At 63.9% G+C, this 115,343-nt stretch carries 94 protein-coding genes and 1 pseudogene (2 of these 95 cut by a window edge); 42 read left to right on the forward strand and 53 right to left on the reverse strand.

Annotation, left to right across the window (positions count from 1 at the left end):
* The 6 genes from OUZ30_RS16915 to OUZ30_RS16940 all read left to right on the forward strand — a co-directional run.
* Positions 1 to 719, forward strand: the 3' portion of a protein-coding gene (locus OUZ30_RS16915; RefSeq protein WP_266183614.1) for a winged helix-turn-helix domain-containing protein. It extends 1,972 nt beyond the left edge of the window; only the last 719 of its 2,691 coding nucleotides appear in the window; the start codon falls outside the window, past its left edge; the stop codon is at positions 717 to 719.
* Positions 720 to 1,111: 392 nt separating this feature from the next.
* Entirely contained in the window at positions 1,112 to 2,461 is a 1,350-nt protein-coding gene (locus OUZ30_RS16920; RefSeq protein WP_266183615.1) for a DUF1329 domain-containing protein, read from the forward strand.
* 252 nt (positions 2,462 to 2,713) lie between these two features.
* Entirely contained in the window at positions 2,714 to 3,781 is a 1,068-nt protein-coding gene (locus tag OUZ30_RS16925; RefSeq protein ID WP_266183616.1) for a YCF48-related protein, read from the forward strand.
* 21 nt (positions 3,782 to 3,802) lie between these two features.
* Positions 3,803 to 6,208 (forward strand): efflux RND transporter permease subunit, encoded by a 2,406-nt coding sequence (locus OUZ30_RS16930; RefSeq protein ID WP_266183617.1) that lies wholly within the window; start codon positions 3,803 to 3,805, stop codon positions 6,206 to 6,208.
* Positions 6,209 to 6,553: 345 nt separating this feature from the next.
* Complete coding sequence (locus tag OUZ30_RS16935; protein WP_266183618.1) at positions 6,554 to 7,276, forward strand: hypothetical protein; 723 nt, start codon at positions 6,554 to 6,556, stop codon at positions 7,274 to 7,276.
* A gap of 163 nt (positions 7,277 to 7,439) precedes the next feature.
* Complete coding sequence (locus OUZ30_RS16940) at positions 7,440 to 9,398, forward strand: M61 family metallopeptidase (RefSeq protein ID WP_266183619.1); 1,959 nt, start codon at positions 7,440 to 7,442, stop codon at positions 9,396 to 9,398.
* Positions 9,399 to 9,591: 193 nt separating this feature from the next.
* On the opposite strand, the gene OUZ30_RS16945 is transcribed toward OUZ30_RS16940, so the two are convergent.
* Positions 9,592 to 10,920: a hypothetical protein gene (locus tag OUZ30_RS16945; RefSeq protein ID WP_266183620.1), complete on the reverse strand. Its 1,329-nt coding sequence runs from the start codon at positions 10,918 to 10,920 to the stop codon at positions 9,592 to 9,594.
* A gap of 268 nt (positions 10,921 to 11,188) precedes the next feature.
* On the opposite strand from OUZ30_RS16945, the gene OUZ30_RS16950 reads away from it, so the two are divergent.
* The 11 genes from OUZ30_RS16950 (at position 11,189) to OUZ30_RS17000 (ending at position 23,532) form a co-directional block, all read left to right on the forward strand.
* Positions 11,189 to 11,569: a VOC family protein gene (locus OUZ30_RS16950; RefSeq protein WP_266183621.1), complete on the forward strand. Its 381-nt coding sequence runs from the start codon at positions 11,189 to 11,191 to the stop codon at positions 11,567 to 11,569.
* A gap of 380 nt (positions 11,570 to 11,949) precedes the next feature.
* The gene (gene pxpB, locus OUZ30_RS16955) at positions 11,950 to 12,666 is read left to right on the forward strand and encodes a 5-oxoprolinase subunit PxpB (RefSeq protein ID WP_266183622.1); all 717 of its coding nucleotides are present in this window, start codon (positions 11,950 to 11,952) and stop codon (positions 12,664 to 12,666) included.
* Entirely contained in the window at positions 12,663 to 13,646 is a 984-nt protein-coding gene (locus OUZ30_RS16960; RefSeq protein WP_266183623.1) for a 5-oxoprolinase subunit C family protein, read from the forward strand. The genes pxpB and OUZ30_RS16960 overlap by 4 nt, the downstream gene beginning before the upstream one ends.
* On the forward strand, positions 13,643 to 14,449 hold the full coding sequence (locus OUZ30_RS16965; RefSeq protein ID WP_266183624.1) for a LamB/YcsF family protein: 807 nt from the start codon (positions 13,643 to 13,645) through the stop codon (positions 14,447 to 14,449). The genes OUZ30_RS16960 and OUZ30_RS16965 overlap by 4 nt, the downstream gene beginning before the upstream one ends.
* Positions 14,446 to 15,141 carry a DUF969 domain-containing protein gene (locus OUZ30_RS16970; protein WP_266183625.1) on the forward strand — a complete coding sequence of 232 codons (696 nt, stop codon included), beginning with the start codon at positions 14,446 to 14,448 and terminating at the stop codon, positions 15,139 to 15,141. Before OUZ30_RS16965 ends, OUZ30_RS16970 begins: the two co-directional genes overlap by 4 nt.
* Positions 15,142 to 15,143: 2 nt before the next feature.
* Positions 15,144 to 16,112, forward strand: coding sequence for a 5-oxoproline transporter, DUF979 family subunit (locus OUZ30_RS16975; protein ID WP_266183626.1), 969 nt, complete (start codon positions 15,144 to 15,146; stop codon positions 16,110 to 16,112).
* A gap of 28 nt (positions 16,113 to 16,140) precedes the next feature.
* On the forward strand, positions 16,141 to 16,785 hold the full coding sequence (pcp, locus tag OUZ30_RS16980) for a pyroglutamyl-peptidase I (RefSeq protein ID WP_266183627.1): 645 nt from the start codon (positions 16,141 to 16,143) through the stop codon (positions 16,783 to 16,785).
* A 450-nt stretch (positions 16,786 to 17,235) separates the two neighbouring features.
* Positions 17,236 to 18,405: an efflux RND transporter periplasmic adaptor subunit gene (locus tag OUZ30_RS16985; protein ID WP_266183628.1), complete on the forward strand. Its 1,170-nt coding sequence runs from the start codon at positions 17,236 to 17,238 to the stop codon at positions 18,403 to 18,405.
* 13 nt (positions 18,406 to 18,418) lie between these two features.
* Entirely contained in the window at positions 18,419 to 21,628 is a 3,210-nt protein-coding gene (locus OUZ30_RS16990; RefSeq protein ID WP_266183629.1) for a multidrug efflux RND transporter permease subunit, read from the forward strand.
* Positions 21,621 to 23,039 (forward strand): efflux transporter outer membrane subunit, encoded by a 1,419-nt coding sequence (locus OUZ30_RS16995; protein ID WP_266183630.1) that lies wholly within the window; start codon positions 21,621 to 21,623, stop codon positions 23,037 to 23,039. The genes OUZ30_RS16990 and OUZ30_RS16995 overlap by 8 nt, the downstream gene beginning before the upstream one ends.
* A gap of 142 nt (positions 23,040 to 23,181) precedes the next feature.
* Positions 23,182 to 23,532 (forward strand): carboxymuconolactone decarboxylase family protein, encoded by a 351-nt coding sequence (locus OUZ30_RS17000; RefSeq protein ID WP_266183631.1) that lies wholly within the window; start codon positions 23,182 to 23,184, stop codon positions 23,530 to 23,532.
* A gap of 69 nt (positions 23,533 to 23,601) precedes the next feature.
* Here OUZ30_RS17000 and OUZ30_RS17005 read toward each other — a convergent pair whose 3' ends face one another.
* The 4 genes from OUZ30_RS17005 to ubiA all read right to left on the reverse strand — a co-directional run bounded on the left by OUZ30_RS17005 (position 23,602) and on the right by ubiA (position 26,971).
* A complete protein-coding gene (locus OUZ30_RS17005) occupies positions 23,602 to 24,879 on the reverse strand; it encodes an RNA polymerase sigma factor (RefSeq protein ID WP_266183632.1) in 1,278 nt (425 codons plus the stop codon).
* A 60-nt stretch (positions 24,880 to 24,939) separates the two neighbouring features.
* Positions 24,940 to 25,350 (reverse strand): VOC family protein, encoded by a 411-nt coding sequence (locus OUZ30_RS17010; protein WP_266183633.1) that lies wholly within the window; start codon positions 25,348 to 25,350, stop codon positions 24,940 to 24,942.
* A gap of 73 nt (positions 25,351 to 25,423) precedes the next feature.
* The gene (locus tag OUZ30_RS17015; protein ID WP_266183634.1) at positions 25,424 to 25,852 is read right to left on the reverse strand and encodes a YciI family protein; all 429 of its coding nucleotides are present in this window, start codon (positions 25,850 to 25,852) and stop codon (positions 25,424 to 25,426) included.
* Positions 25,853 to 26,077: 225 nt separating this feature from the next.
* Positions 26,078 to 26,971 carry a 4-hydroxybenzoate octaprenyltransferase gene (ubiA, locus tag OUZ30_RS17020; RefSeq protein WP_266183897.1) on the reverse strand — a complete coding sequence of 298 codons (894 nt, stop codon included), beginning with the start codon at positions 26,969 to 26,971 and terminating at the stop codon, positions 26,078 to 26,080.
* Between the two features lie 273 nt (positions 26,972 to 27,244).
* On the opposite strand from ubiA, the gene OUZ30_RS17025 reads away from it, so the two are divergent.
* Positions 27,245 to 27,601 carry a VOC family protein gene (locus OUZ30_RS17025; RefSeq protein ID WP_266183635.1) on the forward strand — a complete coding sequence of 119 codons (357 nt, stop codon included), beginning with the start codon at positions 27,245 to 27,247 and terminating at the stop codon, positions 27,599 to 27,601.
* Between the two features lie 32 nt (positions 27,602 to 27,633).
* Here OUZ30_RS17025 and ilvA read toward each other — a convergent pair whose 3' ends face one another.
* The 11 genes from ilvA to OUZ30_RS17080 form a co-directional block, all read right to left on the reverse strand.
* Positions 27,634 to 29,196: a threonine ammonia-lyase, biosynthetic gene (ilvA, locus tag OUZ30_RS17030; RefSeq protein WP_266183636.1), complete on the reverse strand. Its 1,563-nt coding sequence runs from the start codon at positions 29,194 to 29,196 to the stop codon at positions 27,634 to 27,636.
* Entirely contained in the window at positions 29,193 to 29,441 is a 249-nt protein-coding gene (gene ilvN, locus OUZ30_RS17035) for an acetolactate synthase small subunit (protein ID WP_266183637.1), read from the reverse strand. Before ilvN ends, ilvA begins: the two co-directional genes overlap by 4 nt.
* Positions 29,442 to 29,514: 73 nt before the next feature.
* A complete protein-coding gene (ilvB, locus tag OUZ30_RS17040) occupies positions 29,515 to 31,386 on the reverse strand; it encodes a biosynthetic-type acetolactate synthase large subunit (RefSeq protein ID WP_425601531.1) in 1,872 nt (623 codons plus the stop codon).
* Between the two features lie 212 nt (positions 31,387 to 31,598).
* On the reverse strand, positions 31,599 to 32,618 hold the full coding sequence (gene ilvC, locus OUZ30_RS17045; RefSeq protein ID WP_266183638.1) for a ketol-acid reductoisomerase: 1,020 nt from the start codon (positions 32,616 to 32,618) through the stop codon (positions 31,599 to 31,601).
* On the reverse strand, positions 32,615 to 34,336 hold the full coding sequence (gene ilvD, locus OUZ30_RS17050) for a dihydroxy-acid dehydratase (RefSeq protein ID WP_266183639.1): 1,722 nt from the start codon (positions 34,334 to 34,336) through the stop codon (positions 32,615 to 32,617). Before ilvD ends, ilvC begins: the two co-directional genes overlap by 4 nt.
* A gap of 63 nt (positions 34,337 to 34,399) precedes the next feature.
* Entirely contained in the window at positions 34,400 to 35,497 is a 1,098-nt protein-coding gene (gene leuB / locus OUZ30_RS17055) for a 3-isopropylmalate dehydrogenase (protein ID WP_266183640.1), read from the reverse strand.
* Positions 35,494 to 36,078, reverse strand: coding sequence for a 3-isopropylmalate dehydratase small subunit (gene leuD / locus OUZ30_RS17060; RefSeq protein ID WP_266183641.1), 585 nt, complete (start codon positions 36,076 to 36,078; stop codon positions 35,494 to 35,496). Before leuD ends, leuB begins: the two co-directional genes overlap by 4 nt.
* Before the next feature lie 172 nt (positions 36,079 to 36,250).
* Positions 36,251 to 37,660: a 3-isopropylmalate dehydratase large subunit gene (gene leuC / locus OUZ30_RS17065; RefSeq protein WP_266183642.1), complete on the reverse strand. Its 1,410-nt coding sequence runs from the start codon at positions 37,658 to 37,660 to the stop codon at positions 36,251 to 36,253.
* Positions 37,660 to 38,598, reverse strand: coding sequence for a branched-chain amino acid transaminase (locus OUZ30_RS17070; RefSeq protein ID WP_266183643.1), 939 nt, complete (start codon positions 38,596 to 38,598; stop codon positions 37,660 to 37,662). The genes leuC and OUZ30_RS17070 overlap by 1 nt, the downstream gene beginning before the upstream one ends.
* On the reverse strand, positions 38,595 to 40,250 hold the full coding sequence (locus OUZ30_RS17075; RefSeq protein ID WP_266183644.1) for a 2-isopropylmalate synthase: 1,656 nt from the start codon (positions 40,248 to 40,250) through the stop codon (positions 38,595 to 38,597). Before OUZ30_RS17075 ends, OUZ30_RS17070 begins: the two co-directional genes overlap by 4 nt.
* Positions 40,251 to 40,635: 385 nt before the next feature.
* On the reverse strand, positions 40,636 to 41,253 hold the full coding sequence (locus tag OUZ30_RS17080; RefSeq protein WP_266183645.1) for a TetR/AcrR family transcriptional regulator: 618 nt from the start codon (positions 41,251 to 41,253) through the stop codon (positions 40,636 to 40,638).
* Between the two features lie 172 nt (positions 41,254 to 41,425).
* Between OUZ30_RS17080 and OUZ30_RS17085 the strand changes: the two genes are divergently transcribed.
* Positions 41,426 to 41,995 (forward strand): hydrolase, encoded by a 570-nt coding sequence (locus OUZ30_RS17085; RefSeq protein ID WP_266183646.1) that lies wholly within the window; start codon positions 41,426 to 41,428, stop codon positions 41,993 to 41,995.
* 181 nt (positions 41,996 to 42,176) lie between these two features.
* Here the strand turns inward: OUZ30_RS17085 and thrC are convergent, their stop codons facing one another.
* From thrC to OUZ30_RS17145, 12 genes are all read right to left on the reverse strand, one after another.
* Complete coding sequence (thrC, locus tag OUZ30_RS17090; protein ID WP_266183647.1) at positions 42,177 to 43,490, reverse strand: threonine synthase; 1,314 nt, start codon at positions 43,488 to 43,490, stop codon at positions 42,177 to 42,179.
* A complete protein-coding gene (locus OUZ30_RS17095) occupies positions 43,487 to 44,461 on the reverse strand; it encodes a homoserine kinase (protein ID WP_266183648.1) in 975 nt (324 codons plus the stop codon). Before OUZ30_RS17095 ends, thrC begins: the two co-directional genes overlap by 4 nt.
* Positions 44,458 to 45,555 carry a homoserine dehydrogenase family protein gene (locus OUZ30_RS17100; protein ID WP_266183899.1) on the reverse strand — a complete coding sequence of 366 codons (1,098 nt, stop codon included), beginning with the start codon at positions 45,553 to 45,555 and terminating at the stop codon, positions 44,458 to 44,460. Before OUZ30_RS17100 ends, OUZ30_RS17095 begins: the two co-directional genes overlap by 4 nt.
* 371 nt (positions 45,556 to 45,926) lie before the next feature.
* Complete coding sequence (locus OUZ30_RS17105; RefSeq protein ID WP_266183649.1) at positions 45,927 to 46,172, reverse strand: hypothetical protein; 246 nt, start codon at positions 46,170 to 46,172, stop codon at positions 45,927 to 45,929.
* Between the two features lie 408 nt (positions 46,173 to 46,580).
* Positions 46,581 to 47,399 carry a class I SAM-dependent methyltransferase gene (locus tag OUZ30_RS17110; protein ID WP_266183650.1) on the reverse strand — a complete coding sequence of 273 codons (819 nt, stop codon included), beginning with the start codon at positions 47,397 to 47,399 and terminating at the stop codon, positions 46,581 to 46,583.
* Positions 47,400 to 47,413: 14 nt separating this feature from the next.
* On the reverse strand, positions 47,414 to 48,913 hold the full coding sequence (locus OUZ30_RS17115) for a hypothetical protein (RefSeq protein WP_266183651.1): 1,500 nt from the start codon (positions 48,911 to 48,913) through the stop codon (positions 47,414 to 47,416).
* A gap of 109 nt (positions 48,914 to 49,022) precedes the next feature.
* Positions 49,023 to 49,409, reverse strand: coding sequence for a GtrA family protein (locus OUZ30_RS17120; RefSeq protein WP_266183652.1), 387 nt, complete (start codon positions 49,407 to 49,409; stop codon positions 49,023 to 49,025).
* Complete coding sequence (locus tag OUZ30_RS17125; protein WP_266183653.1) at positions 49,406 to 50,368, reverse strand: class I SAM-dependent methyltransferase; 963 nt, start codon at positions 50,366 to 50,368, stop codon at positions 49,406 to 49,408. The genes OUZ30_RS17120 and OUZ30_RS17125 overlap by 4 nt, the downstream gene beginning before the upstream one ends.
* A gap of 66 nt (positions 50,369 to 50,434) precedes the next feature.
* Positions 50,435 to 52,399, reverse strand: a complete 1,965-nt coding sequence (locus tag OUZ30_RS17130; RefSeq protein ID WP_266183654.1) for an NAD-dependent epimerase/dehydratase family protein — start codon at positions 52,397 to 52,399, stop codon at positions 50,435 to 50,437.
* Positions 52,396 to 53,310: a transketolase family protein gene (locus OUZ30_RS17135; protein WP_266183655.1), complete on the reverse strand. Its 915-nt coding sequence runs from the start codon at positions 53,308 to 53,310 to the stop codon at positions 52,396 to 52,398. Before OUZ30_RS17135 ends, OUZ30_RS17130 begins: the two co-directional genes overlap by 4 nt.
* Positions 53,307 to 54,086, reverse strand: a complete 780-nt coding sequence (locus tag OUZ30_RS17140; RefSeq protein WP_266183656.1) for a transketolase — start codon at positions 54,084 to 54,086, stop codon at positions 53,307 to 53,309. The genes OUZ30_RS17135 and OUZ30_RS17140 overlap by 4 nt, the downstream gene beginning before the upstream one ends.
* A 324-nt stretch (positions 54,087 to 54,410) precedes the next feature.
* A complete protein-coding gene (locus tag OUZ30_RS17145) occupies positions 54,411 to 56,396 on the reverse strand; it encodes a bifunctional 2',3'-cyclic-nucleotide 2'-phosphodiesterase/3'-nucleotidase (RefSeq protein ID WP_266183657.1) in 1,986 nt (661 codons plus the stop codon).
* A 267-nt stretch (positions 56,397 to 56,663) separates the two neighbouring features.
* Here OUZ30_RS17145 and OUZ30_RS17150 point away from each other — a divergent pair, with 267 nt between their 5' ends.
* Positions 56,664 to 58,307 (forward strand): sulfatase-like hydrolase/transferase, encoded by a 1,644-nt coding sequence (locus OUZ30_RS17150; protein ID WP_266183658.1) that lies wholly within the window; start codon positions 56,664 to 56,666, stop codon positions 58,305 to 58,307.
* A 94-nt stretch (positions 58,308 to 58,401) separates the two neighbouring features.
* On the opposite strand, the gene nagA is transcribed toward OUZ30_RS17150, so the two are convergent.
* The 4 genes from nagA to OUZ30_RS17170 all read right to left on the reverse strand — a co-directional run bounded on the left by nagA (position 58,402) and on the right by OUZ30_RS17170 (position 63,088).
* Positions 58,402 to 59,562 (reverse strand): N-acetylglucosamine-6-phosphate deacetylase, encoded by a 1,161-nt coding sequence (gene nagA / locus OUZ30_RS17155; protein ID WP_266183659.1) that lies wholly within the window; start codon positions 59,560 to 59,562, stop codon positions 58,402 to 58,404.
* A complete protein-coding gene (locus OUZ30_RS17160; protein WP_266183660.1) occupies positions 59,562 to 60,596 on the reverse strand; it encodes an SIS domain-containing protein in 1,035 nt (344 codons plus the stop codon). Before OUZ30_RS17160 ends, nagA begins: the two co-directional genes overlap by 1 nt.
* Positions 60,597 to 60,657: 61 nt before the next feature.
* Positions 60,658 to 61,710 (reverse strand): LacI family DNA-binding transcriptional regulator, encoded by a 1,053-nt coding sequence (locus tag OUZ30_RS17165; RefSeq protein ID WP_266183661.1) that lies wholly within the window; start codon positions 61,708 to 61,710, stop codon positions 60,658 to 60,660.
* A gap of 91 nt (positions 61,711 to 61,801) precedes the next feature.
* Positions 61,802 to 63,088, reverse strand: coding sequence for a sugar MFS transporter (locus OUZ30_RS17170; protein ID WP_266183662.1), 1,287 nt, complete (start codon positions 63,086 to 63,088; stop codon positions 61,802 to 61,804).
* A 399-nt stretch (positions 63,089 to 63,487) separates the two neighbouring features.
* Here OUZ30_RS17170 and glk point away from each other — a divergent pair, with 399 nt between their 5' ends.
* The 5 genes and pseudogenes from glk to OUZ30_RS17195 all read left to right on the forward strand — a co-directional run bounded on the left by glk (position 63,488) and on the right by OUZ30_RS17195 (position 71,430).
* Complete coding sequence (gene glk / locus OUZ30_RS17175; RefSeq protein WP_266183663.1) at positions 63,488 to 64,558, forward strand: glucokinase; 1,071 nt, start codon at positions 63,488 to 63,490, stop codon at positions 64,556 to 64,558.
* A 107-nt stretch (positions 64,559 to 64,665) separates the two neighbouring features.
* A complete protein-coding gene (locus tag OUZ30_RS17180; protein ID WP_266183664.1) occupies positions 64,666 to 67,461 on the forward strand; it encodes a TonB-dependent receptor in 2,796 nt (931 codons plus the stop codon).
* A gap of 603 nt (positions 67,462 to 68,064) precedes the next feature.
* Positions 68,065 to 70,386: a family 20 glycosylhydrolase gene (locus tag OUZ30_RS17185; protein WP_266183665.1), complete on the forward strand. Its 2,322-nt coding sequence runs from the start codon at positions 68,065 to 68,067 to the stop codon at positions 70,384 to 70,386.
* Positions 70,387 to 70,406: 20 nt separating this feature from the next.
* Positions 70,407 to 70,601, forward strand: a pseudogene (locus OUZ30_RS17190) (DUF5009 domain-containing protein); the annotation flags it as partial.
* A gap of 622 nt (positions 70,602 to 71,223) precedes the next feature.
* On the forward strand, positions 71,224 to 71,430 hold the full coding sequence (locus OUZ30_RS17195) for a hypothetical protein (RefSeq protein ID WP_266183666.1): 207 nt from the start codon (positions 71,224 to 71,226) through the stop codon (positions 71,428 to 71,430).
* 158 nt (positions 71,431 to 71,588) lie between these two features.
* Here OUZ30_RS17195 and OUZ30_RS17200 read toward each other — a convergent pair whose 3' ends face one another.
* From OUZ30_RS17200 to OUZ30_RS17210, 3 genes are all read right to left on the reverse strand, one after another.
* Positions 71,589 to 72,728: an aminotransferase class I/II-fold pyridoxal phosphate-dependent enzyme gene (locus tag OUZ30_RS17200; RefSeq protein WP_266183667.1), complete on the reverse strand. Its 1,140-nt coding sequence runs from the start codon at positions 72,726 to 72,728 to the stop codon at positions 71,589 to 71,591.
* A gap of 120 nt (positions 72,729 to 72,848) precedes the next feature.
* Positions 72,849 to 73,622, reverse strand: coding sequence for an isocitrate lyase/PEP mutase family protein (locus OUZ30_RS17205; RefSeq protein ID WP_266183668.1), 774 nt, complete (start codon positions 73,620 to 73,622; stop codon positions 72,849 to 72,851).
* Positions 73,623 to 73,660: 38 nt separating this feature from the next.
* Positions 73,661 to 74,665, reverse strand: coding sequence for a saccharopine dehydrogenase NADP-binding domain-containing protein (locus tag OUZ30_RS17210; protein WP_266183669.1), 1,005 nt, complete (start codon positions 74,663 to 74,665; stop codon positions 73,661 to 73,663).
* A 96-nt stretch (positions 74,666 to 74,761) separates the two neighbouring features.
* Between OUZ30_RS17210 and OUZ30_RS17215 the strand changes: the two genes are divergently transcribed.
* Positions 74,762 to 75,376, forward strand: coding sequence for a TetR/AcrR family transcriptional regulator (locus OUZ30_RS17215; protein ID WP_266183670.1), 615 nt, complete (start codon positions 74,762 to 74,764; stop codon positions 75,374 to 75,376).
* A gap of 177 nt (positions 75,377 to 75,553) precedes the next feature.
* On the opposite strand, the gene OUZ30_RS17220 is transcribed toward OUZ30_RS17215, so the two are convergent.
* Positions 75,554 to 77,626 carry a M13 family metallopeptidase gene (locus OUZ30_RS17220; RefSeq protein ID WP_266183671.1) on the reverse strand — a complete coding sequence of 691 codons (2,073 nt, stop codon included), beginning with the start codon at positions 77,624 to 77,626 and terminating at the stop codon, positions 75,554 to 75,556.
* A 234-nt stretch (positions 77,627 to 77,860) separates the two neighbouring features.
* Positions 77,861 to 78,217, reverse strand: coding sequence for a hypothetical protein (locus OUZ30_RS17225; protein ID WP_266183672.1), 357 nt, complete (start codon positions 78,215 to 78,217; stop codon positions 77,861 to 77,863).
* A gap of 454 nt (positions 78,218 to 78,671) precedes the next feature.
* On the opposite strand from OUZ30_RS17225, the gene OUZ30_RS17230 reads away from it, so the two are divergent.
* On the forward strand, positions 78,672 to 78,965 hold the full coding sequence (locus OUZ30_RS17230) for a hypothetical protein (protein WP_266183673.1): 294 nt from the start codon (positions 78,672 to 78,674) through the stop codon (positions 78,963 to 78,965).
* Between the two features lie 21 nt (positions 78,966 to 78,986).
* Here the strand turns inward: OUZ30_RS17230 and OUZ30_RS17235 are convergent, their stop codons facing one another.
* Complete coding sequence (locus OUZ30_RS17235; protein ID WP_266183674.1) at positions 78,987 to 79,625, reverse strand: flavin reductase family protein; 639 nt, start codon at positions 79,623 to 79,625, stop codon at positions 78,987 to 78,989.
* A gap of 84 nt (positions 79,626 to 79,709) precedes the next feature.
* Here OUZ30_RS17235 and OUZ30_RS17240 point away from each other — a divergent pair, with 84 nt between their 5' ends.
* Positions 79,710 to 80,414, forward strand: coding sequence for an ArsR/SmtB family transcription factor (locus OUZ30_RS17240; RefSeq protein WP_266183675.1), 705 nt, complete (start codon positions 79,710 to 79,712; stop codon positions 80,412 to 80,414).
* A gap of 6 nt (positions 80,415 to 80,420) precedes the next feature.
* On the opposite strand, the gene OUZ30_RS17245 is transcribed toward OUZ30_RS17240, so the two are convergent.
* From OUZ30_RS17245 to OUZ30_RS17275, 7 genes are all read right to left on the reverse strand, one after another.
* Positions 80,421 to 82,046, reverse strand: a complete 1,626-nt coding sequence (locus OUZ30_RS17245) for a hypothetical protein (RefSeq protein ID WP_266183676.1) — start codon at positions 82,044 to 82,046, stop codon at positions 80,421 to 80,423.
* A 308-nt stretch (positions 82,047 to 82,354) separates the two neighbouring features.
* A complete protein-coding gene (locus tag OUZ30_RS17250) occupies positions 82,355 to 83,767 on the reverse strand; it encodes a M28 family metallopeptidase (RefSeq protein ID WP_425601532.1) in 1,413 nt (470 codons plus the stop codon).
* 164 nt (positions 83,768 to 83,931) lie between these two features.
* Positions 83,932 to 85,308, reverse strand: a complete 1,377-nt coding sequence (gene dbpA / locus OUZ30_RS17255) for an ATP-dependent RNA helicase DbpA (protein WP_266183678.1) — start codon at positions 85,306 to 85,308, stop codon at positions 83,932 to 83,934.
* 62 nt (positions 85,309 to 85,370) lie between these two features.
* On the reverse strand, positions 85,371 to 86,798 hold the full coding sequence (locus OUZ30_RS17260) for a sugar porter family MFS transporter (protein WP_266183679.1): 1,428 nt from the start codon (positions 86,796 to 86,798) through the stop codon (positions 85,371 to 85,373).
* 327 nt (positions 86,799 to 87,125) lie between these two features.
* A complete protein-coding gene (locus OUZ30_RS17265; RefSeq protein ID WP_266183900.1) occupies positions 87,126 to 87,845 on the reverse strand; it encodes a pseudouridine synthase in 720 nt (239 codons plus the stop codon).
* A gap of 111 nt (positions 87,846 to 87,956) precedes the next feature.
* Complete coding sequence (locus OUZ30_RS17270; protein WP_266183680.1) at positions 87,957 to 88,733, reverse strand: ABC transporter permease; 777 nt, start codon at positions 88,731 to 88,733, stop codon at positions 87,957 to 87,959.
* Entirely contained in the window at positions 88,730 to 89,704 is a 975-nt protein-coding gene (locus OUZ30_RS17275) for an ABC transporter ATP-binding protein (RefSeq protein ID WP_266183681.1), read from the reverse strand. Before OUZ30_RS17275 ends, OUZ30_RS17270 begins: the two co-directional genes overlap by 4 nt.
* A 94-nt stretch (positions 89,705 to 89,798) precedes the next feature.
* Between OUZ30_RS17275 and OUZ30_RS17280 the strand changes: the two genes are divergently transcribed.
* Positions 89,799 to 90,545, forward strand: a complete 747-nt coding sequence (locus tag OUZ30_RS17280; RefSeq protein ID WP_266183682.1) for an FAD-binding oxidoreductase — start codon at positions 89,799 to 89,801, stop codon at positions 90,543 to 90,545.
* A 252-nt stretch (positions 90,546 to 90,797) separates the two neighbouring features.
* Positions 90,798 to 91,151: a hypothetical protein gene (locus OUZ30_RS17285; protein WP_266183683.1), complete on the forward strand. Its 354-nt coding sequence runs from the start codon at positions 90,798 to 90,800 to the stop codon at positions 91,149 to 91,151.
* Positions 91,152 to 91,165: 14 nt separating this feature from the next.
* Here OUZ30_RS17285 and OUZ30_RS17290 read toward each other — a convergent pair whose 3' ends face one another.
* The 4 genes from OUZ30_RS17290 to OUZ30_RS17305 all read right to left on the reverse strand — a co-directional run bounded on the left by OUZ30_RS17290 (position 91,166) and on the right by OUZ30_RS17305 (position 96,410).
* Positions 91,166 to 92,263, reverse strand: coding sequence for a fimbrial protein (locus OUZ30_RS17290; protein ID WP_266183684.1), 1,098 nt, complete (start codon positions 92,261 to 92,263; stop codon positions 91,166 to 91,168).
* On the reverse strand, positions 92,260 to 95,028 hold the full coding sequence (locus OUZ30_RS17295; RefSeq protein WP_266183685.1) for a fimbria/pilus outer membrane usher protein: 2,769 nt from the start codon (positions 95,026 to 95,028) through the stop codon (positions 92,260 to 92,262). Before OUZ30_RS17295 ends, OUZ30_RS17290 begins: the two co-directional genes overlap by 4 nt.
* Positions 95,025 to 95,762 carry a fimbrial biogenesis chaperone gene (locus OUZ30_RS17300; RefSeq protein ID WP_266183686.1) on the reverse strand — a complete coding sequence of 246 codons (738 nt, stop codon included), beginning with the start codon at positions 95,760 to 95,762 and terminating at the stop codon, positions 95,025 to 95,027. Before OUZ30_RS17300 ends, OUZ30_RS17295 begins: the two co-directional genes overlap by 4 nt.
* Before the next feature lie 84 nt (positions 95,763 to 95,846).
* Positions 95,847 to 96,410 (reverse strand): fimbrial protein, encoded by a 564-nt coding sequence (locus OUZ30_RS17305; RefSeq protein WP_266183687.1) that lies wholly within the window; start codon positions 96,408 to 96,410, stop codon positions 95,847 to 95,849.
* A gap of 437 nt (positions 96,411 to 96,847) precedes the next feature.
* Between OUZ30_RS17305 and OUZ30_RS17310 the strand changes: the two genes are divergently transcribed.
* The 6 genes from OUZ30_RS17310 (at position 96,848) to OUZ30_RS17335 (ending at position 103,150) form a co-directional block, all read left to right on the forward strand.
* Positions 96,848 to 97,447, forward strand: coding sequence for a hypothetical protein (locus OUZ30_RS17310; RefSeq protein ID WP_266183688.1), 600 nt, complete (start codon positions 96,848 to 96,850; stop codon positions 97,445 to 97,447).
* 34 nt (positions 97,448 to 97,481) lie between these two features.
* On the forward strand, positions 97,482 to 97,676 hold the full coding sequence (locus OUZ30_RS17315; protein ID WP_266183689.1) for a helix-turn-helix transcriptional regulator: 195 nt from the start codon (positions 97,482 to 97,484) through the stop codon (positions 97,674 to 97,676).
* Positions 97,677 to 97,732: 56 nt separating this feature from the next.
* Entirely contained in the window at positions 97,733 to 99,304 is a 1,572-nt protein-coding gene (locus OUZ30_RS17320) for an alpha/beta hydrolase (protein ID WP_266183690.1), read from the forward strand.
* Positions 99,301 to 100,035, forward strand: a complete 735-nt coding sequence (locus OUZ30_RS17325; RefSeq protein WP_266183691.1) for an ABC transporter ATP-binding protein — start codon at positions 99,301 to 99,303, stop codon at positions 100,033 to 100,035. The genes OUZ30_RS17320 and OUZ30_RS17325 overlap by 4 nt, the downstream gene beginning before the upstream one ends.
* Positions 100,032 to 101,237 carry an ABC transporter permease gene (locus tag OUZ30_RS17330; protein WP_266183692.1) on the forward strand — a complete coding sequence of 402 codons (1,206 nt, stop codon included), beginning with the start codon at positions 100,032 to 100,034 and terminating at the stop codon, positions 101,235 to 101,237. The genes OUZ30_RS17325 and OUZ30_RS17330 overlap by 4 nt, the downstream gene beginning before the upstream one ends.
* Before the next feature lie 206 nt (positions 101,238 to 101,443).
* Positions 101,444 to 103,150: a dipeptidyl-peptidase 3 family protein gene (locus tag OUZ30_RS17335; RefSeq protein ID WP_266183693.1), complete on the forward strand. Its 1,707-nt coding sequence runs from the start codon at positions 101,444 to 101,446 to the stop codon at positions 103,148 to 103,150.
* Positions 103,151 to 103,155: 5 nt separating this feature from the next.
* On the opposite strand, the gene OUZ30_RS17340 is transcribed toward OUZ30_RS17335, so the two are convergent.
* The gene (locus tag OUZ30_RS17340; RefSeq protein ID WP_266183694.1) at positions 103,156 to 104,034 is read right to left on the reverse strand and encodes an alpha/beta fold hydrolase; all 879 of its coding nucleotides are present in this window, start codon (positions 104,032 to 104,034) and stop codon (positions 103,156 to 103,158) included.
* A gap of 6 nt (positions 104,035 to 104,040) precedes the next feature.
* Positions 104,041 to 105,138, reverse strand: a complete 1,098-nt coding sequence (hemH, locus tag OUZ30_RS17345) for a ferrochelatase (protein ID WP_266183901.1) — start codon at positions 105,136 to 105,138, stop codon at positions 104,041 to 104,043.
* Positions 105,139 to 105,244: 106 nt separating this feature from the next.
* Here hemH and OUZ30_RS17350 point away from each other — a divergent pair, with 106 nt between their 5' ends.
* The 5 genes from OUZ30_RS17350 (at position 105,245) to OUZ30_RS17370 (ending at position 107,858) form a co-directional block, all read left to right on the forward strand.
* The gene (locus tag OUZ30_RS17350; RefSeq protein ID WP_266183695.1) at positions 105,245 to 105,934 is read left to right on the forward strand and encodes a lipid-binding SYLF domain-containing protein; all 690 of its coding nucleotides are present in this window, start codon (positions 105,245 to 105,247) and stop codon (positions 105,932 to 105,934) included.
* Between the two features lie 66 nt (positions 105,935 to 106,000).
* Positions 106,001 to 106,240, forward strand: coding sequence for a twin-arginine translocase TatA/TatE family subunit (gene tatA, locus OUZ30_RS17355; RefSeq protein WP_266183696.1), 240 nt, complete (start codon positions 106,001 to 106,003; stop codon positions 106,238 to 106,240).
* Between the two features lie 16 nt (positions 106,241 to 106,256).
* On the forward strand, positions 106,257 to 106,628 hold the full coding sequence (tatB, locus tag OUZ30_RS17360; RefSeq protein WP_266183697.1) for a Sec-independent protein translocase protein TatB: 372 nt from the start codon (positions 106,257 to 106,259) through the stop codon (positions 106,626 to 106,628).
* The gene (gene tatC, locus OUZ30_RS17365) at positions 106,615 to 107,379 is read left to right on the forward strand and encodes a twin-arginine translocase subunit TatC (RefSeq protein ID WP_266183698.1); all 765 of its coding nucleotides are present in this window, start codon (positions 106,615 to 106,617) and stop codon (positions 107,377 to 107,379) included. The genes tatB and tatC overlap by 14 nt, the downstream gene beginning before the upstream one ends.
* On the forward strand, positions 107,376 to 107,858 hold the full coding sequence (locus OUZ30_RS17370; RefSeq protein WP_266183699.1) for a cupin domain-containing protein: 483 nt from the start codon (positions 107,376 to 107,378) through the stop codon (positions 107,856 to 107,858). The genes tatC and OUZ30_RS17370 overlap by 4 nt, the downstream gene beginning before the upstream one ends.
* A gap of 58 nt (positions 107,859 to 107,916) precedes the next feature.
* Here OUZ30_RS17370 and OUZ30_RS17375 read toward each other — a convergent pair whose 3' ends face one another.
* Together OUZ30_RS17375 and OUZ30_RS17380 are read right to left on the reverse strand one after the other, a co-directional pair.
* Positions 107,917 to 109,275: a S41 family peptidase gene (locus tag OUZ30_RS17375; RefSeq protein ID WP_266183700.1), complete on the reverse strand. Its 1,359-nt coding sequence runs from the start codon at positions 109,273 to 109,275 to the stop codon at positions 107,917 to 107,919.
* Positions 109,276 to 109,408: 133 nt separating this feature from the next.
* Positions 109,409 to 110,608: a murein hydrolase activator EnvC family protein gene (locus OUZ30_RS17380; protein ID WP_266183701.1), complete on the reverse strand. Its 1,200-nt coding sequence runs from the start codon at positions 110,606 to 110,608 to the stop codon at positions 109,409 to 109,411.
* A gap of 437 nt (positions 110,609 to 111,045) precedes the next feature.
* Between OUZ30_RS17380 and gltB the strand changes: the two genes are divergently transcribed.
* A protein-coding gene (gene gltB / locus OUZ30_RS17385) for a glutamate synthase large subunit (protein WP_266183902.1) crosses the window boundary here: on the forward strand, positions 111,046 to 115,343 show its 5' portion. It continues 148 nt past the right edge of the window; only the first 4,298 of its 4,446 coding nucleotides appear in the window; the start codon lies at positions 111,046 to 111,048; its stop codon lies beyond the right edge, outside the window.

Here is a 115,343-nt window from a genome sequence, read left to right on the forward strand (position 1 = left end):
GTCTCAGCGAACAGATCCGCGTGCACGCCGGACGCTTTCGTCGCGAGACCTGCGCTGCCCTGATCGCGCGGGTCGATCAACTGGTGGCCTCCGAAAGTCCCCGGCGTGGGCCGCTCTGGCGTCGCAACGTGGAGTTGCTGAGCGCCATGGCCCACACCTATGCCGCGATGGCGGCGCAGGACTGGCCCCGCGTGCTCGAGGCGCTGGCACAGGCCGTGCCGCTGGCCGAGCAGGCGCGGCTTGGCCGCTTTCGCATCGAATGCATGACCTTGCGCGCCTATGCGTTGGACCGTAACGGTGAGGATGGCCGCACCCTGCTGCACGAGGCGATGAGCCTTGCCAGAACCTACGGCCTGACGCGCGTTTTCGCCGACACCCACCCGGTGGCGGCGGACTGGGCATACCGTATGGCGGACGAGGGAGGCGGTGAAGCGGGGCACCCATCGACACCGCCGGCACGGGTGGTCAATCCGCCCCCTGAGCAGCATCAGGGCGGGCCGCGCGTGGTGCCAAGCATGGTGCTGACGCCCAAGGAACGTGAAGTGCTGGAGCTGCTCGCCCGCAATCTGTCGAACAAGGAAATCGCCCAGGCCATGGCGGTTGGCGAGGCCACCATCAAATGGCATCTCAAGAACTTGTTCAGCAAGCTTGGCGTGGGTACACGCCGGCATGTGGTGCATCGGGCCCAGATGCTGGGGCTGATCCAGGGGCTGGAATAGCGCGCTGCGGCGCCATCGGCGTGCGCGCGCTCCGGTCGAATCGTAACGGCTTGGTTTGCCGCCGAGCCTCCCTGCATGGCGAGTGACGAACCCCTCCCCCGACGTTTTGGGGGGGGTGCACTTCGCTGCGCGACCAACAATGGTACCGACCGCCTTCGTGCGGCTGTGCCCCTCTCTGGGCGGAGCCGGCAAATGCGGACGAGAAGAGCTAGGGCGACGTAGCGAGCATCAGCGATGTGCACTTGCATATCGCGAGCCGACCAGACGAGACCGGTCGACCGCTGTGACGGAGCCTGTGCTTATGCCTGGGAGGAGGTGCTGCGATGCGAGCTACCGCAAGTGTTGCAGCGCCGGAACCCGACAATCGAATCACCATTGTGAGGAGTATGCGCATGCAATTCCGCCAAGCCCTGATGGCCGGGGCCGTTGCCGTCTTTTTCTGCGGCGTAGGTCACGCCGGCGTATCGTCTGAGGACGCGCACAAGCTCGGTGCCACGCTTACGGGCGTGGGGGCCGAAATGGCCGGCAGCAGCGACGGTGCCATTCCCGCTTATACCGGCGGACTCACCAGTGCCCCGGCTTCGTTCAAGGCCGGCAGCGGCATTCGTCCGGACCCCTTCGCCAGCGAGAAGCCCGTCTTCTCGATCGATGCGAAGAACATGGACAAGTACGCGGCCAACCTGACCGAAGGCACCCGGGCCCTGATGAAGAAAAACCCGGGCTATCACATCGACGTCTATCCCACACATCGCACCGCGGCTTTTCCGAAGTTCGTGCTGGACAACACGGCCAAGTGCGCCGTCGAGGCCAAGACGGCAGCCAATGGCCGTTCCATGAGCGGTTGTCACGCGGGCTTCCCGTTCCCGATGCCGCAATCGGGCTTCGAGGCCATGTGGAACCATCTGGTCCGCTTCAACGGCGTCGCCTATGCCGCCAAGTATCGCAACTACAACGTCGATGCATCAGGCGGCGTGGCGCTCACCACGGAAGGCAATGCATCCGAGGAATATCCGTACTGGGATGTGAGCAGGCCCGATGCCGATGTCTATTGGCAACAGCGCCTGATCTATACCGGCCCGGCACGTCGCGCTGGCGAGGCTTTGCAGATCGTCGACCCGCTCAATTACGAAGACAAGGGCCGCCACGCATGGCAATACCTGCCGGGGCAGCGCCGCGTGAAGGTGGCGCCTGACCTGGCGTTCGATACGCCAAACCCGGGCTCGGGCGGCGCCTCGACGTTTGATGACGTGTTCCTCTTCAATGGCTCGATGGATCGTTACGACTTCAAGTTGGTGGGCAAGAAGGAGATCTTCATCCCCTACAACGCCTACAAGATGGCGTACGACACCAAGGCGCAGGACCTGCTCAAGCCGAACTTCATCAATCCGGACGACGTGCGCTGGGAGCGCCATCGCGTGTGGGTGGTCGAGGCCACGCTGGTACCAGGCAAGCGCCATATCTACAGCAAGCGCACGTTTTACCTCGACGAGGACAGCTGGGCAGCGGTCGCCTCCGACGCCTATGACGCCCGTGGCCAGTTGTTCCGCACCGGCTTCGCCTATATCACGCCGAGCTACGATATTCCCGCGCCGATCGCCGACCTGCACGGCATCTATGACCTGATTGCGGGCTCGTACTCGTTGACCGCCTTTACGGGGGAAACCGGTGGCTTCCGTTACACCACGCCGATGACAGAGCGCGACTGGGCTCCGGCATCGCTGGCGGGTTCGGGCATTCGCTGATCGCGCTGGATGTTGCAGTCGTGGTGGCGCGCGGGACAGCACCCTGCTATCCCACGCGCCACCGACCGACAGGGGAGCCGGCATGCAGGCAAGGTGCCGCTCCCATGGCGGGGAAACACGCTCAGACGCGGGCCGTGTTTCCACCCCACCTGCACGCGTCGCCCTGGATCACGCACGTTGCCGGCCACCGGCTTGCGCCGGGGCCTGCGCTCGGGGATTCAACATTAGGTCTTTCGTCTTCCGGGACTTCCCATGTTTCTGCATAGCATTCGACGCGCGCTGGTAGCGCTTGCCTTCATGTTGCCGGCCGTTGCGTTCGCCGACTTCACCGACGTGCTGGATACGCCGGCGAGCACGAGCCCACTCGCGTCGAGGGGTTTGCTCAATGGACTGGTGCTGGCTGGCAAGCGTCTCGTGGCCGTCGGGCAACGTGGCCAAATCGTCTATTCGGACGATGCCGGCGCCAGCTGGCGACAGGCTTCGGTACCGGTCGCATCCGATCTCGTAGCGGTGAGCTTTCCGACGCCGCAGCAGGGTTGGGCCGTGGGACATGACGGAGTCGTACTTCACAGCAGCGATGGCGGCACGACATGGATAAGGCAGCTGGATGGGCGGCGTGTTGGCCCGTTGATGATGGAACAGCTGCGTGCGCGCGCCGCCCGAGGCGAACTCGGCAGCACCGCGGACGCCGCCGCGTTGATCGAGGAAGCAGCGCGTATCGCGGCGCAAGGTGCCGAGAACCCGTTTCTTGATGTCTGGTTTGCCGACGAGCACAACGGCTTCATCGTCGGCGCCTTCAACCTGATCTTTAGGACCACGGACGGCGGCAAGACCTGGGTCTCGTGGTTCGATCGCACCGAAAACCCCGATCGCCTGCACCTGTATGCGGTACGCGGCGTGGGTACGGACGTCTATATCGCGGGCGAGCAGGGCCTGCTGCTCAAGCTCGACCGTGGGGCCGAGCGCTTCCATGTGCTCGCCACGCCCTACAAAGGCACTTATTTTGGCGTCGTCGGCAGCAGCGATGCGGTGCTCGTCTACGGCCTGCGCGGCAATGCCTATCGCAGCATTGACGGCGGCGCGCATTGGCAAGCCATCGACACCGGCATCCAGGAAGGGCTCACCGGCAGCGCGGCGTTTGGTGCGCAGGGTCTGGCCCTGGTCAGCCAGGCAGGCAGCCTGCTGGTGAGCCGCGACAGTGGTGCGCACTTCACGCTGTACAGGCAGGCCAAGCCCGTACCAGCCTCCGCCGTTGCCGTCGCGGGCGATGCCACCGTGATCGCCGGCGCGCTTGGGGTGAAAACCCAGGCGTCGCACTGAGAAGGTTGGGAGACAAGCACGATGAACGTTGAAAACGTATCGCTCGACCGCATGCCGGTCGTGAGCACACTTCGCGAGTTCGATGCGAAATCCGGCAACATGCTTGAGCGCCTGGTGTTCAACCACCGCTTTGCCATGATGCTGGTATGCGCACTGGCGACGGTGCTGCTGGGCTGGGTGGCGGTGACGAGGCTGAGCTTCAACGCCAGCTTCGAGAAGATGATCCCGAGCAACCACCCGTATATCCGCCACTACCTGGAAAACGCGAATGAACTGCGCGGCCTGGGCAACTCCCTGCGCGTGGTGGTGGCGGTCGACGACGGCAACATTTTCGATCCGAAGTACCAGGAAGCACTGAAGAAGATCAACGACGAGCTGTTCCTCACCCGCGGCGTCGATCGCGCGGGGCTGAAGTCGTTGTGGACGCCCGCGGTGCGCTGGACCGAAGTCACCGAAGAGGGCTTTCGCGGCGGCCCGGTGATGCCCGACAACTACGACGGTTCGCCGCAGCACACCGCCCAGCTCAAGCTCAATATCGCCCGCGCGGGCATCGTCGGACGCTTCGTCGGCAACGACTTCAAGTCCAGCATGATCTTCGTGCCCTTGCTGTCGAAGGATCCGGAGACCGGCGCGGCCATCGACTACCGCGCGTTGTCGCACACCCTGGATGACCTTCGAAGCCGCTACGAGGCTACACCGGGCGTGAAGATCCACCTGCACGTGATCGGTTTCGCCAAGCTCGTCGGCGACCTGATCGACGGGCTGGTCAAGGTGATGGGTTTCTTTGCGATCGCCGCGCTGATCGCCATGCTGGTGATCTACGGTTATACACGCTGCGTACGCAGCACCGCGTTGGTCATCCTGTGCTCGGTGGTGGCCGTCGTGTGGCAGTTGGGTCTGGTTGCCTTGCTGGGTTTTGCGCTGGACCCGTTCTCGGTCCTGGTGCCGTTCCTGATCTTCGCGATCGGCGTCTCGCATGGCGCGCAGAAGATGAACGGCATCATGCAGGACATCGGCCGCGGCACGCACCGGCTCGTCGCTGCGCGTTACACGTTTCGTCGCCTGTTCCTCGCCGGTGTCACCGCGCTGTTGGCGGACGCGGTGGGTTTCGGCGTGCTGATGCTGATCGACATCCCGGTGATCAAGGACCTCGCGCTCACGGCCAGCATCGGCGTGGCCGTGCTGATCTTCACCAACCTGTTGCTGCTGCCGGTCCTGCTGTCCTTCAGCGGCGTCGATCCCGCCGCCGCCCAGCGTAGCCTGCGTTCCGAGCGTGAGCGCGCCGAGGGGCAGGGAACGGGCGTCGTCTGGCAGTTACTCGAGCGCTTTACCACGCGCCGCTGGGCGCTCGCCGCGCTGGGCGTTGCCGCGGTGCTGGCCGGCGCCGGCCTCATGGTCAGCAAGCACCTGAAGATCGGTGACCTCGAACGTGGTGCGCCCGAGCTGCGAGCGGATTCACGCTACAACCGCGACAACGCCTACATCACCGGCAACTACTCGCTTTCCAGCGACATGTTCGCGGTGATCGTGAAGACGCCCGCCGAAGGCTGCCTCAAGTACGCCACCCTGGTCGAGGCGGACCGCCTGGCCTGGACGCTGCGCCAGGTACCCGGTGTGCAGACGACGATCTTCCTTGGCGACGCGATACGTCAGATCACGGCAGGCTCGTATGAGGGCAGCCCCAAGTGGCTGACCATTTCGCGCAACCAGGACGTGCTCAACTACGGCGCGCAGCAGGCCTCGGTCAACAATCCGGACTTGTTCAACAACGCCTGTTCGGTGATGCCGGTGATCGCCTATCTCACCGACCATCGCGCCGAGACGCTGGACCGCGTGGTGGCCGCCGCGCAGGCCTTTGCCGCCAGCCACGGTGGGTCCGATCGCGGGTATCTGCTCGCCGCCGGCAGCGCGGGTATCGAGGCAGCGACCAATATCGTGGTGCGCCAGGCCGATCGCACGATGTTGTTCTACGTTTATGGCGCCGTGATCGTGCTGTGCTTCATCACGTTCCGCTCCTGGCGCGCCGTGGTCGTCGCGGTGGTGCCGCTGATGCTCACCTCGATCCTCTGCGAAGCGCTGATGGTCGCCCTGGGCATCGGTGTGAAGGTGGCGACCCTGCCGGTGATCGCGCTCGGCGTAGGCATTGGCGTCGATTACGCGCTGTACCTGCTGTCGATCCAGCTCGCCCAACAGCGCGCCGGCGTGCCACTGCAGGACGCCTACCGCCACGCCGTGCAGTTCACCGGCAAGGTCGTGGCCCTCGTGGGCATCACGCTGGCTGCGGGCGTGGTGACGTGGGCTTTCTCGCCGATCAAATTCCAGGGCGATATGGGCATCCTGTTGACCTTCATGTTCCTCTGGAACATGGTCGGCGCCCTCGTCCTGATCCCCGCGCTCTCCCATTTCCTGCTGCGCAAGGCCACATGAGGCGCGCAGGCGGAACCGTCACACCACCTTCGGCTGATCGGTCGAACATGGAATGCGCCTTGGAATGCGTCGCGGCAGTCGTCGACTTGCTATGGCCGCAGCAAAAGAGAGGAGCCGTCCAGGCAGCAAAGCCGAGTGCTGATGTCCGGCGTCGCGAGTGCCACGGCAAGACGAACTACGCGCGAGAACTTTGCCCCGGTGGGCACGGTCCCACTCCGTAATTGCGCGCGTCACTGGACGCAAGCCGTCTGCGCTGCCCCGGGGCAACTCGGCATCAGTCGACGACGAGGCTTTCAGGAGGTGACGCTCTGCCCTGCCTGACGCACGTCAACGGAGGTCGTGGTGGTGAAGGATTACAGCCGCTCAAGCGCTACAGGTCGGGAAGAGTTCAACCCAAGCTGCCAGGTTTTCCTCGTGCCGTGGCCGGAATGGGCTCGGGCCACGGTAGGTGGAACAGTGTTGGGACTTGTCACCCTGCTGCATCTGTTCCTGATCGTGTATTTGACCATTCCGCCAGTCCCGCCCGATGAAGTGCACGAGCCGTTCACCGAAAGCAGTGCAAGCGCGCTGAAAGTGACCTTCGCCAAAGCGAGCCTCGGCGAAAGCACGCCGCCCGCGACCATGGTCGCGCCATCCGCCGGACACACGTTGCCCACGCTATCCAATGCGGCTGAGAAAAAGCGGCATGCGACCGCATCCTATGAAGCTGGCGCGCCGGTCGAATCCGTGGTCGCACCGAAGGATGAACGGACTGCCGATGCTCGCGTCGAACCAGAGCAAGTCACCAACCCTACGATCGCTTACAGGAGCCCATTGCTGCAGGGGAAGCCAATGGGAACGTCACTCCGAGATCCTCGTCGTCTGCCAGGCCATCCGGACGGCGCCTTGGTGAGCAGCGTTGCCCTCAGTGAGCCGCCGAGTATCCGAGAGTCCCTCAGGCTCGGGGGCCAGTTCCTGAATTGCAGCCAGGTGCGGATAGCGCGATTTCTATCGGCCAGCGAGATGGATAAGCGCCACATCACCAAACAACAGCTTGATCAGGCGTTTACGGAATACGGCTGCACTTAGGCGATGGCTCCACAAGGATCGGGATTGATGGCGAGGGCCGCTTCCGCCTCATGGCGCGAACCAACTGCCTCCGGCCTGGCCAGAAGGTACCCAACCCACTAGCCCCACCCGGCATCGGTGGTGTTAAGTTGCGCGACCATTCACTTGCTCGTCGGAGCCCTCCATGTCCCGTGTTCGTCCTGCCGGTTCGCCGGTTGCTGCGCGTCGTAAGTTTTCGTGCCTGGCCCTGGCGCTAGCGGCGGCACTTGCGGCCGGTACCGTGGGTGCGCAGCAAGCGCGCACGGACGATGTGCCACCGCCGCAGGACACACCGTACGTCGGCACCGTGGGCATTCACGTCGATGCCAGCGACACCGCCCAGGGCATCTTCCGCGTGCATCAAACGATACCGGTGAAACCGGGTGCGTTGACCCTGCTGTATCCCCAGTGGATTCCTGGGGACCATTCGCCGACGGGCCCCGTCGCCATGCTCGCCGGCCTGACGCTCAGCGCCAACGGCAAGCCGATTGCGTGGAAGCGCGACAAATACAACGTGTACGCGTTCCATCTCGACGTGCCCGCGGGTGTCTCCTCGATCGATGCGTCGTTCCAGTACCTGTCGGGCCGCACCGACAGCGAAGGCTTCGACATCACCGACCGCATGATGGACATGGAATGGAGCAAGGTGGCGCTGTATCCCGCCGGCTACTACACCCGTGGCATCACCTTCGCGCCCAGCATGAAGCTGCCGCATGGCTGGCAGCTGGGCACGGCGCTGGAGACGGCCTCCAAGTCGGGCGACACCGTCACCTTCAAGCCGGTGACGTTCAACAACCTGGTCGATTCGCCGGTCTATGCGGGCCAGTACTTCAAGCGCGTCGAGCTCAACCCGGGCGGCGATGCGCCGGTGTACCTGGACCTCGTCGCCGATGCGCCGAAGTACCTGGAGATGACGCCCGAGCAGCTGAAGGTGCACCGCGCCCTGGTGACGCAAGCGGTGAGCCTGTTCGGCTCGCACCACTACGACCACTACGACTTCCTGTTCTCGCTGTCGGATCAGATGGGCGGCAATGGCACCGAGCACCACCAGTCCAGCGAGGATGGCCTGGGTTCCGACTACTTCACCGGCTGGAGTGAGGCCGCGCCTGAGCGTGACCTGTTGGCGCACGAGTATGCGCATTCGTGGAACGGCAAGTTCCGCCGCCCGGTCGACCTATGGACGCCCAACTTCAACGTGCCGATGGGCGATTCGCTGCTATGGGTCTACGAGGGACAGACGCAGTACTGGGGTTTCGTGCTTACCGCCCGTGCCGGCATGTGGTCGCCGCAGCAGTTCCGTGACGCCCTGGCCATGGTGGCGGCCAACTACGATCGCAACCGCGAAGGCTTCCAGTGGCGCACGCTCGAGGACACCACCAACGACCCCACCGTTGCCCGCCGCTCGAGCTTGCCGTATCGCAGCTGGCAAATGAGCGAGGACTACTACAGCGGCGGCCAGATGATGTGGCTGGAGGTGGACGCCAAGCTGCGCGCGCTGACGCATGACCAGAAATCGCTGGACGATTTTGCGCGCGCATTCTTCGGCGTCGACAGCGGCAGCTATGTGACGAAGACCTATACGTTCGATGACGTGGTGGCGGCGCTCAACGGCGTGGCCGCGTACGACTGGGCGAGCTTCTTGCGCGAGCGCGTCGACACGCTCAATCCGCCGCTGCAGAATGGCCTGGCGGCCACCGGCTGGAAGCTGGTCTACACCGACAAGGAAAGCGAATACGAGAAGCAGTACAACAGCCGCTCGGAACCGTCCCGTCACTTGTACAACTTCGCCTGGTCGATCGGCCTGACCATGAACGACAAGGACCAGGTCAACGACGTGCGCTGGAATGGGCCGGCCTTCAAGGCCGGCGTCAGCACCGGCGCCACCCTGGTTGCGGTGAACGGTCAGAACTATTCGAGCGACGTGCTGAAGGACGCGATCACGGCGGCCAAGGACAGCAAGGCACCGATCCAGCTGCTGCTGAAATACCAGGGCAGCTACCGCACGGTGTCGGTCGATTACCACGGTGGCCTGCAGTACCCGCATCTGGTGCGCGTCGAAGGCACGCCTGATTACCTGAGCGAGATCATCGCGCCGCGCAAGTAAGCGCCAGGGCGAGTGCCGGGATGGACGGCGGAGCAAGGCGCGCCTTGCTCCGTTTGTCGTCGATGTGGGCTGTGAGGTGCACTGCCAGCGTGACGGAGAAACGAACGCTCGCCGACTTCGGCGGATTCATGGATGAGCCGTTCGGTTCGGCCGTGCGCCAGAGCCGCTGCGGCTCCGGCGCCCTCGGCACCCGCTAGAACTTGTACGAGATCATCAAGCGGTTATAGGTGAACGACTCGTTGCCCGGATTGAGGTTGCCGGCTCCGCCGACGGAGCGCTCCCAGCGATTGCGCAAGGTCAGGCCCTTCAGCACGCTGTCCATGTTGTAGACGATGTCGAAGTAGATATTGTGGCTGGTGCCGCGCGATTCCGTGGTGTACTTGGCGTAGGACGTCACCAGTTGCAGCTTGTTGTCGAAGAAGTTGTAAGTAGCCTTGGCCTTCCATGCGTGGCCGGGACCGGTTTCGACCAGGCCGCGGATCATCGACGTCGTGAACAGCGGGTCGGTGGCGTAGTTGGTGGTGTAAGGGGAGATCAAGGCGCCGCCGCCGACCGCGCTCGATTCCTGCTGGAGCTTGTTGTAGGCCAGGTCGATGCGACCATTGAAGGCCGTCGTGCCGATATTCGCGCCCCAGGCCTCGCTGCGCACGCGCGTGCCCGCTATGCCAAACAATTTGGTGTGGGTGTCGACCAGGATGTTGTCGTTGCCGCCGTTCTCGTTGACGTACTGCAGCGAAAGGGACGGATCGAAGTGCGTGCCGGTTTTCAGCGTGTACGTACCGTCCACGTAGCCCATTTGCGCGAAATTGATGAAGTCGTAGTACCAGCCCTGGGCTTTCACGGCGTCGTTGGTGTAAGTCGTGCCCGCGGCCCACACGCCATCGGCCCGCGGAGCGGTCGCCGGCAACGATCCGTTATTGCCAAACATCGAGTCGCCGTCGAAGGTGGAGGGGTAATAGAGGTTGTTGTAATACATGCCCGTGGACGTGCGACTCTTCCAGCTGTAGGTGCGGATACCGTAGAGGTTCCAGCCCGTGAGTGGAGTGACATCGACCAGGATGGCGTTGTACGACGCAGGAATGACCCGCGAATCGCTTTTCCCCATCCATGGCGTGTCGAGGTACTGGTAGCCGCCACGCACGAACAGCCAGTCGTCCTTGAACTGCAGGTAGGCCTGGCTAAAGGCACCGATGGAGTTGTTTGGCCCCATCAGCGAGGTATCGATCTTTGCCAGCGTGTCCGACTGAGTGCCCAGCGAGTTGGCGGTGACGAACGATCCGCCCAAGCTGAAGCCGCCGAGAAAGTTTCCTGTATGCGCATTGATCAACGCCGCCAGGGAAAATGCACTCGCATTGGGCGTATTCGGCGTGTCATACAACCGATCGAAGTTGTAAAGGCGGAGCTCGCCATCGACGTGCCCGTTGGCGATGATGTCGTTGGAGCCTTGGTTGTCGGCATGGCTCGTGGTGGTAAAGACGCCCAGGAAAACACTTGCCACTGCGATGGCCAGCTTCTGTCGCATACGATCTCTCCCCAGAGTTCCCATACACATGGCGCACCCGCCATTCGGATTTCGCGTATTTTGCTAGAGCCCCAACCCTCGTGGTGGGAATTGTAACCAAATTGTCATAAATCGCGACGTTTGTGGGGACAGGCGATATCGCCCCCGTCATGCCTAAAAGGGGGGCCTCGGAAGTACGCCCAGGCATCGAACAGGTGCACAAAAGGCTAGGCAAATGGCACATCATCCGCGTGGCGAGAAACGTCGCCGCCAAGGAGTGCCCGCAGCCATGCACTACTCAAGACTCTGCGCCGTGCTGATCGACTGCCAGTCACCTGATCTTGATCAGGCGGCCAGCTTCTGGGCTGAGGCGCTTGGCCGTCAGATCGATCCGGATCATCCAGGCACGCGTGGCAACTACCGCATGCTGGAGACCCCGCCCGACGAACCCATCGTGCAGATTCAACGCGTCAGCCACGAGAGCAGGGTTCACATCGACATTGAAACCGATGACATTCCCGCCGAGGTAAGTCGCCTGGAAGGGCTAGGTGCCAGCGTGGTCAGTCGCCTGGAGCGTTGGGTGGTAATGCAGGCTCCGACGGGACAACGATTCTGTGTCGTACGCGTGCAGCGACCGGGTTTTCCCAAGAACGCGAGACGCTGGCCGTAAGGCGTCTGAAAAGAGGGGCGTGCGTGGCAGGGTGGGCCATTGCCCTTGGTCTTGTTCACCCCGGCGGCACTCGGGTTACGAGCATGTCCGTCGACGCGGCATCGGCCCCGTTGCGCGTTCTCCCCTTTTGGCGCGCCCTGAATTGGGTGCATGATGAAACGCGCGGGTCGATCGCTGGGGTCTGACCCCGTGTTTCGACCAAAGCGGCCATCCTTCGGCCATTGCCAGATCCCTATGCGAAAGATCAAACGTTCTCTGCTGGAAACCGATGATGCTTTGCCCACACCCGTAGGCATCGGCGACGCAAGCCAGGTACGACCCAAGACGGCCGTGTGCGTGCCGTGGGACCTCTCGCGCGCACTCCTACGCGGCGTCGTCGCTTGACCCGCGCGGCGCCTGCTCCGCACATCGAACTTCTTTCGGAAGACGCCCTGCTGCTGCGTTTCGGCGAGAGCATCGAGTCATCGATCAATGCACGCGTGCACGCGGCGGCGACCCGGTTGCGCGAGCAGCTTGCTGGCGTCGAGTGCGTGCCAGCTTATGCGAGTTTGTTGCTGCGCTTCGATCCGGCGCAGTGGGACGATAGCGACCCGGTGGCGCCAGCCCAACGCGTGAGCGAGCGAGTGATGGCGGCATTGCAGGAACTGCCGGATAGCGGCGACGGCGACCGCGAGGTCGATATTCCGGTGTGGTACGGCGGCGACGCAGGGCCGGATCTGGCAGCGGTCGCAGCCCATGCAGGGTTTGCTTGTGACGAAGTGATCGCTCGCCATAGCGCGGCGACGTATCGCGTCGCCATGCTTGGCTTTGCCCCCGGCTTTCCTTATCTGCTTGGCCTCGATCCCACCTTGGCGATGCCGCGCCGGAGCGATCCGCGCATCAGCGTGCCGGCCGGCAGTGTGGCCATCGGCGGGGAACAAACCGGCATCTATCCACAAGCCTTGCCGGGCGGCTGGCAGCTGATCGGTCGCACGCCACGGCGTCTGTTCGATCTTCATGCGGCAACGCCGTCGCTGTTGCAGCCGGGAGATCGTGTGCGTTTCCGCGCGATCGATGAAGACGAGTTCCAGCGGCTTGCCGCCGAGGCGCGCCGATGAGTGTGTTCGTGATGAAACCCGGGCTGTTGAGCAGTCTTCAGGACGGCGGACGCCTGGGCTATGCCGCGCTCGGCGTAGGCAGGGCCGGCGCAGCGGATTGGCCCGCATGGCGGTTGGCGAATGCACTCGTCGGCAATGCCAATGGCGAAGCCGCACTGGAATTCACGCTGATCGGTCCGACGCTTCGCTTCGAGCGGGCGACGGTGATCGCGCTGACCGGCGCGCCGGTGGACGCGCGCGTGGGCAATCAAAGCTTGCCCGGCTGGACGCGTTGCGTACTGCCCGCCGGTAGCGCGCTGCAGTTGGGCGGCATGCGGCATGGTTGCCGCGGCTATCTGGCGGTTCGGGGAGGGTTCGCGGCGGCGACCGTGCTCGGAAGCCGGAGCACAGACTTGAATGCACGCATCGGCCCCTTCGACGGACGCGCGCTGCAAATCGGCGACCAGCTTGAGGTAGGCGATGGCGATCCAGCGCTGCCGCCACGCTCGGTCAGGGCGCTGCAAATGATGCGTTGGGGGCTCGATCCGCAGCCCTGGTTCGACTATGGCCGGGCACCGTTGGCGCTGTGGCGTGGTCACCACTTCGACCAGCTCGACGACACCTCGCAACAGGCACTGTTCAAGGCCTCCTTCACCCTCAGCAAGGACAGTAATCGGGTCGCCAGTCGCCTGGACGGCCAACGGTTGAATTTGCGCCAGCCCATGGAGCTGATTTCCGAGGCGACTGTGCCGGGTACCCTACAGCTGCCGCCCTCCGGCCAGCCGATACTGTTGCAGGCCGAGGCGCCGGTGACCGGGGGTTATCCTCGCATCGGCCAGCTTGCGGCGGTGGACCTGCCGCGGCTCGCGCAGCGGCGGCCCGGCGATACCCTATGCTTCCGGGAGACCACCCTGAGCGAGGCTGCACAACGACTGGCCGCGCGCCGGCTGCGGCTGCAGCGCCTGCTCGAACACATCGAACGACGGTTGGATTTCGCATGACGCCTGACGTACTCAAGACCATCGACCTCAACAGCGACCTGGGCGAATCCTTCGGCGCATGGCGGATGGGCGATGATGCCGCGTTGCTCGCCATCGTCAGCTCGGCCAATATCGCCTGCGGCTTTCATGCGGGCGATCCGGACATCATGCGGCACACGGTGTCGCTCGCGGTGGAACACAACGTGGCGATTGGCGCTCACGTCTCGCTCCCCGACCTGCAGGGGTTTGGCCGCCGCGAGATGGCGGTGACGCCGAACGAAGCCTATGCGATGACGCTGTACCAGATCGGCGCGCTGCACGGTTTTGCGCAGGCTGCAGGCACGCGCTTGCGCCACGTAAAGCCGCATGGCGCGCTGTATAACATGGCTGCGCGCGACGCGAAGCTGGCGGACGCGATCGCGCAGGCGACGCGCGATTTCGATCCGACCCTGTGCCTGTTCGGCTTGGCGGGTTCGGCCTTGGTCAAGGCCGGCCTCGATGCGGGATTGCCGGTGGCTTCCGAAGCGTTCGCCGATCGCAGCTATCGTGCCGATGGATCGTTGCAGCCGCGTCGAGAACCGGGTGCGGTGATAACCGAGAGCGACCAGGCCATTGCCCAAGCCATGGCGATAGCGCGCGAGGGCAGCGTGCGTGCTGTCGATGGCCAGATCATCTCGCTGCAGGCCGATACGTTGTGCGTGCATGGCGACGGCGCGCATGCGGTGGCGTTTGCCCGCAGCCTGCATGCGGCACTGGAAGCCGCCGGCATGGTCGTCGCTGCCCCGCATGTCTCACGCCCGATTACATCAGGCGCTCGCGCATGAATTATTGGCCCTTGCTTGGCGTCGCGGTGATCGTGGTCGGCTTTGCCTTGCGCTTCAATCCGGTGCCGGTGGTGGTGTGTGCGGCCCTGGTCAGTGGCCTGCTGGCTGGTTTGCACGTGCCCGATCTGCTGGCGCTGCTCGGCAAGAGTTTCGTTTCCAGCCGCATGCTGATGTTGTTCGTGCTGACCCTGCCGGCCATCGGCCTGCTTGAGCATGCAGGCCTGCGCGAACATGCCCAGCGCTGGATGGGACGCCTGCGCGGACTGACCTTGGCGCGACTGTTGATCGGCTATCTGCTGGTGCGCGAACTGTTGGCGATGCTTGGCCTCACCGGCGTCGCAGGCGCCGCGCAGACCGTGCGCCCGTTGCTGGCGCCGATGGGTGAGGGCGCCGTGGAGAAAATCCTGCCGGTGGTGACGGACGCCGACCGCGACGAGTTGCGCGCCGTGGCGGCGGCGACGGACAACGTCGGTCGTTTCTTCGGTGAAGATGTCTTCATAGCCTTGGGCGCCGTACTGCTGATCCAGGGCTTCTACGCACAACACGGTATTGATTTGACGCCGCTGTCGATCGCGTTGTGGGCCTTGCCCACGGCCATCGCTGCCTTCGTCATCCAGTCCGTTCGCGTATGGCTGTACCAGCGTCGCCTGCTGCGCCGCGCGGCCCGCATGCGCGCCGAACAGGCAGCCTGAGCATGTTGCGCATCGAATATGCCTATTGGCTGATCGCGGCCTTCCTTGCCTACACCGGGCTGGGCAATCTGCGGGAGCGACATGGTTGGCGCGCGGCCTTCTGGCTGCTGCTGGGCGGGTTGTTCGGCGGCGGCGACTATGTGCTCGCGCAGCAAGCGGTGGGTAACCTGCTGCCGGCGCAGATCGCGGGCGTCAGCGTGATCGCGTTGGCCTTGCTCGCACCACGGCTGCATCGACATGCGCACGCGGACAGCGGCGATGCCGAATCGCGCCTTCGATCCGCCATACGCCTGGGCCACAAGCTGTTCGTGCCCGCGCTGTTGATTCCGTTGGTGACCCTGCTGGTCGCACTGTTCGGCGCGTATCTGTCGATCGCCGGTTACGCGGTATTCGCCAAAGCGCAGATGACTCTGACTGGACTGGCGTTAGCTTGTTTGGTGGCCTTGTTCGCCGCGGCAAGAGTGGCGCGTGCACCCGTGCGCCAAGGCATCGCGGAAGGCCGTCGCCTGCTCGACGCGATCGGCTGGGCGGCCTTGCTGCCGCTGTTGTTGGCAGCCCTGGGCGAAGTATTCACGCACAGCGGCGTGGGCACGGCCATTGCGGCTTTGGCCAGCAACAACCTGCCAACAAGCAGCGCATTCGCCTGCCTGCTGGTGTTTGCGCTGGGCATGGTGTTGTTTACCGTGATTATGGGCAACGCGTTTGCGGCATTCCCGGTGATGATGGCCGGCATCGGCTTGCCGCTGCTGATCCACCAGCACGGCGCGAACCCGGCGATCCTCGGCTCGATGGGCATGCTGTGCGGCTATTGCGGCACCTTGCTGACGCCGATGGCGGCCGACTACAACCTGGTGCCGGCAGCGCTGCTGGAGCTGCGCAACCCCTACGGGGTGATTCGTGCGCAGGTGTGGAGCGCGGTATCCATCTTCATCGTCACCTTCGCGATGATGTGGATGCTGGTATTCCGTTGATGGGATGAGACAGACCATGATGAGCAACATGCCACGCATCCTTCTGACGGGCTTCACCCCGTTCGGCAACGACGTCATCAATCCATCCTGGGAGGCCGTGCGCCTGCTGCACGACCAACACATTGCCGATCACCGGGTGGTGGCGCATCTGTTGCCGACGGCCTTCGAGGATTCGCGCCGCGAGCTGGAAGCTGCCGTGCGCGAGATCGAGCCCAGCATCTTGCTTGGCGTCGGCCAGGCCGGCGGCCGCAGCCGGTTGTCGATCGAGCGGGTGGCCATCAACGTGCAGGATGCGCGCCTGCCGGATAACACCGGCGCGCAACCGATCGACGAAGCGGTGATCCCGGGTGGCCCGGCGGCATATTTCAGCACGCTGCCGATCAAGGCCATGCTTGCCGCGCTACAGGCCGACGGCCTACCGGTCGAAATCTCGAATACGGCTGGCACCTATGTCTGCAACCACGTCGCCTATCTGATGTTGCACGAGGCGGCCAAGCGGAAGGGTATGCGCGCGGGCTTTATCCATATCCCTTACCTGCCGGAACAGGCCGTGCGTCTGCCGCAGGCGCCCAGCATGGCCAGGGACGATGTCGTGCGTGCCCTGACCGTGGCCCTGCGCATCGCGGCCGGCCAGGTCGTCGACGACAGGCTGGGTGCGGGCACCCTGGATTGACGCCGCCGCCCGCCACGTAGCCATCGTCGCGTGAATCTCGCACGTTCCTCCGCACCCCATTCAGTGAGCGGGTGCGTGCCATGTCAAAACGACAAATCGACGCCATGGCGGTGGTTCACCCTTTCGTGCGAAGGACACAGTCACCCAATGAAGGGCACAAACTTCCCTACTCCAAAACGTGTCCCCGACGCCGGCCGGCCGGGGCCTGGCGCTTTGTGCGAGCGAGGCCGGAGCTGCCTTCGATGGCTTTCGATGTGAGGATTTGCGCTTTCACACAGGGGGCACAGAGCTGCCTTTAGGTTGAGGCCTTGTCGATCCCAGGGCGGAACCTGGGCATCAAAAAACGCAGGGGAGAGGACAGGCACGTGTCGATGGCCGTCCAGGCGGGCCGGACGGTCACGCCATGACCTGTTCGAGTGCGAGAAGAACACCTTGGCCGAGGAGGTTCGATTGCCCTGTTTCACCGCCAGAGTCCGCCGCTACTTTGAACCGGCGACGGTGTGGGTCCTCACGCTCGCGTGCCTGGCCTGTAGCAACACGCAGAATGCGCCGGCGGGCGCGGGCCAGCCATTGACGGTTCTGGTCACCACGGTTATCGCGTCGCCGACGCCCAACATCGTTGAGCTTCCAGGCCGGATCGAGGCCGTTCGAACGGCGGAAGTGCGTGCGCGCGTCGACGGTATTGTCGAACGCAGGCTCTATCAGGAAGGGACGGACGTAGCCGCCGGGGCGCCGTTGTTCCAGATCGACGCACGCGACTACCGCGCGCAGTTGCAGCAAGCCCAGGCGAGCTCGCAGCGCGCCGACGCGGTGCAGGTCAATGCCGCCGCCGTGGTCGCGCGGTTCAAGCCACTGGTCCAGCGGCAGGCGGTGAGCGCGCAGGAATACGAGGAGGCCGTGGCCTCCCTCCAGCAGGCCCAGGCTAACGTATCGGACGCACACGCCCAGGTGGAACTGGCGCAATTGCGGCTCGATCGTTGCATCGTCACGGCGCCGATCGCCGGTCGCGTGGGGCGTGCGCAAGTGACCGAGGGTGCCCTGGTCAGCGGCAGCGCAGCGACCCTGCTCACCCAGGTCAATCAGCTGTCGCCGATCAGCGCCGTGTTCACCCAGTCGAATACCTCGTTGCTTGACTTTCAGCAGCAGGTACAGTCCGGCGCCCTCAAGGCGGCCGACCGGAAACACGTCGAGGTGCAGCTGATTCTTGCGAACGGGCAAGAGTATGGCGAGAGGGGCTTCCTGGATTTCACCGACCTGGTCGTCGAGCCATCCACCGGCACGCAGACCGTACGCGCCCAGTTCGCCAACCCGGCGCGCATCCTGCTGCCTGGTCAGTTCGTGCGTGGACGCATCGTCACCGGCACCCTCAAGTCGGGTATCCGCGTGCCCGAACGGGCCGTGCAGATCGACAACGGCGCGGCAAGCGTGGCCATCGTCGCCGACGATGGCTCGGTGGTCCGTCGAAACGTGGAGCTTGGGGCGCAAGACGGCGGCGAGTGGATCATTCTCGATGGCTTGAAGCCGGGTGAGCGCGTCATCGTCGATGGCTGGCACAAGGTCCAGCCGGGGATGCGCGTGAACGCCCAGCCGGCACCGGCTCCGCTGCCATCCACGCACTGACCGGGCGCCGCCGATGAATCGCTTCTTCGTCTACCGCCCGGTGTTTGCCTGGGTCATCGCGCTGTTCGTGACGCTGTTCGGCGTCATCGCCATCGTGCTGTTGCCGGTGGAGCAATATCCTGATGTTGCGCCACCGTCGCTCACGGTGTCGGCGAGCTACAACGGCGCCGACGCGCAGACGCTCGACCGCTCCGTCACCTCGATCATCGAAAACGAGATGAATGGCATCGAGAACTTTCTCTACATGTCCTCGACCAGCCGTTCCAACGGCACCGTGCAGATCACCGTCACGCTGCAGCCCGGAACCGATCTCGACACCGCGCGCTCGCAGGTGCAGGACCGCCTGAGCCGGGTCGAGCCGCGTCTGCCGCAGGAGGTGCGCCAGCTCGGCATCACCGTCACCAAGTCGTCGTCCGGCTTCCTCATGCTGATCGCGCTGCAATCGACGGATGGCACGACCGACGCGGTGGAAATGGGCAATTTCGCCTCCAACAACATCGTCAACGAATTGCGCCGCATTGGCGGCGTGGGCGATGTGCAGCTGTTCGGCTCGTCCTACGCGATGCGCATCTGGCTCGATCCGAACAAGCTGGCGGGGCTTGGCCTGTCGGCCAGCGAAGTGCTGACCGCGGTGCGCGAACAGAACAGCCAGACCGCGGGCGGTGGGCTGGGCGACCAGCCGATTGCGCCGGGCTCCGAATTCAATGCCCAGATCGTCACCCAAAGCCGCTTCACCACGCCCGAGCAATTCCGCCAGATCATCGTGCGCGCGAACCCGGATGGCTCGACCGTGCGGGTGGGCGACGTCGCGCGGGTGGAGCTGGGCAACGACAGCTACGGGTTCCGATTGACGGTGAACGGCAAGGAGTCGGCCGGCATGGCGATCCAGCTCGCCAGTGGTGCCAATGCGCTGGCCGTGGCCACCCAGGTACGCCGGCGCATGACGGAATTGCAGCCGATCTTTCCGCGCGGCGTGGTGTGGACGGTGCCGTTCGATACCACGCCCTTCATCACCACGTCGGTGCACGGCGTGCTGCGCACGATGGTCGAGGCGCTGCTGCTGGTGACCGTGGTGGTGTTCCTGTTCCTGCAGACCTGGCAGGCCACGCTGATTCCCACCCTGGTGGTGCCGATCGCGCTGATCGGCACCTGCTGCGGCCTGTATCTGTTCGGCCTGTCGATCAACATCCTCTCGTTGTTCGGCATGGTCGTGGCCATCGGCATCCTCAACGACGATGCCATCGTGGTGGTGGAGAACGTGTCGCGCGTGATGCGCGAAGAAGGTCTGAACGCTCGCCAGGCGACGGTCAAGGCGATCGGGCAGATCTCAGGCGCCGTCATCGGCAGCACCCTGGTGCTGGTCGCGGTGTTCGTGCCGATGGCGTTCTTTCCGGGTTCCACCGGCGGCATCTATCGGCAGTTCTCGGTTACGTTGACCGTGTCGATCTTCCTCTCCACCGTGCTTGCGCTGACGCTCGGTGCGGCTTTGTGTGCGGCCTTGCTCAAGGGCGAGGCGGAGCCCGCGCCGAGTGCCGCGCCGGCCCCACGCAGCGCACCGGCGCGGATGCTGCAGCGGGTGTTCGGTGCGTTCAACCGTGGCCTGGATGCGGCGACGGTGAAGTACGCCCGTGGTGTCGACGCGATGCTGCGCGCACCCGTGCGCTGGCTGCTGGTGTTCGCCGTCGCGTGCGTGGTCACGGTGTTCCTGTTCATGCGGCTGCCCGGAGGATTCCTGCCCACCGAGGACCAGGGCCACATCTTTGTCTCCTATACCGGCGCGCCCGGGTCCACCGTGGGGCGAACCCAGCACGCGGTCGACCAGGTCGAAGCGTTCCTGCGCCAGCAGCCGCAGGTGCGCAACATCGCCACGGTGACCGGCTTCAGCTTCTTCGGCCAGGGCCAGTCGGCGGCGCTCTCGTTCGTGGACCTGCAACCCTGGGACGAGCGCCCCGGCGCCGGAAACTCGGCTAGCGCCCTGGTCCAGCGCAGCAACGCGGCGTTCCGGCAAATCCCCGAGGCGATGATTTTTGCGCTGGACCCTCCAGCGATTCCGTCGCTGGGCACCGCGACCGGCTTCACCATGAAGATCCAGGATCGCGGCGGGGCGGGCGCCGCCGCCCTGCAGCAGGCGGCCTTGCGCATCATGATAGAGGCCGCGCAGAGCCCCGTGCTGATGGGCGTGCGTTCGGAGGGCTTGCCTGCGGCGCCGCAACTCTACGTCGAGATCGATCGGGTCAAGGCGCGCGCGCTGGGGCTGCAGATCGGGCAAGTGAATCAGGCCCTGTCGCTGGCGTTCGGTTCCAACTACGTCAACGACTTCCTCTACGAAGGCAATGTGCTGCGCGTGTTCCTGCAGGCCGATGCGGCGCAGCGCATGCGGCCGGAGGACGTGAGCGCGCTGCGATTGCGCAACGACCACAACGAGATGGTGCCGTTTTCGGCGTTCACGCGCGTGCACTGGATTTCCGGGCCACAACAGCTCGAACGCTACAACGGCTTTCCCTCCGCCACCATTTCGGGCCAGGCTGCGGCCGGCCAGTCGAGCGGCGCGGCGATTGCCGAGATGGAGCGCATCGCCAAGCGCGTGCTGACCGGCAACCTGAGCTACGAATGGACCGGAACCGCCTTCGAAGAGAAGCAGGCGGGCGGGCAGATCGGCATGCTGCTGGGACTTTCTTTGATCGTCGTGTTCCTGTTGCTGGCGGCGCTCTACGAAAGCTGGGCGATTCCGGCGGCGGTGCTGCTGATCATTCCGTTCGGTGTCGTGGGCGCGGTGCTGCTGACCATGGCGCGCGGCTTGTCCGCCGACGTGTATTTCAATATCGGCCTGGTCACCATCATTGGCCTGGCGGCAAAAAACGCGATCCTGATCGTCGAGTTCGCGATCAAGGAAGAGGCCGAGGGCAAGGACCCGATCACGGCGGTGAAGAATGGCGCGCAGCAGCGCCTGCGCCCGATCCTGATGACCAGCATCACCTTCGTGCTTGGCATGATGCCGCTGGTGCTGGCGACCGGAGCGGGCGCGGCGAGCCGGCGGGCGGTCGGTACCGGCGTGATGGGCAGCATGCTCACGGCCACCTTCTTCGGCATCTACTTCACGCCGCTGTTCTACGTGGCGGCGCGCCGGTGGCTAAGCCGCGAGAAGCGCTACAGCGAGGAGGACGATCTCGCGGCACTGCCAGCGGAGCCTCCCGGGCCGGGCGGAGGTCCGCGCGATGCGTAGATGCCTCGTCCTGCTTGCCGCATGCAGCGCGCTGGCTGCCTGCAATCTCGCGCCGACGTATCGTCAGCCCGAGCTGCCGGTGGACGACCACTTCGACCCTGCCGAGGCGCCCGCGCCCGACGGCGGCCACCTCGCCACGGAGATTGGTTGGCAGGCATTCTTTGGCGACCCCCAGCTCAAGTTTCTTATCGTCGCGGCGCTTGAGCACAACCGAGATCTCGCCGCCTCGGTGGCGCGCATCGAGCAGGCGCGCGCGCTTTATCGCATCCAGCAGGCCCAGCGCCTGCCGCAGGTCAACGCCAGCGGCGGGGTGACCCGGACCCAGGCGCCGCTCGGTTCATTCGATCCGGAATTTGCCGACAGCAGCGCCACCGTGATCTTCAATCAGTACAACGTCCAGGTTGCGGTGACCTCGTTCGAGCTGGATTTCTGGGGGCGCGTCAAAAACCTGAGCGAAGCCGCGCGTCACCGCTATCTGGCGACGGTGGAGGCGCAGCAGGCGTTTCGCCTGTCCCTGATCAGCAATGTGGCGGCGACTTATTACGCGATCCGCGCGGGCGAGGAAGGGATTGAACTGGCCGAGCGCACGGTCAAGAGTCGCCAATATGCACTGGACATCGCCCGGCTCCGCCTCAACGCCGGCGTGACCTCGAAGGTGGATTATGAGCAGGCGGCGATTCTCGTCACGCAGGCGCAGACGCAACTGGCGGAACTGCATAGGACCACCGGGCAACTGCGCAACCAGCTGATGATCCTGGTCGGCGGCCCGGTCGCCGGCCCGCTGCCGGCCGGGCGTTCGATCGAAGACCCTGGCCAGTTCGCGGAACTCGAAGCGGGACTGCCCTCCGCCCTGCTCACGCATCGCCCCGACATCCGGCAGGCGGAACAGCAACTACGCGCCGCCGACGCCGACATCGGCGCGGCGCGCGCCGATTTCTTCCCACGCATCGCCTTGACCGGCAGTTACGGCTACGCATCGTCCGAGCTGAGCGAGCTGTTCACGCGCGACAAGCAATCGTGGTCCATCGGTGGCCTGATCAGCCTGCCCATCTTCGATGCGGGACAGCGTCGGGCGCAGCTCGGCCACGCGCAGGCACGACGGGATGAACTGGTGGCGACCTACCAGCGCGCCGTGCAAACCGCTTTCAGCGAAGTGTCCGACGCACTGATCGGCCGACAGCGTTACCAGGAGCAGATCGCGGCGCAGGAACGGGCCGTGGAGGCGCAGCGACGGCTGGCCGAAACGGCCGAGCTTCGCTACCAGAACGGCATTTCGATCTATCTCGAGGTGGTCGATGCGCGGCGTAACCTGTTCTCCGCCGAGCAGGAGCTGATCCAGCTACGCGCGACCGCCCTGCAGAACGGTGTCTCTCTCTACGTCGCGCTGGGCGGTGGATCGGAGGCGCCATGAGGCGCAGGCCATCGCCGTCGTCTGGGCGCCGGACCATGGATCCAAGCGCCGGGGCGTGCAGGCGGGACGCGGGAGGCGCAGCATGTTCGACATCGGTCAGGGCAGCACGTCCGGACCGATCAACCACTCGAGGAGACATCCCATGTTGGATTGGCCTGAATATCGCAATGAGCTGATGGGTCGGATTGGCGAGATCGGCAAGCTGAGTCCGGGCACGCTGGCTGGCTATCAGACGCTTTCCAGTGCTGGCCAGAAGACCGGACACCTGGATGCGAAGACCCGGGAGCTGATTGCGCTGGCGGTCGCCGTCACCACCCGTTGCGATGGATGTATCACCGTGCACACGGCGGAAGCACTCAAGCATGGTGCCAGTCGCGAAGAGATCGCCGAAGCCCTCGGTGTGGCCGTGGCCCTCAATGCGGGTGCGGCGCTGGTGTATTCGGCCCGCGTCATGGACGCTGCTGCTGCCTATGGCGGTGCCGCATCCGCTTGATGGGTGGCATGGGCCATCGGCCACGCCGATGGCCTCGCGGTGGCAAGGGCGGTAGCGTGATGGATCCCGTCAGCTCGCGCTCGCGACGCGCGCACTGCTGGCTGCACGTTGCAACAGCAGGTTGCGTTCGCGCGTGTTGCGCGTGAGCGATGCCGCGCGCTCGAACTCCTCACGTGCCTCGGCATGACGGCCCAGCTTGCCGAGCAGGTCGCCGCGCACGCTGGGCAGCAGGTGATAGTGGCGCAGCAGGGGTTCATCGCGCAGTTCATCCGCCATCGCCAGGCCCGTCGCGGGCCCAAATGCCATGGCGTGTGCAACCGCGCGATTGAGCGCGACCACGGGTGAGGGCAGGCGTTGGGCCAGGGTGTCGTATAACGCGGCAATACGCGACCAGTCGGTTTCGTCGACGCTGCGGGCCCGCGCGTGACAGGCGGCAATGGCAGCCTGCAAGGCGTAGGGTCCTTCGGCGCCACCCAGGCCTTCGGCGCGAGCCAGGGCATCGAGCCCGCGGCGGATCAGCAGCTGGTCCCAGCGGCCACGTTGCTGTTCGCTGAGCAGGATCGGCTCGCCATGAGGCCCCGTGCGTGCTGCGGTACGCGAGGCCTGGATCTCCATCAAGGCGAGCAGTCCGTGTACCTCCGGCTCCGCGGGCGCCAGTCCGACCAGGACACGGCCCAGCCGCAGCGCTTCCTCGCATAGTGCCGGACGCATCCAGTCGTCACCGGAGGTGGCGGCATAGCCTTCGTTGAAAATCAGGTAGACGACTTCGAGCACGGAGGCGAGTCGCACGCCCAGCTCGTCGCCGCGCGGTACTTCAAACGGCACTTTTGCCTCGCTAAGCGTGCGTTTGGCGCGCACGATGCGTTGCGCCACGGTGGACTCGGGCACCAGATAGGCGCGTGCGATTTCGGTGGTGGTGAGGCCGCCCAGCAGGCGCAAGGTCAGCGCCACGCGCGCTTCGGTGGACAGCACCGGATGACAGGCCGTGAACACCAGGCTCAGCAGATCGTCGCCAATCGGGTCGTCGAGCATGGCATCGGGGTCCACGATGGACGCTTCCAGCTGCGCCTCGATTTCCTGTGTCAGCGCGTAGGCCTTGCGCTGATGCAGGGCGTGGCGACGCAACTGGTCGATCGCGCGGTGCTTGGCCGTGGTCATCAGCCACGCTCCTGGATTGTGCGGTACACCACTGGATGGCCACTGCTCCAGCGCGGCGACCAGCGCGTCCTGCGCGAATTCCTCCGCCATCCCCACGTCGCGCATGATGCGGGCGAGGCCGGCAATCAGGCGCGGCGCCTCGATGCGCCAGACGGCGTCGATGGTGCGATGGATGTCGGTGGTCGTCATGACCACCGATCACAGCACCGCCTCATCGGTAACGCAAGTTCGCGCGATAGCCCAGCGAGCTCAGGGAGGCGACATCACCATCCAGTGCACGCCGAAACGGTCCTTCAGCATGCCGAAGCTGGAAGAGAAAAAGGTCTTGCTCAGCGGCATCACGGTCTCGCCACCCTCGGACAGCGCAGTGAAGCTGCGCTGCGCCTCCGCGGCGTCGGCTACGGTGAGCGACAGCGAGAAACCACCGAAATGCGCCTGCCCCTTGCACTCGCCATCCGAGGCCATGAACGCCGTCTCGCCGACCACGACATGGGCATGCATGATCTTCTCGGCATTCGCCGGGTCGACCGCGGGGGGACCGTGTCCTTCAGGACTTTCGTTGAAGCGCACCAGGCGTGACTTGGCGCCGATGGCCTTCCCGTAGAAGGCCAGCGCCTCCTCACAGCGACCGTCGAAGAAGAGATAGGGCTGTACCAGCATGAGCTTCCTCCTGGTGATGTATGGAGCCTGTCCCACTCCCCGCATGGCTCGCGTCGAGCGGGTGAACAAGGTGCTAGGCGCGGTCGCCGATCTGTTCGCGCGTGCGCGCTTCCTGTTCACGCAGCTCCGGCGTGAATTCCGCGCCGAAATCCTCGGCCTCGAAGACCTGGCGGATCTCCACGTCCGATTCGATGTCATCAAACGGATTGGGCGCACGCTTGAGCCATTCGATCGCTTCTTCGAGCGATGCCACCTGGATGAGCCAGAATCCGGCAATTAGCTCCTTGGTCTCGGCGAAAGGGCCATCGATGACCGTGCGCTGGTCGCCCGCATAGCGGATGCGCACGCCGCGCGCGCTCGGATGCAAACCTTCCGCGGCCAGCAGCACGCCAGCCTTTACCAGTTCCTCATTGAAGCGGCCCATATCGGCCAGCAGGCGTTCGCTTGGCATCTCGCCGGCTTCGGAGCTCTTGGTCGCACGCACCATCACCATGAATCGCATTGTCGTTACTCCATTGGGCTGCAAAGGCAAGCCGCCAGGTGGCCTTGGGCCAGTACCCGGGTGGCTCTCATCTGATCGTCGAACGAGGAGAGCCGGAATCGACATGGCGACGCCGCTTGCTAGGTCAGCATGAACGTCGGCAGGCACAGGGAGCCTCGTCGCAGGCTGCGGAGCATGCACCGGCCTGCGTCAGCGGGTCGTGAGATGCGGCTAAACGGCGTGGGCTCAGCGCACGGCCAAGGCCAGCACGATGCCGATCCACAGGACCATGCCCAGCCAATTGTTGTTGCGGAATGCCGTAAGGCAGGCATCACGCTCGCGTTTGCGGATTTTCCACAGCTGGTGGCCGAACAGGCTCGCTGCGGCGACCAGGCTCAGCCAGTACGGCCAACCCAGCGCAGCGCGCTGGCCGACAAACAGCATCGCCAGCAGAAACGTGGCCATCAGGATGCCGAGGATGGGAAGGTCCGCATCGCCGAACAGGATCGCGGTGGATTTGGCCCCGGCCTTGAGGTCGTCATCGCGATCGACCATCGCGTATTGCGTGTCGTAGATCACCGACCACAGGATATTGGCGATGAACAGTAGCCAGCCCACAGGTGGCACTGCGTAGGAAACCGCGGCAAAGGCCATCGGTATCGACCAGCCGAACGCCGCACCCAACACCACTTGCGGCAGGTGGGTATAGCGTTTGGTGAAGGGATAGATGGCGGCCAGCGCGGCGCCGACCAGGGACAGCTTGATGGTCAGCGCATTGGTGAACAACACCAGCACGAACGACAGCGTCAACAGGCTCACGAAGACGATCAAGGCTTCGCGCGGCGTGACACGGCCCGAGGCAATCGGTCGCCCAGCCGTGCGCGCCACCTGCGGGTCCAGCTTGCGGTCCGCGAAATCGTTGATCGCGCATCCGGCGGCGCGCATGGCGAACACGCCCAAGGTGAAGATCACCAGCAGCTTCACTGGCGGAAAATCAGACGCGGCGAGCCATAGCGCCCACCAGGTCGGCCACAGCAACAACAGCGCCCCGATGGGGCGATCCATGCGGGTCAGCACCAGATAGTCGCGCGCCTTGGTGCGATACGCCTCGGGAAACTTCTGCAGGATCCAGTCGAGCACGCGCGTGGCACGCGTGGAACTGTCCGCAGGCCCCGGAGCCACGACGGACTTCACCGGTGCGGCGGGCCGCGGCCGCGGGCCGGTCGACGGAGACGGGTTGCGCCGCTGGCGCTTACGTGAGGAAGGAGCCATTCGCCAAGTTTAGCGTGGGTCGCCCACAGCCGTGACGTGACGCAGCGCCGGTTTGCCAGCGATCGCTGCGCGACTTTGTCGTCGCCTTGTCACAGCCGGGCCTACACTCAAGGCCACCCGTGAACCGGAACAGGTCGCGCCATGCCCCAGATGCTCAGTCACATCGCCCTGATCGTCGCCGACCCCACGCGAACCGCGCATTTGCTTACCGGGGTATTCGAGGACGCCCGTGTCACGCGTGAGCTGGACGCGGAGGACAGCCACCCGTCGATGACGGTGCGACTGGCCGGCCTCGATTTCGAACTGATCCGTGGCAGCGGCCCCGCCGCGCGCAACGGTGACCATATCGCGTTCCAGGTGAGCAAGCCGGAGCAACTGGCTTGCGCGGAGCGGCTGACGGCCCTGGCTCTGGATTTCGATATGGCGCGAAGGGACACGGCGCTGTACTTCAGCGACTACGACAACCATGTGTTTGAGTTGGATGTGGTTGAGGAGTGATGGTGATGACGGTGCTGAGAGGGTGCACTAGTTCACGCTCTTAACAACAACCGATACGCCGCATTTTCGCTCTCATCGCGAAACGGATACCCCAGCGCATCGAGAAAGGCCTGGAACAGCGCCCGTTCGTTGTGCGGCACCTGGATACCGACCAGGATACGGCCGTAGTCGGCGCCCTGGTTGCGGTAATGGAACAGGCTGATATTCCAGTCCGGATGCATGTGGCCGAGGAAGCGCGTGAGTGCGCCGGGCCGCTCGGGAAACTCGAAGCGATAGAGCAATTCATCGTTCGCCAGCGGCGTGCGGCCGCCGATCATATGGCGCAGGTGCTGCTTGGCGAGCTCATCGTCGGTGAGATCCAGCACGCCAAAGCCGTGCTCGCGAAACGCGTCGATCAGGGTCGTGCGTTCATCGCGCCGGGTGGTCTGCACGCCGACGAAGATATGCGCTTCGGTGGCATTGCCGATGCGGTAATTGAATTCGGTAATGCTGCGCTGGCCCAACGCCGCGCAGAAACGCCGAAAGCTGCCGCGTTCCTCGGGGATGGTGACGGCAAACACCGCTTCCCGCTGCTCACCCACCTCGGCGCGTTCCGCCACGAAACGCAACCGGTCGAAATTGAGGTTCGCGCCGGAAACGATCGCTACCATCGGCTCCGCCGAGGCACCGTTCGTTGCCACATACTGCTTGAGACCGGCGAGAGCCAGCGCGCCAGCCGGTTCCGGCACGCTGCGCGTGTCCTGAAATACGTCGCGGATGGCCGCGCAAATCGCATCGGTATCCACTCGCAGCATGGCATCGACATACTGACGGCAAAGGTCGAAGGTGAGGTCGCCTACGCGCTTTACCGCTGTGCCATCCGCGAAAAGTCCGACCTCAGGCAAGCTGACCGGCGTGCCGGCCTCGAGTGACTGCGCCATGGCGTCGGAATCGCGCGTCTGCACGCCAATCACTTTCACATCGGGCCGCAGTGCCTTGATGTAGCCGGCCACGCCAGCCAGCAAGCCACCGCCGCCCACCGGGACGAACACCGCATGCAGCGGACCGGGATGCTGACGGAGAATCTCCATGCCCACGGTGGCTTGTCCCGCGATCACCGCCGGATCGTCGAACGGATGCACGAAGGTGTAGCCGTGTTGCGCCTGCAACTGCGCGGCGGCAGCCTGGGCATCGCTATACGAATCGCCGACCAGCACCACTTCGACATGGGTGCCGCCGAGACGACGCACAGCATCCACCTTCACTTGTGGCGCCGTGACCGGCATCACGATCACCGCATGCACGCCGAGCCTTGCGGCGGCCAGCGCCACGCCTTGTGCATGATTGCCGGCAGACGCCGCGATCACGCCACGCGCGCGTTGCGCCGCATCCAGGCCGGCCATACGGTTGTAGGCACCACGCAGCTTGAACGAGAACACCGGCTGCTGGTCCTCGCGCTTGAGCAGCACGCGCTGGCCGAGCCGCGCGGATAGCAACTGCGCCGGTTGCAGCGCGGTTTCGCGCGCCACGTCGTAGACACGCGCACCCACCGTCTGGCGCAGCAACTCGTGCTCACCAAACGTGGTCGGTGTCACCTGTTCGGCGAGGACACTCATGGAGTCATCGTCACCGCCGGGTGACTGACCTCGATCACGTCGACCAGCTTGCGCGTCTGCTTGATGATTTGCTCCACCGTTTCGTCGGCGCCGTGCATCACCAGGGTAAGCTGCGATACGGCCGGGTCCTGCGTCGCGGCGACAGTCAACGTATCGATATTGCAATGGCGTGCGGCAAACAAACCGGCCACGCGCATCAAGGCGCCGGATTCGTTCTGCAACAGGATGGAAAGCGTGTGTTTCATGGCGGTACTCCGTGGCCCTGCGTACTCGCCATCCCAGCCCTTGCCCCCTCTTGGGGTTCGCTGGGATGACGGTCTAGAACATGTCGGACGTGGAATCCCCAGACGATTCAGCGACCACACGCGACGGAATGAAGTCGCCCGTGATCATCTGCGCGTACGTCGCGCCCGGCCCCACCATCGGGTAGACGCCCGCATCCGTATCGATCATCACTTCAAGGAAGGCCGGGCCATCGAAGGCCAGGAAGTCGGTGATGGTGGCCGCCAGATCTTCCTTGCGCTCCAGCCGCCGTGCCCATTCGAAGCCATCGGCCTGCGCCGCCTTGATGAAGTCTTTCTTGTGCAGGCTCTTGTCGGAGGAGGCAAAGCGTCCGCGGAAAAACAGCTTCTGCCACTGGCGCACCATGCCGTCGCCGATGTTGTTGAGTACGACCACCTTGACCGGCAAGCCGTAGGTGGTGACGGTTTCCAGCTCGCCCAGGTTCATGCGGATGCTGGCGTCCCCATCGATATCGATGACCACCGCATCGCGTCGCGCAAACTGGGCGCCAATGGCCGCCGGCAGGCCGAAGCCCATCGTGCCCATCGAGCCGGAGGTGAGCCAATGGCGCGGCTCGCGGAAATCGAAGTACTGCGCCGCCCACATCTGATGCTGGCCCACGCCGGTGCTGATGATCGCGCGACCCTGGGTGCGGAGATTGATCGCTTCGATCACCGCCTGCGGCTGGATCAGTTCGCTCGCACGATCGTAATTGAGCGCGTGCGTTTCCTTGAGTGCAGCGATATGCGTGTGCCATGGGGTGTAGCGGCCATCAGCGGCAAAGTGGAGTCCATGGCGCATGCCGTACTGCTGCAGCCGCGACAGTGTGCGGTCCAGATCACCGTGATGGTGCCAGTGCACAGTCTTCACCTTGCCGATCTCGGCAGGGTCGATATCAATCTGGGCAATAAAGCGCGCATGGGGTGCGAAGCGATCCGGCACGCTGGCCACGCGGTCATCGAAACGTGCGCCAAGAGCCAGCAGGAAATCACAATCTTCCACCGCGTAATTCGCATACGCCGTGCCATGCATGCCGAGCATGTGCAGGGCCAGCGGCTCGGTGGTGTCGAACGCGCCGATGCCCATCAGCGTGGTCGTCACTGGCAGGCCGAACTGCTGCACGAAGGCGCGCAGCGTCGCCGCCGACTCGCCCGCAATGATCCCTCCGCCGGCATAGATCAGCGGGCGCTTCGCTTTCGCCAGTGCATCGAAGAACGCCTCGCACTGGGTGTCATCAAGTCTTGCGTGTTCAATCGCATGCTGGCGGGCGCGATAGCCGGGAATGGGCAGGCGGCCGTCACCGGCAAAGGTGAGCGAGGTGTTCTGCACATCCTTGGGAATATCCACCACCACCGGGCCTGGGCGTCCACTGCGCGCGATCTCGAAGGCGGTGCGCAGCGTCGCTTCCAGCCGCGCCGGCTCGGTGAGCAGAAACACATGTTTGGCGCACGCGCTCATGATGTTGCTCACGGGTGCCTCCTGAAACGCATCGCTGCCCAGCGCAGCGGTAGGCACCTGGCCGCAGATCACCACCAGCGGCACGGAGTCGGCCATGGCGTCGCGCACTGGCGTGACCATATTGGTAGCGCCCGGACCGGAGGTAACGATGGCCACACCCACCTTGCCCGAGGCGCGCGCATAACCGGCGGCCATGAAACCCGCACCCTGTTCGTTAGCCGGCACGATCAGCGGCATCGGCTCGCCGCCATTGGGCGACAGGTGGGTGGCGTTGTATCTGAAGACCGCGTCGTACACCGGCAGGATCGCGCCGCCCGAATAGCCGAACAGCACGGTGACGCCTTCGTCGGCGAGTACCTGCACCACCACCTCCGCGCCACTCATGGTCTGGCCACAGAGCGGGTGGGTGGAGTCCGGCGCGGGAATCTCCTTTTGCAATGGCAGGTTCACGATGGTCGCGTTTCCTTGGATGTCGCTGCTGGCGCGGCGCTTGGATTGTCGAAAGGCCTGTCAAAAAACGCCCTCCACTGCACGTCCCGAACGAGAGATTCCCGTCGGGCGCAGGGAGGGTTGACGAGAGGCAACAGCCTGCGGGAACAGCACCCCCTCCTAAATTCCCCCTGCGCGTCCCGAGTGAGGCGAGCAGGGGGAGGACACAACGACTAGCCGACCTTCTTCAGCGGCTCGGCTGCCGGCTTCGGCGCATTCGCCTGCAGCCATGGCATGCGCGCACGCAGCTTGGCGCCGACCTGTTCCACCGGATGCTCGAGATCCGCCTGCTTGAACTTCTTGTAGTTCGGCAGGCCGGCCTGATACTCGGCGATCCAGTTGCGCGCGAAGGTGCCGTCCTGAATGTCCTTGAGTACATCCTTCATGCGTGCCTTGGTGCCGGCGTCGATGATGCGCGGGCCGCTGACGTAGTCGCCGTACTGCGCCGTCTCCGAGACGAACTCCAGCATGCGGGCGATGCCGCCTTCGTAGAACAGGTCCACGATCAGCTTCAGTTCGTGCAGCACCTCGTAATACGCGATTTCCGGCTGGTAGCCGGCTTCCACGAGGGTCTCGAAGCCAGCCTGCACCAGCGAGCTGGCGCCACCGCACAGCACGGCCTGTTCGCCAAACAGATCGGTTTCGGTCTCTTCCTTGAAGTCGGTCTTGATCAGCAGGGCGCGACCGCCGCCAATGCCATCGGCATAGGCCTTGGCCTTGGCTTCCGCGTGGCCGCTGACGTCCTGATGGATGGCCCAGATGGAGGGCACGCCACGACCGATCTCATACTCGCGGCGCACCAGCGCGCCGGGGCCCTTCGGCGCGACCAGGATCACGTCGATGTCGTCACGCGGCTCGATCTGCTTGAAATGCACGTTGAAGCCATGCGCGAACAGCAGGGCGGCGCCGGGCTTGATGTTCGGCGCGATGGAGTCGCGATACAGCGCCGGCTGCACCATGTCTGGGGTGAGCACGGCGATGAGCTCGGCGTCCTTAACCGCATCGCCCGGTTCGGCCACGGTGAAGCCTTCGGCGCGGGCCTTTTCCCACGAGGGACCGTTCTTGCGCAGGCCCACCACGACATCGAGACCGGAGTCGCGCAAGTTGAGGGCATGGGCGCGGCCCTGGCTGCCGTAGCCGAGTACGGCGATACGGGCCTTGGCGAGTGCGTCGTTCGAGGTCTGGGTGGTCATGCGGTAACTCCTGCGTTCGTGTCTTCGTGGACGGTGTTGGAGGGGTGGGGTGCGGAGGTGCTGCGTGAAGTCGAGAGTTGCGTGACGGCACCGTCGGAGGCGGAGCCGACCAGGCGTGCGTACTTGGCTAGCGCGCCGCGGGTGACCTTGGGTGCCGGCGGCTGCCAGCTGGCGCGGCGCGTGACGAGATCGGCGTCGGTGCTGATTTCGCGGCTGTCCGCGTCGATGCGGATGCGATCGCCATCGAGCAACAGGGCGATCGGGCCGCCCCGTACGGCCTCGGGCGAGATGTGGCCGACCATGTAGCCGTGGGTGGCGCCGGAGAAACGGCCGTCGGTGATCAAGGCGACGTCGTCGCCCAGGCCGCGGCCGACGAGTGCGGCAGTGACACCCAGCATCTCGCGCATGCCAGGCCCGCCCGCAGGACCTTCGTTGCGGATGACGATGATGTCGCCCTTTTCGATGGCGCCGCCCTGCACGGCGGCGAACGCCTGTTCCTCGCTTTCGAAAACGCGCGCGCGCCCTTCGAAATGACTGGCTCCCTTGCCGGCGAGCTTCAGGATGCAGCCTTCCGGCGCGAGGTTGCCGTACAGAATCGAATAACCACCGCGCGGCTTCAGCGGCTGGGTTACAGCATGCACCACGTCCTGCTGCGCGGCACGCGGCGCAGCGGCAGCCTCTTCGAACAGGCTGCGGCCGGTGATGGTGGGAGCATCGTCGAGCATGCCGGCGGCGATCAGTTCCTGCGCCACGCGGGCGCTGCCACCGGCGCCGAACAGTTCGACGGCGGTGTAGCGACCACCGGGCAACAGGTCGGCGATCACCGGCGTGTGCTTGGAGGCCGGTTCAAAGTCTTCCAGCGTCCATGGCGTACCGGCTTCGCGTGCGATCGCCAGCAGATGCAGCACGGCATTGGTGGAGCCTGCGGTGGCTGCCACCATGCGCGCGGCATTGCGAAACGCCGTCGTGGTCAGCATGGCGCGTGGCGTGCGCTCTTCCTTCAGACATTCCATCACCAGTTCACCGCAGCGATAAGCGGCCGCGGTCTTGGCCGGGTGTGTCGCCGGAATATCGTTGAAGCCCATCGGCGACAGGCCCAGCGTGGACAGCACCATCGCCATGGTGTTGGCGGTGAACTGGCCACCGCAGGCGCCGGCACCGGGACAGGCATCGCGTTCGACCGAGGTGAGTTCCGCATCGTCGATCTTGCCCGCGCCATGCGCGCCCACCGCTTCGAACACCTGCTGGATGGTGATCGGGTGGTTGTCGTGCGTGCCGTGGGCGATGGTGCCGCCGTACAGCGCCACGCTGGGAATATCCAGGCGCGCCATCGCCATCGCGGCGGCGGGAATGGTCTTGTCGCAACCGCACAGCACCACCATGGCGTCCAGGCAGTGACCATCGACGGCGAGTTCGATGGAGTCGGTGATCACCTCGCGACTGATCAGCGAGGCGCGCATGCCCGGCGTGCCCATGGCGATGCCGTCGGTCACCGCAATGGTGTTGAACTCCACCGGCGTGCCGCCCGCGGCACGAATGCCTTCGGCCACATGTTCGGCCAGCTCGCGCAGGTTGAGGTTGCACGGGCTGACGTTGGACCACGTGTGCACCACCGCCACCAGCGGCTTGGCGATGGCGGCGTCGTCCATGCCGGTGGCGCGGAGCATGGCGCGGGCGGGTGCGCGGTCGGGCCCGGTCTTGATGAGATCACTGCGCATGAGATATCCGGGTTGAAGAGGAGGGCAGCCGCTCGGCTGCATTGACGACGACGTGATCGGTGCTCATCCGCAGGCGCGCCCCCAACGCAGGAAGGACGCGGCGTGACACGCCTGTTCGTCGAGCGCGGAAAGTACGGCTTCCAACACTTCGGTCGTCGTCGCCTGGCCGCCGATATCGCGGGTATGCGGACCATGCTCCAGCACCTCGGCCACGGCGGCCTCGACCGCGGCGGCCTCCTGTTCCAGCTCCAGCGAATGCCGCAGCAACATGGCCGCGGACAGGATGGTGCCGATCGGATTGGCCACGCCCTGGCCGGCGATATCCGGCGCCGAACCGTGGATGGGTTCGTACAGGCCGGCCTTGGCTTCGCCGATCGAGGCGGATGGCAGCAGGCCCAGCGAGCCGGCCAGCGCCGCGGCTTCATCGGTGAGGATGTCGCCGAACAGGTTCTCGGTGACCACCACGTCGTAGCGCGACGGCTGGGTCAGCAGCAGCATGGCCATCGAGTCGACCAGCTGGTGTTCGACTTTCACATCGGGGTATTCGGCGGCGATGCGCTGCACCGTGCTGCGCCATAGGCGCGAAGTCTCCAGCACGTTGGCCTTGTCGACCGAGGTGACATGCTTGCGCCGGCCGCGTGCCAGGTTGAACGCGCGACGCACCACGCGCTCCACTTCGGCCACGGTGTACTTGCACTCGTCGATAGCGGTATCCACGGTGCGCGTCTTTGCACCGAAGTAGGCACCGCCGGTAAGTTCGCGCACGAACAGCACGTCGACGTTCTTCAGCTTTTCGTTCTTCAGCGGCGACAGCGCGGCCAGTCTGGGATGTACCTGCAAGGGACGCAGGTTCGCATAAACACCGAGCGCGGCGCGCAGTGCGAGCAGGCCTTGTTCTGGACGCACCGCTGCATTCGGGTCCGACCATTGCGGGCCACCCACGGCGCCCAGCAACACCGCATCGGCGGCCTTGCAGGCGTCGAGCGAGGCGGCCGGCAAGGGCTCGCCGGTGGCGTCGATGGCGCAGCCGCCGATCAGGTGCTCGTCAAAATGGAAACTGTGGTCGAAGTGGGCGGCCACCGCGTCGAGCACGGTCACGGCCGCTGCGGTGACTTCAGGGCCGACACCGTCGCCGGGCAGGATCACGATCTGCGCTCTCATGCGGCTTTCTCCGTGCGTTGTTCATAGGTGGTGATGGCATCGGCGTGTTGCTGCAGGTAACCGAGCTGGTCGACGCCGTTGAGGATGCAATGGCGCGCAAACGGCTCCATCTGGAAGTGAATGCGCCCGCCGTCGGGCAAGGCGATGTACTGCTCGCGCACATCGATGCTCAGCTCGACGCCCGGGTGCTCGAGCAGCCAGCGGTGTTCGGCTTCGTCCAGCACGATGGCGAGCAAGCCGTTCTTCAGCGCGTTGTTGCGGAAGATGTCCGCGATCTCGCTGCACAGCACGGCGTGGATGCCGTAATCGAGCAAGGCCCAAGGCGCGTGCTCACGCGACGAGCCGCAACCGAAGTTGCGTCCCGCGACCAGGATCGAACAGCCCGTGGCCTGCGGCTGGTTCAGCGGGAATGCCGGGTTGTCGCTGCCGTCAGCCTGATAACGCCAGTCGTTGAAGCACAACTTGCCCAGGCCAACGCGCTCGGTGGTGGTGAGGAAACGCGCGGGGATGATGCGGTCGGTATCGATGTTCTCGTCCGGCAGCACCGCGGTGCGGGAGTGGAGGCGGGTGATGGGGCGCATTAAAAAACCTCCGAAGCATGAACTCCCTCTCCCCTGTGGGGAGAGGGCTGGAGTGAGGGGCGGGTGCTCGCCGTAGCGCACATCGAAGCGCGCTTTGAAGTTGGACTGAGGCGAGCGTGACCCCTCACCTCAGTCCTCTCCCCGGAGGGGAGAGGAAGAAAAGCGCGCGCGTTCATGCCGCCACCTCCGTCAAATACTCACGCGGATCGGCAATCCGCCCCGCCAGCGCCGACGCCGCTGCCGTCGCCGGACTGGCCAGCACCGTGCGCGCACCCTTGCCCTGGCGGCCTTCGAAGTTGCGATTGGACGTGCTCACCACCAACTGCCCCGGCTGCGCCAGATCGCCATTCATGGCGATGCACATGGAGCAACCCGGCACGCGCCACTCGGCGCCTGCCTCGGTGAAGACGTGATGCAGGCCTTCGCGCTCGGCATCTCGGCGCACCGCTTCGGAACCCGGCACCACCAGCATGCGCACGCCATCGGCGACGCGTCGGCCGCGCAACACCTGGGCGGCTTCGCGCAAATCCGACAGGCGCGAATTGGTGCAGCTGCCGACGAAGACCACGTCGACCGGCGTGCCCTGCATCGGCTTGCCGGCCTCGCTGCGCATATAGTCCAGCGCGCGCTTTTCCTGGGCGTTGCGCGCGGCCGGCACCGGCGTGTCCATGGCAATCGCCATGCCTGGGTGGGTGCCGTAGGTGACAGTCGGACGCACCTTGCTGGCATCGATGCGCACTTCGCGGTCGTAGCTGGCGCCGTCGTCGCTGCGCAGTGCGCGCCAGCGTGCCACCGCGGCGTCCCATGCCGCGCCTTGCGGCACGCGGGGACGGCCCTTGAGCCAATCGAAGGTGGTGTCGTCGGGCGCGATCAGGCCAGCGCGTGCGCCAGCCTCGATGGACATGTTGCAAACGGTCATGCGCTCATCCATCGACATCGCTTCGATGGCATCGCCGCGGTATTCCAGGACGTAGCCGGTACCGCCGTCCACGCCGATCTCGCCGATGATGTGCAGGATCAGATCCTTCGCGCCCACGCCCGCCGGCAGCTGGCCATCCACATGGATCGCGAAGGTCTTCGCCTTGCGTTGCAGCAGGCATTGCGTGGCCATCACATGACCGACCTCGGTGGTGCCGATGCCGAAGGCCAGCGCACCGAACGCGCCATGCGTCGAGGTGTGGCTATCGCCGCAGACGATGGTCATGCCCGGCTGGGTGGCGCCTAGCTCAGGGCCAATCACGTGCACGATGCCGCGATCGTTGCTGTCCCAGCCATGCAGTTCGACGCCGAACTCGCGGCAGTTGGTCTCTAGCTGCGCGACCTGCGCTTTGGCTTCAGCGTTCGCGTAAGGGCGCTCACCATCGGCGCCGGCGGGCAGCGTAGGGGTGGAATGATCCAGCGTGGCCAGCATGCGATCCGGACGGCGCAGCTTCAGGCCGCGCTCGCGCAGTTCGCTAAAGGCTTGCGGCGAGGTGACTTCGTGCACCAGGTGCAGGTCGATATAGAGAATCGCCGGCGTGTCGGTGCTCTCGGCAGCGACCACATGCGCATCCCACACTTTTTCGAACAAAGTCTTGGCCATTACGCGGCCTCCTGTGCGGCTTCGACTTTCACTGGCGACAGCCAACCCCAGCGGTCGGGCGTGGAGCCGTCGAACAGTCCGAAAAAGGCCTTCTGCAGGGCACGCGTGATCGGACCGGGACGCCCGGCGCCCACCTGCTTGCGGTCCACCGAACGCACCGGAGTGATCTCGGCGGCCGTGCCGGTCATGAAGATCTCATCGGCGGTGTACAGCGCTTCGCGCGGCAGGTCGCGTTCTTCCACCGCGATACCCAGCTCGCCGGCGAGGGTGATCACCGACTCGCGCGTAATGCCGGCCAGGATGCCGGCGCTGGTCGGCGGCGTCAGCAGCTTGCCGTTCTTCACCAGGAACAGGTTCTCGCCCGCGCCCTCGCTGAGCAGACCGTTATGGCCCAGCGCGATGCCTTCGGCATAGCCGCCGCGACGCGCTTCGAGCGCGATCAGCTGACTGTTGAGGTAGTTGCCACCGGCCTTGGCCCAGCTCGGCAAGGTGTTCGGCGCCGGCCGATGCCACGACGACACGCACACGTCGGCGCCGTGTTCGATCGCGTCACCCAGGTAAGCGCCCCATTCCAGCGCCATGACCGCCACGTCGATCGGTGCATCAGCCTTCGGCAGCACGCCGAGGCCGCCGGCGCCGCGAAAAACGATCGGTCGCACATAGGCGGACTTCATGCGGTTGGCGCGGATCAGCTCGTGACAGGCGGTGTTGATTTCATCTTCGCTGTAGCCGATCTCGATCTCGTAAACGCGCGCGGACTCGAACAGGCGGCGCGTGTGATCGGCGAGGCGGAAATACGCTGGACCCTGCGGCGTGGCATACACGCGCTCGCCTTCGAATACCGAGGAGCCATAGTGCAATGCATGGGTGCTGACGTGGACCGTGGCTTCGGTCCAGGGTTTGATCTGGCCGTTATGCCAGAGGAAGGGCGTGGTCATGCGATCGTCTCCTTTTGCGCGCGTCCATTCGCGCCCAGGTCAAAAAGCGGCCTTCCATGACCGCACTCTTCAATCGAGGCATCGCTGCGCGGGGCACCCTGTCGCTCGATGCGGTTGACGATGGCGAGCGCGGCATGCGCGGTCGCTTCGATGATGTCGGTGCTGACGCCGTTGCCACGCCAGTCGCGTTCGGCATGGCGCGCGGTGAGCTGGGCCTGTCCTTGCGCATCGCCACCTTCGCTGACGGCGCGCACCTGGAACTGGGTGACGTCGAGTGCGGTGCCGGTGGCGCGTTCGATCGCACGCAGCACGGCATCGACCGGGCCGTCGCCGATGGCGGCTTCGCCCACTTCGTGACCGCTGTCGTGGGTCAGTCGCACCGAGGCAGAGGCGCTGCCGCCCATATGCGAGTTGGTATTGAGCTGGGTGATGCGCCAGGGGCCGGTGGCTTCAGGATCGTGGCCCAACGCGATGGCCTCGAGGTCCTCGTCATGCACTTCGCGCTTCTTGTCGGCCAGCGTCTTGAAGCGGGCGAAGATGACGTCCATCTCGGTCTCGTCGGGCGCATGACCCAGCACCTGCAAACGCTGGCGCAAGGCGTGGCGACCGGAGTGCTTGCCCAGCACCAGGCGCGTCTCGCCCATGCCGACGTCCTGCGCATGCATGATTTCGTAGGTGCCACGGTGCTTGAGCATGCCGTGCTGGTGGATGCCCGACTCGTGCGCGAAGGCGTTTTCGCCCACCACCGCCTTGTTGCGCGGCACGGCCTGGCCGGTGAGCTGGGTCAGCAGACGCGACGTGGGATAAAGCTTGCGCGTGTCGATGCCGGTATCGACGCCGAAATGCGGCCGCCTCACACGCAGCGCCATTACCACTTCTTCCAGCGAGGCATTGCCGGCGCGCTCGCCAATGCCGTTGATGGTGCACTCGACCTGGCGCGCGCCAGCGCTGACGGCGGCCAAACTATTGGCGACCGCCATGCCGAGGTCGTCGTGGCAATGGCTTGAGAAGATCACATGTTCCGGGCGACGCACGTGCTTGAGCAGATGGGCGAACCGCTCGGCGATCTCTGACGGTGTCATGTAACCCACCGTATCGGGCGCATTGAGCGTGGTGGCGCCCGCGGCGGCGGCGGCGCTGAATACTTCGATCAGGTATTCCGGCTCGGTACGCATGGCGTCTTCAGCCGAGAATTCCACCTCGTCGCAAAGCCCCTTGGCCCGTGCGACGGATGCGCAGGCGGTATCGATCACCTGCTGCTTGCTCATGCCCAGCTTGTGCTCGCGATGCAGCGGACTGGTCGACAGGAAAAGGTGGATGCGGGAGTGGCGGGCGCCTTCCAGCGCGCGCGCGGCACTGTCGATATCGCCGGCCTGGCAGCGCGCCAGGCCGGCGATGGTGGGTCCACGCAGGGCCCGGGCGATTTCCGCCACTGCGCAAAAGTCATCCGGCGAAGCGTGTGGAAAGCCCGCCTCGATGACGTCGATGCCCAGCGCTTCCAGCGCGTGCGCCAGGCGCAGCTTGGCGCGGCGGTCCATGGAAAAGCCGGGCGCCTGCTCGCCATCGCGCAAGGTGGTGTCGAAGATCCGCACGCGCTCGGCCGCTACGTCCGTCACGTCGCTGTTCTCGTTCGTCGGGTTGTGCTGGGTCATCACTTAGCTCCGCTAGGCGCGTCGCTGGGGGCAATAAAAAACCCCGCATCCGTTACCGGGTGCGGGGTTCTTTGGTCGTATTCAGGTTATTTCTAGTTACCTGGACACACGCCCTCAGCCCGCACCTCCGTTGGTAATAAGGAGTACGAGTACAAGGGCAAGAAGGAGGTTGTTGCGAAGTCGCAGCAGTCCCGCGACCGTCGGAAGACGGATCGGTTCGGCTATGCGGTCATGGTTGCTGCGTTGCGACATGTAGTCGAACGTAAAGGGCCCCAATACGGGTTGTCAACAGTTTCTTTTGAAATTTTTAATGTGGCGCGTTGCCGATCACATTCGGACGTCCAGATGGCCAGACGTCCCCAGTGCCTCTGAGGCACGTTCGACATCAGTCGCTGGTGAGCGACTTGAGATAGTTCGCCAGGGCGCTCCGCAGCTGGGCTTGCGCCGCATTTCGCAAGCTCGCCGGTTGCTCGTTTTGGAGGGCCACTGCAGCCTTCATCAATTGCTGCACCACCATGGCTGCAGGGCGCAGTTCGCCGGCCGCAAGGCCGGGGGCATGGATAGCCAAAATCTGACACAGATAGTCGCGCATGCGCTGACGTATGGCGCGCGACAGTGAAGGTGGCAGGGATCCGGCTGCTTCGGTCAGGGCGACGAACGAGGGATGCTGGCGGCGATAGTCGGCAAAAGTGCGGATCAATCGTGCCGCAAGTTCCTCCGTATCCCAGCCAGAGGCTTGCGCGACCAAGCGCTCCATGCGCGTGTTGAGCGCCTCGCCATGTTCGGCCATCAGCGCTTCGGCCAATAACTCCTTGGTGGGAAAGAACTGGTACAGCGAGCCAATGGATGCCCCCGCGCGGGCGGCGATCTCGGTCATGGTGGAGGCATCGAAACCTTTCTCGGCAAAGCGCCCAGAGGCCGCCGCGAGCAGCGCCGCTACGCGTTCGTGACCACGCCGACGTTGCGGCGAGCGACCGGCCAGACTTGAATTACGTGAGGCCATCCTCATAAACTCCTAGGTGAGGTTGTCCTCACATTGTGATTTTACCGGGCCGCCGCCAAGGCGTGTAACTTCGCTGGCGGAACGGTGCGGCGACAACGCATTTACTTTCACCTTGGGCTGTCGAGCAAGCCTTGTGCCGCCACTCGAAGCCAAACCACGTGGAGCTAAGACCATGGACAAGCTTGACCCCAGCACGACAGCGCTGGTGCTGATCGATCTGCAAAAGGGCATCGCCCCGTACGCCGGCGGCCCGCATACCTCGCAAGAGGTGTTCGAACGTGGTGGCCGCCTGGCAGCGCGTTTCCGCGAGCTGAAGGCCCCCGTGGTGCTGGTGCGGGTGGGCTGGTCCGCCGACGGCGGCGATGCTCCCCATCAGCCGGTCGACGCGCCGATGGGGAAGGGCCCGTTGCCGGCCGACTGGTGGGATTTCGCCGAGCAGTTGGACGTGGCCGATAGTGACATCCTGATCACCAAGCGCCAGTGGGGCGCGTTCTACGGCACCGAACTGGACTTGCAGCTGCGTCGCCGCGGCATCAAGCGGATCGTGCTCGGTGGTATCAGCACCAATATCGGCGTGGAATCGACGGCCCGATTCGGCTGGGAACTGGGTTACGAACTGGTCCTGGTCGAGGATGCGATGAGCTCGAGCAGCGCGGAGCACCACCAGTTCGCGGTGGAGCATATTTTTCCGCGGTTGGGCTTGGTGCGGTCGACGGCGGAAGTGTTGGGGGCGCTGGGCTGAGGGTCGCCGGCCACCGGGTCATCCTCATCCCGCCCCTTCTCCCCGCCGGGGAGAAGGGGCGGGATGAGGGGCGGGTGCTCGCCACAACGCTGCAACTGAGCGTTGTGGCCAGCTTGCCGCCTACGAAGCGGGCGAATACGCACATGAGGAGTAAATGGCGTTGGAAACGATGAGCAATGGCTTACGCCGCGACCCTTCCTCGTAACCACCCCTTCAACACCGCATCTTCCGCCGCCATCGGCTCCGCCGTAGCTCGCCTCTCCAGCATGGCGGCCAAGGCCGGCGGGACCTCCAACGAGAAGCCTAGCAGCGGTTCCAGTACCGTCTCGAACTTGGAGGGATGCGCCGTGGCCACTACCGCCCAGGCGGAATCATCCCCAGGCAATCGGTCCAGCACATGCATGGCCGTGGCAGTGTGCGGGCAGAACATCTCGTGGTGGTTCTCAGCGTGGCGGACGATGGTTTCCGCGATGCGCTCGTCATCCACGCTGCTCGCGTGCAGTTCGGCGCGCAGTTCGGCATCGTAGGGAAAGGTCCAGCGCAGGCGTTCAAAATTGCTGGGCGCGCCCACGTCCATCGCGTTCGCCAGCGTGGGGATCGCGGGGCGAGGCGCGTACGGGTCGCCATCGAAGTAATCGCTGAGCGTCATATTGGCGTTACAGGCCAGGTGGATCTCGCCGATGGGCAAGCCCATCTCCCGCACCCACACGCAGGCCAACGCATTGCCCAGGTTGCCCGTGGGCACGATAAAGCTCAGCGGCGTGCGATGGCGACGCCACCAACCCAGCGCGCTATGCGCGTAATAACTCATCTGCGGCAACAGGCGACCCAGGCTAATGCTGTTGGCCGAGGACAGCGGCACCTGCGCCTGCAGGGCCTCGTCGTTGAGCGCCGACTTCACCATGCGCTGGCAGTCATCGAAGCTGCCAGCCACGCGCAAGGCCAGCACGTTGTCGCCGAAGCAGCCCAGCTGATGGGCTTGTCGCGGTGAGACACGGCCATCGGGGTAGAGAATCACTACGCGCACGCCGGGCTGGCGATGGAAAGCGGCAGCGACAGCAGCACCGGTGTCGCCGGAGGTCGCGACCAGAATCGTGAGCGGTGGCGCGCCCACCGGCCGCAAGCGCCGAAAACACGCCGCCAGGAAGCGCGCGCCGACGTCTTTGAAGGCCGCGCTAGGACCGTGGAAGAGTTCCAGCATCCCAGCGCCCTCGCGGTGCGGCAACGGACGCAGCGGCGCGTCGAAAGTCAGCGCCTCGCGGCAGATGGCGGGCAGGGCATCGGCCAAGGCGTTGCCGGCGAAAAACGGGGTGAGCAAGGTAACTGCGGTATCGGCCAGCGAGCCATGCGGGTCGAAGGCGGCGGGATCGAGGCGGGGTAGGGCCTCCGGTACATACAGGCCGCCATCGGGCGCCAGGCCAGCCGCGATGACTTCGTCGATGCGGGCGGCATGGCGACCACCACGCGTGCTCCGATAAAGCAGCGGCTCACTCATGCCGTGCTCCCCTCAAGAAGATCCGCCGCCGGCCCGTTGATGGGCGAGACGAACGGGTCGCTGGCAATGCCGGCCTCGGCAAACGCGGCAACCATCGCAGCCGCGGCGTGCTCGGCATCCTCGCGACGTTCGTACCAGCCGAAGACGCTGGGGCCTCCGCCGGAGATGCTGGCGCCGAGAGCGTGATGATCCAGTGCGGCCTGCTTCACTCGTGCAAAAGCCGGCACCAGGGGCGCGCGGCGGGGTTCCACCAGTACGTCCTTGAGCCCTTCGCGTACCAGGGTGGCATCACCGCGCTGACAACCGATAAGCACCAGCGCGAGATTTCCATGCTGCGCCACCACGTCGTGCAGCGCGAACCCTTCAGCCAGCACGGCACGTGATTCACGCGTCTCCAGCACCACATGCGGATGCACCAGGGCGCAATGCCATGCGTCGGGTACCGGCAGGCGCAGCAGGCGCTCGCGCGTGGACAGGACCAGTCCACCCAGCAACATCGGGCCGAGGTTGTCGCCGTGGCGGCTGCCGCTGGCCACGACTTCGCCGTCGAGCGCAAAGCCATACAGCGCTTCACGCGGAAGCGGACGTTCGAGCAGTGCATTGGCGGCGACCAGGGCGGCTACGCATGAAGCAGCGGAGCCGCCCATGCCGGAGCCAAGAGCGATGCCCTTGTAGAGCTCCAGCTCGAAACCATGGCGAAGGCCGAGCGCCTTGCGCAGCGAGAGCAGGGCCGCACCCGCGGTGTTGCGGCTCGCTTCCAGTGGCAGATCGGCGACGCAGCCATGGATGGCGGTGATACGCACGGTGGGCTCATCGATGCGTCGCACCACCGCACGATCGCCAGCGCCGGCCACGCTATGTCCCAGGATGTCGAAGCCCACCGCCACGTTGCCCACGCTGGCATAGGCCATCGCCTGCGCGCTCAGCGCGCGTTGCGGGGCTGGCACGGGGTCGACCAGTTGCGCATTCATGCCCGCACCTCGAGCCCTTCGGCGATACGCAGCAGGTCGGCGAACACGCCAGCGGCCGTGACTTCCGGCCCGGCGCCAGGTCCCTGTACGAGCATCGGGTTTTCGCGATAGCGATGGGTGGTGAACTGCACGATGTTGTCGGTGAGTCGCGTATGTGCGAAGGGATGCGCTGCCGGCAACACCGCGAGCTGCACGCTGGCATGTCCATGCGCGTCGAGGCTGGCGACATGGCGCAGCACACCGCCCTGTGCCCTGGCCTTGGCGAGCTGCGCGGCCATCGGCGCATCCAGATGATCAAGATGTTCCATCACCGTATCGGCCGGCAGGGCGGCGAGTTCCGGCGGTACCAGGCTTTCCACGTCGACATCCTCCAACGAGAGCGACCAGCCCGCTTCGCGCGCCAGGATCACTAGTTTGCGCGCCACGTCCAGGCCAGACAAATCGTCACGCGGATCGGGCTCGGTATAGCCCAGCGCATGCGCTTCGCGCACCAGGGCGGAGAACGGGCGACTGCCGTCGTAACGATGACAAAGCCAAGCCAGCGTGCCGGAGAACATGCCTTCGACGGCAAGCAAGGCGTCGCCGGTGTCGAGCAGGTCGCGCAGCGTTTGCACCACGGGCAAGCCTGCGCAGACGGTGGCTTCGTAGCGAAAGCGCGTGCCCACGCCGCACGCCGAGCGGATGGCCTGCAATCGCCGCATCGGGCCGCTGCCTGCCAGTTTGTTCGGTGTCACCACATGCAGGCCGGCGGCCAGCCAGTCCGCATAGCGCGAGGCCACCGCATCGCTGGCGCTGCAATCGATCAACAGGGCATGGCGGCCATCGGTGCCGCGCACATGAGCGGCGAATTCGTCCAGGTCACTGGGGCGCCAGGTTTGCGCGCTGTCATGGCGGCCATTGAGTTCCGGGTCATCCGCATCCAGCCACATGCGGCGGCTGGCAGCGACGCCGCAGAGTTTCAGCTCCAGGCCGGCGCGCGCCAAGCGAGGCTGGGCGGTTCGCAGCTGGTCAAGCAGGGCGCTGCCGACACGGCCGGGTCCGATCAGGCCCACGGCGAGCACGCGTTGGCGTGCGGTGATCGTCGGCAGCGCCATGGCATGTGGCGGCAGCGACGGCTGTTCAGCAGATGGGGATGCAGCAAGGTTCACGTTGGCCTCCAGGTTGGGGCCCGTGCTCGCTGGCGGTCTCGGTGGTGTACGCCGGCCCGCCTCATCGAGGGCGGGGCCGTTGCGTTGATTACTTAATCGCGCACGGACTCCCACCCCGACCCAGTGGTAATAGTGGTCGTGGTGGTGGTGGCGATGGTCATGGCGTCGGCGCAAAGCAGCGTCTGACCGACGGGAGCCGGGCAGAAAGCGATTCGTGCGGGTGCGGATAGCGGCGACATGAGCCCGACCTTAGGTCGATTGCTGCACCGCAGTCAATAGGTACATATGAAACTTTGGACGGCCAAGCAGATAAGCGGTTACTCGCCCCGGCGCGATCCCGGTGGCTCGCCTTTCAGCCAGCAGACGAGGGTGAGCACGACGCAAAGCACGCCGGCATAGATGAGAAACAAGCCATTCCCGCGATGAGGCTGAAGAAGAGCGCCGCCGACGGCCAGCAGGACAAAAAGGGCCAGCATGACCACCCAACCTTGCCAAGCGATGGGTAATCCCCAACCCCAGCCGTAACGTTTGGCGGGAAACCAGTACTTTTTTTCGTCAGCCATCGTGTTGGGTCCTGGGTGGGTCGATACCGTGCGGCGGCAGAGTCTACGCCGACCCGAAGAGGCCACAAGTGATGGCGAAGCAGCCTGCATGGTTGCCGCTGCACGTCGTGGCCCGCTGGATCGCGCCGTCGAACCCCTATAACGGGCTTGGCCGCCCAAGCATGCACATGTCCGGTCACAGTCAGCCCATTTTGCCCAACTGGATACTTTCAAAGTTTACCGCTGACGCATCCAGGAATGTCAGCGCCATCGCCCTGACCGCAGCGCTTGCCTTCGGCGTATCGCCGAATCGGGTCTGTAGGGCGCCGACCCTTCCCATCTTCGCCAGCGCAGTCGAGGGGCTGCCCTTGAGCCGGGCGCTGATTCGTTCTCAGTGCATGGTAAATCTTCAACTGAAAAGTTGTGGCTTTAGCGTTCTGCGACCATCACGTATTGACCACAGGAAATGGAGCGAAGTCCAGGGATTTTCTCTATAACGGGTTCGGCGAGGCTACACGTACGGGCCATCCAATCGGGACAAAACATAGGAGTGAGACCTAGAAACGACCAATGTACCGAGTGCGCACCGGCCTTGCGGCACCAGCGCGCAGCAGAGCTAGGTGTAAAGGATTGCTCTTCATGTTCGATGTGGTATTGCGATGTGCGCTCAATAAGCTTCAGCACAGGGTTGAGTCCATTTGGCTCCAGAATGACGACGCGTCTCGCAAGGTGCAATGCAATGGCAACCGCTTTCGCAGGATCGCTCAAGTGGTGGAGCACGCCGCGCAGGACAGCAATATCGAATGTGTCGTCCATGCTGCTCGGGAGGTCGTATAGGCTATAAATCGCAAACTCGCTGTTACCAGCTCCAAATTCCAGCGCGCGTTTGCGCGCCATTTCGATCGCCCCGGCGGCAGGATCGATACCGGTAACGTGTCGTACTCCCGCATGGGCGATTTCGACTGTATAGCTTCCGTCTCCGCAACCAAGATCGACAACGCGTTGCCCAGCAAAATCGAGAGCCGAAAGAATGGCGCCGCTAATACGAGCATTGGCAAGGCGGCTCGAAAGCCTCGCTTGATCTGTGTAGAGGTAGCCACCCTTGGAGGCTACATCTTGGTCGAAGACATCAATATTCTTCTTTCTCTCGGTCATCATAGCGTTCCATTTTTCATCGGGCTGTTCTATTTGAACAGCGAGCACGCAGATGGGGGGTAACTTCGACGCGGCCAAAATTGCAGAGGTCAAGCATTCTTCTTCGACTATCTCGGTGCCGAGTTCCCCCGGAGGTAGATTTGATAAGTCGGATTGTCCGTGTACCCATTAACTGGAATGTAGTTGTCACGAACATAGCGTTCGATGAGAGGGTGCGTAGTCTTGTAGCGAAGCTCGTCGCGGCCGTCCAGGGATGTCTCCTGTATCAGCACAAACGCGGGCTTTGCAGCTTTGAGTTGGGCGATCTCCGCCTTCTGGAAAGCTTCGTCGCGGTGCCATGCCGTAAATATCTCCCATGTCGGTGCTTTTGCGCCCAGCAGCGCATAGGCGCCAGGCAGGAACGGCATCACGAAAAAAGATTGTCCATCGGGTGCGAAGTCACTCTGTAATTTGCGCAATGTCAAAACATCGCTCGTGGTTCCGCGATCAACCCGGATGCGGTCGCTGCCGACCACAAGCAATGTGCAGTTCCTGGCGCCCATGCACTGCCAGCCGGAGTGCATCGGTGCTGTGACAAAGAGACTGAGCGCGCAGAGCGGGGCCGCGATGAGGGCGCGTGGCCACGGTGATGCGATTCCCGCCAAGACGAGCATGCCAATGAGGGTGGGAAAGATGCCTTGGGCAAGATGCGATGTATCAGCGCGGGAGAACGCGTAATGCGCATAGGGGATCGCGCAAAATGCACAAGCGACAAGCAGAGGTTTGACTGGCCGCCTGTTCCAGCGAGACACCAGGACATAGGCCGTCGATAGGCAGCCGTACACCAAGATGGAAACAAAAAATAACCCAACGACGAGATCCCGGAGGCTATCCGTGATGGAGACGATCCCAAATCGGCTGCGCCATGGCCAGGGAACGGGTAACGGGAGGTTGGTCGCTTTGATCTCGAAAAGAAACCTGACGTTATCTATTAAGGCCGGCGTGAAGCCGCGAGCCAGGAACATCGTGGCTAACATCGGCAAGTAGCCGGCGAAACCGCCCAGGACGAACATCAGCAGGCCCCTGCGCCATCGGCCCCAGTCCTCGCAGCGCAACGCCAGGTAGAAGAAGACCCCGCTGCTGGCCACGGCGCCGTACATGCCATGGTTCCGGCCGACATAGGCGGCCAGTCCCACCATCAGGCCGGCCAGAAAGTAATTGAAGCCGACGGGGCGCCGTACCCAGCACGCCAACACGCAGACCAGTGCGATCGAGATCGAGATATCGAATGACTTGTGGCGAGGCACCATCCAGGCCACGAGGGTCAACGCGCAGACCACTAAGTAGAAGGTATTGCCACGCTTGGTGCAGGTGGCAGCCAGCCAGCCGAGTGCCGCAGCAAGCGAGCCCGCTTGCAGGACCGCCAGGGTATAGCGCAAGGCGACGATGCCTTCAGCCCCGGTGATCCGCATGAGCAGGGCGCTCCAGTAATAGCGACCGGGATCATAGGCTTGGAAGTCGCGTATCGGGACCTCGCCGGCCATCACGCGCTGCACGCCGTACCAGAGGTAGCCTTCGTCCCAAAGGCTGAAGCCTTGCCTGCCCTCCCAGGCGAACAGGATGGCCACCGCGATGACTCCGAAGAGCGCTGCGCGCGCGATCTCCGTTGACGCACCTTGGCTGCGAATAGTTGAGTGTCCCAAAGCCACCCTCCTCAAGGTTCAGTTGCCGGTGCCATCAGCCAGGGCGTTCGGCGGTACTCCGACCGAAGACGTACTGGGACATCAGGTAATACGACGTGACCGCGATCGCCGGCGCCAGGAGCACCTGGCTTTTGATGGCGCCCAGATGCAGCGACACCAAGATTCTAATGGCGACGTAGTTGAGGACGTAGCAAGCCAGATATGCCGTCACGAAACGCGGTAGTCGGTTAAGTGCGATATCCGAGAAGACGAGGTGGCCGGTGGTGAAGAAGTTGAAGGCAATGCCCGCCACATTGCCGCCGATCAGTGCGAGCCAGATGGGAAGGTTTACGTGAATCAGGATGGCATAGGCGGCCAAGCCGAACAGGGTGTTCAACAAACCGACCAGCAGGAACGTGATGAAGCGTTTCTCGAGCTTCATGAAGCCGACTGTGCCCCGCTCACTGGCTTGAAGCCGACGGCAATGACGTTCCCGACATTCAACGAAAACTTTCTGCGAGCCAGCCCGAGCGCGGCCAACATCGGTACGGCAGCTTGCTTCAGGCGTGGGCTGAATGGCATCAGACGCGTCCAATAGGAAATGGAGTAGCGGTTGGTGAAGGGGCGGACGTCGACATCGCGGTAGCCGGCCCGGCGGAAAAGTGTCGCGATGCTTCCCTGCGAAAAGAGCTGCATATGCTCAACATCGATGATCGGCGAACGCCGCCCCAGCAGGCGGTTCACGGCGCTTCTGTAATCGTGCGTGACCGCGACGAAGGCACCGCCTGGCTTCAGCAGCCGCCACACGGATTCCGCGATTTCCAGCGGTTCGCGGACGTGTTCAAGCGTCATGAAGCAGCAGACCAGATCGAACGATTCAGGCAAATAGTCGCTTTCAAGGAAGATACCCTCCTTGATCCAGCCCTGGCGATGGGCTGGCGCGGCCAGGATGGCGGCAGTCGAAGGCTCGATGCCCAGCACCCGCGGAAATCCCTTCGCTGCGAGCCCTTCCAGGACGACTCCGGTGCCCGTCCCGATTTCCAAGGCGGCACCGTGGTGCACACGCTCCAATACCGGTTCGAGCTCGCGCAGATACGCGGCGGCAGCGTCATTGGCCTCTTCGGAGCTATCGTAGTTGGCCACGTGGTAGGCCTGATGCAAGGCCTGTTGGGACGGTGGGCGATCCACATACACGACATGGCATGCCTGGCATTCCACCATCCGGTAATTGAAGAACTCCGGCTCCTTGCGCGATGCAAAGCTGAATTCGTTCAAGCGGGACGGGTCCATCCGCTCCTCGAGAAAGCATCGCGCGTTCTCGGATGAGCTGCCGCAAACCGGGCAAGACCGCGATAAGCGGTCCACAAGTTGCGTTCCATTTGCGACCGTTTTGCTCTGCATGCAAGGTATCCAGGAGGCCTGCGTCAGGTTTCCGGGCATGCCGGGTGGCAGCGTGCCGTCAGGCGATCAATCCAGGCCGGGCTTTGCCGTTTGCGGAGTTACCGTGCCATGTCGAATCAAGGCGGAGCGGATAAGGCGTGGTCGCTGTTTCACTTCAATCATGATCTTGCCGATGTATTCGCCGACCAGGCCGATGCCGAACAGGTTCAGTGATCCGAACATCAGGATGGCGATCAGCATGGTGGTGGCGCCACGGGGGGCGATGTCCGGCCAGAAAATGCGAAGTATCGCGACGGCCATTGCGGTCGCGACCGAGAGTCCGAGCAAAGCCAATCCGGCCGTCGTCAGCAGGGTGAGCGGCACGTTGCTGAAGGAGAAAATCCCCTTCTTGGCCCAGTCGATGTTCTTCGACAGGGTATTGGTGGTGCGGCCGAACATCCGTTCCGGCCGCACATAATCGACGCCGACCTGCTTAAAGCCCACGTAGGCACGCAGTCCGCGCATGAACAGGTCGCGTTCCGGGCAGGCCAGCAGCCATTGCATGACTTTCCGGTCGATCAGCGAGAAGTCGCCGGCGTCGAGTGGAATATTGACGTAGCTGAATGCGGCGAAGACCCGATAAAACGCTTTGTAAAGTAGCCCCCATTGCCAGGGCATCTCGCGTTGCACGCGCCTGCCGTAGATCACGTCGAACCCTTCTTCCCACTTTTCGAAGAAAGCCTCGATCAGTTCCGGGGGGTCTTGCAGATCCCCGTCCAGCAGGACGACGGCGTCTTTGGAAGCCAGTTCCATCCCGCTTCGGAAGGCCATTTGCGAGCCGAAATTGCGGGCATGGGAGATGCCGATGACATGAGGGTCATTGGCAGAGATCGCCTGGATCACGGCGGCGCTGTTATCCGGGCTACAGTCGTTGACGAAGATGATCTCGTGATCGATGCCCAGGCGGGCGAATGTCTCCTTCAGGCGCTGGTGCATTACCGGAATCGCCTGTTCGTCCTTATAGCAGGCGATGATGGCGGAAATGCTCCGCCGCTTTCTGTTCGTCTGCTGCTTCGAACGCTGCACGAGATCGTCTTCGCTTAGCGTTGCGACCCACGTTGCGGTCGCTTTAAGTCCCTCTTCAAGGGGGATCCGGGCGCGCCATCCCAGCATGTCCTGCGCTTTGGACGAGTCGGAGTACCAGTCCGCCCGGTCCCACGAGCGGGCTTCCATGGCTCCGAACTTCGGCTCCTCCGATAGGCCGAACAGGTCTCGCGTGAGGGCGGCCAACTCCGCGATGGTGGTGCATGTGCCTGAGCCGATATTGAAGTCTTCCCCATACAACTCAGGGTTCATCTTCCCGGCGGCGTAGATGAAGGCTGCACATACATCATCGACATGCACGAAATCGCGCGACGTCTTCGGGTCCACGAAGGGTGGCAACGTTCCGCCGAGCGCCTTGTGCAGCAGATTCGGCATTAGCCGCGAGCCGTCTTCCAGAGGTCCATAGACCGAATACAGGCGAAGGTTGACGCAGGGAAATCGATGCTCCTTGCCCAGATAGCGTAGATATTCCGCTGTCGCCACCTTGGAAACCGCATAGTGGCTGTTTGGCTCGCAGCGTGCGGTCTCCGCAGGCGCGGCGCTGTTGGTGCCGTATTCCGACGAGCTGCCGGCATGGACGAAGGCGCTGATCGGACGATCGGCGAGCAGAGTCGTGAGGCTGATGATCGATTGAAAGTTGGTTTCATAGATCAGTCGCGGGTCCTGCTCGAAGGAGTAGGCGCCATAGGCGACGCAGTCGAACAAGGTGCGCGGTCCGACCTGATCGACGAGGTGCTTCAGTGCGACATGATCATTGACATTCGCCACCACGATGTTTTCATCGGGAACGCCTTCCAGGCGCCAGTTGCGGGTGTATTGCACGACCGCGAACACATCGCTGCGCTGCGCAAAGATTTTGTGGAAGAGGTTGGCACCGATAAAGCCGGCGCTACCGGTCACCAGAATGGGGCCGTGCAGGGCGCGGATATGCTTATTCAGGTCGCTCATAGTCTTTCAGCCGCCCCGATGGCGTTGAGAAGGCTCTGCGGGTCCAAGCCGGATTGCGCCCTGAGATAAGCCTGGGAGCCATATCTGGCGTAGTGGTGGGCGCGCGCGTGGAGATGGATCAACTTTGCCGACATGCCGCGTTCCAGCAGGTAGATCGCCAGCTCGGAGGCCAGGCTGCCCTGTGCGACATGCTCTTCGGCGACATATATCCGTCCGCTGGCAAGCATCTGCTCGATGAGCGCGGCAGGAGGAGGATTGAGGGTCAGCGGCAGCTCCGACAGCGCCCACAGGTTGGGTCTGCGCGCGGCCGGTAGGTTCTGGATTGCTTTGATGTACGTGCCTGCCAAGGGGCCCACGGCAATCACGGGCGCGCCCCCGCCGCTCAGCAATGGCCGCCAGGCAGCGTAGTCGGGGACGGCATAGCCCTGAGGCGGTTCCCCTCGGCCCAAACGAATATAGGTCGCCTGTGTGTCCTTGCCGGCCTTGTCGATGACGGCCGCGACGTCCTCGTCAAACACGGGCGCATACACTCGCATGTTGGGCAGTGTCAGCAGAACGCCATAGTCCTCGATCGCGTGGTGGGTCGGCCCCATGACGCCATAACCGTAGCCACCGCCGTTGCCAACCAAGCGCACGGGAAGGCGATGGAAAGCGATGTCGTTGCGGATCTGCTCGAACGGCCGTGCATAGCAGAAGGGCGCGATGCTGTAGGCCCAGACGTCCAAGCCCTGTCGAGCCATGGCGGCGGCCACCGAAATCATGTTCTGCTCGGCGACACCTGCGTTGACAAATCGGTCACCCAGCGCCGATTGCAAGGCTTCGAGCGCCATGAACCCGAGGTCGCCGGTAAGAAACACCATGCCGGGATTGCCCGCGCGCGCCACCAGCGCATCACAGAGCTGCTTCCTCATAGGCCACCGAGCTCCTTGAGCGCCTGGCGGTAATCCGCCTCTTGGAGCGGCAGATAATGCCACTCCATGCGGTTCTCCATGAATGACACGCCCTTGCCCTTGACGGTCTGCAGGACGATGCATTTGAGACGGTCGGTGGGGGCATCGAGCGCCGCCCGAATGGCGTCCAGGTCATGGCCGGGAATGACATGCATGTCGATGTCGAAACTCTTCAGCCGCTCGAACAGTGGAAACATCGAGGCGATCTCGCTGGTATGGCCAAAACCCTGCAATCCGTTGTGGTCGATCAGCACGGTAAGGTTGGTCAGGCGATGGTGGGCGGCGAAGATCAGCCCTTCCCAGGTTGAGCCTTCCTGCCATTCGCCATCCGACGTCAGGCAATAGGTGTGGCCAGAAGAGCCCTTGAAGCGCAGGGCCAGCGCCGTGCCGGCGGCCAGCGACAGGCCATGCCCCAGGCTGCCCGTGGCGAATAGGATTTCACGGATGCCGTTGGCAGGCGGGTGGCCGGCCAGAAGGGTACCGTCGCGATGAAATGTCTGTAGATCCTCGTCCGTCAGCTTGCCCGCGCTCCATAGCGAGACATAAAGCGCACCCGCGGAGTGGCCCTTGGAAAGCACGAACAGGTCGTCCTGGCCCATGCGTTCGTTGAACAGCAGCGCCAGTACATCGATCGAGGACAGGTTGCCGCCGATGTGCCCGATGCCGCTCTCGAAATGCATGCGTATCAGCCGGCTACGTATGATGGATAAGCGTTTGGCGTCTAGCGACGATTTCATGCTCACCCTCGACGTGATCCGCCCGCTCCAGTACCTGGAGGTTCCGGCTCAACCCATCAAAACAGGCTATGCCGGACATTAGCTCGATTTCATCGTTTACCGTAACCCCACATTAACCCGCGGGACGCCTCCTTGGTAATGCCCGGCAACGACGCGGCGTGGCCAGGACATCCCGACACGTAAATTGTCGAACCGGCCAAGCAGCCGACTGTCTTGCGGGTCATCCCGGTTTCAACGGTCTAAAAAGTGCGGCCCAACGGCGAGCTAAGTGCCTGTTGACAGGTTCGCAGCTGGCGCCGGATCGGGCTCGGGACGCGCAAATATTCAATGTGCCAGGTCGATCGCGTAAACCGCCGTGCCGTCGCCATTGTCCGTCAGTTCGCGAACGGAGGTGACGCCGGCCTCCCGTGCTATGTCCTGTTTACCTGCGGCGCCCTTGAACACCACCTCGCCGCGCGTCTTCAGCGGTGCGAAATGCCAGGAAGTGACTGGTAGATCCTTGGCTCTGATGGTCTGGTGGGCTTGCAGCCATTTGGCCAGGATCTCGCGGGCGCCATCGGGTGCCCCCAGCACGATGTTCTTGCCGTCCAGGCCGGGGAAATTGCCGCCGCCGCTGGCGCGGTAATTGTTGGTGGCGACAATGAACCGCTGCTGTGGTGTCACCGGTTTGCCCTTCCAGCTGAGCTTGACGATGCGCTCGCCGGCCGGGCGCGACACGTCGATGACGTAGGTGATATCGCCCTGGATCTGGTCGAAATTGAAGCCGGGGTAGTGATCGATGACGAGTGACTGCCAACCTTCCTTGTTCGGGTCGATGCGGTTGAAGCGTTCGGCCGACTTCTCCAGCCAGGTCTTGAGGCCGGCGCCGTCGACCTGCACGGCCGCGAGGGTGTTTGGATAGAAGTACAGGTCGGCGGCACTGCGCAGGGTGAGCGGGCCGGGCGCCACGTCGGTGTAGTCGTCCGGGCCGCCAAAGCCGGTGCGGAACGCGGCGGCGGCGGACAGCACCGGCAGCGTGGCCAGTTCCGGGTGCGCCTTGGGCAGCTCGCGCTGCACGTAGTCACGCATGGCGGCGTTGATCGGCGCCAGCGCCGTCATATTGCCCACGTCGGCGAAGTAGCTGCTCATGCGCACGCGGGTCTGGCCGATCGGCGTGTTCACGTAGGCCACGGCGGCCTGATTCGGCTGAGCCACCAGCGGGGCGATGGTGGGGTCGGCGGGAACGCACTCGTTCTTCTGCGGACAGATCGGGCGCACTTCGCTGTGCGTCTGGCTCTTGTCGATCACCCAGCGGCCGCCCTGGCGAGCCAGCGCCAGCTCGATCAGGCCGAGGTCCTTGCCGAAGAAGCCGCCCATCACCGCCGGGACGCCGCGTATGAAGCCGCGTTCGGCATCGACGTCCGGCATGCCGGCATAGCGCGGCCCCGGAAATTCGGTATGAGCGTGGCCAAGCAGCAGCACGTCGATGCCGGGTACGGCGGCAAGATGCCAGCCGCCGTTCTCCATCTCCGGGGTATAGGTATCGACGTTGAGGCCGCCGTGCAGGATGGCAACGATCAGGTCGGGGTGCTGGGCTTCCAGCTCGGGCAGGTACCGCTTGGCCGCTTCGACCACGCCGGTCACGGTGACCTTGCCGGCCAGGTTCTGCTTGTCCCACTCCATGATCGGCGGCGGCGTAAAGCCGATGATGCCGATCTTCAGGGGCACGCTATGGCTGCTGCCATCGGGCGCGGTGACGCTGATGTCCTTTTGCACCACCGTCCACGGCTTGAAGATCGGGGCGCCGTCGCGCGCACTGAACACATTGGCCAGCACCAGCGGGAAGCGCGGGCCGGCGCAGCGCTCGGTACGACCGCCCTCGACGTTCATGGGCGTGCCGGTGACCTGGGAAAGGAAACCCAGGCCGTAGTTGAACTCGTGGTTGCCGGCGGTGCCGCCGTCGTAGCCGAGCGCGTCCATGGCGCGGTAGATGCCCAGCTCCTCGTCGCAGCCGATGGTTTTGACCTGGGCCTGGTAGTCCGCCAGCACGCTGCCCTGGATGGTGTCGCCGCTATCGAACAGGAAGTTGTTGGGATATTGCGTGCGAGCCCGACGGATCAGGGTGGCGGTGCGCTCGTAGCCCATCGAGTCGTCTTCGCGCTGCTTGTAATAGTCGTAGCTGAGCACGTTGGCGTGGACGTCGGTGGTTTCCAGGATCGCCACCTGCGCCCGACTGCCATCCAGCACGGCCGTCGTTTTGGGCATCTGGCTGGCGCAACCGGCCAGCACGGCCACGGTCAGGGCGGCGAGGGGGAGGAAGCGAGGGGTCATGCGGCAATCCGTTGTTGGGCGAGCAGGGCCGGGAAACTAGCAGATCGGGGTGACGGCTTGCCGGGCAACGCCGGCTGAACCGCATGGTGGTGCCGCCGGCCGTTGCCGGCCGTTGTGTTTGTGACGCAAACAAGTCCGTAGAATTGCATCACGATGACATCGAGGCCACAGGGGGCCTACCCGTTTATGCCACGAGAACCGCTACGCTTCGTGCGGAAAAGTGCGACATGGCTATGCGCGGCAGGATTCTTCCTGTTCTGCGTAAGCATGACTGCGCTGCGCGAGCCCGACCTGCTTCAACAGGCCTTCGTGATTGCGCTAATGGTATGTGCTTTTGGCATGTTGCTGTTCGCCTTTGCGCGGCCGGCCACGGCGCTGGTCGTGAGTGGTGGTCTGTTCCTTGGGCTCAACTTCCTGTCCGTACTCAAGCTGCGCTATCTCGATTCGCCGCTGATGCCGGCGGACTTCATCTATTACGCGCGCAGCAGCCTGCTCGAGACGCTGGGCCATTACCCGCACTTGTACGGTCTTTGCCTGGGCGTAGGAGTGGTGACGCCGCTGTTGCTGTGGGCGATCTGGCGCCGGGACCGCCGTGTGCTCGCGCACCTGAGCCCAAGCCGTGCCCTGGTGACACGCGTAGGCGGTGTGGCGCTGTGGGCCTTGGCCTTCTGGGTGTGCCTGCTGCCGAACGGCCCGTTCGCGCAGGTGCATGCCAAGAACGTGTGGGAGAAGCTCTCCGACGATGCCCAGATCACCAACTTCTTTGTCAACTTCAGTGACTCGGACATCCGCATGCCCGAGTTGGGTGACGATACGGTGGCCGAGCAGGAGTGGGGTTCCACCGCGGCCACCGAGCCTTCAACCGGCCCGCGTTCGGCCGCGGACTACCCGGACATCGTGCAGGTGCTGGAAGAGAGCACCTTCAATCCGTCCAACTTCACCCAGTGCAATATCCCTGAATGCCGGGTGCAGCTGTTCAAGCCCGATGCGCGTACCCGCGCCACCGGACCGATGCGCGTGCATACCTTTGGTGGTGGCACCTGGGTCAGCGAATTCGCCACCCTGACCGGCATGCCGCAGGACATTTTCGGGCCGGGCGGCATGTACGCGCCCTATGTGCTGGCCCCGCATGTGCGCGACAGCCTGCCGATGCAGTTGCAGCGGCTTGGCTATCTCACCGTGGCGATCTATCCGACCAACGGCGCCTTCCTCAACGGCCGCAATGCGTATACGGCCTACGGCTTCGACCAGTTCTACGACGCCGGTCAGCTGGGCCTGACCGAGTGGGAAGAGTCCGATACGCAGATGTTCGCGGCCGCCAAGCGCATCTACGACAAGGTGAAGAAGCCCGGCCAGCCGGTGTTCGTGATGATCCTGACCCTGGCCCAGCACGGCCCGCACGACACCGATCCGTTGTCATCCCTGCCGGCGCCGTTCAACAAGGGCGTGTTGAAGGGGCTGCCGACGCGCGAGTCGCTCAACTTCAACACCTACCTGTCCAACCTGCACAACTCCGATGTGGCGATGCACGGGCTGGAGCACGACTTCCTCGATCGGGCGCAGCCGACCGTCATCGTGCACTTTGGCGACCACCAGCCGTCCTTCAGCGGCCTGATCCGCGAGATGCCGCGCACCTGGCCGACGGCGCTGGGGCAGTACAAGGACTACCTCACGTACTACATGATCAAGAGCAACTTCCAGGGCGCGCCGCTGCCGCACTACCCGATGCTGGATATCGCCTTGTTGCCTAGCATGGTGCTGCAGGCGGCCGATGTCCCGACGGACCCGTATTTCTCGGCGGCCATCTCCTTGCGCACGCGTTGCAACGGGCTCTATACCGACTGCGCGCAGCCGGAGCTGGTGAAGTCGTATCACGCGTGGATCTTCGATCGGCTGCACGTGTATCAGTGATGAGGCCGGTGATCGGAGCCCGGTGGGCGCGGTCTCGTAGCGGCTTCTACTTCCTCTGCCTTTTGGGCGATCCGAAGGGGAGAGGGAGCAAAGCTCAGACCTCGTAGCGCACGCCACCCACCCACGTCTCGCGCGTCACCAGCCCGTCGTCGAGCACGGCGAAATCGGCGCGCTGCCCGGCAACCAGGCGACCACGCGTACGATCCAGCCCCAACCACGCGGCTGGATAACTGCTAGCCATGCGCGAAGCTTCCGCCAGCGGCAGGCCGACCATGTTGACTAGATTGCGCACGCCAGTCGCCATGTCCAGCGCGGAGCCGGCGAGTACGCCCGCATCGCTCTGGCAAATGCCGTCGCGCACGATGATGGTCTGGCCGTTGAGCACGTATTCGGGGCTATCCGAACCGACCGGCGGCATCGCGTCGGTGACCAGCACGCTCTTGCCGCGCGCTTTTGCCGCGATGGCGACGCGCAACGCCACCGGATGCACATGGTGACCATCGGCAATGAGTCCGCACCAGCTGTGTGGATCATCGAGTGCAGCACCGACCACGCCGGGTTCGCGGCTGCTCAGCGGCGTCATCGCGTTATACAGATGGGTAAAGCCGCATACGCCCGCATCGAGTGCAGCGCGCGTGGTCGCGTAGTCGGCACCCGTATGTCCTGCCACCACAATCACGCCGGCCTCGCTGAGCTGGCGGATGGTATCGAGCGGAACCTGTTCGACCGCCAGAGTCAGCATCACCACGCCACGACGATGACACGTGATCGCGGCGATATCGTCTGCATCCGGCAGTCGAAATAGCTTTGCGTCGTGAATGCCCTTGCGTGCGGTGGCCAGGAACGGGCCTTCCAGATGGATGCCGAGCACGCCAGGCACACCTTGCTCGATGGCCGCATCGACCGCCTCGAGCGCTTTGTGCATGACCTCGGCGGTATCCGTGATCAGCGTGGGCAGGAAGCCGGTGGTACCGAATTTGCGATGCGCCGCGCCGATCGTGCGCAGTGCATCCACCGTGGGTTCGGCGTTGAACAGCACGCCGCCGCCACCGTTGACCTGCACGTCGATAAAGCCGGGCAACAACAAGCGACCCTTGAGGTCGTGCACCTTTGCGCTGGTGACGCGCGGATCATTCGCCTGCGTGATCGCTTCGATGCGTTCGCCGCGCACCAGCACCGCCAACCCGTCCTGCGGACCGTGATCGGCAAGTACGCGACCGTTGATAAGCGCGATGAGCGGGTGCGGCGTGGTCATCACATCGTCTCCGTGACCTTGCGCAGATGCGGCGGGACGTCGGGATCGTAGCCTCGCGCCAGCGACAGCGCACTCGCCGCGCGATAGAAACTCTGCACCGCCAGCAGCGGCGCCACGATGGCCTCGATACCGGAGGGCAGCGGCAGCGTGCCGGGTTCGGTGCTGCCCGGTGCGGCCAGCCACACGCGGGCGCCACGGGCGCGGAATTCGCGCGCCACGGCCAGGGTATTCTCCAGCGTGCCGTCATCCTGGGCGAAGAACAGCACCGGGAAGCCATCGCCCACCAGCGCCATCGGACCATGCTTCACCTCGGCAGCGCTAAACGCTTCCGCATGCAGGCCGCAGGTCTCCTTGAGCTTGAGCGCCGCTTCCAGCGCCGCGCCGAAGCCATAGCCGCGACCCACCACGAACAGGTTGCGTGCATCGCGCAGGCCATCGGTGAGCGCGCTCCAGTCCGAATCCCAGCCACGACGCAAGTCGTCCGGCAGGCGCGCCACGGCCGCGTGCAGTGCCGCGTCGTCGCTCCAGTGCGCAGTGAGCTGAAGAATCGCAGCGAGCGTGGCGAGATAACTCTTGGTCGCTGCCACGCTCAGCTCAGGGCCGGCGCGCAGCGGAATCACCGTGTGGGCGAGCGCGGCCAGCGGCGAGTCTTCCACGTTGACCAGGGCCAGCACCTGCGCACCCGCGTCTTTGGCCGCTTGCGCGCTGCGCAGCAGGTCCGGGCTCTTGCCGGACTGCGAGATGGCCACAAACAGCGCGCCTTCGAGATTCAGATCGGCATCGTAGATCGACGAGATTGATGGCGACGCCGATGCGGTGATTAGGCCAAGGCGCGTCTCGAACACATACTTGGCGTAGGCAGCGGCGTGATCGGAGCTGCCGCGCGCGCACGTGACGATGAAGCGCGGCGGCTTCGCGCGCAGTTGTTCGCCCAGCGACTTGAGCACGTCGGCGTTCTCACGCAGCTGGCGCTCGACCACCGCGGCCGACTCGTGGGCCTCGCGGAACATCAGGGTGGAACTGGCTTCTTTCATGGCTGTCTCGATGGCTTGCGTGTGGGCGCCGGCCGCGGGGGAGGGCGTGCTTCGCGCGCCGTCAGCCCTTGCGCGGCGCCGATGTGGGTGGCGGTGCGGTGGAACCGCGAACCACCAGTTCGGGAATAAAGCATTCGTTGGACGGCATGTCGGCAGCGGTGCCTGTCTTGTGTTGCAGCTCGGCCATCAGCTGCAAGGCAGCATGCTGTCCGATCTCGCTGGTCGACTGGCGCGCGGTGGTCAGCGCAGGCCAGGCCTGCTTGGAGAACGGGCTGTCCTCGAAACCGGCGATCGACAGATTCCACGGCACATCCATGCCGCTGGAGCGCGCAGCGGCAAGCACGCCAGCGGCGATTTCGTCGTTGCTGCCGAAAATCGCCGTCGGTGGATCCTTGAGCGCGAGCAACTTGCGCGCACCGCGGAAACCATCGTCGAACGCATAGCGACCCGGCAGCACCAGCTTCTTGTCCAGCGGCACGCCGTAGTCCTTCAGCGCGTCGGCATAACCCTGATAGCGCTCCGGGCTGGAACGATGGTGCGGTTCGCCCCACAGGAAGCCGATGCGCGTGTGACCGAGCTGGATCAGGTGTTCGGTGATCGCATAGGCCGCACTGCGGTCGTCGATGTAGACGCAGGGCGAACCATCATGCGGATCTTCGCGCGAGGAAATGATGCGCACGAAGCTGATGTCGTTTTCGGTCAGCTGGTCGATCAGCTCCGCCTGTTCGGACATCGGCGGTGCCAGCACCAGGCCGGCGAGGCGATTGCGCTCGACCAGCGAACAGAGTTCGTCGGCAAGATTCGGGGACGAGGAATCGCAGGGATGGATCAGCAGGCCATAGCCTCGCTCACGGCAGGCCGACAGGACGCCGTCCTGCATGCTGATCACGTAATGGGCGTTGGGGTTGTCGTAGACCAGGCCGATGGCATAGGCGTGGGTGCTGCGCAAACCGCGCGCCGAGAGATTGGGCTGGTAGCCCAGCGCCTCGATCGCACGCTCGACTTTTTCGCGCGTATCCGCGCGTACCGAGGCCTCCCGGTTGATCACGCGTGAGACCGTTTTGAGCGAAACGCCCGAACGCTTGGCGACGTCCTTGATGGTGGGGTTGCGCAACAGGGGAACTCCGGCAGAACGAGAAGGGCATCGTAGCCCAGCGGGTGGAAGCAAGTCGGCGGCGTGACACCGGGTCCGCCGCCTTACCCACTCAGGAGACGTGCTGGCCTACGCGATGGCCCTTCAATCCGTAATAAAGGATGTACAGATAGCAGGGCACCATCAGCAGCAGGAATACCAGCTGGAAGTTGAAATGCTGTTTCAGGTGCACAAAAAGTTGCGGCACGAGTGCACCGCCCGCAATGGCCATGATGAGCAGGGCCGAACCGCGCTCGGTGAGCTTGCCTAGCCCCTTGATCGCCAGCGGAAAGATCGCCGGCCACATCATTGCATTGGCAAATCCCAGGGCGGCGACGAACGCCACCGAGGCATAGCCGTGCGTGACATAGGCGCCGACCGTGAACAGCACACCCAGCACGGCCGACACAGCGAGGTAGCCCTGCTGCGAGATCACGCGAGGGATGAAGGCCAGGCCAGCGAGATAACCTGCCAGCATCGCTACCAAGGTGAACGAGGTGAAATGCTTGGTCTCATCCAGCGGCAGTCCGAAGCCCTGGCCATACGTGCCAATGGCGTCGCCCGCCATCACTTCCACGCCGACATAGAGGAACAGGCACAGCACGCCCAGCCATAGATGCGGGAAGCTGAAGATGCCGCCCTTGTCGTGGCCGATTTCCGCTTCGCTATTGGCACCCGACGGCTTGATTTCCGGCAGCGACGAGCGCACCACCCAGATCGCCAGCAGCACCAGCAGGCCCGCCATGATCATGTACGGCATGTGCACCTTGGCGGCGAAGGCATTGAGCAGCGCTTCGCGTGCTTCGGGCGTGGGCGCCGCCTTCACTTGCTGGTCGAACGTATCGATACCCGACAGCACCAGCGCACCAAAGACGAACGGCGCCAGCGCGCCTGCGATCTTGTTGCAGATGCCCATGAACGCTATGCGCTGCGCGGCGCTGTCGATCGGGCCAAGGATGCTGATGTACGGATTGGAGGCCGTCTGCAGCAGCGCGAGTCCCGCGCCAATCACGAATAGGCCGACCAGAGCGCCGAAGAAGATCCGCATGCTGACGAACTGGCCAAACATCACCGCACCGATGGCCATGACGAACAGGCCAAGGCCCATGCCCTTCTTCATGCCCGTGCGGCGAAGCACGCTCGATGACGGAATGGCCAGGAAGAAGTACGAGAAATAGAACACCAGCGGCACCAGGAAGGCCGACACGTCATCCACGTTGAAAGCGAGCTTGACGAAGGTGATCAGCGGGCCATTGAGCCAGGTGACGAAGCCGAAGATGAAGAACAGCACGCCGATGATCAGCATCGGTACCAGGCTGGAAGATCGCGACTCGCCGGCGGCGAGCGATGGTGACGACATGGTGTAAGGACTCCCCGCGGGTTTCCGATGACTGACTGCATGGCCGATGGCCATGACTTCCCCGCGCTGTTTATCCGCGTTAACTAGCAACGTTGTCAATTACTGTCGCCTCACTGTCAGGCGCAGTGCTGGCTGCTCAGGCTACATGGTACGCCGCCGCATGCAGTCCATGGCGCGCCGCCGCAAACCATTGTCTAGCGCTGTCATTTCCCGGTCAAACCGCGCCAGCCCGGTATTTATGAGGTTTTAACAAGTGTCCTGAGCAGAGCGTATTGATCTCGTTGCTGCGGCGCAGCAGGCGGCCGCGACGGTTAGGAAAAATGTCCTGTTGACAACGTTGTCATCCATTCCCAGACTCCGGCCAAAACAAGCCACGTTTGACAAAGGCGTGACGAACACATGACGGGAGGGAATGTGGGGGAAGTGGCCAACCACGGCAGTGCGCGCAAGCTGGCGACGCAGGGCGATGTGTTTCTCGCGGCAGACGTCGGCGGCACGCATGCGCGCATCGGGCTGGTAAGCCAGCGCCCGGATGGCCAGAGCCCCGTCACCGTGCTGCAGTATCACCGTTACGCCTGCGCCGACTGGCCGAGCCTGACGGCGGTACTGAAAGACTTCGTCGACCAGCTCGATCGTTCCGTCCATGTGCATCGCTGTGCGGTGGCCAGCGCCGGCTATGTGCTGGGCGACGCCATCGTCAACGACAACCTGCCCTGGCCGGTGTCCATTCGGGACATTCGCGACAGCCTCGGCATCGACCAGCTCGCGGTCATCAACGATTTCGAAGCGGTGGCCTATGCCACGCAGTTCCTGGCCCAGGCCGATACGACCCCGGTGATCGAGACCGCAGCTGCGCCTGCCGCCGGTCCGGTGCTGGTGATGGGACCGGGCACCGGGCTCGGCTCGGCCGTGCTGCTGCCGGGCTATCCCCGCGCCACCGTGCTGGCGACCGAAGCGGGGCAGATCGCACTGGCGCCGGGCAATGAGCGCGAAATCGAGATCCTGCGTTATCTCGCACGCGATCGCGCTTACGTATCGTTCGAGCACGCCTTGTCCGGTCCGGGCCTGCTCAACCTTTATCGCGCGATCTGCGAACTGAGCAAACAGGCGCCGACGCTGACCGTTCCCAGCCAGGTGACCCAGGCCGCGCTCGATCGCAGCGATGCCGCGGCCGTCGAGGCGCTTGACGTGTTCTGCAGTCTGCTCGGCAGTTTTGTCGGCGACTTGGTGCTGCTTTATGGCGCGCGTGGTGGCGTGTTCCTGGCCGGCGGCATCCTGCCGCAGATCCGCGATGTGTTGCTCGCCAGCAACTTTCGGCAGCGCTTCTTCAACAAGGGGGTGATGCGCGCCTTCTTGCAGCAGGTTCCTGTACGACTGATGGAGCACGGCCAGCTTGGCGTGATTGGCGCAGCCGGACTGTATCTGGATGGCCAACAGACAAGCTTGGGGGAGAACGCAGCACCAACGTAACACCGCACATTCGTAGCACTGAACCGGGCATCAAGCCCAGACAGCCACGTAGCAGCCGGACGACCCACATACATCCGCTGCCGATATGCCTTCGAGGGGAGGAAACCATGTCACATCGCAAAACACTGCTAGCAGTAAGCATCATCACCGGTCTCTGTTTGGCTGGCTCGCTTCACGCGCAAGACGCCACCAAGCAGTCCGGCCCTGCCGCGGCTCCCAGCCCGGCGCAAACAACGGACCAGCAAACCACCGCGGATCAGGCCAAGGCAAAGCAGCTCGCCACCGTGACCGTGACCGGCATCCGCGCCAGCCTGCAGGCGTCGATGGATACCAAGCGCAACGCCGACGCCATCGTCGATGCGGTTACCGCGCTGGATATCGGCAAGTTCCCGGCCAGTAACGTGGCCGAGGCGCTGGCGCAGATTCCGGGCGTGACCCTGGATCGCCAGCTCGGTGCGACGCAGCGCGTCAGCATCAACGGCATGGACCCCAGCCTCAACCTGACCCTGCTCGATGGCCACCCGGTGGCGCAGGCGGTGTGGCTGTATGACGACAGCCCGAACCGCGGCTTCAACTTCTCGCTGCTGTCGCCGGAAGTGATCGGCGCCATCGAGGTCTACAAGAGCATCGAGGCTCGCCTGCCGGAAGGCGCGATGGGCGGCCTCATCAACATGCACACGGTCAAGCCGCTCGATGCCCCTTCGAACACGGTCTCCGGTTCGGTCGGCATCAACTACAACGACATGGTCGACAGCACCCGTCCGGAGGCCTCGATCTTCTACAACTGGCATAACGCCGACAAGACCTTTGGCTTCAACGTCTCTGCGCAGCACTTTGAGCAGTTCAACAATCGCGAGGGTCTGGAGAACTACGGCTATTCTTCGGTGGCCTCGGTGAATACCGCCGCGCTCGCCGCGGGCAACAACGCGATCCAAAATCAGTTGAATGCCGGCACCATCAAAGGCACCGACATGATGCCGAATCAGGTTTCGGCGACCAACTTCCAGCAGGTCGAGAAGCGCGATAGTGTCACCACCAACCTCGAGTGGGCTCCGACCCAGAGCTTCACCTCCAACCTGTCCCTGATGTACTCCAGGGACAACCTGGATAACGTCAACCAGTCGATGTATCCGTGGGCCACTAACAGCCCGAGCGGCATCACTTCGCTTACCGAAGGCCCCAACGGCATCATCACCAGCGGCACCCAGGCCGGCACGCCGTGCTTGAACAGCCTCAACTGCACCAGTACCGCACACACCTTCACCGACAATAATGCGCGCATCTCGCATGTCACCACCAAGGGTGCCGACCTGCAGCTCGATTACAAGGGTGATGGCTGGCAGTTGCATGGCCAGGGCGGCGTGAGCGACTCGCGCAACCCGATGCAGCAGGCCGTCAAGGAAATCTTCTACGGCGGTGCCTTCAACTGGAGCCTGAGCAAGGGCCCGCAGTTCACCGATCCGTCCACGGCCAACAATCCCAACTACTGGGCGGACAACGGCTGGGGCGGCAACCTGGGTAAAGAGCTTTACAAGGCCAGGGATGGGTATGGCCAGCTTGACTTCACCAAGGATTTCGACAGCTTCCTCAACAGCGTGCAGGTCGGCGCTCGTTATGTCGATCATACGGAAAGCCAGACGCTTAACGTCTACACGGGCGCTGAGGGGCTGACGCTCAACCAGATCGGCTTTGGCGGCCTGAGCAACCTGGACGGTTCGCGCAGCCTGGGCCTGAGCCAGAGTTCGATCGAGCACGTGCAGACGATGGGCCAGCAGGCCATCTTCGACGCCGTCACCAATTCGCCTGGCTTCGGCTCGGCGACTGATCCGAACTCGTTCTGGGATAACACCTTCGCCGTGCAGCAGAAGAACACCTCGGGCTACCTGCAGGCGAACTTCGGCAACGACAATTTGCGTGGCAATATCGGTGTGCGCTACGTGCATACCGAAAACAGCAGCAGCGGCTGGGTCATTCCGGCCTCGTGCGCCTCTGCCGACGTGTACCCGTGCAATTTCCCGGCCGGCTTTGGCTATCTCACCCAGGACAGTTCGCGTAACAACTGGCTGCCGGCACTCAACATCGCCTATAACGTCACGCCGGACATCATCCTGCGCGGCGCCGGCTCGGAAACCATTGCCTACGCACCGTTCAACCAGATGGCGCCGTATTTCGCCGCCAACGACACCGTGTTGACGGCCGTCGCCGGCAACCCGAACCTGAGTCCGTATCGTTCGGTCAACTGGGATGGTTCGGCCGAGTGGTATTTCGACCCGCACTCCCTGGTGGCGGTCTCGTTCTTCTACAAGAACGTGCTCAACTACATCGTCAATGAAGCGACGATGCAGCAGCGTGTCAACGGCTCCTGGACGCTGCCGGGCTACCAGATCAATGCCGCATCGTTGATCGCCACCGGCCAGTGCACCACGGCGGGTATCTGTAACTACAACGTCACCGCGCCGGTCGACGGTGGCGGCGCCACGGTCAAGGGCGGCACCCTGGCCTACCAGCAGGTCTATGCCTACGGCTTCGGTCTGCGTGCCAACTACACGTACTCCGACGCGCATACCAATAACAACGGCGCGCTGCCGTACAACTCCAAGAACTCGTACACCATCGCTCCGTACTACGAGGAAGGCCCGTACACCGCCAGCCTCGCCTACAGCTACCGCTCCAGCTACCTCGCTGGCGGTTATGTGGCCGGCGCACCGGCGACGTACATCGACGGGTTCAAGGAACTGGACGCCACCCTGGGTTACCAGATCAACCAGTACCTGTCGCTCAACCTCAACATGCTCAACCTGCTCAACTCCAAGTACTACGCGTACCTGGGCAGCAAGACGCAGATGTCGGCTGAGTACGTCACGGGTCGCCAGTTCATGTTGAAGCTGCAGTTCAAGCTCTAAAGCCGCTAACCGCGGGTCGAGGGGCCTGGCCGTGCCAGGCCCCTTCGAGGAACGGGAACCCGCTGGTGCGACCGTACGATAGTCGCATCGGGCCGCTACTCAAGACGGTTCGTTTCCGGTACACGGAATGGGCCATCCGCAGTCGCGTCATACCCGTCCTCGGCCCATCGGGGGCGAGCGTCATGCGCTCATGTCGCGGATACGGTCCCGCCCGAATCCCGGCCGACGCAGCACGCAAGTTATCGAGGGGAGAAGTTCGCCACGGAATCGGGATAAACGGCGTGTCACTCTTGGCCTGAACCGAGTGGCTCGCGACATGACTCCCGGCTTTCGATCTGACCTGCGTTTTTTGCTTCCACGTTTCATCAGGAAATTTGAAGCCATTGGCTTCCCTCCCCACGGACCTGGCAGTCTTGCCAGGTCCGATTTTTCTTCCGGGGACCCGAAAAGATCGAAAGGAGTGAGGTTGCATGAAGCCATGGCATGATCTGGTGGTCGCGCCTCCCGCGTTTGTCGCGAACCTGCCAGACGTCCTCGTGTGATGGCTGGCATCTGTCCGTGATCGGCATTCCCTACGATTGACGTACCAACCACGAGACCATGATGAGAAAGCCACGTCACCTTCTCTGTGTTGCCCTGTTGAGTTTTGCCGTGATCGCACATGGCGCGGACACTTCACACGCGCCGTTGGATGTCATCCCGATGCCGGCGCAGGTCGCCTTTGCCGGCGAGCCCTTCAACGTGAGTGCGCAAACGCCTGTTGTGGTGGACGCTGGTGACAAGGCTGCGCGGCGCACGGCCGACTATCTCGTCGCCTTGACCGCGCATACGCGTCACCTGCAACTGCAGGTGACGGATAGTGAGGCGCTAGGGCCTGCCATCGTGTTCAAGCTGGACCCACAGGCACCGGTGGCGAGTCCGGAAGGCTATACGATAGACGTGACGCCGCAGGGCGTTCGAGTGGCGGCTCGCGATGAAGGCGGTCTGTTCTACGGCGCCATCACCGTGTGGCAATTGCTGACACCCGCTCACGGCACTGGTGACGTGAAGCTTGGCGCGGTGCATATTCGCGATGAGCCGCGCTTTGCGTGGCGCGGGCTGATGCTCGATTCCGCGAGGCACTTCCAGACGCCGGACGAAGTGCGCACCATCATCGACCAGATGGCGCAGCACAAGCTCAACGTGCTGCACTGGCATCTCACCGACGACCAGGGCTGGCGCATCGAGATCAAGCGCTATCCCGAGCTGACGGGCATCGGCGCCTGGCGTACGCCGCCCAATGCCGGCGAAGGCGGCGAACCCCAGCGCTATGGCGGCTACTACACGCAGGACGACATTCGCGCCATCGTGGCTTATGCGGCCGAACGCCACATTACGGTCGTACCGGAGATCGACATGCCGGGCCATGCGCAGGCCGCGGTAGCCTCGTATCCGGAAATCGGTGTCACCGGTCGTCGCCCGCCCGTGTCACCGGACTGGGGCGTGCACCCTTACCTCTACAACGTCGATGACGCCACGGTGCACTTCCTGCAGAACGTGCTCGACGAAGTGATGGCCCTGTTCCCTTCCACCTATATCCACGTGGGCGGGGACGAGGCGGTCAAGGACCAGTGGAAAGCCTCGCCGGCCGTGCAGGCGCGTATGCGCGCGCTGAAGCTGAAAGACGAAAACGCGTTGCAGAGTTGGTTCATCGGCCAGATGGGCCAGTACCTGGCCGCGCATGGCCGACGCCTGATCGGCTGGGACGAAATCCTCGAAGGGGGCTTGCCGGCCAGCGCCACCGTGATGTCATGGCGTGGCACCCAGGGCGCCATCGATGCGGCGAAGCAGGGTCACGACGTGGTGCTATCGCCCGCGCCGCAGCTCTATCTCGATCAGATGCAGAGCGATCGCGCCGATGAAACCACCGGTCGCCTGCCTGCCATGTCGCTGGAGAACTACTACGCGTTCGAAGCGGTGCCGAAGGCGCTGGATACCCGGCAGGCCAAGCACGTGCTCGGCATGCAGGCGAATATGTGGACGGAGCATATGCCGACGCTCCGGCATATCGAGCATGCAGTGTTCCCGCGTATGGATGCCCTGGCCGAAGCGGCCTGGTCGCCGGCAGAAGCGCGCGATTGGCATGGCTTCCTCGATCGCCTGCCGGCCCAGCTTGCCCGGTATCGGGAGCAGGGCATCGGCTATGCGGATAGTGCGTTTGCCGCTTCCATCGAGGTGGACCGAAATGCCGCGATCAGCAGCGGACACGCCGCCGTCTCGTTGTCGAACCAGTCGAAGTACGGCAGCCTGCACTACACGACCGATGGCACGGTGCCAGGCGCCAGCTCGCCGCTGTATGTCGAACCGTTCGTGGTAAAGCTACCGACGACGGTGAAGGCGGTGGCCCTCGCCGATGACGGGACGCCGTTGACGGGCGTGCGTGAGCGCTTGCTGGACGTGGCTGCGCTGCGCAGTCGCACTACCGGCGAGCTGGATAATTGCCCAGGCAGCGATTTCCGCTTGCGCGTACAGCCCGCACCTGATGCCACCACGCTGTCGCCGACGTATCTTATCAACGTGTTCGACAATTGCCGTCTTTACCGAGCCGCCAAGCTGGAAAGTATCCCAGCGATCAGCGTCGAGATCGCGCGCCTGCCACGCAATTTTCAGCTGGCGCATGACGCCAAGCTGGTGGTGTCGCACAAGGCCACGACGCCGCAGGGCGAACTGGTCGTGCGCCTCGGCAGCTGCAAGGGACGTACGCTTGCCACGTTGCCCTTGCCCAAGGAGGGACCGTCGAAATTCACCTTGCAGGGGCTGCTGGCCGCGCAGGCGGGTGTGCACGATCTCTGCCTGGTCTTCACGTCGCCGATCACCGGGCCGCTGTATGGCATAGGCAAGGTCTCGCTATTGCCGGTCGATGTCGGCGCCAAGGCCACGCCGTGAAAGCTCAGAGCGCGAAAGCGCTGTTGCGCCGTCTCGGCGCAGTAGATGCACTGCGCGGCTGTACCGTCGCGGCCAGGCTGTTGGTCAACGACCCCGGTGATCGGGACCACGTCAATGCGCCACTGGAGCATTCGATCTGGAATGGCTGTACGCCGACTGAGCCGGCGTTTCCGTTTCTCCCGTTCGTCGTGGGTGTGTCGATCGCGCTGGAGATCGGCTCGTGCGTAGCATCGCTCGCGTCCGCTTTCGTCTTCGCGGCCGTGCGGTGCTGATTGTCTACGCGATGGATCGGCGACGTCTGTATATCAAGCTTTGAGTGAGCACCTCCGAGTCGCCCTATGGGCGATCCGGGTGGTGCACTGGGCGGCAGGAAGCCCGCCATGCGCGACTCGCGTAATTTCTTATTGTCACCACAGCCTTCGCACTGGCATGCTGATGCGAATCGGTGGGGGCCCATGCCCACATCTCGTTGCAGCAGCCAGGGGGCGACATGCAGCACCAGGAAACCGCGCAGCTGCGCGGCGCGAGCGATTGTCCGACACCCATTGATACTTTCGCTGCGGCAGGGAACCCACCCTCGCCCGAGCCGGTGACGGATGGGTGTCGGGTCTTCAAAGTCGGTTTCGGCCAGAGCGATGGAATGGCCACAGAGCCATCCCATTCGCTTCCATGGGCGATCGCCGGCCGCGTCGAAATGGGCGCTACCCACGTGCGCATCGGCGGGTCACACGAACGGCCGTTCTGACTCGCAGGGAAGCGTCGTACGACATCCCGCATCCGCAGACCATCAACACCGACCTGCTGCCGAAGTAAAACGCGCTATACAACGAGCTTGCCATGACTCAACTGACGCCAGACGACAAGAGCCACCCGCTTGAACAGGCGTTGCTTAGCTACCTCGACTGCCGCCGAAAGGCGCTGCGTCTCTATGGCGAAGCCGTCGATAGCGGTGACGGCGCCGTAGCCGAGCAGGCAAAAGCGGCCGCCCAGGATGCAAGCAGGGCACTTGAGGAACTGAAGAAGCTCGGCGCGTCGGATCATTAGGCGTTTGCGCACCCCTTTCTTCAACCAGGTGCGAACAGCGACCGATCGCCGTGTAGTAAATGTGCTGCCGCTTCCACTACGCGCACATCATGCCTGGGTGCACCACGCGATGTTCTGGTGATAGCCGAGCCCAAGGAGGTCGTTCGCCGGTGCCGTGCTCAGGCCGTTCGAGCGCGCAACCAATCGGTCATTGCCTGCACCCCCTGTGGCACAAAAGTTCGCCCGAAGCCAAGGCGGAAGGCATTCGTTGGCACGTCGTGGAGTTCCGAGCGATAGACGCTTGCGGGCAACAGCAGTACGCCTGCCTGTTCGACCAGGTCTTGGGTAAACGATTCCACACCGTCCTCGCCGTGATAGCGGACAAAGCCAATGCAACCGCCATCAGGCACCTTCCAGTCGAACAGTCCGGGGAATTGCGCGAAGAACGCATTTAGTACGGTGAGGTTGCTGTCGATGATGCCTCGGCTGCGTTGAAGAATCGTCGCACCCGCCTTCAGGGCAATCAGCGCCAGTTGCTCCGAGGGTGCTGCATTACAGATGGAGAGGTAGTGCTTGTAGCGCTCCCATTGCACCAGCGCACGCGGGTCCTTGCAGGCCAGCCAACCGATGCGCAGCCCCGCAAGGCCGTAGGCCTTGGACATCACGTTCAGCGAGACGCCTTTCTCGTACGCGTCGACTGCCGCGGGTAGCCGTTTGGCGGGGTCGCGTTCAAGCAGTCGATACACTTCGTCACTGAATAGCCATAGGCCGTGCCGCCGGCACAGTTCGACGATGGCATCGAACGATGCGCGCGGAATGATGTGACCGGTGGGGTTGTTGGGGAAATTGATCGAGATCAGCTTGGTGTTGGGGCGGATCGCCGCGGCAAGCTTTTCGATATCCAGCTGCCAGTCGTGCTCGCTATCCAGTGCTACGCCGGTCACTTCGCAGACCGACAAGGGGATGGTTTCCGCGGATTGGTAGTTGGGCACGATGACAATCGCATGGTCGTGCGCCTCCAGTAGCACCTTCATGGCGATGTAGATGCCTTCCTGCGCGCCGGCAAAGCAGATGATCTGGTCGGCCTTCACGCTGTCATACGACTTCGCGATCTGATCACGCAGCGCGGGCGAGCCGAAGGTCTCGGTATAGCCGAGGCTGAGGTGCTCGAACGCGGACCGGTCCTCGGGCGTTGCCAGCTGCAAGAGTTGGTCAAGCGAGAGGCTTTGCACATCCGAGGCGGCCATGTTGTAGCGCGCCTTGAACTCCCAGCGCGAGAAATGGACTTCCAGGGCGAAATCACGCATGCGTTCGGCCATGTGCTGGTTCTACTCGTGGTGGGTGAGGCGCCTTACAATAAGTCGGGAGCCCGACTCCGCGAAACTCGTCTTGCGCTGCATACGCCATTCGCTGGGACATCCGCACGAAGGGCACGGTAATCATGCCGCCTGCCGTTCCTCCAGGATATCGCGAGCGGCCTGATGTATGGCCTCCATGGCCAGCAAGTAGGCGGCCGGTCCGTGACTGATGCGAGCGACACCTGCATCCGCCAGCTCATGCGCAGGAGGAAGTCCCGGCATCGCCATGACGTTCAAGGGCAGCTCTACGCTGTCGCACAAATCCCGAATGGCAGACAAGTCGACTAGACCAGGTACGAAGAAACCGGAAGCGCCAGCGCGCGCATAGGCGGCCGCGCGTTCCTTGGCCTCGATCATGCCGTCGGGTGGCTTGACCCCGGTGCCAAGGAACAGATCGGTCCGCGCATTGATGAACAGCGGCACGCCCCGCGCGTCGGCCATGGCGCGGATTGCCGCAATGCGCGAGCACTGCCGGTCAACGCCATGCAAGCCTTTGCCGTGGACGATACGGTCCTCAAAGTTGATGCCCACCACACCGTGGTCCATCAAGCGCGCAACGTTGGCCGCACAAACCTGTGGATCATCGCTATAGCCGCCCTCGACATCCACGGTCACCGGGGCATCGACCGCGCCGGCGATGCGGGCAACGATGTGCTCGACGAAGGCGAAAGGCATTGACTCGCCATCGGCATACCCCTGCGCCGCGGCAACGGCCCAGCTGCCCGTCCCGATCACGCGGGCGCCCGCATCCTGGATGGCCCTGGCGCTGCCGGCATCCCAGGCGTTGTACAGGACGACGGGGGTACCTTTGAGGTGGAGGGAAGCCAACAACTCTGCGCGTTCTTTCTGCTGCATGTCATATCTCCTCGGGTGCTTGGGTTGAGCCTGCTGCATCAAAGCGCATGGAGTGCGAACATCAGGTGTTCAGGTTCGAAGGCGCGAAGGAACTCCTTGGCATCGAAGGCTTGCCCCAGCGTGAGCGTACCGATTCGATCGAACGAGGGTTGGAGCATGCGTGCGGCGGCCTCGACCACGAGAGGTGCCGTCACGGCGTAGATGTCTTGTCCGTGTGCGACGGCGCGGCGAGTACCGGTGCTGTCACGCGCGAGCACCTCCATCACGAACTGCTGTGCCGATCGACCCAGAGTGTCGATGGCTGCCGGCTGGGGTGTGGCGGCGTCACGGATTTCGCCGAGGGACGCCGCGTTGAGATAAGCACGCAGGTTGCGCACGTCCAGATGACGCGAGATGGTGATGATCTCGCTGAACGGCATTTCTTCCATTTCCTGAACGCCATGCGGCGCATCGAACGTCCATGCGGTCTTTGTCCCGCCGATCGCCATAGGCACCAAGCCGCCGTTCTCGAGCACGACGCGTGGCACGCGATTGCGCTCACCGGTCAGGCGGGTTCCCTTGGTCGGCCACCAGTGATCGAGTGCGATGGCCACGGTCATGTCATCGATCGGCTGATCGCCAGCCAGTGCACTGGCGAGAAGATCCGCAAGGCCGCCGTAAAAACCTGCTGCGGGGATGACGGCAATGCCCGCTGCCCGGGCACGCTCGTCATAGCGTTCAAAGGTCGAGAGCGCGCTGGCTTGTTCTGCCGTGACATCCAGGTAGGCGCAGCCCGCTCGCAAGGCAGCCTCTACGACCGGCGGCGCGGTATCCAGGAAGGGACCGGCGCAGTTGATGACCACCGAACAGTCGGCGAACGCCCGGTCCAGGGCCGCCGCATCATCAATGGCCGCGATTCGCGACGTCACACCCGCCGGAACGCGTGACACATCGCGACCCACGGCGACCACCGGTATGCCACGGCGCAGAAGCTCGGCGATGACGAAGGTTCCCGTATGACCCGTAGCGCCATAGACGGCTACGGCAGAGTTGTTCCTGACCATGACGCTCTCCCTGTTTGGACGCTACAGACCTGTCTGTTCTTGTAACGCTACAGAACGGTCTGTACCATGTCAACACCGAAGTTGGCCTGTTGCCCCATGACTACGCTTCCGTCTGTCAAAAACCCCAAGGCGCCCGGTGTCGATTCGTCGGATGTGCGCGAACGAATCCTCGAATGCGCGTCCACGCTTTTTTACCGGCAAGGCGTCCGAGCCGTTGGCGTCGACCTGGTGGTCGAGCAGGCTGGCGTGGCAAAGACGAGCCTGTATCGACACTTCCGCACGAAAGACGATCTGGTCGTCGCCTTCCTGCAGCGCGAGGATGTCGACTTCTGGGCGACCTGGGACGACGTTGCGGCTAAGTACGCGACTGACCCGGCTGGCGAGTTGGCGGCCCATATGCGCTGGATAGGGGAGCGGCTGTCGCGCTCGAACTATCGCGGCTGTCCGCAGATCAACGTCGCTGCCGAATTTCCGGAACAGGATCATCCAGCGCGACAGGTAGCCCGCGCGCATATGCAGGGGCTCCGCTCGCGCCTCGATGCCATCGCGCGGCGGCTCGACGTGGCCCATCCAGATGTTTTAGCTGCGCAACTGGCCTTGTTGGTCAACGGTGCCTTCGTCAGCTCGGACCTGCTGGTATCCGACGACGCGACGCGAGTCCTGCAGACCTCGGCACGCGCGCTGGTCGAGGCTGCACGCTCAGCCGGTTAGTCGTTGCATCATGAAGAACGGCCGCGTCGACGAGAATTCAGTTCCAGGCCGAGACGGGTCCCTTGGCTTGATCTGCGTGGGTAGTTTCGGACGTCCAAACGTCATTCATTCCCCGTCCGTCTGCGCTTCTCGCAAAGAGAAGGGCAGACGGGTGCTTGGGAGCCGATCAGTAACAAATCACCAGATACGGACCCGATCGGCGGGAGCGACATACAGCTTGTCGCCGGGCTGGATACCGAAGGCCTGATACCAGGCATCGAGATTGCGCACGGGCCCGTTGACGCGGAAGGCTCGCGGCGAATGCGGATCGCTGGTGACCTGGCGACGGATCGCATCGTCGGTCAGCTTGCCGCGCCATGCCTGCGCCCAGCCAAGGAACACGCGCTGATCGCCGGTCAGTCCATCGATTACGGGTGCGGGTTTGCCCTGCAGTGACGCGTGATAGGCATCCAGCGCCAACGTGAGGCCACCGAGATCGGCGATGTTCTCGCCCATGGTCAGATCACCGTTGATGTGCACGCCTGGCAGCGGTTCGAAGGCGGAGTACTGCGCGCCGAGTTGCTTGGCGCGCTGCTCGAACGCCTTGCCGTCGGCTTCGGTCCACCAGTCGCGCAAGGCGCCATCGGCGTCGATCTTGCGTCCCTCGTCGTCAAAGCCGTGCGTGAGCTCATGACCAATGACGCCGCCAATGGCACCGTAGTTGATCGCGGAATCGGCGTTCGGATCGAAAATCGGCGGCTGCAGGATGGCCGCGGGAAAGACGATGTCGCGCAGCGAGCCGTTGTACGCATCGTTGGTTTGCGGCGACATGGTCCAATCGCTGCGATCCACCGCACCATCGAGGCGATTCACGTAGAACGCCCAGTCCGCCTCCGCCGCGCGCAACACATTGCCGACCAGGTCATCGCTACGCACGTCCACCTTCGAGTAGTCGCGCGGGTGATCGGGGTAGCCGACCTTGATGGTGTACGTGTCCAGTTTGCGCAGCGCTTCCTGGCGGGTCTGCGGACCCATCCAGTCGAGCTTCTCGATGCGGACACGATATGCCGCCTTGAGATTGGCCACCAGCTCTTCGATCTTGGTCTTCGAAGATGCCGGGAAATACTTGTCCGTATACAGCTCGCCGACGCCCCAACTCAGGTTGCCGAAGCAGTCCAGGCGTTCACCCACGCCGCAGTCGCCGCCCGATACGGCCTGGACCCCCCGCTTCCAGCGCGCGGACATCTGCTGCTGGCCGGACAACGTCTTGTTGTGCATGTCGAAGTACGCGTCCTGGAACGGCTGGGACAGGTAGAACGCGGCGTTGTCGGCGATGCGCGCGGCCTGCCAGGCCTGGATCGTAGACACCGGCGTATGCGCATACAGTTCGGCGAGTTTCGGGATCGCCGTCTTTTCACCGACCACGATGCGCTTGAGGTCGCCCAGCTGGGCTGACTTCAGGTAAGCGGACCAGTCGAAGCCCGGCGCCAGCTTGTGCAGCTCGGCCACGCTCATGGGGTTGTACATGGCCACGGGATCGCGCTGTTCGACCTTGCTCCAGCTGGCTTGCGCCATGGCGGTTTCAAAAGCCACGACGTCTTTCGCCGCCGCCTCGGGCTGCGGCCAGCCGGCCAGTGTGAGCAACTGAGCGACATAAGCCTGGTAGGCCGTCTTCTGCTTGGCGAATTCCGGCTTGAGGTAATAGTCACGATCCGGCAAGCCAAGGCCCGCTTGGGTGACGTATACCGCATAGTGCTTGGTGTCCTTGAGGTCTACATCGAAGACGAGATTGAACAGGGCGCCTTCGAAATCTACGTTGGTGCGACCCATCAAGGCGGCCTGCGCGTCGCGCGTGCTGGCCTTGCGCACGGCATCGAGCTGCGGCGCGATGGCCTTGGCGCCGAGCGCATTGATGCGCGCCTCATCCATAAAGGATTGATAGAACGCACCCACCTTGCCGTCCAGTGAGGTGGGCGAAGGATGGCCATGCGCCGCCGCCTCCATGATGTCGTGCAGGCGCTGCTGGGTGAGGTCGGTCATCGCCAGTCGCAGGCTTACGGCCGCCTTGTCAGCGGGGATGGGCGTGTTATCCAGCCAGGTGCCATTGGCGTAGCGGAAAAAGTCGTTACCCGGCTTGGTCGCCAGGTTGGCGCCCGCCTGATCAAAGCCCCAGCTGCCGTACTGCGGCTTGGCACTCGTCGGGTCGGCGGCGTAGGCCGTTCCCACGATCAAGGCACTCAAGCAAGCGAACGCGAGAATCCTGCTACGCATAACCCCTCCGGTCGTGAATGACGTCGGCGGATACTCTCACTTCCAGGCGGGCAGACCAGTGCTGGAAGTTGCAGCCTTCAAATGGGTCGGGTCGGAATTGCCGGTTGCCACATGCGCCAACGGCCCGGAAGTGAGCCGGGCCGTTGACGGTCTTGAAACTGTCGATGGTCGAGGCGAGTAACGCTGCAGCGTTACCGCTTCGACCACCGGTCGGGCCACCGGCCCGCGTCAGGATTACTTTTCGCGCTGCTTGTGGATGCGCTTGCTGTCCTGGTTCAGCGACTTGTTGAGGTTCTTCTGCTCATTCTTGGTCAGGTGACCGCCGTGCTTGGCTTCGTCGGCGCTTTCGCGCTGGGCGATGTTGGCGTCTTGCTTCTCGTCACGAGCCGCCTGCTTGGCGTTGAGCTGGCCATCGGCCACGCCGGCCTGGATGCGGTTCTGCTGGTTGTCGAGGCGCTGGTTCACTTCGTTGACGCGGGGGTGGCCCGGCACGTCCTGCGCAGTGGACTGTGCCATGGCACCTGCGCTCGCGAGCGCAGCGGCCATCGTGAAACCGATCAGGCTGAAACGCGACGTCATCTTGGTCTGCATGGCTTTTTTCCTCAGTGTCAGGGTTAGCTGGAGCAGGGTGCACTCGCCCTTGGGGTAGAACTACCCCATGCCGTAGAGCGTGGTGCCCCTGTGGCCATCCGGATGTCGGATGGCACAGGCGGAAAAACGGCACTGGACATGCGCGGTTGACCCATTTCATCGGCGCGCACGGTTTTGTTCAGCGGAAAGTGGGGATTGTCGATGCGATCGTCAGGCATGCGAAAGCGAATGCCCGTCGAAGCCCGTTTCTATCGGCCCGCCGAGATTTTGGCCGTCTTTTTGCGGATTCGGTCGGCGCACTGAAATTTATGTGTTTGCGCTCGTCGGTCGGGTGAATTTCACAAAAATTGAAGATCTGCGCGGCGTGGCGAAAGGGATGCAAAGCGACCGTGGCCTCACGGCCGCCTGCAGTAATCTCTACCAGCATCACCGCCAGCTTCCGGAGGCATGTGGCATGCGCGCGCCAACAGGTTCAGTCGTTGGGTTGTGTTCGGCTTCCGCCACGCTGTGCGCCATGGGCATGGCGTTCCTCGCTTACTGGGGCGTGCACGAGCCGCTGCCATGGCGTTGGCATGATGTAGTCGTCATCGTGATCGCCTTCATCGGTTTCGCCGTGTTGCTATCGACACCGTGGATCGCCACCACGCCGGTCGAGGACGAGAGTCCGGAACGCATCAACGCCGCGCGCCGCACGTTCGCCATGGGTGCGGCGCTGGTCTGGGTGGCGGCCCTGGTCACGCTGCTGTAACGACGAGAGCGGGCGCGGGCTTCACACTTCGGCCTTGAAGGTTTTGCCGAGCCCCGTGCCCCGACCGACGTAGTGGCGAAAGAGATAGAACAAGGGTTGATAGCGCACGGGATCGATGTGCTGTGTACCTGGCACGACGATGTCTTCATGGGCGTGCACGCGTAGAACCTGCAACTCGGCAATCACATAACCACCAGGACCATGGCGCCAGTCGTCGACCGGCCGTTCTACCATCAGCGCCACCCGTGCCTCGAGTTGCAGCGGACATTCGGCGATCCGTGGCGCCGACACCTCGTGCGAAGCGACCGCGTGCAATCCTGCCAGTGCAAACTTGTCGGCCACGTGACGGTAACCGTTGACTTGCTTCCAGTCAGGCACGGGATCGCTTCCCGTGGTCGGCGCCATGCGCTCGGTGGCTTCCTGCAAGTCTTCGCTGGCGAGGTTGAGCACGCATTCGCGTTCGCGCTGGAGATTGGCTACGCCTTGTCCGCCGGCGGCAAGTCCGATCACCACGCGATCGGCCAGCGCCCACGCGGATGACATCGGGGTGATGTTGGTCGAGCCGTCCGCATTGCGTGTGCTGATGAGCACGACTGGCGTACCGAAATACAGAATGGAGGGATGAATGACGATGCTATCGGGGGCGCGGTATTGGTCCATGGCGGTAGTGTGCGGGCCGTGACATGGACGATGTTTCGTGCGTGAGCGAACTATCGGTCGCCGCAGCAGGGCTAGACTGCACGCATGAACGATACCGTGTCCCCTAGTCGCTACCAGTTGGCCGAAATCGGCGCCCTGCTGGCCGAGCCGGCGCGTGCGGCGATGCTGCTAGCGCTGATCGACGGCACGGCACGCCCTGCCGGGGAGCTGGCGCGCGCAGCGGGAGTGGGCGCTGCCACGACGAGCGCGCATCTCAAGCGTCTGTTGGAAGGCGGCCTGCTGGCGGTACATGTGCAGGGTCGCCACAGGTATTACCGGCTGGCCAGTGACGAGGTATCCGCCATGCTTGAAGCGCTGGCCATACCGCGCCTGCGACCGACGCTACCGGTTCCGGCCGGCGTCGACGGCCCGCTGCGTCTGGCGCGCACCTGTTATCGCCATCTCGCCGGGCGTCTGGGGGTGAGTCTGTGCGATGCAATGCTGGCCCGTGGCTATCTGCATACCGTGAGTGATGGCTTGCATCTGTTGCCCGATGGCGCGGACGCGTTGATCGCCGCGGGGCTGGATACGATTGCCGTGCAGGATCTGCTCAAGCTGCGTGGACGCGGCTGCCTCGACTGGAGTGAGCGTCGCCTGCACATCGGCGGTCCACTGGGCGTATCGCTTACCGACACCCTGCTCAACGCCGGTTGGCTGAGACGTCGCGCGGAAAGCCGAGCGCTGCAACCCAGCAGCGATGGACTACGCCGTTTCGCCGCGTTGGGCGTGAGGCTCGATAACGACGACTAGCCGTGTTTATTGGCCCTGGGTAAACAGCGTACGAAGTGCCATGTCGCTTCCCGCGCCCGGCAACCCCAGCAATCCGTCGAGCAGGGCGATCTGTCGCTGGCAAGTGAGCGCGTAGATATCGCCACCTGGCTGCATGGACACCGATTGCCCAACGTTTCTGCGCACCTGCGCGAGCTCGCGTGCACCGAGCGACCAGTCGATCGTCATGCTGCGCGCGCGATCGTTGTCGGTCAGTAGGTCGACATAACTCTCGCTATTGGCGCGATAGATCGCATCATTCTCTTTCCCGGCATCAACTGGCAAGCCGGAGAGATAGCGGCCGCAGGCGTTGGCGGAAAGGCGCTTGCTCATATGCAGAAGCATGTCGCGCCAGCCCATGGTAAAGCCGCGCACATGATCCGACGTAACGGTGTGCATGGCGGCATTGCGCGCTGCATGCAGCGTATGCCACAGCGCCGTGTTGTAGTCGGTCAGCCGTTGCTGGCGGCCTGGCTCCTGCTGGATGTGCAGGTTGCGCTGAACCCATGCATCGTAGATCTGCGGCATCTGCGTGCGGATCAGGGTCAGCGCATCGCCCATGCGCTTCGTGTTGGCGTTGCGGTAGTACGCATAGAGAAACTGCTCCGTGCGCCACTGGCCCGCTGATACGACGCGGTCATCGAGGCGAAGCCCGGTAATGATGTGATTGGCGAACAGCGAATCCGCATTGGGCGCGTAGATATCATTGCCTTGCTTGGCGAACGCCAGGCCGATGAAGTCCTCGGAAGCGCCTCGTTTGGCGAGTAGTGACTTGAACGCCTCCTGCTTGCTCTCGGTGTAGTCGGCCGAAAAGCGCGTGTCGATCATGGAATGCATCTGATGGAAGCCGAGCGTAGCGTTGACTGACACCAGGCGTTCGGTGCCGCCAATGAAGGCCAAGGTGCAGGCGCTCGCGCAGAAGTGATCGACCTCGACCGAGATATCCGGATGCGCAACCAGGAAATCATGCAATTGCATGCCGTTGTCGACATCGCCACCCAGGCTGTCCAGTACCAGGCGGTGGATGTCCCGATGCGCAGTGAACGCCTCGGCGATGCCCTTGGCGTAGTCGACGCCGATCGTGCCCTGGGCCAGGATGGCATCGCCGGAAGGATCAAGCCCGATCTTGTAGTGACTCAGCCGGCGCTGTTCCGCTGCGCCCTGTGCAAGACCCTGCAGGTTATGCCATTGCGTCGGTAGCCGGCCCAGCGCCGCAAGGATGGCCAGCACCATCAGGATGTTCACGACGACGGCCCAGCGACTGCCACTGAGCGCCGCCGAACGCAGGATGCCAACCACCTGCCACACGGACATGATCAGTCGCGCCGCGCCATAGATGGCCGCAATAACCAACACGCTGGTGAGCGACGGGTGGCTGTTCTTCATCCAGGCCAGCAGGGCCGACTCGAGGATGACCATCGCCACGCCAAGCAGAACACCGTTCAGCCAATACGACTCCGCCAACGACAGCTCGCCCCTCCAGTGCGCCGCGATATAGCCGGAGCGAGGCGCGGGTGCCCGTGGTGGCATAGGAGGTGGCGAAGCATCGGGAAGCGTGCCGTCCCAGGTGGGAGGCGTGCGGTTCGATGGATGGCGTATTTCCGGGTAGGTCATCAGCCACGCTCCAGGAATCGCCACGCGACGCCGGGCGTTTTCACCGGCTACGGTGGCCGGTGTGCGCGACCGACAACGATGGAGCTTCCCCTTGGATATCGTCCGTTGATACGCGTCCGCCGGGACGCGGCCACCGTTCCCCCTTGGCGCGGCGACGGGGATGATCTTAGGGCCTGTTCAACGGGTCCGGAAGATGCCGCCAACCCAGCGGTTCTCAACCGCCGAAGGGCTGCTTCCGCTGGTATGACGAGCAACGGCTTACTCACATCAGCGTCAGGGCGAACCCTGACGCTGGGAAAGAGCAAACGTCACGGGGCCCCGGTTTTCGCAGCGGCGCTGGCGGCGGGCGAGCGCTCAAAGCTCCCCGCGTCGCCCGGAAACACCACCGGGCTCTGATAGCCATCCGCCGACACTGCCGACACCCCGAAGAACCAGTCATCGATCACCACATCCTTGATGACGGCGGAATCGACATCTCCCACTGAGCGGCTGTACTGCCACTGCGGCGCGGTGGTATCGCGCCAATGCACCACATAACCAGTGGCGCCCGGCACCTTCTTCCAGTGCACGGTCGTGTCGGTGGCGAGTGCGCCTTCAATGCTCACGCCGGTCGGCGGAGCCGGTGCCCGGCTGAGTGCGGCCATCGTCACGGTGTTGAGTGCGGTCACGCGCGCCAGATAGCGGAAGTCCACGCCGTCGATGGTGTCGCCGTAGTGGATATTCCGATCCTGATCCGTATGTCCGGTGCGCAGATCCTGGTGCTGGCGCGTGTAGTCCTCGTGACCCTCGGTCACGCGGACCGCTGGATAGCCGGCTTCGAGGAAGGGTACCTGGTCGCCACCGCGGCTATAGCGGTCGGTGCGATAGACCATATGGACACGCAGGTCGGGCAGGTAATTCGAGGCGATCTGTTCCATATAGCGGGCGATATTGCGCGAGGGCGAATCGACCTCGCCGCCGTGATAGGCGCGGTACTTGGCCTGCTCGGGCGTCTCGTTGCTCTTGGTGCCTTCGGAGAACACGCGCACGGTGGTGTTGTCGAGCACGCCGTTCTGGCCGTGGCTGTTGCCGACGATGTCGTTGTTGAGGTCCGCCTGCACCTGCCAGCCCTGGGCCGTGGCGTAGTCGGCCAATACCTTGCCGCCGTACAGGCCTTGCTCTTCACCGGAGAGCGCGGCGAAGACCAGGGTGGCGTCGTTGTCCTGCTTCGACAGCAGGCGCGCCGCTTCCATCAGGGCCGCCACGCCGGAGGCATCGTCATTGGCGCCGGGCGCGTCGCTGGTGCTGTTCATCACATCGGTGACGCGCGAGTCGAGGTGACCGGTCATTACGATGACGCGCTTGGGGTCGCCCTTGCCACGCTTGATCGCCACTACGTCCATCACTTCCGTGGGCTGCGGAGCACGCTTGCCGGTAAACATCTGCGATGGCGTCACGACCTCGATGCAGCCGCCGCATTCGCGCGAAATTTCCTCGAAGCGCGACTTCACCCAGCGACGTGCGGCACCGATGCCGCGTTTGTCTGACTTGGTGTCCGACAGCGTGTGCCGGGTGCCGAAGCCCACCAGCTTCTCGATGGTGGCGTGCAGCTCCGCCTCGCTTGGCGCCGTGGCCAGGGCCTGCAGCGACGGCTGCTCGCGCGGCACAACGGGCAGGTCGGTCGCCTGGGAGGCGAAGGTGGCAGTGATCAGCGCAGCAAGGCAGAGGGTTCGGCGGGACACAGGCATCATCCGGGCGGCAGTGGAACGGGCACCTTACTACGCTGCCTGGCGGGCTGAATGGGCCGATGGTTGGGGACGCGGGACGTTGGCTCCTCCCCCTGAGACCGCACGGCGTCCCCTTTTTGGGACAAGCAGGGGAGGGAGACATTTGCCGTGCGATGGATTCACTGCAACGACCGCACCCTGAAATTACGCCCTTTGATCTTGCCCGCGCGCAGCCGCTCCAGCGCCTTGTTTGCAAGATCGCGACGGATGGCCACATACGCGCGCGTAGCGAACACGTCGATCTTGCCGATGTCATTGGCATCGAGCCCGGCATCGCCAGTGAGTGCGCCGAGAATATCTCCGGGGCGCAGCTTGTCCTGTCGTCCCGCGTCGATCACCACGGTCTTCATGGGCGCAAGGTTGAGCTGCTTACCCTTCGGTGCAGCGAGCTTGAGTGGCGACCAGGGCAGCGGCCGCCCAAGCTGTTCCTCGATATTGATCGCCTTCGGGCGCTCGCGAGGTGTGACCAGGGTGATGGCATGTCCAGCTTCACCGGCACGACCGGTGCGGCCGATGCGATGGGTGTGCGTATCCGGATCGTGCGCAATGTCGTAGCTCACCACCAGCGGCAGGGCAGCGATATCCAGGCCACGAGCGGCGACATCGGTAGCAACCAGGATGGAGCAGCTGCGATTGGCGAACTGCACCAGCACTTCATCGCGGTCGCGCTGTTCCATGTCGCCGTGCAAGGCGAGTGCGGAGAAGCCGCGTCGGTCCAGTTCCATCGCTACGGCGTCGACATCCTTGCGCATATTGCAGAACACGAGCGCGTGTTGCGCATGTTCCTTGCCGAGCAGTTGCGCGAGTGCATCCATTTTGTGCGCTGGCTCCACTTCGTGGAAGCGCTGCTCGATGGTGGTCTCTTCGTGCGGCGTTTCCACCGTCACTTCCACCGGGTCGCGCTGCAAACGCTTGCTGACCTGGCGGATCTCCTCTGCGTAGGTGGCCGAGAACAGCAAGGTCTGGTGATGCTTGGCGATGCGTCCGACGATGTCGTCGATGGCTTCGGAGAAGCCCATGTCCAGCATGCGGTCGGCTTCGTCCAGCACCAGCACCTTGATACCGCCGCCATGCAGGCTGGCGCGCTTGAGATGCTCCTGCACGCGGCCAGGCGTGCCGACCACGATATGCGGATCATGCGTGAGCGACGCCAGCTGCGGTCCCAGGGGCATGCCGCCACATAGCGTCAGCAACTTCACATTCGGGATATTCGCGGCGAGCTTGCGAATGGCCTTACTGACCTGATCAGCCAGCTCGCGCGTCGGGCAAAGCACCAGCACCTGCAGCCGGATGGTGTCCACGTCGAGGCTTTGCAGCAGGCTCAGGCCGAAGGCAGCGGTCTTGCCGCTACCCGTGCGCGCCTGCGCGATCACGTCGCGCCCTTCCAGCATCGGCGGCAGGCTTTGCGCCTGCACGGGCGTCATCTCGGTGAATCCGAGGGTTTCCACGCTGGCGAGCAGGGCGGGCTTGAGCGGGAGCGTTCGGAAATCAGTCATGCGGCATTGTCGCACGCCGTTTGTGAGTGGAAGGGCGAGGGCAAGGCCCTCGCCCCAAATCGTCAGCTTTGCATGTCTTCCAGCTCGATGCCCTTGGTCTCACGCACGGAGACCACGACGAATACCAGCGATACCAGTGCAAACAGCGCATACAGGCCATAAGCGAAGCTCAGCCCGATTTCGGCCAGCTTGGGGAAGCTGCTGGTGATGGCGAAGTTCGCCAGCCACTGCGCCGAAGCCGCCACCGCGAGCGCGATGGCGCGAATGCGGTTGGGGAACATCTCACCCAGCAGCACCCACACCATCGGTCCCCAGCTCAGGCCGAAGAACACGACATAGGCATTGGCGGCAATGAGGGCGACGATATTCCACGGCGCGGGGAGGCTGAGGCTGGCGCCGCTGCCGCTGGCTTGCGAGAAGCACCAGGCCATCAGGCCCAGCGTGACGGCCATGCCGGCGGAACCGATCACCAGCAGCGGCTTACGGCCGATGCGGTCGACCAGGGCGATCGCCACCAGGGTCACCAGCACGTTGACCACCGATGTAACCACGGTGATGGAGAACGAATCAGCCTCGCTGAAGCCCACCGAGTGCCACAGCGTCGACGAGTAATAGAAGATGACGTTGATGCCTACGAACTGCTGGAAAACCGACAGCAGAATGCCGATCCACACCACCGGCAGCAGGCCGAAGCTCGAGCCGCGCAGATCGCGCAGCCGGGGGCGATATTCGGAGTGCAGGCTCTGCTCGATGTCCTGCACCTTGGCGTCCAGCGCACGCTCGTTGGTCATGTTGAGCACCTGGCGCAGCACGTCGCGTGCCTCGGCCAGGCGACCCTTGGCGACCAGGTGGCGTGGCGATTCGGGCACGCCCAGCACCAGCGAGCCGTAGATCAACGCGGGTACCACGGCGACCAGGAACATCCAGCGCCACGCCGCGAGGCCAAGCCACAACGGCTGTGACGCGCCACCCGCCGTGCCGGCCAACCATGCATCGCTGAGCAAGGCGGCGAAGATGCCCAGCACGATGGCCAGCTGTTGCAGCGAGCCGAGTCGGCCACGCACCTGGGCGGGAGAGATCTCCGCGATATAAGTGGGTGCGATGACCGAGGCGATGCCCACGCCGATGCCACCGACCAGGCGCCACAAGACGAGGCTGGCTACGCCGCCGACGAGGCCCGAACCCAGCGCGCTCATGGCCAGGAAGAGGGCCGCCACCTGCATGCTGCGAACGCGACCGAAGCGATCAGCCAGTGGGCCGGCATACCAGGCCCCGACGGCGGAGCCGAGCAGCGCACACGACACGGCGAAGCCGATTTGACCGGCACCCAGGCCAAAGTTGCCGCGCACGGCATCGACGGCGCCGTTGATCACCGCCGTATCGAAACCGAAAAGGAAACCACCCAGTGCGGCCGCTGCCGCAATCAGGACCACGCGCACGGTGGCGTGCTGGCCCAGGTCATCCACTGCATTGCTCGTCGTGCTGCTCATCGCCTCTCCCCATGTGAGTCCGGCGATTCTGCGCTGGACGCCTTGGCATAACGGAGTGAATACGTATGCACTAACGAGCCAACGATATCGAGTTTTCTCACCTACGGGAGCGAATGATGCAAGCGCGCAAATCCTTTCTGTCTCGTCATCCCGCCGAACGCTGGGATCTCGTGCCTTAAAGCTTGCCTGGCTTGTGCAGCGCAGCACGCGTAAGTCGCCTGGGCGTTGCGCACGCTAGTCGCTGGACCCCAGCCTGCGCCGGCGCGACGGGTGTGACCGTGGGTGTCGTGACCCAATGACTCTCCATCAGGAAGGAGAGCAAGCAGTTCACCACTGCGTGCGACCAGGCAGCAGCCCCTTCAATTCCGCCTCGGTGAGATTGCGCCACTGGCCAACCTTCAAATGGCCGAGCTTCACGTTGATGACGCGCACGCGCCGCAGCTGGGTCACGCGATAGCCGAACTCGGCCGCCATCAAGCGGATCTGCCGGTTCAGGCCCTGGGTCAGGATGATGCCGAAGCCGAACTTGGCGATCCTGCGTACTTTGCAGGACTTGGTCATCTGGCCGTGGATGCGCACGCCGCGCGCCATGCCCCTTAGGAATTCATCGGTGACCTGCTTGTTCACGGCCACCAGGTATTCCTTCTCGTGGTTGTTCTCCGAGCGCAGGATCTCGTTGACGATGTCGCCGTTGCTGGTCAGCAGGATCAGGCCTTCCGAATCCTTGTCCAGACGGCCGATCGGGAAGACGCGTTCCTGATGATCGACGAAATCGACGATGTTGTCCTTCACGGTCTGGTCGGTGGTGCAGGTGATGCCGACCGGCTTGTTCAGGGCGATATAGACGCCACGCTTGGCCGCCACGCTGGGCGCGAGGATGCGTGCGCGTACGATCTCGCCATCCACCCGCACTTCGTCGCCTTCGAGCGCCTTGGCACCGGTGCTGACCGCCTCGCCATTGATGGTGACGCGCCCGGCCAGCAGCAACTCGTCCGCCTCACGGCGGGAGCAGAGTCCGGCTTCGCTGATGTATTTGTTGACGCGCATCGGTTCGATTTTCTTCTTTTGTAGGAGCGCGCCCAGTGCGCGAAAAGCCAACGCAGCGGTGACACCGCGCCTTTCGCGCACTGGGTGCGCTCCTACAGATTTTTTCTTCGGTTAGGAGCGTAGCCCCACGCCACGCTTCAGCAACTGCAGCGCCACGATGGACAGGCCGATGACGAAGGCCAGCATCACCGCGAACGCCACGCCGATCTGCACGTCGCTCACACCAAGCACGCCGAAGCGGAACGCGTTGACCATATACAGGATCGGGTTGACCATCGAGATGCTGCGCCACGGTTCGCCCAGCATGCTCACCGAATAGAACACGCCGCCGAGATACGTAAGCGGGGTGAGCACGAAGGTCGGTACCAGCGCGATGTCATCGAATTTCTTCGCATACACGGCATTGACGAAGCCGGCGAGCGAAAAGATCGTCGCGCCAAGGATCACCGAGGCCACCGTGATCAGTGGATGGACCACGTGCAAGTGCGTGAAGAACAGCGCGATCACCAGCACCAGGGCGCCGACGATCACGCCGCGCGTCACGGCACCGGTGACATAACCCAGCAGGATCACCCAGTTCGGCATGGGCGACACCAGCATTTCCTCCACCGCACGGCTGAACTTGGCGCCGAAGAACGAGCTGGAGATATTGCCGTAGCTGTTGGTGATGATGCTCATCATCACCAGGCCGGGCACGATGTACTGCATGTACGTGAAGCCGCCTTCAATGGTGCCAATGCGGCTGCCGATCAGCTTGCCGAAGATCACGAAGTACAGCGTCATCGTGATGGCGGGCGGAATCAGCGTCTGCGTCCAGATGCGCATGATGCGCACGATTTCGCGCCGGACGATGGTGTTGAGCGCAACCAGGTTGCCGGCACTGTTCATGCGACTTTCTCCTCGTTGCCCTTGGTGGTTCGGCCCTGCTCTGTTCGGCCCTGTTCGACCAGGCGTACGAACAGTTCTTCCAGGCGGTTGGTCTTGTTGCGCATCGAGGTCACCGTCACGCCCTGGGCGGACAGCACCGCGAACAGCGAGTTGAGATCGTGCGAGCGGGACATCTCCGCTTCCACCGTGTGCTCGTCGATGCGGCGCAAGGTGATGCCCGGAATCGTTGGCAGCTCGGTCAACGCCTGTTGGATGTCGAGCACGAAGGTTTCCACGTCCAGCGTGGCCAGCAGGCGCTTCATCGAAGTATTCTCCACGATGCTGCCGTGGTCGATGATGGCGATGTTGCGGCACAGCTGTTCGGCTTCCTCCAGGTAGTGCGTGGTGAGGATGACCGTGGTGCCGGCGGCGTTGATGCCGCTGACAAACTGCCACATCGAGCGGCGGATCTCGATATCCACGCCCGCCGTGGGTTCGTCGAGAATCAGCAGCTTGGGCTCGTTCATCATGGCGCGGGCGATCATCAGGCGACGCTTCATGCCCCCGGAAAGCATGCGCGCCTGGTGCTGCGCCTTATCCCACAGGCGCAGTTCCTTCAGGTACTTCTCGGCGCGCTCCATCGCGATCTTGCGCGGGATGCCGTAGAAACCGGCCTCGTTCACGCAGATGTCGAACGGCTTCTCGAACTGGTTGAAATTGATTTCCTGGGGTACCAGGCCGATCAGCTGCATGGCTTTGCCGCGCTGCTTGTTCACCGACACGCCAAACACCTGGGCATCGCCGCCGCTGGCGTTCACTAGTGAAGACAGGATGCCGATCAGGGTGGACTTGCCGGCGCCGTTGGGGCCCAGCAGGGCGAAGAAATCGCCGGGCTGGACGGTCAGACTGATGCCTTTGAGGGCTTCAACGCCATTGCTGTAGGTCTTGCGCAGGTTGTCGACAACCAGCGCGGGAGGAGAAGTAGGGGACATGGGCTGCACCGGAGGGGCTAGCCACTTATTATACGTGGCTTGCCCAAGCCGTCCCGAATGGCCTGGCGATCACATCGTTTCCCCCGGAAAACCCATGGCCGACCACTTCAAACTCCGTCTCGTCGACAGCACCATGCTGGCGCCTTCCGTGCGTCACATGGCGTTTGAGCGCGTCGACGGTCAGCCACTGGCCTTTGTGCCGGGGCAGTTCCTGCAGATCCACTTCCATTACGCCGACGGCACGGCCACCAAGCGCAGCTACTCGGTAGGCACCGTGGGTGATGGTTCCTCGCCGGTGCAGCGCATCGAAATCGCCGTGAGCTATGTCGAGGGTGGCGCCGCCACCCAGCTGCTGTGCGAGCTGCCGCACGGTGGCGTGATCGACGCCAGCGGACCGTATGGTCGCTTCTGCCTGCAGGCGGGCGATACCAACGGCCGCTACCTGCTGCTGGCCACCGGCACCGGCGTTACGCCTTATCGCGCCATGCTGCCGCAGATTCAGGCGCTGCTGCAGAAGGGCGGGCGCGAGGTGGTCTTGCTCTACGGCGCCCGCAATGAAACCGAGCTGTTGTATGGCGAGGAGTTCGAGGCGTTCGCTCAGGCCAATCCCGGCTTCACCTTCCATGGCTGCCTGAGCCGCCAGCCGCGTGCCGTGCCGCGCCCCAGCGATCGCCAGGGGCATGTGCAAAACGTGCTGGCCGAGCTGGCGCCGAGCGCCGAGCGCGACATCGCCTACCTGTGCGGCAACCCGAACATGGTCGACGCCGCGTTCGCGGCGTTGAAGGACTTTGGGCTGGCCGTGGCCCAAATTCGCCGCGAGAAGTACATCTCCTCGCGCTGAGCCGGCCCGCGCCCGTTTCCTTAACGCTCTCAGAACCCCGGCCTCAAGTTGCGCCGGGACGTGCCGCTAAATGGAAGGTCCCTGGCAAGCTCTTCGGCCCTCCAGTGACCTTCATCGTCCAAATTGACCAAAAAATGTGACCAGGTTCACATTGTGGAGACGTGCGCGGGTTTTGCATTAAAGACCCCATCGGCCCTGCCGATAGATCCCCAACGTACCTAGCCGACGTGCGGGTGCAGGAAGGGGCCCGTCATGAAAGGTTGGATTCGCCGTACCTGGTTGGTTTGCGTGGTCGCCATGGCGCTAGGCGCGCCGGCGGCGTATGCGAGCGGCGGCACGATTACTTTCGTCGGTGCCATTCTTGCGCCGACTTGTCTGGCCGATGCCGGGGATGTTTCAAGCATGGCGCCGGGTGGTTCGGGTCGGCGCAGTTGCGATGGATCGGGCTCGGGCACCAGCGATTCGGCGTCTTATGTGGTGAAAGTCAGCACGGTGGCTGCCTCGGGTATTGCCGATGATCGCGTGCTTCGTTATTTCTCGAGCTACGCCAGGGCCGCGGGTGAGGACGATGCGGCCGTGAAGCTGGTCACGCAGACTTTCGAATGACGATGGTCTGAGGCTTACTGGTAACTCATCACGAAGGTGACTGTTGCGGTTACCCCTCCCGCCGTGACGGGCGAGCCCGTCTGGTAGTACTGGGCGTAATAGGGCACTGAAAGTGTGCCGTTGCTGGTGGATGTCGCGATCGTCTGGCTGGTGGCTCCGGTGACGTCTACCGCAGCGCTACTGCCGTTAAGAATCTGCACGCCAACATTGCCTGCATTGCCGGCGCCGCTGGTCGGCAGCACGACGCCCTTGGTGGCGGCCGGATTACTCGCCGTCATGGTAATGAGTACGTCCTTGCTCGAGGACTTGCAGGTCAGGTTGATATTGAACGCGGTCTTGCCACCGGTGGCGCCGGTGCCGTTGAGGACAGCGGCATTGATGTTGGGCAGGGTTACCGTGAGGTTCTGCGAGGCGGTGCTTACGCTGCACGAGCCGGTACGGACCGAGCTGGCGCCAAGGTACAGATTTACCGCTGTCATCTGCGTACTGCTGGAGTTCGCCGAACCGCCCGAGATGTACCACCAAAACGGGATCAGCGTGATTCCTGTCAACTGGCCTGACCCAACCGTGATCGGGCCTGTCACCATCAGGTGGCCCACAAACGTGGCGCTTACCGTGCCGCTATAGCTTCCCAGGGCGGCGTTGGATGGCGCAGTGACGGATCCGACCGGATAACCCGCGAACTTGTTCGGACCGTCGTTAACATTGCCGCTCTGGCTGGTAGCCTGCACGGGGCTGGCCGTCACATTCAAGGCGAGGCCCGTGATGTTGGTTTTGAACGTGATGCCCGGGCCGGTGGTGACGTTCGTGGCGTCCAGTGGCGCGAGAGTCTGGCCCGCCTGGATTGTCGCTATGTGGTCGGCTGCCGAGTTGCTGATAGGCAGGCCGGAGCAGGTAAAGACAATGGTCACGGGAGCGGAGGTGGCGATCTCCGATCCCACCGTCGGCGTGGTCGATGGCAGGATCACATCTGGCATGGTGATGGTTGCAGGCCCTGCAGTGCAGTTGGCAGCGGCGGCCGCCAGCGGCGCCCAGCCAAGCGCGCCGCCCATTACCAACAACAGGCTCAGGAGTGGCGCAAAACAGCGCGTGCGGGAAGACCGAAACATCATGAACCACTCCTCGTGATCTGGGCGAGTGCCTGGGGGCGCTCGCAGGTCACCTTGACCTCTTCGTATGTTGTGGCCGGCTGTCCCTTGCTCTTCGCCGGGAGGGCGTAGGAGAACGAGCAGGACTGTGCCTGTCCGCTGTCATCCTGCCAATGAGCGACCAGCAAGCCGCTCTGGTCGACACCGCGCAGCAGGATCTTGCCCGCCTGGCCAGCGACGCCCAGGACGATGCCTTTTCCGTTGGATACTTCAGCGCCAAACGGCAAGGGCTGGCTGTTTTGCAACTGCACGCGCGCTATGAGCGCGCGGCCATTCTCGGTCTTGAATTTGAGCATGACCACCGCACCGGCGTGGGGGGCTACTTGAGCGCTGGTGGCGTCGAGCTGCACGTCCAGCGGCAACCCCTTGGGGTCAATGGTGACGGTGTTGAGGTTGTAGGGCGTCAGATATGGCACGAGCGCATAGCCGAAGCGATCGATGCGAGCGCCAGCGGCATTGCCGAGCCGTGCACCGCCCGCACCTGGGACATAAATGATGCCGACGGTATCGCCCATCGGCTGACCGAAGGTGACGCCACCAGGATGCGCCACCACGGCGCCACTGGCGCTCAGCGATGCCTGTGAATAGCCGCTCCCGCTACCGTAGCTCGCGGCGATCACGGCATAAGGGCTCCGGTAAGCGCCATTCACCGAACCGGCGTTGCCCGTGTTGCTGATATCGCTGTGGGACGCGGTCACGCCGTAATTGAATTGGTTGTCGGCGCCCGCGGAACCGCTGACCACAGCCTGTTCCTGTGTGCCCGCACTCTCGTGCGTGGCGTTGAACGAGAGCGTGGGAGAGTGAACGCTATTGCCAAGCGGCAGGCTGAAGCTGGCAAAGTACTCATTGTCATAGCGTCCCAGCGGGTCTCGCGTGCGTGTGGCCGAGACATTAAAGCTAAGGCGATGAAACGAGTTGCTGTAGCCCACCTGGAACTGGGTGTCGGTGCCTGAACGATTCCAGTAGTCATTCGCCGTGGTATTGACGTAGATCGATCCGCCCTGCTCACCAAGACGTTGGCTCAGCGTAAGAGTGAAGCGATTGCGCTGGCGCTGCAGGCCAGTGGCCTCGACGATGGGATTGTAAGTGCTGCCAGAAAGCGCAGCCTGCTGCGCCGGGCTGAGCAAGTTTTGCGTCGGCACCCCGTCGATGGTTGGCACGATCGCCGGCACCACCTGGGTGAAGGCGTCCATGCCGCGGCGCGCGTAATCGCGAGCCAGCGCGGCATCGGTCAGGCTCAGGAAGCCACCGGTCGAATAGCGATAGGCGGCGACCGATAGCGAAGTGTTGGTGTCCGGAAGGATCTTGCTGTAGGTCACCCGCAGGCTCTGGCCTGAGTGTGTCGAGTAGCCCGGAATGCTGGCATGCGACTGGGTGAGATCCAGTGCGAGTGCACCGTAGCGTGTATTGATGGCACTACCGACAAGGGCGGCGGCATAACCTTCCGCGGCCTGGAGCCCGGCATAGCCCGTCAGTAAGTTGCTGAATCCGTGCTGCAGCGTGCCCTGCGCAACCGTTGGCTTGTGTTCTAGCGAGGCATAGCGGAGCTCGCCAACGGCCACATCGAAGCGCGTAATGCCCGGGCGCAGCAGCTGTGCCACCGATGCATACGGTACGGAGAACGTGCGCGTGCGACCATCGGCCTCGGTGACGGTGACATCCAGGTTGCCGCCGTAGCCGGTCGGGTAGAGATCGTTGATCGTAAAGGGGCCCGGCGCCACCGTGGTCTGATAGATGATCACGCCGTTCTGGCGCACAGTGACCTTGGCATTGGTATTTGCAACGCCCCGTACCATGGGTGCGTAGCCGCGCAGCGAATCGGGCAGCATGCGATCGTCGGTGCTCAGCTGGACACCTCGCACGCCATAGCTGTCAAACACCTGGCCATCGGTATAGGAATCACCCAAGGTCAACATGGCGCGCAGCGATGGCAGGTCGCGCTGCACATAGGTGTTGATGTTTTGCCACTGGCGACGCGACGGTGAGCCCGCGTTGGCAGACTGCCAGACGGCGGTGGAGTCCTGGCGCAGATGCCACAGGCCAATATTCAGGCCGAAATTCAGGCCAAGGAAGGCACTTGTCTGGTCGAAACCGTGGCTGCTGGTACGGTAGCTGTTGAAGTTGTAGTTCAGCAGCGCGGCCGGAACGCCGGCGTCCCAGTACTCCGGACTGACATAGCCACGTGCCGCCTGGCCGAGGTACGCCTGCGGGACGCTCGTATCCAGTCGCAGAGTGGTCATGTCGAAACTCATGCTGGCATCGGGAATCACACTGCCAATGCCGACGCAGGCATGCGGATCCAGCATCTGCGCCACCAGGTCGGGCGACAGGTTTGCCGGATGCAGATTCAGCTGATCGAGCAGCTTGCGGTCCACACAGGGCGTTGCGCCCGACTGCGGCGTGGGCGCGGCAAAGCGTACGCTGGCGCGACCCGTCGGCGAATTATTGAGATACAAGTCCGCACTGTAGTCGCCAGGCAATACTGGGTTGCCACGCTCGAAGCGCGACAGGTCAACCGTGTTCTGACCAGCGCCCGACAGCAGGTTGCGGTCGAAGCTTGCTTCTGCGCCACTGGCGCTGGCGTCAGGGCTGGCAACCGCTGCCGCCGCATGCGCAACATCAACCCAGCCACTCAGCGCCGCGGCAATGCCGACGCAAAGCAGCAAAGGACGGCACCCCAAATGCTTGCGCACGGGCGTCGTCGGGCCGATGGCGCAGACGTCGTTCACTGCGCGACGGCTCCTTTGAAGCTCATGGTGGCGCCGAAGTCATTGATGATGTCGTAGGCAATGACAGTGCCGGCGGCCGGCGCCTGACTCAGTTCTTTCACTGCCAGGCGGACGGAGCCTTGCGGGTCGACCATGCCGGGTTCGGCGGCATACGACTTGTCGCCGACAGTCAGCGACACTTTCGAGAAAGTGATGTAGTAAGGCGTCGGGTTGCGCACTTCCACGGCATAGCCGTGACCTTCGGCGACGGCTTTCCAGGTCACTTGCTCGGGTGCTTTCAGCGGATCGCCCGGCAGATTGGCCGGACGATAGAAAAACTTCAGTCGCGAACGGATCGCGAACTGAAGCGTGTTCTTGCCCTCGGCATTGCTGGGCTTGGGCGGAATTTCCAGCACGTTCAGCCAGAACAGCGACTCGCGGTCGCTCGGAAGCTGAGAGGGCGTCCCGATAATCCGCAGGCTCTGGTCCTTGTTTGCCTCCATGCGGAAGAGCGGCGGAGTGATCAGGAAGGGCACATCGACCTTGTCGGGAGTCGACTGGAGATTGCCGTCATCAATCCATGCTTCGATCAATGCAGGATGGCTGCCCTGATTGGTCAGACGCACAGTGACCTCGCCGTCCTTGGCGGGGAACACAATCCGGGTCCCACCGACAACGACGCTCGCGTGTGCGCTGGCGGCACACAGGCATAGGGCAAGCAGACCCGCGCGAGCGGCGCAGATAAGGCTTTTCATCAGGGTGTCCTGTACTTAAGGCGTTGGTGAAATGCGCCTGGAGCTGCGGCGACGGGAGCGTCCCGTCGCCGCACGGGCGTCGCTTTACAGGTAGATCATCGTGAACTGAACGGTGGGGTTCACCGCGCCAGCTGTAGCGGCGCCCTTGGAGATGTACTGGGCGAAGTAGCTAAGCGTGGCACCCTTGGTGGTGCCGCTGGTCGTGAGGGTCACCACGGGCGACTGCTGCGCGGTGGCATTGGCGCCGTTCAGCGGCATGACGGTCGAGCTGCTGTTCAGCAGCTGCACTTGCACGTTGGTGGCGCCGCCGGCTGGGTTGTTCAGGTTACCGGTTGCTGCATCGATATTGCCGCCGGAGAAGTACGTCTGCACCGTCGACAGGCTGGAGTCGCAATTGGCGACAACCAGGTTGAAACCGGTCTTGCCGGCAGTGGCGCCAGCCGTAGCCAACACGGGGGCGAGCACCAGCGGCAGAGTAACGGTGACGTTGTCCTGGGTGCCGTAGGCGTTGCCATCGACCGTGCAGGTCTGGGCCACAACCTTGCCATTGATCGTGATGGTGCCGTCAACTGCCGAAGCCGACTGCGGAGCCAGCGCGGTGACGCCGAATACGGCAACCATTGCAGCAGAGAGAAGGAGCTTGTTCATGCGGATTCCTTTAAGCGTGTAGTTGGTTAGATCAAGTTTTCGCGCTTCCGGACAAACAGGCGGGCGCCCCCGATTGCGCTGTACGGCCCCTGGTTTCGTGCCCCTTTGGCTCGCCCCCAGATCGCTCACCGTCACAAAAGCAATGGCCGTGCCAACCTGCAGGAAGTCGCCCTCACGGCTTCACAACGGGTTTTTTACGCGGCTGGTTGCTTTGGGCGGTCGGACGATTCTTATGTCGATCCGGGTCACATCAGGCCCGAGGTCAACGGAATGTGCAAATTGTGTCACATTTTTCGACATTTCTTGTTGCCTGTGGCCTTAAGTTCAGGTGCCCGCTGCCGATAAAATTGCCAGAAATGTAAAGTTTGCTTGACATGCCTCCCTGATGTGTCTCAATCTAATGTCAAGGGTGCTTGACATGATCTTGGGGAGGTTGGATGCCACGTCTCAACTACCGGCGATACCAGCAACGGATGCTGGCCGCGATGGCGTTCTATACGGGCTTCATGTTGCTGGTCTGGCCATCCGTGCGGACAGTCACCGGCCTGCCACTGAAAATCTCGTTGGCGTTGGCGCCGTTGGTGCCGATGTTCTATGTGCTGATGCTGCTGGCCCAGCGCATCCGTGACAGCGACGAACTGGAGCAGCGCACGCATCTGATCGCCCTGGGCGTCTCCACCGGTGTCACGGCGGCGCTCAGCCTGCTAGGGGGGTTCCTGTGCATCGCGCACCTGGTGCCCCTGGATGGCTCGGTGCTGATCTGGGTGTTTCCGCTGATGATGATCTGCTACGGCGCCTCGCGCTGGTATGTGGGGCGCGCTTATGGTCTCGACACCGGTTGCGATGGTGGCGAGCGGGTGGCGAGCGCGCTGCGCCTGATGTTGTTGGGCGCCATCGTGGCGGTAGCCGCCGCTTATGGCTGGCGGCATGGCTGGGACGATTTCAGGGTGGGCTTGCTCACGGGCGTGGGTAGCGGCCTTCTGCTGGGCGGCATGGTGAAGGGTGTGTTGCGCAAGCGCGCGGCGGAACGCTCATGAATCATGCGGTGCATCACGGGTCAGCTCCCGCCTTATGAACAACCGTGTTCGTGAGCTTCGTACGGAGCGCGGTTGGTCACAAGCTGACCTTGCCGAGCGATTGGACGTATCACGGCAGACAGTCAATGCGATCGAGACGGGCAAGTACGACCCCAGCCTGCCATTGGCTTTCAAGATCGCGCGGCTGTTCAATTTCTCTATCGAATCCATCTTCGAGCCTGAGCCTTGAGCGACAACCAGGGTACGGGCGAGTGCGAGCCATGCGGAACGAGGGCTAAGTAAGTTATGGCAATCAATGGACGAACGGCTTTACGGCTCGCGGCGGTGGCCGTCGGCCTTGCGGCGCTGGGATGGAATCAACTGCACAAGCGCACCGTCACGGAGCCGGTTGATGCCGCGCCAGTCACCGCTGCGGCCAAGCGGGCCGCGCCGGTCAAGCCGCAGGCCTGGCAGCTCGGCTCGCTTACCCTGACGCCTTGCGAACTGGGCCAACCCAATAGCGGGCTCTCCACGGCCGCCTGGTGCGCACCTTTCGAAGTGCCCGAGAATCGCGACGATCCGCATAGCCGCAGGATCAAGCTCAGGCTGGCCATCATCCGCAGCAGTGCCCAGGTGGCCAGCAAGGACATGCTGGTGATGCTGGCGGGTGGCCCCGGCCAGGCGGCGACTGAGTCGTGGCCCGGTGTGGCCACGGCGCTGCAGCCGTTGACCGCCCATCGTCACGTGCTCCTGCTCGACCAGCGCGGCACCGGTGGCTCCAACCCCCTTACCTGCAAGGCCGAGGGCGATAACGGCGACGATCAGGATGACCTCGAATTCCATCCGGACCGGCTGCGCGCGGAAACCGCCCAGTGCCTCAAGCAACTCGAAGGCAAGGCCGATCCGCGCTTCTACACCACCACGATCGCCGTGCAAGACCTGGAAGAAGTGCGCCGGGCGCTCGGTGCGCCCAGCTTCGACCTGGTCGGTGTCTCCTACGGCACGCGCATGGCGCAGCAATACGCCATGCGCCATCCCGATGCCGTTCGCAGCCTGGTGCTCGACGGCGTGGTGCCCAACGAGCTGATCCTCGGCCAGGACTTTGCGCCGAATCTGGATGACGCGTTGAAGGCGCAGTTTGCGCACTGCACCGCGGACGCGGCCTGCCACAAACGTTTTGGTGATCCGTACCAGACGCTATATCAGCTGCGTGATGCGCTGCGTGCCAACCCGCACAAGGTGAGCTTCCGTGACCCGCAGACTTACCAGAGCGTACAGCGCGTGCTGAGTGAGTATTCGCTGGCCAGCGTGGTGCGCATGTTTGCCTACTCACCGCTCACGGCAGCCCTGCTGCCCTTGTCGATCGACGCCGCTGCGCATGGTGATGTCGGACCGTTGTTGGGCCAGGCGAAGTTGTTGAGCGGTGACCTGTCGGACACCATGAACGGCGGCATGCAGTCGTCGGTCATCTGCAGCGAGGATGCCGATCTGTTGACGATGCGACCGCAGGATGCGCACACCATACTCGGTACGCGCATGGTCGAAACGCTGCAGGCGGTGTGCTCGGTCTGGCCCAGGGGCGCGCGCCCCGACGATTTCCACCAGCCGCTGAAGATCGACAAACCCGTGCTGCTGTTTTCGGGCGAATACGACCCGGTCACGCCGCCGCGCTATGGCGATGCGGTGGCCAGCAACCTGCCGCAATCGCGTCATCTCGTACTCAAAGGGCAGGGTCACAACGTGATCAATGCCGGCTGCGCACCGCAAATCGTCAAGCACTTCATCGAGGGCCTGCAGCCGCAGGCGCTCGATGTGAAATGCCTCGATCGACTGCGCGCCACGCCGATGTTCATCGATTTCAACGGAGCTGCGCCATGATCGAAGTAAGGGATCTGCACAAGGCATTCGGCGCGGTGAAAGCGGTGGATGGCGTCAGCTTCACCGCGCGCGACGGCGAGATCACTGGACTGCTCGGACCCAACGGCGCCGGCAAGACCACCACGCTGCGCATGCTCTACACCTTGATGAAGCCCGATCGCGGCCAGGTGATCGTCGATGGCATCGATGCCGCTACCGACGCGCTCGCCGTGCGCCGCGAACTGGGCGTCCTGCCCGATGCGCGCGGCCTGTACAAGCGCCTCAGCGCGCGCGAAAACATCGACTACTTCGCCAGGCTGCATGGCCTGCCGGATGCGCTGTTGGCGAGTCGGCGCGACGCCCTGATCCGCGCGCTGGAGATGGAAGACATCGCTGACCGCCGCACCGAGGGATTCTCGCAGGGTCAGCGCGTGAAGACCGCCATTGCGCGCGCCTTGATCCACGACCCGCGCAACGTGATTCTCGACGAGCCTACCAACGGCCTCGACGTCATGGCCACTCGAGCGCTGCGCAAATTCATGCAGCGGCTCAAGGCCGAGGGGCGTTGCGTGCTGTTTTCCAGCCATATCATGCAGGAGGTGGCGGCGTTGTGCGATCGCATCGTGGTGATTGCGCATGGCCGCGTGGTGGCCGACGAATCGCCGGCCGCGCTGCGCGAACAAACTGGTGAGGCCAATCTGGAGGATGCCTTCGTGAAGATTATCGGCAGCGATGAGGGACTCGCCGCATGAATGCCGTAACCACGAAGATCGAGCGAAGCCGCGCCTTTGTCACCGTGTTTCTGAAAGAGGTGAAGGAAAACCTGCGCGATCGCCGCACCATCATCAGTGCCTTCCTGACCGGTCCCCTGCTCGGCCCGATCATGCTGGTGATGCTGCTCAACATCACGCTCAACCGTGAGTTCAACAAGGCCGAACAGCCGTTGCCGGTGCCGGTGATCGGCGCCGATTACGCGCCTAACCTGATCGCCGCGCTGAAGGCCGGAGGCATCGTGCCCACGGCTGCCATCAGCAATCCCGAAGTGGCCGTGCGCAAACAGGATGCAGATCTGGTTCTGCGCATTTCGCCCGACTTCGCCACGTCCTGGCGCAGGGGCGAGCCGGTGCAGGTGGATGTGATCTACGACTCCTCGCAGCGTGATGCGAACACCGCCGTCGAGCGGGTCAGCCAGTTGGTGGAGAGTTATGCGCGCCAGCAGGGCGCGATGCGCCTCGTCGCGCGTGGCCTGGCGCCCAGCACCGCGTGGCCGGTAGCGGCGGCCAGGCGTGACCAGGCCACGGCACAGGCGCGCGCGGCCTTGATGTTCTCGATCCTGCCGTATTTCTTCGTGCTCACCGTGTTCATGGGCGGCATGTACCTGGCCATCGATCTGACGGCGGGTGAACGCGAGCGGCAGTCGCTGGAGCCCTTGTTCGCCAACCCGGTATCGCGTTGGAAGATCCTCGCCGGCAAGTTGGCCGCGATCTGCGTATTCTCGATCGCGAGCCTGCTGATCAGCCTGGTTGCATTTGGCGTGGTAGGGCGCTTCATTCCCACCGAGAAGCTCGGCATGGAGCTGGACCTGGGCCTGCACTTCAGTGGACACGTGCTGGTGCTGATGCTGCCGCTGATCGTACTGTTGGCCGCACTGCAATCGATGGTGGCGGCATTCGCCAAGAGCTATCGCGAGGCACAGACGTATCTGTCCCTGCTGATGTTCGTGCCGGTGCTGCCGAGCATCCTGTTGTCAACCATGCCGATCAAGGCGCAGGGCTGGATGTATGCCGTACCGCTGCTCGGCCAGCATCTTGGCATCATGCAGTTGCTGCGCGGCGAAGGCATCGACATGCAGCAACTGGGTCTTTGCCTGGCCGGCAGCCTGGCGGCCGCCGTGGTGGGTGTGTTGGTGACGGCGCATCTCTATCAGTCCGAGCGGCTGGCGATTTCGGGGTGACACACTTCTTCCTCTCCCCTCTGGGGAGAGGACCGAGGTGAGCCCCTAAAAGGGGGTAAAGGGCGGGTGCTTGCGGTAGAGCTAAACAAGAGCCCGCGCTAGGAAAACGCACCGCAAGATTGTCCCCTCATCCCAGCCCTCTCCCCGCCGGGGAGAGGGAGCCAATCACGCGCTACCATGGCGCTTTCCCCTCACCGAGAAAGCCCATGCGCCGCCAACTCCTGGCCCTGAGTCTCGTTGCCGCCCTGGCCGGCTGCAATTCGTCCCATGACAACGCGCCGGCGGCGCAATCCCCCGCGCCTGCACCGGCTTCCACCGCGCCCGTGACGCCGCCGCCGTCGACTGATGCGGAGAACGCGGAGCAGCGCATGGCCGCGTATGCGCCGGTCAAGCTCACCGCCGATCTCTCCGCTTTCGACGACCGGCAGAAGCGGATGATCGCGCTGCTGATCGAGGCGGCCGATGTCACCAACGACATTTACTGGCAGCAGTCCTGGGGCGACAAGGCCGCGCTGATGCAGCGCATTCCGGACGACGTCACGCGTCGCTTTGCCGAGATCAACTACGGACCCTGGGATCGCCTCGACAACGACCAGCCCTTTGTGGCCGGCGTCGGCGCGCGGACGCCGGGCGCACAGTTCTATCCGGCCGACATGACCAAGGACGAGTTCGAGAAGGCCGATCTCAAGGACAAGACCGGGCTTTACAACGTGCTGCGCCGCGACGCCGAAGGCAAGCTCGTCACGGTGCCTTATCACGAAGCCTACAAGGCAGATCTTGAGCGCGCCGCAGGTCTGCTGCGCCAGGCTGCGGCGCTTTCCGACGACAAGGAATTCGCCGGCTATCTGAAGCAGCGTGCGGATGCCTTGCTCAGCGACGACTACCGCCCCAGCGATTTCGCCTGGATGTCGATGAAGAACAATCCGGTCGACATCGTGATCGGTCCCATCGAAACCTATGAAGACCAGCTCTACGGCTACAAGGCCAGCTACGAAAGCTATGTGCTGCTGAAGGACCAGGCCTGGAGCGCCAAGCTGGCGCGCTTCGCCAAGTACCTCCCCGAGCTGCAGCGCGAGTTGCCGGTCGACGAGAAGTACAAGGCCGAGAAGCCCGGCTCCGATGCCGATCTCAATGCCTATTTCGCCGTCTACTACGCGGGTGACGCCAATGTCGGCGCCAAGACCATCGCCATCAACCTGCCCAACGACGAGGAAGTGCAGCTGAAGAAGGGCACGCGCCGCCTGCAGTTGGAAAACGTGATGCAGGCGAAGTTCGACAAGATCATGCTGCCGATCGCCAAAGAGCTGATTGCGGACGACCAGCAAGCGCATCTCACCTTCGACGCCTTCTTCGAGAACACCATGTTCCATGAAGTGGCGCATGGTCTCGGCATCAAGGAGACACTGACCGGCAAGGGCCTGGTGCGTGGTGCGTTGAAGGACCAGGCGTCCAGTTTCGAGGAAGGCAAGGCCGATATCCTCGGCCTGTACATGGTGACCAAGCTGGCCGAGAAAGGTGAGCTGGACAAGTCGAAGTTGATGGACAACTACGTCACCTTCCTCGCCGGCATCCTGCGTTCGGTGCGCTTCGGCGCCAGCGACGCACACGCCAAGGCGAACATGGTGCGTTTCAACTTCTTCAAGCAGCGGGGCGCGTTCTCGCGTGACGATGCCAGCGGCCGTTATCGCGTCGACTTCGACAAGATGACCGCCGCCATGAATGCGTTGTCGGCCAAGCTGCTCACCATCCAGGGCGATGGCGATTACGAGGCGGCCAAGCAGCTCACCGACACCATGGGCACCGTCGACGCGCAGCTGGCCGGCGATTTGAAGCGCCTGGATAAGGCGAAGATTCCGGTGGATATCACGTTCGAACAGGGCCTGGACGTACTGGGTCTCCCCAAACCCCAATAACGCTCCTACAGGGAAGGCGCGGGCGATTCGATGTTGTCCTCCAGATGCGCGCTGGCCCAGGCAGCGACTGCTTCGGGATGCTCAAGATGCAGATGGTGGCCGCCGTCCATATGGCTGACGGCGATCTGCTCCACGCAATCCGCGCGCGCTTGCATCTGCGCTTCTGGCAGGTAGGGGGTTTCTGGCGTCGCCAGCAGCAGGGCTGTGGGTGATTCGATGCCGTGCAGCAGGGCATGAATCTGTCCTTCCGCCAGGCGTATCGGTGATGTCCGGTTGAGCCGGGGGTCGCTGCGCCATTGCCAGCCTCCCTCGACCTTGCGCAGTCCGCGTTCCACGATGGGGCGTGCCTGTTCTGGAGGCAGGCCGCTGGCGACGGTGCGTGCGCCGATGGCGAGGTCGATGGAGGGGAACAGTCGTAACGCTCGAGCGGAAGCGGGAGTTACCGTGAACCCGCTGCGAAATCGATGCAGGGTTTGCCGCCCATTGTCGCCCACCGGACCGATGCCTTCGATCAACAGCAACCGCTCGACGCCATCGGGTACGGCCGCGGCCACCAGTGCCGCGATACCGGCACCGAGCGAATGGCCGAGGAGTCGATAGCGTGTCAGCGCCAGCGCATCGACGGCCGCGAGCACGGCATGAACATAGTCGAGGAAGTGATAGTGCATGCCCGGCGGCAGATGATCCGAATGGCCGTGGCCGGACAGGTCAAGCGCGATGACTTGCCAGCGGTCGGCGAGCAAGGGCGCCAGATGGGCGAAGCTGCCAGCGTTATCCAGCCAGCCATGCAAGGCGAGTAGCGGTGGTGCATCTGCCTTGCCCCAGACTTGGGCGCGTAGGCGAAAATGCGGCAGGGCGATGTCCTTTTCGACCGGTGCATTCATGGGGATTTACCTGAGGGTGAAGGGCTCTTGCCGGGGCGTGTCGTCCGCTGCGGAGTCGGTGGCGAATTCGTCCCAGCCTTGCGTATGGCGCAGCACCAGCGTGGCGAGGCTTTCGACCTGTGCGGGCGAATCGTTGAGTGCCGGGATATAGCGCAATTCGCTGCCGCCGGCCTGGCGGAAGAACTCGTGATTCTGCATGGCGATTTCTTCCAGGGTTTCCAGGCAATCCACGGCAAAGCCCGGGCAGGCGACATCCAGCGTCCTGATACCCGCGCCGGCCAGCTCGCGCACGGTGGCATCGGTGTACGGCTGCAACCAGCGCTCGCGGCCCACGCGCGACTGGAAGCTCACCAGCAGTTGCGTCTCGTCCAGGCGCAAACGCTCGCGCAGGGCGCGCGCCGTGGCCTGGCACTGTTCCTCGTAAGGGTCGCCCAGGCGTACGTAACGCTCCGGAATGCCATGGAACGACAGCAGCAACTTGTCGCCGCGACCGTTCACCGCCCACCAGCGTTCGATGCTGTGGGCAAGCGCCTCAATATGCGCCGCCTCATCGTGGTAATCATTGACGATGCGCAGCTCCGGCGGCCAGCGTAGCGACTTCACCGCATTGGCCACGGCATCGATCACCGAACCGGTGGAGGTTGCCGAGTACTGCGGATAGAGCGGCAGCACCAGCAGGCGACGCACGCCCTCGCGCTGCAGTTGTTCGATCTGACGTTGCACCGACGGCTCGCCATAGCGCATCGCCAGGGCGACGCGAATCGGGCCCGCCGGGCGCAGTCGTTGTAGTGCTTCCCGCAGGCGCGCGGTGAGCGACTCGCTGCCGACGCGCAGCGGCGATCCTTGTGGCGTCCAGATGCGTTGATACGCATGGGCCGACCGGGACGGTCGCACGCGCAGGATCACGCCGTGCAGGATCAGCCACCAGAGCCAGCGCGGGTAATCGATCACGCGCGGGTCGCCGAGAAATTCGGCCAGATAGGGACGTACCGCCTTCGCGGTAGGGGCCTCCGGTGTGCCCAGATTCACCAACAACACTCCCGCCTGAACGGGAAGGTCATCGGAATCGCCGGCGGGGCCGGTATAGTCGTGGCTACGTGGCATCGTGGCGCTAGCGGTGAGAATCGCCGCAGAGTCTGCCACAAGCCGTTTGCGGTGCCGCATGAAGGCTTGCCGCAGGCCGTGCCTGAATCCAGCTTCGGAGTCATCCATGATCAAAGCACCACTGCGTCGTCTTTTGCTTGCCAGTTTGGTCCTGTTGCTGCCGGCCATGGCAGCACACGCGGAGGATCCGCCGCTCGAGCGCGCCCAGAATTCGGTGCGCGTGCTGAAGGAGATCATGGAAGCGCCGGACAAGTCGATCCCGCAGGACCTGCTCAAGGACGCCAAGGCCATTGCGGTGATTCCCGACCTGCTCAAGGTGGGCTTCATCTTTGGCGGCCGCCGCGGCGAGGGCCTGATCTCGGTGAAGAGCCCCGACGGCACCTGGTCCAACCCCAGCTTTATCACCATGACGGGCGGCAGCGTGGGCTTTCAGGCCGGTGTGTCTTCGACCGATGTGATCCTGGTATTCCGCACCCAGCGTGGCGTGGACAGCATCGTCAACGGCAAATTTACCCTTGGCGCTGACGCGGCGGCCGCGGCGGGCCCGGTCGGCCGTACGGCCACGGCATCGACCGATAGCCAGTTCAAGGCCGAGATTTACTCCTACTCGCGCTCTCGTGGTCTGTTCGCTGGCGTTGCGCTGGACGGTTCGGCCTTGCGTATCGACTACGACGCCAACGAGGCCATCTATGGCTCTGGCATCACGCCACGACGCATCTTCGAAGGCGGCGTAAGCAACGTGGCGGGGCCGGTGGTCGACTTCAGGGACCGTCTGGAGGAGTACACTCAGCGCTGATGTGGAGCGGCGGCGCGGCAGCGTGACGGCTGGTTCCGCCGCTTTTACGTCCTTGAGGCCAGATTCATGAGCATCACCCATCTACTCATTCTTCTCGTCGTTGTCGTGCTGATCTTTGGCACCAAGAAACTACGCAATATCGGTGGCGACCTTGGCGGCGCCGTACGCGACTTCAAAAAGGGCTTGGACGGCGGCGACGGTGACGGCTCCAAGCCGGCCCCGCCCCAGCAGGACGACCGCCTGCGCGCCGACCCGCCGCCAGCTGCGGCCGCTCAGAACCAGCACGACACCACCGAGCAGAAGTAAATCGGACTAGCGGGTCATGATTGAAATCAGCTTCGGCAAGCTGATCCTGCTCGCGCTTGTGGCGCTGATCGTGCTCGGCCCGGAGAAACTCCCCGGCGCCGCCCGCACGGCTGGCGCCTTGTTGCGTCGCGTGCGGACCGGCTGGGACAGCGTGCGCGCCGAGGTCGAGCGCGAACTGCAGATCGAGGAAATTCGTCGCCAGGCGCGCGAGGCGGCGGACCGGGCGACGGCAGCCCAGGCCGAGTTGGACGCTACTCTGCGCAAGATGCAGCCGGTCGGCAACGCGGCGGTTTCGCCCGCACCGGCTACGAGCGAGGCGCCGGTCGAAACCGTCGCGCCTATGCTCGACCCTGCGCCACCCAAGGAAGCTCCGCATGGCGGCGTCTGAGCAACAAGGTCCCGAAGCCGATGGTTTGGAGCAAGGCCTGTTCTCCCATCTGATCGAACTGCGCACCCGCTTGATGCGTGCGTTGATCACGGTCGTGGTGGTGCTGGTCGCGTTGATCCCATTCGCCAATCGCCTGTACACCGAGCTGGCGCAGCCCTTGGTGAAGCGGCTGCCTCAAGGTGCGCACCTGATCGCCACCGAAGTGGCCGGCGGCTTCGTGACGCCGCTGAAGCTGGCGTTCTACACGGCGCTGTTTATCGGCATGCCGATGATCCTCTACCAGCTGTGGGCCTTCGTCAGCCCGGGCCTGTATCGCAACGAGAAGCGCCTGGCGCGGCCGCTGCTGGCCGCCGCGCTGCTGTTGTTCTACCTGGGCTGCGCCTTCGCCTATTTCCTGGTGCTGCCCGCGGCCTTCCGCTTCCTCACGGCGGTGACGCCGGTGGGCGTGGAGATGATGACGGACATCTCGCATTACCTCGATTTCGTGATGCTGATGTTCTTTGCCTTCGGCCTGTGCTTCCAGGTACCGGTCATCGTGGTGGTGCTGGCGGCGATCGGTGTCGTCAACCTTGAGCAGCTGCGCAACGGGCGGCGTTATGCGATCGTGGGCGCGTTTACGATTTCCGCCTTCATCACGCCGCCGGATATCACCTCGATGATCATGCTGGCCATTCCGATGTGCCTGCTCTACGAACTGGGCGTGCTGGCGGTGCGCTGGCTGCTGAAGCCGGGTCAGACGGAGCGAGCATGAGCGACGTCGCCGCCCGCATCGAAGAGCTGAAGGCCACGTTACAGCTGCAGCCCCATGTGGAGGGGGGACACTATCGCCGGGTGTACCCGCAGCCATCGGCTTCGGACCATCCGGATGGCCGTTCCGCCCTGAGCGCCATCCATTACCTGCTCGAGGCAGGTGAGTTCAGCAGCTGGCACCGCGTAGATGCCGAAGAAGCCTGGCATTTCGTCGAAGGCGAACCGCTGGAGCTGCTGATCTTCGATCCGGACAACAAGAGTCTGGAGCGCTGCTGCCTGGGCCCGCTGGCACCTGGCGTGCGGCCAATGGCCGTGGTGCCGGCCGGTTCCTGGCAGGCCGCACGGCCTCTGGGCAGCCACACTTTGGTGACTTGCCTGGTGGCGCCCGCGTTCGAGTACGACGGCTTCGAACTGTTGGACGAGCACGATCCGCTGGCCGGCCACCTGGCCGGTCTGGCGCCGGAGATTGATTCGACCTGAGCCTGACCGCCCCTCCCGTTCGGGTCGCCCCACGGGGAGAGGGAATAAAGCCTGCGCCTCAGTGCTTGCTGATCGGCGTAGCCGCAGGCGCGACGCGATTGAGCGCCAACCCCTTCAGTACGTTGAGCGCTTGCGACAAGGCGTAGTCCTGCGTGGCGAGCTTGGCGTTTTCCGCGCTGCCGTCGTTATCGATGTCCCGCCCCAGCTTGCTGTCTTCGTTGGCGAGGTGGTTGGGCAGATCCGCTTCTGAGCTGACCAGCACCGGCGCGCTGTCGGCCTTGTTGACGGCCAGGTCCGCCAGGGCGATATCGGGCTTGATGCCTTCGGCCTGGATCGAGGTGCCGCTGGGCGTGTAGTAACGCGCCGTGGTGATCTTCACCGCATGGTCGTTGTCCAGCGGCAACACGGTTTGCACGACGCCCTTGCCAAACGTGCGCCGGCCCACGATCAGGGCACGACGGTTGTCCTTGAGTGCGCCGGCGACGATCTCGGCCGCTGAGGCGGTGCCGTTGTCGACCAGTACCACCATCGGTGCGCCATTGAGGATGTCGCCCGGGTGCGCCTCGAAGCTCAAGTTGGAATCCTGCAGGCGGCCACGGGTGGTCACGATGGTGCCGCTATTGAGGAAGTCGTCGCTGACGCCGACCGCCGCCGTGAGCAGGCCGCCCGGGTTGGAGCGCAGGTCGAGAATGACCCCTTTGGGCTGGCCGTGCTTCTTGATGAACTCGCCCAGCTTCTTTTCGAGGTCGGGCGTGGTGTCGTCCTGGAACTGGCTGAGGCGCACATAGGCGTAGCCGGGCTCCAGTTCGCGCACTTTCACGCTGGTGATCGAGATGCGTTCGCGCACCAGCGGCATGTCGATCGGCTTGTCACTCTTCTCGTGCAGGATGGTCAGGGTGACCTTGCTGCCCGGGTCGCCACGCAACTGCTTGAACATGTCGTCGATGTTCTCGGTTTCCACCGGCTTGCCATCGATCTTGATGATCGTGTCGCCGGGCTTGATGCCGGCGCGCGCAGCAGGGGTGTCGTCGATGGGGGCAATGATGCGCAACGTGCCGTCCACCTGCAGGACTTCGATGCCGAGGCCGCCGTACTGGCCGGTGGTGTCCTCGTTGAGCTCGTTCAGGCCCTCCTTGTCCAGGTACTCGCTGTGCGGGTCGAGACCGGTGAGCATGCCGCTGATGGCGGCCTTCATCAGGGTCTTGTTGTCCACCGGCTCCACGTAGGCCTGTCGAACGATTTCGTAGACGCGGCTGAAGTTGCGGATATCGTCCAGATCCACGCGATCGGGCACGGAAGACGCGGTCGCTGGGGCGGCCGATGGCTTGGCGCCCTTGACTTGCGCAGGCGCGGTCTGGGCCTGCGCCAGCGGCGTCGCCAGCAGCAGGACGGCGAGGCTCAAGGTGGAAAACCGCATGGGTGGGGACTCCGGGGAAAACCAAAGGGGGCGTCGCCGATGATCCATCAGCGCAACGCGCTTGGACCACCAGACCGCGCCGGAATTCAATATCACGACACGCAGGTTAGCCTGCGACGCTGCGTAGCTGGCGTCAACGCTGGCGGCCGAGCCAGCTGCGCGGGTCCACCGGCTTGTTGTTCTGGCGCAGCTCGAAATACACGCCCGTGTTGACGCCGATAGGTGCGGTCGCCGTGCCGATCACCTGGCCGACCTCCACCTGGTCGCCCACGCCGCGCAGCAGGGTTTCGTTATTGCCATACATGCTCATCCAGCCGCTGCCGTGGCTGACGATAAGCAGCATCCCGTAGCCGCGCAGAAACGCGGCGTAGACCACGCGGCCGCTGGCCACCGCATGCACTTCGCTACCCCCGGCCGCCTTGATCAAGACACCATTGCCATACGTGTTCACCACGCCATTGGCGGGCCAGGGCAGGTTGCCACGGATGTTGGCGAGCCCCTTGCCGGCTGGCGGCACCGGAGTCGTGGCGTTGGCGCGGGCGGCTCGCTCGGCCTCCTTGGCGGCCTCGTCGATGGCCTTCTGCAGCTTTTCGAGCAGTTGGTTGAGCGAGGCCTCGTTCTGTTTCAAGGCGGCCAGGCGCTGGGCCTGGTCCTTGTATTGGGCATCGGTGTCGGCCACCAGCTGGGCCTGGGCTGCCCGTTGCTGCTCCAGCGTCCTGGCCTGGGTCTCGCGCTCGGCGCGACTGGCCTGGAGAGCCTGCTGCTGGGCGGTGATCTCGGTTTCCAGGTCCTGCAGCTTGGCCAGGTCGCCCATCAGCTTTTGTACGCGCTGGACGCGGTCTTCCTGGAAGTACTTGGAGTAGGCCAGGGCCTGTGCGATGCGTGCGACATCATCATCACCCATCAACAAGCGCAGATCCGAGCCTCGGCCCAGGGCGTAGGTGGCGCGGAGCAGGTCGGCAATGGCCGCGCGCTGGCCTTCGAGACTCTTGTTCAGTTCAGCCCGCTGCTGTTGCAACTGCTCCAGGTCGTGCTGTTTGGTCGCCAGCTGGGCGTCAGTTTCGCGCACGGCTTTGGCCGCGCCAGCCACGGCATTGGCCTGCTTGGCCAGTTCGGCATTGGCGCTGTCGCGTTTGGCGGCCGTTTCGGCCTGGTCCTTGGCCAGTGCCTCCATCTTGCTGCGCACATCCGACAACTTCTTCTCGGCCTCGGCTTGTTCGGCCTTGGTCTTGACGTCCTGGGCCGCCCAGGAAGGCATGGCGATGAAGGAGAGCACGAGCGCGCCGGTGATGGCGCGGGCGAAGGGACGGGCACGATCAGGAGGCTTGGGCATCGGGCGATTATCACCGAGCTCCATGACCGCATGCGAGCCGGTGACGCCGGAGTATCGACTGGGGGCGGCTGTAAGAGCTTATTCAAATGCTCCACAAGAAGGCTTGGAGCGGCCCGAAACGTCACTTCGCCTAAGTCGTCATCCCTGCGCTCTCTGGGATGGCGATTTAAGTCGAGCATTTCTTGGCATCTTGAAGAGGCTCCAAGCGTCCTGCTCAAGCGCTCAGCGAGATGCTTTGAATAAGCCTCGAGTATGACGGCGTGGTTTTGTTATCACGTACAAAAACACTTGCGAATGAAACTTTCATTTGGACGTATAGATTGCTTTGACGCGACGCAGCATTTGTGCTTTAGTCGAGTCCACACTTGTACACGTGGCAGCGGAACCCTCGGCTCCGTTGAGACTACGTGTCTCTTTCCATCGGCCGGGGAGGCAAGATGGCGCAGGCAGGTCCAGCGACGCTTTACGACGCTGCGTTTGAGCACGACAGCTGTGGTTTTGGTCTGGTCGCACAAATTGACGGGCGCGCCAGTGCCTGGGTGGTAGACACCGCTTTTACGGCGCTGGCCAAACTTTCTCATCGTGGCGGCGTCAATGCCGACGGCGTCAGTGGCGACGGCTGCGGCGTGCTCTTCCATCGTCCGCTGGATTGGTTGAAGGCGTTGGCATCTGAGGCGGGCATAGCGCTTGGTGAACGTTTCGCTGCGGGTGTGGTGTTTCTTGATCCCACGGGCGGAGAGGCCTCTGCCGCGACGCTGGAAGATCATCTACGCGAGGAGGGCCTGCGCATAGCAGGCTGGCGCGACGTGGCAGTGAACGCCGAGGCCTGTGGTCCGCTGGCTGCCGCGGCCATGCCGCATGTGCGCCAGGTCTTCGTCGAACCCGCCGCTGGCATGGACGACGCCGTGTTCGAGCGTGCCCTGTTCCGCGCGCGCCGTCGTGCCGAAAGCACGCTGACCGCGGATGAACATTTCTACGTGGTGACCTTGTCCGCCCAGGTCGTGGGCTATAAGGCGATGGCAGCGCCGGGTCGCCTGCGCGACGTATTCGCGGATCTCGCGCACCCGGCACTGGCCGCTGATGCGGTGGTGTTCCATCAGCGCTTCTCCACCAATACGACGCCGCAGTGGCGCCTGGCCCAGCCATTCCGCCTGCTGGCCCACAACGGTGAGATCAACACGATACGCGCCAATCGCCGCTGGATGCAGGCGCGCGAATCCATCCTGCATTCGCCGCTGGTGGATCTGTCGGATATCGGTCCGCTGGTACGCCAGACCGGTTCCGATTCGGAGACGCTCGACAACGCACTCGAGGTGTTGCTCGCCGGTGGCCTGGATCTGCTTGCCGCCATGCGTGTGCTGGTCCCGCCGGCCTTCGCCGCGCGCGAGGGCATCGACGAAGACCTTGCCGCGTTCTACGAGTACTACGCGCTGCACAGCGAGCCCTGGGACGGTCCGGCCGGCCTGGTGATGTGCGATGGCCACTACGCCGCGTGCACTTTGGACCGTAACGGCCTGCGTCCAGCGCGATGGGCCTTGTCGGCCGACAATCACCTGATCGTCGCCTCCGAAGCGGGCCTGTGGGACGTGCCGTCATCACAGGTCGTGGCCAAGGGACGGCTGGCGCCGGGCGAAATGATCGCCGTCGATCTGGTGCAGCACCGCCTGCTGCGCGACGCCGACATCGACGATATCAATCGCCGACGTGCGCCGTATCGCGATTGGCTGCGCGCCGGCGTGAGTTACCTGGAGTCGGACCTGATCGATCCCTCGCTGGCCGCCGAGCCGCTGCCAGCGGACGAACTGCGCCGTTACCAGAAGCTCTACGGCCTCTCGCGCGAAGAACGCGAAACCGTGCTCAAGGCCATGGTGGAGTTGGAGCAGGAGGCCACGGGTTCGATGGGAGACGACACGCCCATCGCGGCGATGTCGCGCCAGGTGCGGCCGCTGTTTGACCGCTTCCGCCAAGCCTTTGCCCAGGTCACCAATCCACCGATCGATCCGCTGCGCGAAAAGCTGGTGATGTCGCTGGTGACGCAGATCGGGCCCGAGAGCAATGTGTTCGATCTCACGCCCGAGAACGCGAAGCAGGTGCTGATCAATTCGCCGGTGCTGTCGCAGCGCAAGTTGCGCCAATTGCTGGCCCTGCCGCAGTTCGCCGGTACGCCGCGCTTCGATCTCATGTATGCGCCGGAAGAAGGGCTGGAAGCGGCGCTGCACCGACTTTGCCTGGATGTCGAAAAGGCGGTGCGCGAAGGTTGCCCGCTGGTGTTCCTGAGCGACCGCTATCCGAACAAGGACCAGCTGCCCATCCACTCGCTGCTCGCCGTGGGCGCGGTGCACGCGCACCTGATCGATCGCTCGCTGCGATGTCAGTGCAACATCGTGGTCGAGACGGCCACGCCGCGCGACGCGCACCAGTTCGCCTGCCTGATCGGCTTCGGTGCCACGGCTATCTATCCGTGGCTGGCCTACCAGAGTCTGTTCGAGCTTGGTCGCGAAGGGCATATCGCCAGCGATCGTTTCGAAGTGGGTCGCAGTTATCGGCGCGGTATTCGCAAGGGCCTGCTGAAGATCCTGTCGAAGATGGGTATCTCCACCGTCGCTGGCTATCGCGGCGCGCAGCTGTTCGAAATCGTCGGGCTGGCGCCGGAGGTGGTGGCGCTGTGCTTCCCGGGTACGCCGTCGCGTATCGGTGGCGCAGGCTTTGCGGAACTGGAACACGACCAACGCCTGTTGGCCGCCGAGGCGTGGAACGAGGCGTTGCCGCTACGTGCAGGCGGACTGTACAAGTTCGTCTACGGCGGCGAATACCACATGTACAACCCGGACGTGATCGCCAGCCTGCAGAAAGCCGTGCGTACCGGCAGCAGCGCGGATTACCGCATCTACGCCGACTACGTCGATCACCGCCCGCCGTCCGCGCTGCGCGACCTGCTCACGCCGCGTCCGCTCGGCGAATCGGTGCCACTGGACGAAGTCGAGTCGGTCGAGAGCATCCTGCGCCGCTTCGATTCGGCCGGCATGTCGCTGGGCGCACTGTCGCCCGAAGCGCATGAGGCGCTGGCGATCGCAATGAATCGCCTCGGCGCGCGCAGCAATTCGGGCGAGGGCGGAGAAGACCCTGCGCGCTACGGCACCGAGAAGACTTCGAAGATCAAGCAGGTCGCCTCGGGTCGCTTCGGTGTCACGCCGGCATACCTGGTCAATGCCGAAGTGCTGCAGATCAAGATCGCCCAGGGCGCCAAGCCGGGCGAAGGTGGCCAGCTCCCGGGCCACAAGGTGGATGCCACCATCGCGCGCTTGCGCTATGCCAAGCCGGGTATCGGCTTGATTTCGCCGCCGCCGCACCACGACATCTATTCGATCGAAGACCTGGCCGAGCTGATCCATGACCTCAAGGAGGTCAATCCTTCGGCCCTGGTCTCGGTGAAGCTGGTCAGTCATGCCGGCGTCGGTACGGTCGCGGCGGGCGTGGTGAAGGCAGGTGCCGATCTCATCACGGTTAGCGGCCACGATGGCGGCACCGGTGCCAGTCCGCTGACTTCGATCAAATACGCGGGCACGCCGTGGGAGCTGGGCCTGGCGGAGACACAGCAGACGCTGCGCCGCAACGACCTGCGTGGTCGCGTGCGCCTGCAGACCGACGGTGGCCTGAAGACTGGCCTGGACGTGATCAAGGCCGCCTTGCTCGGTGCGGAAAGCTTCGGTTTCGGTACCGGCCCAATGGTCGCGCTAGGCTGCAAATACCTTCGCATCTGCCACTTGAACAATTGCGCCACCGGCGTGGCCACCCAGCATGCGGTGCTGCGCAAGGAGCACTTCATCGGCCTGCCGGAAATGGTGATCAACTATTTCCGTTTCGTCGCCGAGGACGTACGTGCGCATCTGGCGCAGCTGGGCGTGCACAGCCTGGACGAGATCATCGGTCGCGCCGATCTGCTGGAGCAGCTCGATGGCACCACGCCGGTCCAGCACAAGTTGGATCTGCTGCCGTTGATCGGTACCGGCTCATTGGGCTCCAGCGTCGATTTCGCCTGCACCTTGCCGCGCAATCCGATGCGCGACGAAGCCGAGCTGGCCTCGCGGATCGATGTCGCGACGCGCGAGGCGGTGGTACACCGCCTCGGTGGTGTGTTCACCTTCGATATCGCCAATACCGACCGTGCGATCGGCGCACGTCTTTCCGGTGAAGTGGCTCGTCGCCATGGTGACCATGGCATGGACGAACATCCCCTCGTGCTGAAGCTCAACGGCGCGGCGGGTCAGAGCCTTGGTGCATGGAATGCCGGTGGCGTGCGCATCGATCTCACCGGCGAAGCGAACGACGGCGTCGGCAAGGGCATGGCCGGCGGCCGCATCGTGGTTCGCCCCCCCGCTGACTCGCCCTTTGCCAGTCAGGATGCATCGATCATCGGCAATACCTGCCTCTATGGCGCCACCGATGGCGAGCTGTTCGCTGCGGGTCGCGCGGGCGAGCGTTTCGCCGTACGCAACTCAGGCGCGCTGGCGGTGGTGGAAGGCGCGGGCGACCACTGCTGCGAATACATGACCGGTGGCGTGGTGGCCGTGCTCGGCAAAGTCGGCCTCAACTTCGGTGCGGGCATGACGGGAGGCTTCGCCTATGTGCTCGATCTCGAGCGTACCTTCGTCGACTGCTACAACCACGAACTGGTAGACATCCTGCGCATTTCGCCCGAGGGCATGGAGCATTACATGCAGCATCTGCGCGGCCT

Source organism: Dyella humicola, assembly GCF_026283945.1.
Lineage (GTDB): Bacteria > Pseudomonadota > Gammaproteobacteria > Xanthomonadales > Rhodanobacteraceae > Dyella > Dyella humicola.

What these genes read in the sequence shown, in the direction of transcription:
- OUZ30_RS16920 (WP_266183615.1), top strand. Translation starts at nt 1,112, where the DNA reads ATGCAATTCCGCCAAGCCCTGATGGCCGGGGCCGTTGCCGTCTTTTTC.
- OUZ30_RS16925 (WP_266183616.1), top strand. Translation starts at nt 2,714, where the DNA reads ATGTTTCTGCATAGCATTCGACGCGCGCTGGTAGCGCTTGCCTTCATG.
- OUZ30_RS16930 (WP_266183617.1), top strand. Translation starts at nt 3,803, where the DNA reads ATGAACGTTGAAAACGTATCGCTCGACCGCATGCCGGTCGTGAGCACA.
- OUZ30_RS16940 (WP_266183619.1), top strand. Translation starts at nt 7,440, where the DNA reads ATGTCCCGTGTTCGTCCTGCCGGTTCGCCGGTTGCTGCGCGTCGTAAG.
- OUZ30_RS16945 (WP_266183620.1), bottom strand. Translation starts at nt 10,920, where the DNA reads ATGCGACAGAAGCTGGCCATCGCAGTGGCAAGTGTTTTCCTGGGCGTC.
- OUZ30_RS16950 (WP_266183621.1), top strand. Translation starts at nt 11,189, where the DNA reads ATGCACTACTCAAGACTCTGCGCCGTGCTGATCGACTGCCAGTCACCT.
- OUZ30_RS16960 (WP_266183623.1), top strand. Translation starts at nt 12,663, where the DNA reads ATGAGTGTGTTCGTGATGAAACCCGGGCTGTTGAGCAGTCTTCAGGAC.
- OUZ30_RS16965 (WP_266183624.1), top strand. Translation starts at nt 13,643, where the DNA reads ATGACGCCTGACGTACTCAAGACCATCGACCTCAACAGCGACCTGGGC.
- OUZ30_RS16970 (WP_266183625.1), top strand. Translation starts at nt 14,446, where the DNA reads ATGAATTATTGGCCCTTGCTTGGCGTCGCGGTGATCGTGGTCGGCTTT.
- OUZ30_RS16975 (WP_266183626.1), top strand. Translation starts at nt 15,144, where the DNA reads ATGTTGCGCATCGAATATGCCTATTGGCTGATCGCGGCCTTCCTTGCC.
- pcp (WP_266183627.1), top strand. Translation starts at nt 16,141, where the DNA reads ATGCCACGCATCCTTCTGACGGGCTTCACCCCGTTCGGCAACGACGTC.
- OUZ30_RS16990 (WP_266183629.1), top strand. Translation starts at nt 18,419, where the DNA reads ATGAATCGCTTCTTCGTCTACCGCCCGGTGTTTGCCTGGGTCATCGCG.
- OUZ30_RS16995 (WP_266183630.1), top strand. Translation starts at nt 21,621, where the DNA reads ATGCGTAGATGCCTCGTCCTGCTTGCCGCATGCAGCGCGCTGGCTGCC.
- OUZ30_RS17000 (WP_266183631.1), top strand. Translation starts at nt 23,182, where the DNA reads ATGTTGGATTGGCCTGAATATCGCAATGAGCTGATGGGTCGGATTGGC.
- OUZ30_RS17005 (WP_266183632.1), bottom strand. Translation starts at nt 24,879, where the DNA reads ATGACGACCACCGACATCCATCGCACCATCGACGCCGTCTGGCGCATC.
- OUZ30_RS17010 (WP_266183633.1), bottom strand. Translation starts at nt 25,350, where the DNA reads ATGCTGGTACAGCCCTATCTCTTCTTCGACGGTCGCTGTGAGGAGGCG.
- OUZ30_RS17015 (WP_266183634.1), bottom strand. Translation starts at nt 25,852, where the DNA reads ATGCGATTCATGGTGATGGTGCGTGCGACCAAGAGCTCCGAAGCCGGC.
- OUZ30_RS17025 (WP_266183635.1), top strand. Translation starts at nt 27,245, where the DNA reads ATGCCCCAGATGCTCAGTCACATCGCCCTGATCGTCGCCGACCCCACG.
- ilvA (WP_266183636.1), bottom strand. Translation starts at nt 29,196, where the DNA reads ATGAGTGTCCTCGCCGAACAGGTGACACCGACCACGTTTGGTGAGCAC.
- ilvN (WP_266183637.1), bottom strand. Translation starts at nt 29,441, where the DNA reads ATGAAACACACGCTTTCCATCCTGTTGCAGAACGAATCCGGCGCCTTG.
- ilvC (WP_266183638.1), bottom strand. Translation starts at nt 32,618, where the DNA reads ATGACCACCCAGACCTCGAACGACGCACTCGCCAAGGCCCGTATCGCC.
- ilvD (WP_266183639.1), bottom strand. Translation starts at nt 34,336, where the DNA reads ATGCGCAGTGATCTCATCAAGACCGGGCCCGACCGCGCACCCGCCCGC.
- leuB (WP_266183640.1), bottom strand. Translation starts at nt 35,497, where the DNA reads ATGAGAGCGCAGATCGTGATCCTGCCCGGCGACGGTGTCGGCCCTGAA.
- leuD (WP_266183641.1), bottom strand. Translation starts at nt 36,078, where the DNA reads ATGCGCCCCATCACCCGCCTCCACTCCCGCACCGCGGTGCTGCCGGAC.
- leuC (WP_266183642.1), bottom strand. Translation starts at nt 37,660, where the DNA reads ATGGCCAAGACTTTGTTCGAAAAAGTGTGGGATGCGCATGTGGTCGCT.
- OUZ30_RS17070 (WP_266183643.1), bottom strand. Translation starts at nt 38,598, where the DNA reads ATGACCACGCCCTTCCTCTGGCATAACGGCCAGATCAAACCCTGGACC.
- OUZ30_RS17075 (WP_266183644.1), bottom strand. Translation starts at nt 40,250, where the DNA reads ATGACCCAGCACAACCCGACGAACGAGAACAGCGACGTGACGGACGTA.
- OUZ30_RS17080 (WP_266183645.1), bottom strand. Translation starts at nt 41,253, where the DNA reads ATGGCCTCACGTAATTCAAGTCTGGCCGGTCGCTCGCCGCAACGTCGG.
- OUZ30_RS17085 (WP_266183646.1), top strand. Translation starts at nt 41,426, where the DNA reads ATGGACAAGCTTGACCCCAGCACGACAGCGCTGGTGCTGATCGATCTG.
- thrC (WP_266183647.1), bottom strand. Translation starts at nt 43,490, where the DNA reads ATGAGTGAGCCGCTGCTTTATCGGAGCACGCGTGGTGGTCGCCATGCC.
- OUZ30_RS17095 (WP_266183648.1), bottom strand. Translation starts at nt 44,461, where the DNA reads ATGAATGCGCAACTGGTCGACCCCGTGCCAGCCCCGCAACGCGCGCTG.
- OUZ30_RS17100 (WP_266183899.1), bottom strand. Translation starts at nt 45,555, where the DNA reads ATGGCGCTGCCGACGATCACCGCACGCCAACGCGTGCTCGCCGTGGGC.
- OUZ30_RS17105 (WP_266183649.1), bottom strand. Translation starts at nt 46,172, where the DNA reads ATGGCTGACGAAAAAAAGTACTGGTTTCCCGCCAAACGTTACGGCTGG.
- OUZ30_RS17120 (WP_266183652.1), bottom strand. Translation starts at nt 49,409, where the DNA reads ATGAAGCTCGAGAAACGCTTCATCACGTTCCTGCTGGTCGGTTTGTTG.
- OUZ30_RS17125 (WP_266183653.1), bottom strand. Translation starts at nt 50,368, where the DNA reads ATGCAGAGCAAAACGGTCGCAAATGGAACGCAACTTGTGGACCGCTTA.
- OUZ30_RS17130 (WP_266183654.1), bottom strand. Translation starts at nt 52,399, where the DNA reads ATGAGCGACCTGAATAAGCATATCCGCGCCCTGCACGGCCCCATTCTG.
- OUZ30_RS17135 (WP_266183655.1), bottom strand. Translation starts at nt 53,310, where the DNA reads ATGAGGAAGCAGCTCTGTGATGCGCTGGTGGCGCGCGCGGGCAATCCC.
- OUZ30_RS17140 (WP_266183656.1), bottom strand. Translation starts at nt 54,086, where the DNA reads ATGAAATCGTCGCTAGACGCCAAACGCTTATCCATCATACGTAGCCGG.
- OUZ30_RS17145 (WP_266183657.1), bottom strand. Translation starts at nt 56,396, where the DNA reads ATGACCCCTCGCTTCCTCCCCCTCGCCGCCCTGACCGTGGCCGTGCTG.
- OUZ30_RS17150 (WP_266183658.1), top strand. Translation starts at nt 56,664, where the DNA reads ATGACTGCGCTGCGCGAGCCCGACCTGCTTCAACAGGCCTTCGTGATT.
- nagA (WP_266183659.1), bottom strand. Translation starts at nt 59,562, where the DNA reads ATGACCACGCCGCACCCGCTCATCGCGCTTATCAACGGTCGCGTACTT.
- OUZ30_RS17160 (WP_266183660.1), bottom strand. Translation starts at nt 60,596, where the DNA reads ATGAAAGAAGCCAGTTCCACCCTGATGTTCCGCGAGGCCCACGAGTCG.
- OUZ30_RS17170 (WP_266183662.1), bottom strand. Translation starts at nt 63,088, where the DNA reads ATGTCGTCACCATCGCTCGCCGCCGGCGAGTCGCGATCTTCCAGCCTG.
- glk (WP_266183663.1), top strand. Translation starts at nt 63,488, where the DNA reads ATGACGGGAGGGAATGTGGGGGAAGTGGCCAACCACGGCAGTGCGCGC.
- OUZ30_RS17180 (WP_266183664.1), top strand. Translation starts at nt 64,666, where the DNA reads ATGTCACATCGCAAAACACTGCTAGCAGTAAGCATCATCACCGGTCTC.
- OUZ30_RS17185 (WP_266183665.1), top strand. Translation starts at nt 68,065, where the DNA reads ATGAGAAAGCCACGTCACCTTCTCTGTGTTGCCCTGTTGAGTTTTGCC.
- OUZ30_RS17195 (WP_266183666.1), top strand. Translation starts at nt 71,224, where the DNA reads ATGACTCAACTGACGCCAGACGACAAGAGCCACCCGCTTGAACAGGCG.
- OUZ30_RS17200 (WP_266183667.1), bottom strand. Translation starts at nt 72,728, where the DNA reads ATGGCCGAACGCATGCGTGATTTCGCCCTGGAAGTCCATTTCTCGCGC.
- OUZ30_RS17205 (WP_266183668.1), bottom strand. Translation starts at nt 73,622, where the DNA reads ATGCAGCAGAAAGAACGCGCAGAGTTGTTGGCTTCCCTCCACCTCAAA.
- OUZ30_RS17210 (WP_266183669.1), bottom strand. Translation starts at nt 74,665, where the DNA reads ATGGTCAGGAACAACTCTGCCGTAGCCGTCTATGGCGCTACGGGTCAT.
- OUZ30_RS17215 (WP_266183670.1), top strand. Translation starts at nt 74,762, where the DNA reads ATGACTACGCTTCCGTCTGTCAAAAACCCCAAGGCGCCCGGTGTCGAT.
- OUZ30_RS17220 (WP_266183671.1), bottom strand. Translation starts at nt 77,626, where the DNA reads ATGCGTAGCAGGATTCTCGCGTTCGCTTGCTTGAGTGCCTTGATCGTG.
- OUZ30_RS17225 (WP_266183672.1), bottom strand. Translation starts at nt 78,217, where the DNA reads ATGCAGACCAAGATGACGTCGCGTTTCAGCCTGATCGGTTTCACGATG.
- OUZ30_RS17230 (WP_266183673.1), top strand. Translation starts at nt 78,672, where the DNA reads ATGCGCGCGCCAACAGGTTCAGTCGTTGGGTTGTGTTCGGCTTCCGCC.
- OUZ30_RS17235 (WP_266183674.1), bottom strand. Translation starts at nt 79,625, where the DNA reads ATGGACCAATACCGCGCCCCCGATAGCATCGTCATTCATCCCTCCATT.
- OUZ30_RS17240 (WP_266183675.1), top strand. Translation starts at nt 79,710, where the DNA reads ATGAACGATACCGTGTCCCCTAGTCGCTACCAGTTGGCCGAAATCGGC.
- OUZ30_RS17245 (WP_266183676.1), bottom strand. Translation starts at nt 82,046, where the DNA reads ATGACCTACCCGGAAATACGCCATCCATCGAACCGCACGCCTCCCACC.
- dbpA (WP_266183678.1), bottom strand. Translation starts at nt 85,308, where the DNA reads ATGACTGATTTCCGAACGCTCCCGCTCAAGCCCGCCCTGCTCGCCAGC.
- OUZ30_RS17260 (WP_266183679.1), bottom strand. Translation starts at nt 86,798, where the DNA reads ATGAGCAGCACGACGAGCAATGCAGTGGATGACCTGGGCCAGCACGCC.
- OUZ30_RS17265 (WP_266183900.1), bottom strand. Translation starts at nt 87,845, where the DNA reads ATGCGCGTCAACAAATACATCAGCGAAGCCGGACTCTGCTCCCGCCGT.
- OUZ30_RS17270 (WP_266183680.1), bottom strand. Translation starts at nt 88,733, where the DNA reads ATGAACAGTGCCGGCAACCTGGTTGCGCTCAACACCATCGTCCGGCGC.
- OUZ30_RS17275 (WP_266183681.1), bottom strand. Translation starts at nt 89,704, where the DNA reads ATGTCCCCTACTTCTCCTCCCGCGCTGGTTGTCGACAACCTGCGCAAG.
- OUZ30_RS17280 (WP_266183682.1), top strand. Translation starts at nt 89,799, where the DNA reads ATGGCCGACCACTTCAAACTCCGTCTCGTCGACAGCACCATGCTGGCG.
- OUZ30_RS17285 (WP_266183683.1), top strand. Translation starts at nt 90,798, where the DNA reads ATGAAAGGTTGGATTCGCCGTACCTGGTTGGTTTGCGTGGTCGCCATG.
- OUZ30_RS17290 (WP_266183684.1), bottom strand. Translation starts at nt 92,263, where the DNA reads ATGATGTTTCGGTCTTCCCGCACGCGCTGTTTTGCGCCACTCCTGAGC.
- OUZ30_RS17300 (WP_266183686.1), bottom strand. Translation starts at nt 95,762, where the DNA reads ATGAAAAGCCTTATCTGCGCCGCTCGCGCGGGTCTGCTTGCCCTATGC.
- OUZ30_RS17305 (WP_266183687.1), bottom strand. Translation starts at nt 96,410, where the DNA reads ATGAACAAGCTCCTTCTCTCTGCTGCAATGGTTGCCGTATTCGGCGTC.
- OUZ30_RS17310 (WP_266183688.1), top strand. Translation starts at nt 96,848, where the DNA reads ATGCCACGTCTCAACTACCGGCGATACCAGCAACGGATGCTGGCCGCG.
- OUZ30_RS17315 (WP_266183689.1), top strand. Translation starts at nt 97,482, where the DNA reads ATGAACAACCGTGTTCGTGAGCTTCGTACGGAGCGCGGTTGGTCACAA.
- OUZ30_RS17320 (WP_266183690.1), top strand. Translation starts at nt 97,733, where the DNA reads ATGGCAATCAATGGACGAACGGCTTTACGGCTCGCGGCGGTGGCCGTC.
- OUZ30_RS17325 (WP_266183691.1), top strand. Translation starts at nt 99,301, where the DNA reads ATGATCGAAGTAAGGGATCTGCACAAGGCATTCGGCGCGGTGAAAGCG.
- OUZ30_RS17330 (WP_266183692.1), top strand. Translation starts at nt 100,032, where the DNA reads ATGAATGCCGTAACCACGAAGATCGAGCGAAGCCGCGCCTTTGTCACC.
- OUZ30_RS17335 (WP_266183693.1), top strand. Translation starts at nt 101,444, where the DNA reads ATGCGCCGCCAACTCCTGGCCCTGAGTCTCGTTGCCGCCCTGGCCGGC.
- OUZ30_RS17340 (WP_266183694.1), bottom strand. Translation starts at nt 104,034, where the DNA reads ATGAATGCACCGGTCGAAAAGGACATCGCCCTGCCGCATTTTCGCCTA.
- hemH (WP_266183901.1), bottom strand. Translation starts at nt 105,138, where the DNA reads ATGCCACGTAGCCACGACTATACCGGCCCCGCCGGCGATTCCGATGAC.
- OUZ30_RS17350 (WP_266183695.1), top strand. Translation starts at nt 105,245, where the DNA reads ATGATCAAAGCACCACTGCGTCGTCTTTTGCTTGCCAGTTTGGTCCTG.
- tatA (WP_266183696.1), top strand. Translation starts at nt 106,001, where the DNA reads ATGAGCATCACCCATCTACTCATTCTTCTCGTCGTTGTCGTGCTGATC.
- tatB (WP_266183697.1), top strand. Translation starts at nt 106,257, where the DNA reads ATGATTGAAATCAGCTTCGGCAAGCTGATCCTGCTCGCGCTTGTGGCG.
- tatC (WP_266183698.1), top strand. Translation starts at nt 106,615, where the DNA reads ATGGCGGCGTCTGAGCAACAAGGTCCCGAAGCCGATGGTTTGGAGCAA.
- OUZ30_RS17370 (WP_266183699.1), top strand. Translation starts at nt 107,376, where the DNA reads ATGAGCGACGTCGCCGCCCGCATCGAAGAGCTGAAGGCCACGTTACAG.
- OUZ30_RS17375 (WP_266183700.1), bottom strand. Translation starts at nt 109,275, where the DNA reads ATGCGGTTTTCCACCTTGAGCCTCGCCGTCCTGCTGCTGGCGACGCCG.
- OUZ30_RS17380 (WP_266183701.1), bottom strand. Translation starts at nt 110,608, where the DNA reads ATGCCCAAGCCTCCTGATCGTGCCCGTCCCTTCGCCCGCGCCATCACC.